This is a genomic window from Sphingomonas sp. ASV193 (assembly GCF_040203355.1).
Taxonomy (GTDB): Bacteria; Pseudomonadota; Alphaproteobacteria; order Sphingomonadales; family Sphingomonadaceae; genus Sphingomicrobium.
The window spans coordinates 668,443-775,339 of the sequence record NZ_JBEHBW010000001.1 but is presented as its reverse complement, the minus strand read 5'-3'; the positions used below and the strand labels follow the sequence as shown (position 1 = coordinate 775,339).

Here is a 106,897-nt window from a genome sequence, read left to right as displayed (position 1 = left end):
AGCAATTGCTACGCGCAAGCAAGCGACGCCGCCAGCGGGCTTTCCTGCTCAACCGCTTCGCGGCGGGCCGCTTTCGCCCCATGGCGGCGTCGCTCGTCGACGACGATGCGTCAGCATCGCCGCTCTCCTCGTTCCTTGCCCTGGGGCAAAATCTGCTCCGTCACGGCCGTTGCGGATCGTCGGTCTGAACCCCGACCGTGCCAGCGAGGGACATCAATCGCGCGCGTCGCGTTGATGGCTAGGAAATCGTAAGAGTTGGGCGCATAGTTTGGCCACCATGATCCGCATTCTCCTCGCCGAAGACGACACCTCGATGCGCGAATATCTTCAGCGCGCGCTGGTCCGTGTCGGCTATGACGTCGACGCGGTCGGCTGCGGGACCGAGGCGATGCCGCTGCTCGAAGGCGGGGGGAAGTACGACCTCCTGCTCACCGACATCGTCATGCCCGAGATGGACGGGATCGAACTGGCGCAGAAGGCGAGCGCGATCGACCCGGCGATCCGGGTGATGTTCATCACCGGCTTCGCCGCCGTCGCGCTCCAGGGCGGGCGCACCGCGCCCGAGGCCAAGCTGCTGTCGAAGCCGTTCCACCTCAAGGACCTGGTGATGGAGGTCGACCGCCTGTTCCAGACCGAGGATCAACACGGTCGCCTGTAACGATCGTGTTCGGTCGCCTTTCGCGATGACACTCGGTTGGCCTTAAGGGCCTTGCCCAACCCGCAAAGGCCCCGTAAAGGCCCCTCCACTAGACCCGGCCGGAACGCATCCGGCCACCCGTGTGGGCGTGTAGCTCAGTGGTAGAGCACTGTGTTGACATCGCAGGGGTCGCAAGTTCAATCCTTGCCACGCCCACCATTTTCCTCGCTTCAGAAACCCTTGAAAACGTTGGCAACTTGCGCGCCTAACGTCGCGTGTCGTTGCCCTCGATAAGCTTCCTGTCGCTCGCTGACACAACGACGACACAAGGGCTGGGAAAATGGCGACGATTACGAGACGGGGCAGCGGTTGGTTTGTTCAGGTCCGGCGCAAAGGCTACCCCGCGCAACACAAGACCTTTAGGCTAAAGGCGGACGCGGCAGCTTGGGCGTCGCAGCAAGAGGACGCCATGCGTAGCGGCGTTTGGGAAGGTAGCGTGGGGCGCGCCGCGCGGACGCTGTTGCGCGACCTCATCGCGCGTTACGTTGCCGAGATAACCCCGACGAAAAGAAGTTGGGCAAGTGAGACGCTGCGGCTGGCCAAGCTACAACGAGACCCCCTTTGCGACCTTCCGGTAGCTTCGCTCACCTCCCAAGCTATCGCGTCCTACCGGGACCGTCGCTTGACCGTCGTGAAGGCTGGGACTGTTAGGCGCGAACTTTCCCTTATCCATCATGCCCTCGACATTGCGATGCGGGAATGGGGTTTTCGTTTAGCTGGCAATCCCGTTTCGCTCGTGACGCCTCCGACGGTCCGAAATGCTCGTGACAGGCGCTTGAGGGCGGGGGAACTGGAGCGACTTATGTCGGCCTTGGAGGGTTCCAGAAATCCCCTTGTCGGGCCCATTATAAGTTTCGCGATTGAGACGGCGTTACGTCGGGCCGAAATCCTCAACTTACAGTGGAAGGACGTCGATTTCAGGCGAAGAACCGCTCACATCCCTTGGTCCAAGACAGGCCGGGGACGCACTATTCCTCTTACGGATGGTGCCTTGGCTGTCCTCGCAGCTAGGGCCGAAAAGGACGGTGCCGATGGCCACGTCTTTCCTACCACCGCCATGGCGCTGCGGCTTGCCTGGGAACGCCTTCGCGGGAGGGCAGGACTGCCGGACCTCCGCTTTCACGACCTCAGACACGAGGCAATATCCCGCTTTTGCGAGTTGGGGCTGTCGCTCGCCGAGGTGTCAGTCATTAGCGGGCATAAGGATTTTCGGATGCTTGCTCGCTACACGCACCTTGGTCCTATGGACCTCGCCGTGAAGCTTAAGGGGCGAGCTTGGGAGCCATTGGCACAAGGCTTTTTCGGAGGCGCTACGCCGTCGTCAAAACCCCAGCGAACAACAACTGACGAAGGCCTTTAGCGGTCTCTTTGAATGTGAGCGCTGGGGAACGGGGGGAACCAATTCGACGGGGAGTATGGGACCCAAAGCCTTCGCGCGACGCTACGCTGGTCAAGGGCCGTCGGGGCGTTGCGATTCTCACTACAGCGGCCGCAATGAGCCGCAAACAATATCAAGGGGCCTTCCGCCACTCGGGTCTGCCGTCCTTGGGCGCATTGGACCTTAGGGGCAGTGCGCCTACTTTGCGCGCTTCTTGACCAAGCGCGTAGGGACCTTTCTGGTCGATGTGATTTTTCTGCTCGGCTTAGGGGAGAAGTCGAAGACGGCTTTTCCTTCGGCGTCGTCGCTGTCGGGTTCGGCATCTTCCTCGTCGGGCACGAGTTCCCCCTTCGCGTCGATGTCCTCCAGATCGAAAGCCCCAACCTCATTCGCCCTAACGACAAGGGCTTGCCACTTATTTTCTTGCACGCGCTTGGCGAGGTAGGCGCGTTTGATAACGTGGTAGGGGTTGTAGAACACGGCATAAGTCGCCGGACCTAGGTGACCTGGCTTCAGGGCGATGAAGCCGAGGTCGGCCAACCTCTCCACGCGGTCTTTCCAAGTTCGGACCATCCGCTGGCCCTCAAAGCCTGCGTGAAACGCCATTTCTTCCGGTGAAAGCGTAAGGAACTGCTCCTCCCGCAATCGAGACCAAAGCTCGAAATAGGTTCGGCTAACCGGGAACCCCTTGTCCGAGAGGTCGTCCATGATGCTCATCATCAGGGGCATCAGGCGAGGAACGGCGACCCACCCCTCGTTGTCCATGTTCCAGACCATTTTTTCGGTCAGGTCGGGCCACAGCTGCGCCCTAGTCTCCAATTGCCTACGCAGGATGTCGCGCTTACGGGGTTTTGCCATACGGTCCTCAAGAGAAGGGCGGGCCTGGTTTTGACGCCAGGCCCTTCGCTACTAAAACCTCGCCCTAGCACCGCGAGAACCGGGGCTTTCGTGATTCGGCCGGGTTTGGACCCTCGGCTAGTTCACGTGGTCTTTCACGCTGGACATAATTTGCGCCCCTTAGCCTGCCGAGTCACGTGCGATTTTGGAGAAACTGAAGCCAAATTGCCGTGAAATCCGCTGCTTTCATATCCTGAGTTGGCGTAGATAGGCCAACTCACATGTCGAGTTGGATAATCTCAACCGATGTCTATCCATAGCCCGTTGATTCGGCGAGGTTTTATCGGCTCGCTGCGGTATCGAGCTGTCTCGGTGTCGCGGTGTCGGGGTGTCGAGGTCTCGCGGTGTCGGGGAGCCGCGAGGGGGCGGGCAGCAATTTTTGAGCTTTGTTGCGCTGCGCTTACGGTGAGCGACAAAGTCACGCCCCGGCCGACAATGCAGCCTGCCCAGATTGCCGCTTAAGCAGGTGCAGGCAGGCATTAATGGTCGCTAGGTAGTGGTAGAACATCCAGCTCAGCCAAACCGCCTTGTCGTAGTCGAGCTTTTGGTTCTGGTTAAGGTGCCGGATGCCGAAATTGTTGGCCAGCTGGAACAGCTCTTTCTCGTCCTTCCGCAAGAGCGTCGTCTTGATTTGCGGCCGCAACCACTCAAGGACGTCGGCAAGGTCACGGACGGCCTGCTGCCGGTCGGCAAGGCTACTCCCATATCGACGGAAGCGGTCGATGGCGCTGAACACCTTTTCCGTAATCGTGGCCTCCTTGGTCGGAAGCTGCGCGTGCAGGAGGTGCTTCAAGCCCCGAGGACTAAGCTCCATGATTTCGCCGCGTGCATTAAGCTCGTAGCCCGCGCCGTAGCGCTCAAGCAGGGAATTCAGCCGCAAGCGAAACTCGTCTTGGCCGAGTGACGCATCAAAGTCGCTGAAATGGTATCCGCAGTCATTCCAGGAGTGGTAGTCCTTCTGCTGCGGCTTGCTCACATGGTCGAAAAGGAACTCGACCATATCAAATAGGTCGCCCTCCGTAGTCGCTTCAAGGGAGGGCGCAAACGGCCAGATTTCCCGTTTCATAATCGTCATGCGCACGTAGGCTTGGACGTTCGGTCCAACAGTGCCTTCAACATCGCCGTCGACGCAACTATGACCGAATGCTTCGGCGAAATACCCGTTGGCGACGAAATGGTCGTAGGCGTCCTTGAATAGCGACGAGAGTGTTTCGAGGTCGATGCACGTCCTGCCATCTGGTCTAGCGTTGCGTGCGCTGAAATACCGTCGAGGAGTCGAGCTGCTCATCCCGCGAACATAGTGGGAACGTGTCATTCAGTCGAGTTGCCCCCTTAGGGTAAACCCTATCGGTGCTTCATCCTGGAACATCTAGCTTGTTCCATTAGGGTTGACTTCAACGTTATGGAACAGCATAGCCATAAGGTCTAGAGCCTAACGGAACAGGAGGAACGCGATGTTGGTAGGTTATGCGCGGGTGTCGAGCGCTGGTCAGTCTTTCGAAATTCAGGAGGAGGCCTTGGTCGCGGCGGGATGCGGGAAGGTCTTTACCGAAAAGCGGAGCGGCTCCACGACGGGCGGTCGTGCTGCCCTGGCTGATGCGTTGGATTTCGTCCGCGATGGCGACACGCTGATTGTGACCCGGCTGGACAGGTTGGCTCGCTCCTCCCAGGACCTCCACAACATCATCGCCAGACTGACAGCCAAGGGAGCAAAGTTTCGCTGCCTCCAACAAGCGGGCGTGGATACTGACAGCGGCATGGGGAAGCTGGTCCTAGCCATTCTGGGAGCCGTGGCGGAGTTCGAGACGGACATCCGAAAAGAGCGCCAGCGCGAAGGCATTGAGAAGGCCAAGGCGGCTGGAATGTATCGTGGGCGGAAGCCATCGGCGGATGTCGAGGCCATCCGTGAACTCAAGGCCCAAGGGGTGGGGCCATCGGCCATTGCCAAGCAACTCAAGGTAGGACGGACGACCGTCTATAGGGCGCTGGGATTAGCTCGCTAACCGACGAAGCAAACGGCTAGGCGGCGCCGCAAGACCGTGTATCAATCCCGCCATGACAGTTGACGAGTTCATAAAGAAATGGCGGGCGTCGAGCCTCAAGGAGAGTTCCGCCGCTCAAGAGCATTTTATCGACCTATGCCGCCTACTTGATGAGCCAACCCCAGTCGAGGCTGACCCGACAGGAACGACCTACTGTTTCGAGCGAGGGGCCTCAAAAACTACCGGCGCGGACGGGTGGGCGGACGTATGGAAGCGCGGCCATTTTGGGTGGGAATATAAGGGCAAGCGCAAGGACCTAAAGGCCGCCTTCGTGCAGCTCCAGCAATACGCCCTCGCTCTGGAGAATCCGCCGCTTCTAGTAGTTTGCGACATGGAGCGGTTTGTAATCCACACGAACTGGACCAACAGCGTCAGCCAGGTTCACGAACTGGACTTGGAGGACCTACGGGACGCGAACAAGCGCGAGCTTCTCAAGTGGGCCATGTCCGACCCCGAGCGCCTCCGACCTGGCACAACGCGGGAGGCTCTGACCGCAAAGGCGGCTGGCGAGTTTGCAAGGCTGGCCGACAACCTCCGACAGCGCGGCTACGAGCCCCACACGGTGGCGCATTTCGTCAACAGGCTCGTGTTTTGCATGTTCGCCGAGGACGTCCAGCTACTACCTAATCGTATGTTCTCGCGGATGCTCAAGGCCGCTGAGGATGGCGGCGATTTCCAGACCTTGGCTACCAGTCTCTTTGCCGCCATGCGGACAGGCGGGATGGTCGGATTTGAGCGTGTTGAGCATTTTAACGGCGGGCTATTCGATGATGACGAAACGCTTCCGCTTGAAGCTGACGACATTGCCCTCTGTCGGAGGGTCGCGGCGCTGGACTGGGGCGAGATTGACCCATCCATTCTTGGAACGCTTTTCGAGCGGGGACTAGACCCAGACAAACGCGCCCAGCTCGGCGCCCACTACACTGACCGCGCTAAGATTTTAAAGATTGTTGACCCCGTCATTATTCAGCCGTGGCTGATAAAATGGGAAGCGGTAAAGGGTGGCATTTCAGAGGCCCTGGCGAAGGCTACCAGCGCGTCTGGGAAGGCCGCGCAAAACAAAGCTCGTGACGCCGCGCTGGGACTCTACAGGGCTTTTCTGGATGAGTTGCGAGCCTTCAAAGTGTTGGACCCAGCCTGTGGCTCGGGAAACTTCCTCTACGTTGCTCTACGGGCCTTGAAGGACCTTGAGCATCGAGCGGGGCTTGAGGCGGAGGCCTTGGGACTACAGCGCGAGTTTCCTAGAACTGGTCCAGAAAACGTTCTCGGCATCGAGCTGAACCCTTACGCCGCCGAGCTGGCGCGGGTCACGGTTTGGATTGGCGAAATCCAATGGATGCGCCGCAATGGCTTCAGCATCCCGAGCCAGCCGGTATTGAGGCCATTGTCCAACATAGATTGCCGGGATGCGGTCTTGGGCGCGAATGGCACAAGAGCTATTTGGCCTAAAGCGGACGTTATCCTTGGCAATCCACCGTTCCTCGGGGTCTACAAGTTCCTGTCCAGCCTAGGGGAAGATTATTCCACTCGACTCCGCGCTGCCTACGCGAGTGACTTGCCCGCGACGGTGGACCTGGTTTGCTACTGGGTATTGAAGGCTTGGGAAGCGGTTCAGGCGGGCTCGGCAAAGCGCGTTGGCCTCGTCACTACTAACTCCATTCGTGGTGGCGCCAGTCGCAAGGTCCTGGAAGGGCCAGCGGCGGACGGTCGTATATTTGAAGCTTGGAGTGACGAGGAGTGGACCGTTGAGGGCGCCGCCGTTCGTGTTTCTGTTATCTGCTTTGGTGATGAGGCGACTCCCTCGGCGAGCTTAAATGGCAAAGTTGTCGAGCGTGTCAGGGCTGACCTGACAGCCGGAGGCATTGAATCCGACTTGGTAAGGGCGAAGCGGCTGGCCGAAAACGAGGGCGTATCCTTCCTCGGAACCAAGAAGGGGGGACCTTTTGACATTCCAGGTGAGGTTGCGCGTGGTTGGCTAACCAGCCCCCTGAATCCAAACGGACGCCCGAACTCAGATGTGTTGTTCCCACGGCGGACAGGGTCGGATTTGGTCCGCCGAGCGGTTGACCGGTGGGTTATCGATTTCGGGTCCACAATGTCGGCGAAACAGGCCGCCCTTTATGAGAAACCATTTGGCTACGTTGAAGAGGTCATCCGCCCCGTCCGAGCATTAAATCGGAGAGAGTGGAGGCGCGAACATTACTGGCTCCACTCGGAGACCGCGCCGGGCCTTCGAGCGGCGCTCCAGGGGCTCTCTCGATACATCGCCACGCCGAGGGTATCGAAACATCGATTGTTCGTGTGGCTTCCCTCGGTCGCTTCCCTGGACGATGGCGCGGTCGCCATTGCGAAGGATGACGATTTCACGTTTGGCGTCGTCCACAGCCGCTTTCACGAGGCTTGGGCGCTTCGGCTAGGAACTTGGCTCGGGAAGGGAAACGACCCTCGCTACACCCCTTCCACAGCCTTTGAGACATTTCCGTTTCCTGATGGCCTGACTCCAGCCGTTCCGCCCGCGGACGACCAACGAGCTGGGGCCATATCCCAAGCGGCGCGACGGTTAGACCAACTTCGTCGCGCATGGCTTAATCCAGCAGAGTTGGTGCGCGTCGAGCCGGAGGTTGTCGCGGGATATCCCGACCGCCTTATTCCCGTGAACGAGAACGCGGCCAGACATCTCTCCATTAGGACTCTGACGGCTCTCTACAACGAGCGTCCCGCTTGGCTGGCAAATGCCCATGCCGAGTTGGACGCCGCTGTTGCCTCCGCCTATGGATGGCCCGAAAACATTTCTACCGAGACCGCCCTGGAGCGCTTGCTGGAGCTAAATCTGGAGCGAACTCAAGGCGTTACGACGACATAAATCTACCCATATTTGGGAATGTTCCCTAATCATGGAATATCTTTGATTTTCAGTGACTTGACTCCAGCCCATTATACTGGCTGGACGAAGTCTATGGCCGACATCTTGACGACCCGCGAGCGCGACGAGGCCCGCTACATGCTTCTGGACGGCGTAGCCTACTCCGCCGAGGCGAACGGAACTGTGGCCTCCTTGGCGCGAGGGCTGGCCCACCTCAAGGTGTCCAGGGCTCCAGGCAAGCCGTTTGAGAAAGCGTTGGGAGCCATCCTGTGCGATTTTCTCCAGGCGGAGGCGATGGCGCCTGGACGCTGGAGCTACAGGTCCCTGATGGCCAACACCTTCTCGGGCCACGATGTCGGCTACCGCACCTTCAAGCGAGCGGTTGACGGGATGAAGGCCCATCGGATGATTGAAGTGGCGCTTGGCCACCAGCAATGGGGACAGGCCTTCGGTGAGGGGCCAAGAGTTCCCATGTGGCGCCGAGCTACGCGCTTCCGTCCTACCGCTTGGCTCAAGCGCTACCTGGGTGAGGCGGGCATCACGCCCGACAACTGGGAGGACCATTTCCAGATTGTCGTTCCCGAGGGTTTCAGTGTCGCAAGACCCCTGGTCCTCCGCCGCAAGACCATGCGCGTTAAGAGTGAGCGCTTTCGGGGCTTTGGGATGGCGCTGGACCCCAATGACCCCAAGACGAAGGCCCAATTCGACAGGGTTGACCGGCTCAACCACTGGTTCGCCTCGGTTGGGACCTCCCCAGTTTCATTCCGTGGGTTCCAACGCACCTTCAACAATGGCGACCAACCAGGCTTTGACTGGAATATGGGCGGAAGGCTCTACGCGGTCGGCGGGAGTTATCAGACGATGAAACGGGCCCTCCGCCCGACGCTCACCATTGACGGCGAGGAGACGGCGGAAATCGACGTAAAAGCCAGCCACCCCACCATCCTGGCTGCTCTGCGCGGAACGCCCTTGGGAGATGCCGTGGACCCCTACTTGGTGGATGGCATCCCGAGGGATGTAGCCAAGGCTTGCTGGACGATGACCTTGGGCCACCAGGGGCTCCATCGTGCTTGGCCGAACAAGGTCCTGGAAAAGCTGGAGCCGGTCTACGGCAAGCCGTTAAGGCATAAGTTCCCCGTCAAGGTGGTTCAGGCAAAGGTCGTGGAAGCGTTCCCATTCCTTGAAGGGTGGGGAGAGGATGAACTTTCATCTCTCCATCTCCAGTTCGTCGAGAGTGAGGCCATCCTCCTCACGGTGGAGCGTCTCGCCTACAACCTTGGCGTAGTTGGGCTTCCGCTTCACGACAGCATCATCGTCAAGGCGAAGGATGCGAAGGTTGCGGAGGAGGTCTTGAGGGAGGCTTATAGGGAGGTAGTTGGAGTAGTCCCTACCTTGGAGCGTAAGTAGACGAGGGAGGGTCCTATATCCCAATTGAGGAGACGTAGGTGAACAAGGCCACCAGTCACCCCAGGGTATACTAGTAACATTTTCTGTGATGACCCAGGTGTCCCCGCTGATTGTCAGTGTGGTATTAAGATAATACAGTTTATGTGAGCCGAATTGATGAGTGGGGAGCGCTAGGAAACCGCCATTATCGCGCTCACAGGAACCCCATAGGGCGCGAGCTGTCTGGTGCATCCCGGCCGACGCGCTTTGACACAATGGCGACACAGCGGGACTTGCTTCTCTTTCTCGGCCACCCCTAAAAGCTGGATTGAGTGACCTGGGCTTGCCTTGGGTTTCTTGAAGCGAGCGGTGTGGGTCCCGTGCGTGTCTGTGTTGACATCGCAGGGGTCGCAAGTTCAATCCTTGCCACGCCCACCATTTTCCCCGCCAGTCGATCGACCCGCATCGTGCCGGCGGATCACCACCAGGTCGCGTAGAAGGCGACGAGGATCAGCACCACCGCCAGCGCGCCGACGTTGAAGCCGGTGCCGGTGGCATAGCGGACGTCTGCCGTCTCGATCGTATCGCGTCCCGGCTGTGAAGGGGTGGCGAGGCTGACGACGATCGCGAGCGCCAGCGACAGGAGGAAGACGACTCCCATCCGGTTCATGAACGGGGTGAGGTAATCGTTGACCCCGCCGGGCAGCGCCGGTGACGGCAGCGCATATTTCATGATCGTCGAGAGGATCACCGAGGTCAGCGCGGCGACGATCGCTCCCGCCTCGTTCGCGCGCTTCCAGAACAGCCCGAGCAGGAAGATCACGGTGATCCCCGGCGTGAAGAAGCCGGTGAATTCCTGGATGAACTGGAACGCCTGCTCCGAACTCCCGACGAGGGGCCGCGCGGTCAGCATGGCAATGACGATCGCCACCACCGCGACGACCCGCCCGACGAGAACAAGTCGGCGCTCGTCGGCGACGGTATCGCCGCCGTCGTCCTCCGTCCCCGTCCGCTTCGCCCCCCGCTTGGCGTAGATGTCGAGCGTGAAGATCGTCGCGATCGAGTTGATCTTCGAGGCGGTCGAGGCGACGATCGCCGCGACCAGCGCCGCGAACACCAGCCCGAGCAGCCCCGGCGGAAGCAGCCTGAGCATCGTCGGATAGGCCTCGTCGGGCTTGGCGAGGTTGGGCGCGAGGACGACCGCCGCGATCCCCGGCAGGACGATGATCAGCGGCAACAACAGCTTCAGGAACGCCGCGAACATCACCCCGCGCTGCGCCTCGTCGAGGTTCTTCGCGGCCAGCGCGCGCTGGATGATATACTGGTTGAAGCCCCAGTAGCTGATGTTGGCGATCCACAGCCCCCCGATCAGCACCGACAGCCCCGGCAGATCGACGTAGTGCGGGTCGCCCTTGGCGAGGATCATGTGGAAATGTTCCGGCGCGGCGGCGACGAGCTTGTGCCACCCCGCGCCGAGGTCGCCGCCGCCGATCCGCGTCAGCGTCAGATAGGCGACCACCAACCCGCCGAGCACCAGCAGCGTCACCTGGACGATGTCGGTCAGCGCGACCGCCTTGAGCCCACCGCGAAGCTGGTAGAGCAGCGCAAACGCGCCGAGCAGCACCAGCGCGACGTCCTGATCGATCCCGGCGACCTTGTTGACCGCGATCGACCCCAGCCAGATGATCGAGGTCAGGTTCACGAAGACGTAGAGCGCCAGCCAGAAATAGGCCATCAGCGTCCGGATCACCGCGCCATAGCGACGTTCGAGGAACTGGGGCATGGTGTAGATCTGGTTGCGAAGGAAGATCGGCAGGAAAAATTTGCCGACGATCAGCAGGGTCGCAGCGGCCATCCATTCGTAGGAGGCGATGGCGAGGCCGATCGCGTAGCCCGACCCCGACATGCCGACGATCTGTTCGGCCGAGATGTTTGCGGCGATCAGCGACGCGCCGATCGCCCACCACGGCAGGTCCTTCGAGGCGAGGAAATAGTCGGCGCTGTCCTTCTGCCGCCCGTCCCTGTCGCGCGACACGAATTGGGCGAGCGCGAAGATCCCGATGGCGTAGGCGATCACCACGAACGCATCGATCCTGGACAGACTCATCGCTCCCCCTCGCCCTGAAATTATATGACTTTATCGGGGCTGGACTTTGCGCACGACGAGGGGAGGGGTCAAGCGCGCAAACCGCGCCGTTCGCTCAGAAGTCGGGCTCGCCGGGCAGCCCGGCGTCGGCGAGCAGCAGGTCGAGCGCGCCCCGCAGCAACGCCGCCATGCGCGCCGCCGCCTCTGCCGGCTCGCGCGCGACGATCGCGTCGGCTACCGCGCGATGCTCGGCGACGTTGGGCGTCGTCACCCGTTTCAGCGCGTTGGTGCGGCGGATCGAGAAGCGCAGCGCGGTCTCGCTGAGGTCGCGGAACTGCCGCATGAATCGGTTGTTGCTCGCCAGCAGGACCGCGGTGTGAAAGCCGATGTCGGCTTCGAGCGGGTCGTCGCGGCCCGCTTCGGCGGCGGCCATGCGTTCGATCGCGGTGAGGATGTTGCCCCGCTGCGCCTCGCTCGCCCCGGTCGCGGCAAGCCCCGCGGCGCGCGGCTCGATCGCCATCCGCATCCGCGTGAAATCGACCAGCAGTTCGATCGAATAATCGCGCTCGAGCAGCCAACGCAGCAGGTCGGGATCGAGCAGGTTCCAGCGCGCTTCGGGCTCGACCGCGGTGCCCGCGCGCTGGCGGGCGCGGAGAATGCCCTTGGCGGTGAGCATCTTGACGGCCTCGCGCACCACCGGGCGGCTCGCCGAATAGCGGCGGCATAGCTCGGCCTCGACGGGGAAGGGGGCTGAGACGCCGATGCGGCCGGTCACGATCGCGCGGCCGAGGTCGTCGGCAATCCGCGCGGTCAGCGTTCGGCCCGGCCCCGCCTCGGCGTCGCTGTCGCCCTTTCCCATCATCCCGCGAACGGCGTCGGCGCGATCCCGGACACCCCGGCATCGACCTCGAACAGCGCCCCGGAGTCGGGCTCCTCGTCGATCATCGCCGTAGTCACGAACAGCCGGTCGAGCGCGCCGCCCGCGAAGCAGCAGCTGGTGACGTTCGATACCGGCAGCGCGATCGAGCGGAGCCACTCGCCGCGGGGCGAGAAGCGACTGACCCGCGCGCCGCCCCAGTGGGCGATCCACAGGCAGCCCTCGGCATCGGTCGTCATCCCGTCGGGATAGCCCCACGCCTCTTCGAATTGCAGCCACAGGCGGCGGTCCCGCACGGCGCCGTGCGCATCGAGGTCGAACGCATAGACCCGCCGTGCCGCGCTGTCGGTATGATAGAGGGTGCGCCCGTCGGGGCTGAAAGTCGGGCCGTTGGTCACGCCGTAATGCGCGTCGACCTGTTCGACCGACAGGTCGGGCATGATCCGGTAGAGCGCGCCGATCGCCGCCCGGTCGGTGTCGTCCTTGGTCCCGGTCCACAGCCGCCCCGCCGGGTCGACCTTCGCATCGTTGAGCCGGGTATCGGCGGTGTCGGGCTCGATCGGGAGCAGCCGCTCGACCGTCCCGTTGTCGAGGTCGAATACCGCGACGCCCGATGCCAGCCCGATCAGATAATCGTCGCGCCCCGCGCGCTCGACGATCCAGCCGACCGGCTCGGGTAGGTCGAGGCTGCTCGTTTCATCGCTTTCCAGGTCGAGCCGGTGGATCCGTCGGCCGACGATGTCGACCCACAGCAACGCGTTGAGGCGCGGCACCCAGGTCGGCCCTTCGCCGAGCCGGCAGCGAATGGCGGTGGGAACGATGCGAACGGCCATTGCGACAGCCTAGCGGCGGCGATGGCTTTCGCACAACATTGGTCTGACAATTGGCCGCGCGGTCATCGCGCGCTGCCGTCGCTCATCCCGCTCGATTGACGCCGGGCTTCCTACAGGCAGGCCTCGAGGTAGGGCTGGTCGAAGCCGTACTGCTTGGCCTTGTCGAGCGTGTAGGGGCGAAGCCCCATCGAGGCATATTCGCCGATGATTTTCCCGTCGGCGCTCTCGTCGTGATATTCGAACTTGAACAGTTCCTGGGTCACGATGACGTCGCCTTCCATCCCGATCACCTCGGTGATGTTGGTCGTCCGGCGCGAGCCGTCGCGCAGGCGCTTGACCTGGACGATAAGGTCGACCGAGTCGGCGATCTGGCGGCTGATCGCCTCCTTCGGCACCTTGATGTCCGACATCATCACCATGTTCTCCATACGCGCCAGGCACTCGCGCGGGCTGTTGGAGTGGAGCGTCGCCATTGATCCGTCGTGGCCGGTGTTCATCGCGGCCAGCAGGTCGAAACACTCCGGGCCACGAATTTCGCCGAGGATGATGCGGTCCGGCCGCATGCGCAGCGCGTTGATGACGAGGTCGCGGATGGTGATCGCGCCCTGGCCTTCGAGGTTGGCGGGCCGCGTTTCGAGCGGCAGCCAGTGCGGCTGCTGGAGCCGAAGCTCGGCCGCGTCTTCGATCGTCAGCACGCGCTCGCCCGGGTCGATCATCTTCGACAGGGCGTTGAGCATCGTCGTCTTGCCCGAACCGGTACCGCCCGAAATGACGATGTTCATCCGGCTGGCGCCCGCGATCTTGAGCATCGTCGCCATCTTCGGGCTCATCGATCCGAACCCGCACATCATGTCGAGCGTGATCGGCTTGTCCGAGAATTTACGGATCGAGATGGCGGTGCCGCGAAGCGACAGCGGCGGGATGATGACGTTGACGCGGCTGCCGTCGGCAAGGCGGGCGTCGGCCAGCGGGGTGGTCTGGTCGACTCGGCGGCCGACCTTGTTCACGATCCGCTGCGCGATCTGGAACAGGTGCTCCTCGTCGCGGAACTGGATCTGCGCGATCTCGAGGCGTCCCTTGCGCTCGACGAAGGTCTGGTCGGGGCCGTTGACCATGATGTCGCTGATCGCCGGGTCGGCCAGCAGCTCCTCGAGCGGGCCGAGGCCGAGCAGTTCGTCGACCAGCACCTTTTCAAGCGCGAACTGCTCGCGGCGGTTGAGCGTAATCTTCAGCTCGGCGAGCACTTCGGAGATGATCGGCCGGAATTCCTCGGCCAGCTCGTCCTTGCCGAGCGTCGCCGCGGCCTCGGGATCGACCCGTTCGAGCAGGCGCGGGAGCACCTGTTCCTTGATCCGGTGGACCGACGCCTCGAACCCCTCGGCCTTCGAGCTGGCGGCATCGCCGCTGCTGTTCTGGCGCTGGTTGAGGCGGTCCATCGCCCCGGTCGGGGTTGACGGGAAGGCAGGGGCGGGCGCGGGCTCGGGCGCAGCCTTTTCACCGGCTTCCTCGTCGAGCGGGGGAAACTGGTCGCCGCCGCCCGATCCGCCGCTGCCCTTCATCGGGCGGGCGACGCCGAAGCTAGGGCGCTGCCCGAGGCCGTTTCGCTTGCCGAATGCGTTCATCGATTCACCGCTCGCCTTGAAGGATCTGGTCGTTCGAAATGGTGAATAGGCGCCAAACTTTTAAAAAAAGTGAACCGAGGTTACCCCCCCGTGGCGTGACGCGGAACCTCTTGCGACCCGCCACGCGAGCAGCTCGCAACTTCGACATTGGCAGGGTGATCGGGCCGCCTAGCGCCGAGTCCACGTCAGCCAGCCGCTGGCGACATAATTCCACACCGACCCGACGATCGCCCCCGCGATCCCCGACAGCGCGACCCCGCCGAGCTGTTGGTGAACAAGGCTGCCGATGCCGACGTTGCCGATCGCCCCGACCGAACAGACGAGGTAGAAGCTCAGCAGCCCGGTCAGCCACTTTGCGCCCTTCAGCTGCCGGTCGCGATAGGTCAGCACATTGTTGAGCGTGAAGTTGAAGGTCATCGCCCCGATGACCGCCATGATCATCGCGGTGCGGAACGGAAGCTGGAGCGCGTCGTAGCCAAGGTAGAGCAGCGCGAGCTGGACCCCGACCCCGAGCCCGCCGATCACCCCGAACTGGATCAGCTTGACCGGGATGAACCGCCCCACGCTCTTGTCGAGCAGCAGCTCGAGATATTCGAGCGCGACCATGTTATCGAGCTTGCTCTCGCCCGACTGGCGCGTGCCGAAGGTGTAGGGGATTTCCACTACCGCCAGCGGGCGATGCGCCGAGGCGACGAGGTCGAGCAGGATCTTGTAGCCGACGCTGCTGAGATTAGGCGCGGCCTCGAGCAGCACGTCGCGGCGCACCGCGAACAGCCCGCTCATCGGGTCGCTAAGCCGGGTCTTCATGATCGGCGAGGCCAGCCGGGTCGCGAACTGGCTGATCCTGAGCCGCCCCGCGTCCCAGTCGCCGGTCGATCCCTCGGCAGAATAGCGCGTGCCGATCGCCAGCTCCTTGCCGTCGCGCTCGATCGCCGCGAGCATCTTTGGAAGCACCGTCTCGTCATGCTGGAGGTCGGCGTCGATCACCGCGACGACGGGGCTGGTGGAGGCGAGCGCGCCTTCGACCACCGCCGACGACAGGCCGCGTCGCCCGACCCGCCGGATCAGCCGGACCCGCCGGTCGGCCTGCGCGATCCCGGTCAGCAGCTCGGCAGTGCCGTCGGTCGAGCCGTCGTCGACGAACATCGCCTCCCACTCGACCCCGGCCAGCGCGACCGCCAGGCGGCGCAGCAGTTCCTCGACATTGCCGACCTCGTTGAGCGTCGGGACGACCACGGTGAGCTGGATCGGCAGCGCGTGCGTCGCGGACGCGGTCGCGTCCCGCGATCCGGCCACAGGCTGCTCCAACATCGACGACCCTTCCCGGTTCATGTCCACCCGCTAGCATTGAAGCAGAGCGACGTGAAAGCTCCGTTAACCAGCCGACGCAAGATCGCGGCGCTGATAGACGACGACGGTGTTGATGACGCTCTGGAGGCCAGTCCCCGAGACGTAAGCGCGGCGATAGTGTCGAGCGAGCTGGTCGTAAATCATCCGGGTCGCTCGAAGGGTCTGCTTGTGACGGTGATCGGAATCTTCCTGCATCACGATCACGGCGGGGAAACGGGCCAGGATCTTCGCCAGTTCGACGCCATTGTCGGCTCCGATAGCCCCTTGTTCGACAAAATAGGTCAGGTGGTCGGAAAAGACGTATCTCGAAAGCCGACAATCGATCGTCGTCTGGTACAGGCGCAGAGGTCCCCCAAGAACCGCGACGCATCCGCCGTGCCGGGCCTGATTCACTTCCGCCGATAGCCGTTCGAACTGGTTTCGCGTCGCAAGATGGTCCGCCAACGTCCACGTCGGCCGCTGGATCAGGCTAAAGGCAACGAAGGCACTGAAGAAGAGGGGGCCGCTTGCGCGCTCGTAAAATTGCGCTGTCGCCAGCGAAACCGGCATCAGCAAGGGGAGGGCATAATGATCGTAGAAATTCGGCACCATCAGCCACCCTATCAACGCGGCAAAGATCCAGCCGACGACATACAGTCGACTTTCTCTCCCCGCCCGTGACTCTCGGGGTACTGCGAGCCCGGCACCGGCGTAACCGATCACGACGAAACAATTCATGGCCAGAAACACGAGCCCGTAAAGCTGAGAGCCCAACCCCCAGCTATTCTTGTGGAATACCGAGAGGACCGTCGCGAAGTAGAGAGCGTCGTAGGCTTCGGGACCTCGGGCGAGAAAGGGCGCGGCAAAAAGAAGGGTCGGGATTATCGCTATCCCGATCATCGCGAGCGCCATGCCGACCATGGCGGAATAGCCGGTGTTGGCGCGGCGAAGGCAGAAGAGGAAGGAGAGGCCGAGGTAAATGCCTTCGGCCGCCGCCACCGGCTTGAAGCTAAGGGCCAATCCGCACCACAGCATTGCCGACTTCGCGCGGCCGAACATTAGTCTCCGATCGCCGCCCTCAATTAGGGCTCGCGCCCCCTGTTCGGCGGCGAAGGCCATGAAAAGATTGTAAAAGACCGGGGATTGCCCGTTCTGACCGCCCATCAAATCGACGATCACAATGTAGGTGATCGCTGCCATCGTCGCACTGGCGGGCGTCGCCGCAAGAAGTCCGATCCGTCGGATGACCCATGCCGTCGAAATGACGAACATCGTCGCGACGAGGTTGACGGCCAGCATGCTGCCGCCGCCCAAGCGGGCGAGCAGCGCGTAGAAAAGGAAAAGGCCGGGCGGTTTTCTGTCCCAAACGTCGAGGTACGGCCAATCGCCGCGCCAAATCCTTTCGCCGACGTATAGGTAAAATTGTTCGTCGATATTAGGGATTGGATTGACCCACGACACGGCGCGGGTCGCGATCGCGAGGATGATCATCGCCGCCAGCGCCACCCTCGGCTGGCCGAGCGCGGCGGCCCACCCGTGCTGCGTCTCGTTCCTCGCGCTGGCGAGCGTTGCCATCCCCATGTCCCCCGAGCGCCCTAATAGCAGAGCGCGCGCGGCGGGTCAGCAGGGCTGCGGTTTCTTGCCCCGGCACGGCACGCGCGCGGTCAACTCGAGAAATCCGATAACCGGCGCAATCGCTACCCGCGATTGATTGGCCGCGATCGCCAGCGAGCCTGCCTCATTCGGCGCCCGCATCAATCCGGTGCACGCTTCTGGCTCAGCCCTCGGCGCTCTCGGCGAGGACGGTAAGACCCTTGTCGCCGACCTCGGCGAACCCGCCCGACACCTTGATGCTCTCCGGCTGCGAGCCTTGGGTCTTGTAGACCTTGAGCTCGGCATCGTCCTTGATCACCGCCATGACCGGCGCGTGGCCGGCCATCGCGCCGAACTCGCCCTCGGTGCCGGGGACGACGACCATGTAGACGTCCTCGCTGCGGACGAGCTTCTCGGGGGTGACGAGTTCGAAGTGAAGGTCGGCCATTGGGCTTAGGCGTCCTGCGCCAGCTTCTCGGCCTTGGCGACCGCTTCCTCGATCCCGCCGACCATGTAGAAGGCCGCCTCGGGCAGGTGGTCATACTCGCCGTCGACCACCGCCTTGAACGACTTCACCGTGTCCTCGACCTGGACGAACTTGCCCGGAATGCCGGTGAACACTTCGGCGACGTGGAACGGCTGGCTGAGGAATCGCTGGATCTTGCGCGCGCGGGCGACGACCAGCTTATCCTCTTCCGAAAGCTCGTCCATGCCCAGAATGGCGATGATGTCCTGCAGCGACTTGTACTTCTGCAGCGTCTCCTGGACGCGGCGGGCGACGTCGTAATGCTCCTGCCCGACGACCGCGGCGGTAAGCACGCGGCTGACCGAGTCGAGCGGGTCGACCGCCGGGTAGATGCCCAGCTCCGAAATCGCGCGGCTCAGCGTCGTGGTGGCGTCCAAGTGGGCGAACGAGGTCGCCGGCGCCGGGTCGGTAAGGTCGTCCGCGGGCACGTAGATCGCCTGCACCGAGGTGATCGAGCCCTTGTTGGTCGAGGTGATCCGCTCCTGCAGCTGGCCCATGTCGGTCGACAGGGTCGGCTGGTAGCCCACCGCCGACGGGATGCGGCCGAGCAGCGCCGACACTTCCGAACCCGCCTGGGTGAAGCGGAAGATGTTGTCGACGAAGAACAGCACGTCCTGCCCTTCCTGGTCGCGGAAATATTCGGCCATGGTGAGGCCCGACAGCGCGACGCGGGCACGCGCCCCCGGCGGCTCGTTCATCTGGCCGAACACCAGCGCGACCTTCGATCCCTCGCTGGTCGCATTGCCCTCGGCGTCCTTGGCGATGACGCCCGCGTCGAGGAACTCGTGGTAGAGGTCGTTGCCCTCGCGGGTCCGCTCGCCGACGCCGGCGAACACCGACACGCCGCCGTGGCCCTTGGCGATGTTGTTGATCAGTTCCTGGATGAGCACGGTCTTGCCGACCCCGGCGCCGCCGAACAGCCCGATCTTGCCGCCCTTCGCGTAGGGGGCGAGCAGGTCGATGACCTTGATGCCGGTGACGAGGATGCTCGCCTCGGTCGACTGGTCGACGAAGGCCGGCGCGTCGGCGTGGATCGACGCGGTCATGTCGCTGCCGACGGGCCCGCGCTCGTCGATCGGCTCGCCGATGACGTTCATGATGCGGCCGAGCGTCTTCGGCCCGACGGGGACTCGGATCTGGCTGCCGGTGGCGCTGACGCGCTGGCCGCGGGTCAGGCCCTCGGTCGAGTCCATCGCGATCGTGCGGACCATGTTCTCGCCGAGGTGCTGCGCGACCTCGAGCACGAGGCGGTTGCCGCCGTTGTCGGTCTCGAGCGCGGCGAGGATCGGCGGAAGCTCGCCCTCGAAGCTGACGTCGACGACCGCGCCGATGACCTGCGCGACCTGGCCGACGATGTTGCCGCCGGCGGTCGGGGTGGTGGTGGCGCCAGCCGTCTTGCTGGTCTTGGCGGGGGCTGCGGTGGCCATGGTGTCTGTCCTTGCCTTGCTGGTTCGTTAGAGCGCTTCGGCGCCCGAGATGATTTCGACGAGTTCGGTGGTGATCGCCGCCTGCCGCTGGCGGTTGTACTGGATCGACAGGCGATTGATCATGTCGCCGGCGTTGCGCGTGGCATTGTCCATCGCGGTCATCTGGCTGCCGTAGAAGCCGGCCTGGTTTTCCAGCATCGCGCGATAGATCTGGATCGCGATGTTCTTGGGCAGCAGCGCCTTGAGGATCTCGTCCTCGTCGGGCTCATATTCGACCGCCGCACTCGCCGCGCCCGCCTTGGCGTCGGCGCGATCGACCTTGACCGGGATGATCTGGTCGGTGGTCGGCTCCTGGAGGAGCACCGACTTGAAGGTCGAATAGACGAGGTGCGCGACGTCGAACTGGCCGCTTTCGAAGCGGTCGACGATGTCCTTCGCCGCCGCCTGCGCGTCGGCATAGGCGGGGTTCTTGATCGCGCTGGTGTCGAACTGGCCGACGATCGCCTTGGGATAGAGCCGCTGGAACAGCGGGCGCCCCTTCTTGCCGACGAAGTAGAACAGGACGGTCTTGCCCTGCGCCTCGAGCTCGTCGGCCTTGCGCTTGGCGGCGCGGGTGATGTTGGTGTTGAACGCCCCCGCCAGGCCCCGGTCGCCCGAGGCGACCACGATCAGGTGGGTGTCGTCCTTGCCGGTCCCCGCGAGCAGCTTCGGCGAATCGGGTCCCGGCGTCACCTTGCTGGCGAGCGAGGCGACGACCTCGGCCATGCGCTGCGAATAGGGGCGGCCCGCCTCGGCATTGGCCTGCGCCCGGCGCAGCTTGGCCGCGGCGACCATCTTCATCGCCTTGGTGATCTTCTGCGTCGACTTCACCGAGCCGATGCGAAGCTTCAATGCCTTGAGGCTTGCCACCTGCTAGCGCCCCTTACGCGAACTGCTTGCCGAACGCGCCGAGCGCGTCCTTGAGCTTGCCCGCGGTCTCGTCGTCGAGCGCCTTGGTGTCGCGGATCTTGGCGAGCACGTCGCCATGCTCGCTGCGCAGGTAGCTCAGCATCGCCGCTTCGTAACGGACGACGTCGCTGGTCGGCACGCTGTCGATGAAGCCTTGAGTGCCCGCGTAGATCGAGGCGACCTGCTCCTCGACCGGCATCGGCGAGAACTGCGGCTGCTTGAGCAGCTCGGTCAGGCGCGCGCCGCGGGCGAGCAGCTTCTGCGTCGCCGCGTCGAGGTCGCTGCCGAACTGGGCGAAGGCGGCCATTTCGCGATACTGGGCGAGCTCGAGCTTGATCGAGCCGGCGACCTTTTTCATCGCCTTGGTCTGCGCCGACGAGCCGACGCGCGACACCGAGAGGCCGACGTTGATCGCCGGGCGGATGCCCTGGTAGAACAGGTCGGTCTCGAGGAAGATCTGCCCGTCGGTGATCGAGATGACGTTGGTCGGGATGTAGGCCGACACGTCGCCCGCCTGCGTCTCGATGATCGGCAGCGCGGTCAGCGACCCGCCGCCGAGGCTGTCGTTCATCTTCGCCGCGCGCTCGAGCAGGCGGCTGTGGAGATAGAAGACGTCGCCCGGATAGGCCTCGCGGCCCGGCGGACGGCGAAGCAGCAGCGACATCTGGCGATAGGCGACCGCCTGCTTCGACAAATCGTCGTAGACAATGACCGCGTGCATCCCGTTGTCGCGGAAGAATTCGCCCATCGCGCAGCCGGTGTAGGGCGCGAGGAACTGCAGCGGGGCGGGCTCCGACGCGGTCGCGGCGACCACGATCGAATATTCCATCGCGCCATTTTCCTCGAGCTGGCGGACGATCTGCGCCACCGTCGAACGCTTCTGCCCGACCGCGACATAGATGCAGTAAAGCTTCTGCTTCTCGTCGTCGCCGGCGTTGGCCTGCTTCTGGTTGATGAAGGTGTCGATCGCCACCGCGGTCTTGCCGGTCTGGCGGTCGCCGATGATCAGCTCGCGCTGGCCGCGGCCGACGGGGACCAGCGCGTCGAGCGCCTTGAGACCGGTCTGCACCGGCTCGTTGACCGACTGCCTCGGGATGATGCCCGGCGCCTTGACCTCGACGCGGCGGCGCTCGGTGGCGTCGATCGGGCCCTTGCCGTCGATCGGGTTGCCGAGCGCGTCGACCACGCGGCCGAGCAGGCCCTTGCCGACCGGAACGTCGACGATGGTGCCGGTGCGCTTGGCGGTCGAGCCTTCCTTGATCGCCGAGTCCGACCCGAAGATCACGACGCCGACGTTGTCGGCCTCGAGGTTGAGCGCCATTCCCTTGGTGCCGTCGTCGAACTCGACCATCTCGCCCGCCTGGACGTTGTCGAGCCCGTGGATGCGGGCAATGCCGTCGCCGACCGACAGCACGCTGCCGACCTCGGAGACCTGGGCATCGGCGTCGAAATTCGCGATCTGGTCGCGGATGACGCGGGAGATTTCAGCGGCGCGGATGTCCATGTTCAGCCTTTCATAGCCGTAGCTAGAGTGTTCAACTTCGTGCGGATCGAGGCGTCGATCATCTGGCTTCCCAGCTTGACGACGATGCCTCCGAGGATGGCGGGGTCGACCTTGGCGTCGATCGCGACGTCGCGGCCGATGCGGGCCTTCAGCTTGGCCTTCAGCTCGGCGACCTGCTGGTCGGTGAGCGCGTGGGCGCTGATCACTTCGGCGGTGGTCTCCCCGCGCGCGCCCGCCGCCAGCTGGCGAAACAGGCGGATCACCGGCTTGAGCTCGCCCAGCCGGCCGTTGTCGGCGACGACGCCGAGGAAGTTGGCGGTCAGCGGATCGAGCCCCAGCGAGGGGCTAAGCGCGCGCACCGTCTTGGCGGCGTCGGCGCGACTGACCAGCGGGCTGGTGACAAGCGCATTGAAGTCGCTCGATTCGGCCATCGCCGCGGCCAGCGAATCGAGGCTTCGCGACACGGCGTCGATCTTGTTCTCGTCACGGGCGAGGCCGAACAGCGCGGTGGCGTAGCGCCCCGCTAAGCTGGCCTGAATGCCGCCGGAATTCTCCACGGGCGCAAAGCTCCAGGTTCAAGTATTTGGCCCCATGATCAGACGGGCCGCCGCCGGAAAAATCCGCGCATCCCCATGGGTTGGCGCGCCCCTAGCAAGGGTGCGTCCGCGATGCAAGGCGGTCCGCTAGCCGATCGTCCGCGCGAGCCACAGGATCGGGCCGACCGAGGTCAGCGCCAGCCCGATCGCGACCCCCCGCCAGCGCCGGATCGTGCCCATCGCCAGCAGCAGGAAGATCACCCCGATATCGGCCGAGCGGCGAAGGAGGAAGGCGGACAGCGCCGTCCCCCCGCGCACCGTGGCGACGAGATCGACCGCGAATACCCAGCCCAGCGCGATGGCCAAGAGGGTCCACTGGTAGCGGCGATTGCGCTGGTAATAGTCGGCGAGGTCGGTGCCGTCCTCGGCGACATTGTCGGGCAGCGAGTTGACCGTCAGCAGCGCCAGCAGGATCAGCTCGACCACTTTGGGCAGGAAGGCGCCGATGCTGACCGGGCCGGCGGGCTGCGACGCAAACGCCCACCACATCATCATGTCGGTCATCAGCACGATCGCCGCGAACCACGGCTGCGCCCAGTGCCAGCGGACCGGGACCGGGCTTCGCAGCAGCCGGTGAAGGCTCATCACCTGGTCGCTGATCGCGACGCCGATGATGATCGAGGCGAAGACGAGGGCCTGTTCCATCCCGGCTAGAGTAAGCGGGTGTAGAACTTCGTAAAGGCGTTGTCGGCGTAGGCACCGAATTGCCCGCTGCGCTCAAAACCCTCCGCTTCATAGAGGCGATTGGCAGGCGCGAACGGCAGCCCGCTGCCGGTCTCGAGGCTGATCCGGCGCCAGCCCATCGCCCGCGCTTCGTCGATCAGGTGCGCCAGCATCGCTCGCGCCACCCCGCGCCGAAGCGCGGCGTCGGCGGTGCGCATCGACTTGACCTCGCCATGCCCCGGCTCGACCTCGCGAAGCGCGCCGACCCCGAGCAGCGCGCCGTCCTCGCGCACCGAGAAGAAGCGCACCCCCGGCTCGACCAGCCGGTCGACCGACAGCGCGTGCACCGCCTCGCGCGGGGAGGAGGCGTGGGCGAAGGCGAGATGCTGCGCGAGCAGCGCGCGCACGTCCTCGCGGTCGAGCTCGCCCTCGTGGAACGTCCAGCCGGTTTGATCGCAACCCATGGGAAGCACGACGTATCGCTCCCGGCTATGCTAGGTCCATGACGATGCGAAAAATTGACGAGGAGCTGGCCTGGGCGGCATTCGAGGCCCGCGACCGCGATTGGGACGGGCGGGCGATCGTCGCGGTCGTGACCACCGGCATCTATTGCAAGCCAAGCTGCCCGGCGCGGCGGCCGAAGCGCGAAAATGTCCGCTTCTTCGCTACCGCCGCCGATGCACGGGCCACTGGCTTCCGTGCCTGCCGACGGTGCAAGCCCGACGAGGTCGGGCGCGATCGCGAGGCGATCGTTCGCGCGGTTCACCTAATCCAGTCGGCGGAGGCGCCGCCGCGCCTCGCCGAGCTCGCCCAAGCGGTCGGCTACGCCCCGCACCATTTCCAGCGGCTGTTCACCCGCGCGCTAGGCGTATCGCCCGCCGCCTACGCCCGCGCCCGCCGCGCCGGGCGCGCCAAGGCCGCGCTCAGCGCCGGCGGGCCGGTCACCGACGCGATCTATGACGCGGGCTATGCCGCGCCGAGCCGCTTCTACGAGGATTCGAAAGCGAGGATGGGAATGACCCCTTCGGCATGGCGCGACGGCGGTCGCGGCGAAACGATCCGCTATGTCGAGGCGGAGACGCCGGTCGGCCCGATGCTGGTCGCGGCGACCGCGCGCGGCATCTGCTCGATGAATTTCGACGAGGACGAGGCGGCGCTCCGCCGGCGCTTTCCCAACGCCACGCTGTTGCCCGACGACGGCACCATCGCGCCGTGGGTCGCGGCGGCGCTGCGCGAGGTCGAGCGGCCGACCGGACACGACCTCCCGCTCGACGTGCGCGGCACCGCCTTCCAGGAACGGGTGTGGGCCGAGCTTCGCAAGATCCCGCTCGGCGAGACGCGAAGCTATGCCGACATCGCCGCCGCGATCGGCCAGCCGGGCGCGACCCGCGCGGTCGGCACCGCCAACGGCGCGAACCCGGTCGCGGTGCTCGTCCCCTGCCACCGCGTGATCCGCGGCGACGGCAGCCTCGGCGGCTACGCCGGCGGCCTGGCGCGCAAGGAGAAACTGCTCGCCGCCGAGGGCGTGACTTTACGCGATCCCGCGCTACCGTTCGTCGAAAGATGAGTGTGTTAGGCGGTTATAACGCCTAGCCCGCGCTCGACTGACAAAGGGAGGTATATGAACGAGGGCGTCGCGGCCGCCGAGCCGACCTGGAAACGGGTGGTCAAATTTCCGCTTGTGGCCATGGTGCTGGCCATCCTCATCTACGCCCTTGGCGGGACCGCCGGCGCATTGATCGACAAGGCCATTCCGCTTCGTGGGACGAACCTGTCGGCGGCGTTGAAGACCGCTATCCTCGTTGTCTGTTTCGTCCTTGCCTACAAAGTGGGGATCCGCAAACTCGGCGAGGTTCCGCGCGACGACCTCGTCGTCTCTCGCAAAACAATGAAGGAGCTGGCGCTCGGTCTTCTTGTCGGCCTGGTCATTTTCTCGGCCGTCGTCGGCACTGCCGCGCTGTTCCACGTCTATCGTATCATTGGGCAGGGAGACGCCAGCCAACTCGTCATCGCTCTTGCCGCAACCGCCGTCATACCGGGACTGACGGAAGAGCTATTGTTCCGTGGGATCCTGTTCCGCTGGCTCGAGGAGTTCGGCGGCAGCTGGTTCGGCCTTGCCGCTTCGTCTTTGCTGTTCGGCTTCGCGCACTACTTCAATCCGCAATCGACGGTGATCGCGTGCCTCTGGATTGCCGTTGAAGCGGGAATCCTCCTCGGAGGCGTCTACATGCTGACCCGCAATCTATGGATGGCGATGGGCGTTCACGCGGCGTGGAATTTTACGCAGGGCGAAATCTTCGACATTCCCGTGTCGGGCCTCGACAGTCACGGACTTGTGGAGGCGCAGCTAAGCGGCCCACCACTCTTGTCGGGAGGCGCCTTCGGGCTCGAGGCGTCGGTGATCGCTTTGGTCATCGCGACCGCCGCGGGCCTGTGGTTCGTCTGGCTCGCTGCGCGCCGGGGCAACATCGTCCGGCCGTGGTGGGTGCGCCGTCGGCTCGCGCGCGAAGCGACGGTGCCCCACGACGACGTCACCGTGCCCAGCGTCCCTCGGGAGGCTTGAGCGTCTTCAGAAACGTCTTCGCGCTCGCGCGGTAGGCGTCGCGCTTGTCCGCGCTCATCCGCTCCCACGTCGCATAGGGGTTGCGCAGCCGCGCCTTGCCCCGCAGCGCCTTTTCGTTGCGCGCGAGGAAGTCCCAGTAGAGCGCGTTGAACGGGCAGGCGTCGGGCCCGGTCTTCTGCTTCACGTCGTAGCGGCAGCCCGCGCAATAGTCGCTCATCCGGTCGATATAGGCCCCGCTCGCGGCATAGGGCTTCGACGCCATCCGCCCCCCGTCGGCGTGCTGGCTCATGCCGATGACGTTCGGCATCTCGACCCATTCGTAGGCGTCGGCATAGACGACGAGGAACCAGTCGCTGACTTGGGCCGGGTCGATCCCCGCGAGCATCGCGAAATTGCCGAGCACCATCAGCCGCTGGATGTGGTGGGCATAGGCATGCTCGCGGGTCACCGACACGCAGTCGGCGAGGCACGCCATGTCGGTCGCGCCGGTCCAGTAGAAATCGGGCAGGGCGCGCGTGGCCTTCAGCGCGTTGGCCGATCGATAGTCGCGCCCCTCCCACCAGTAGATGCCGCGCACATATTCGCGCCAGCCGATGATCTGGCGGATGAACCCTTCGGCGCTCGCCAGCGGCACGCGGCCCTTGCGATATTCGGCCTCGGCGCGGCGGCAGACCTCGAGCGGGTCGAGCAACCCGAGGTTGATCGAAGTCGACACGAGCGCGTGGTTCATGAACGGCTCGCCTTTGAGCATCGCGTCCTGCGTGTCTCCAAAATGGGGCAGGCGGTGAGTGAGGAAATCGTCGAGCGCTTGGTTCGCCTGCGCCTCGGTCACCGGCCAGTCGAAGTCCTCGAGGCTGCCGAAATGGTCGCCGAAGCGCTCTGCGACGAGCTCGAGCACAGCGCGCGTCACCTTGTCCTTCTGGAAGCGCGGGCGGTCGGGAAAGCGGGTGCCGGGCTTTGCCGCGCCGCGATTCTCGGCGTCGTAGTTCCACCGCCCGCCCTCGGGCTTGTCGCCATCCATCAGCAGCCCGCTCTTGCGACGCATCTCGCGGTAGAAATATTCCATTCTGAGCTCGCGGCGGCCCTGCGCCCAGCCGAGGAATTCCTCGATCCCGCACAGGAAGCGCGTGTCGGGCAGCACCTCGACGGGAACCCCGAACCGCTCCGCCCAGCCGTCGATCTCGGCCTTCACCCGCCACTCGCCCGCCTCGACGAGCCGGATCGCCTTGGCCTTGTGCCGCTTAACCCCGCGCGCGACCTCGCCGGTGAACGAGCCGCTGTTGCCGTGATCGTCGAGCTTCACATAGTCGACCCGCCAGCCGTCCTTCTCCAGCGCGGTGGCGAAGTGGCGCATCGCCGCGAAGACCAGCGCGATCTTCTGCTGGTGGTGGCGGACATAGGTCGCCTCGTCCCAAACCTCCATCATCAGCACAACCGAGCCCGCCTTGTCGGCGCCAGTGGGGCTTGGGGCGAGGCTGGAAAGGTCGCGGCTGAGCTGGTCGCCGAGGACCGGAATGAGGGTCGTCATCCCCGCCCAACGCCGCCGCTCCGCCCTCGGGCCCGCGCCTAGCGCCTGGCGGCGGCCGGACGGGCCCTGGCGTACATCTCGCGGTTGATCTGCTTTCGCAGCCCCGAGCGGTCGTCGCCGATGCGGTAGAGATCGAAGTGGGTGCGATCGGGAATGTAGGTGAACTGCTCGTGCGCGCCGAGCTTCCTGAACACCGCCTCCAGCCGGTGCGCCGGCCCGTCGAGATAAAAGGTGTCGGCGGTGCCGACGAACAGGTGGATCTTGCCGTCGAGATCGGGACGAAGCTTCGTCCAGTTGCGCTCCACTAGCCGCGCGACGTCGTAATGGTCGATCCAGTAGGCCGCGACCGCCGGGTCGACCGCGCCCGTGTTGCGGTCGAACAGCGGCATCGGCGCGCCGTCGTCTCCCTTGGGCGAGAACACCCATTCGAAGCTGGCGAGCTGCCCGCCGACGGGTCCGAGGATCCGCTCGATGCGCGCGAACTGCTCGAAGGTTGCCTGCACCTTGCCCTTGTCCCGCACCAGTGGCGCGACTTCGCCGTTTGCCATGCGGAACGCGTTCGAACTGGCGGCGTAGAGGTCGACGTTGGTGAAATCGTGGAATTCCGACGGATCGGGCGAGGTCGGCCAGCTGCCGCCGAACGTCTTGGGATAGGCGACCTGCGCCCACAGCGCCGCCCAGCCGCCCGACGAATGGCCGGTCAGGAAGCGGCTCGACGCGCGCCCGTCGGTCGCGAAATGCCGGTCGACCCACGGCACCACTTCCTGGCTGAGCGCCTTGCCCCACGGCCCGTTGTTGACCGAATCGGCGAACTCGTGCGTGCCGCGCGGGCTCGACTGGTCGAGGAAGACGTGGATCATCGGCGGCAGCGCCCCGCTCGCCAGGTCGCGCCCGACGATCGCCGCCGACAGCTTCGCCGACTGGAGCGACCCGCCATAGCCGGCGAACTCGTAAACCACCGGGAAATGCGCCCCGCGCGCGCCATAACCCGGGGCCAGCGCGGCATAGCCATGGACGGCAATCGGACGGCCGTAAAAGGCCGACAGTGCCGCGCTCGGCACGTCGACCGGCTTCAGCGCGGCCATCGCCGCGGCGGTCTCGGCGCGCTTCTCCGGCCCGTTCCACGACAGGATCTTCGCGTCGTCGACCGCGGGCAGCACATGGTCGAGCGTCAGCCGCGCCGGACCCGGAAGCGTTATAGTCGTCACCGGCGAGACGATGTCGCCCGGCCCGCGTCCCCCGTAATTATAGTCGTGGTTGCGATCGAGCACCGCCTGCACCGCATAGCGTCCGGGCGGGAGCGCGGAAAAGGGCGTCGGGAAGCTGTCGTTGTCGCCGTCGACGCTCGCGCTCTGGCCCGGCGCGAGGCCGATCACGTCGCGCGCGGCGATCGCGGTGTCGGTCGGGCTGAACGGCGACAGGTCGACCTCCTCGGGCACCGGCTTGCCGTCCGCGATCCGCTGCGCGAACACGATCAGCCGCCCGCCCTGCGGCGCAGTGCTCGTCGCGCCCTCGACCGTGGTGCCAAGCGTGACCTCGACGGTCTGGTGCGCGGCCGGCTCCGCCGCGCCCGCGCCTGCGCTCGCTAGCAACGCCGACAGGATAATCAACCGCATGATGCCCCCTCCCTGGAAATCCGCGCGGACCCTAGCAGGCAGGTCTCACGCGGCAAGCAGCCTCAGACGAAGCTGTAGGGATCGACGTCGACCGTGACGCGCACCTTGCCCCCCCACTCGACCCCCGCGAGCCAGTCGCGGATCACGTCCTGCACGTCGAGCTTGCGCGCCGCATGGACCAGCAGCCGCTGGCGGTGGCGCCCGCGAAGCATGGCGAGCGGGGCGGGGGCGGGGCCGAACACCGCCATCTGCTCGACCCGCGGTGCCGCGGCGCCGATCCGCCGCGCGACCGCCTCGGCCTCGCCCTTGTCCTCGGCCGACACGATGATCGCCGCCAGCCGCCCGAACGGGGGCATCGCCGCCTCGCGCCGCGCCTCGGTCTCGGCGGCGTAGAAGCCCGGGACGTCGCCGCTGACCAGCGCCTCGATCACCGGGGCCGACGGCTCGTGGGTCTGGACCAGCACACGCCCCGGCTTGTCGCCGCGCCCGGCGCGCCCGGCGACCTGCTGGATCTGCTGGAAGCTCCGCTCGGCCGCGCGCAGGTCGCCGCCCTGCAAGCCCAGGTCGGCATCGACCACCCCGACCAGTGTCAGGTTGGGGAAATGATAGCCCTTGGTCACCAGCTGGGTGCCGATGACGATGTCGATGCGGCCCTCCTCCATCGCCGTCACGAATTCGGCCGCGCGCTGCGGCGACCAGATGGTGTCGCTGGTGACGACCGCGGTCCGCGCGTCGGGAAACAGCGCGGCGACCTCGTCGGCGATCCGCTCGACCCCCGGCCCGCAGGCGACCAGCGAATCCTCGTCGCCGCACTCGGGGCAGGTGGCGGGGGGCGGCATGACGTGGCCGCAATGGTGGCACGCCAGCCGGTGCATCAGCCGGTGCTCGACCATCCACGCGGTGCAGTTGGGGCACTGGAAGCGGTGGCCGCAGGTCCGGCACAGCGTCAGCGGCGCGAAGCCCCGGCGGTTGAGGAACAGCAGCGACTGTTCGCCCGCGTCGAGGTTGGCTTCCAGTTCGGCGACCAGCGACGGCGCGAGCCAGCGCCCGCGCGGCGGCGGGTCCTTGGTCATGTCGATCGCGGTGATCGCGGGCATCTCGGCGCGACCGTGCCGCTCGGTGAGCTTCAGCTCGCGGTAGCGACCGACCTCGACCATGTGGCGGGTCTCGATCGCCGGGGTCGCGGACGAGAGGATCACCGGGATTTCCTCGAACGCCCCTCGCATCACCGCGACGTCGCGAGCGTGATACTGGACGCCCTCTTCCTGCTTGAAACTCGGCTCGTGTGCCTCGTCGACGACGATCAGCCCGAGCCTGGCGTAAGGCAGGAACAGCGACGAGCGCGCCCCGACCACCACCTTCGCCTCGCCGCTGGCGATCGCGCGCCACGCCCGCCGCCGCTGCGACGAGCGCAGGTCCGAATGCCACGCCACCGGCTCGCAGCCGAAGCGCGCGGTGAACCGGGTCAGGAACGGCTCGGTCAGCGCGATCTCGGGCAGCAGGACGAGCACCTGCCGCTCCTGCCGCAACGCCTCGGCGACCGCCTCGAAATAGACCTCGGTCTTGCCCGACCCCGTCACCCCGTCGAGCAGCACCGGGTCGAAGCCGCCTCCGATGGCTGCGATCAGGCTCGCCGCCGCGTCGCGCTGTTCGCCGCTAAGCGCGGGCGGGGCGAAGTCGGGATCGGGATCGGGGTAGGGCAGGTCGCCCTCGACCTCGACCCGCTCGAGCGCGCCGGCGTGGACCAGCCCGCGCATCACCGCGTCGCTGACCTCGGCGTGGGCGGCGAGCTCGCGCACCGTCCCCTGCCGACCGGCGATCGCGGTCAGCGCCCTTTCGCGCTGCGGGGTCAGCCGCGCGGGGGTCTCTCCGGTCGGGCGATATTCGATCATCACCCGCGGCCCGTCGAGCGCCGCCGACGAGGGCACGATCATCCGGAGGACGGCGGCCAGCGGGGCAAGGTAATAGTCGGCGGTCCACTCGGCGAGGCGCCTCAGCGGGGCGCGTACCGGCGGCGCATCGACCACCCCCGCCAGCGGGCGAAGGCGATTGTCGCCAACTTCCTCGGTTTTCAGCCGCTCGGCCTCCCACGCCACACCGAGCAGCTGGCGCGGCCCCAATGGCGCGACCACCAGCTGGCCCGGTTCGACGTGCGTCCCTTCGGGCACGCGATAATCGAGCGGCCCAAGCGCGGCATTGAGGGTAACGACACGGACGCGGGGCAGCGGCATGGCTTGCCCATGCGATGCACCGCCCGATCTCGCAAGGGCGTCAGGGAATGACGGTCGTCAGCACGAAGGCGGCGAAAATCACCAGATGGACCGCGCCGTGAAGGACCGTGGTCTTGCCCCGGGCGATCGACTGACCGGAAACGAACAGCGACAACGCAAGCAGGGTGATCCCGGCCGGACCCATGCCGAGCGCCAGCGGCAGGCCGAGGAAGAAGGAGGCGATCGCGACCGCCGGGATGGTTAGACCGATCGTCGCCAGCGCCGAGCCGAGTGCGAGGTTGAGGCTGGTCTGGAGCCGGTCGGCAAGCGCGGCGCGGACCGCCGCGACGCTCTCGGGAAGCAGGACGATTCCGGCGATCGCGACGCCGACCGCCGCGACCGGCAGACCGGCCGCCTCCACCGCCTGTTCGAGCGGAAGGGACAGCGACTTGGCCATCAGCACGACCGCCCCGAGGCTGACCAGCATCAGCCCCAGCGAAGTCCAGGCTGCGCGGTCGCTGGGCAGGTCCGCATGGCTGTCGGGCCCCGTGCGCTGGTCTGGCGCGGGCAGGAAATAGTCGCGGTGCCGCACCGTCTGTACGAAGACGAAGGTCAGGTAGAGCGCCAGCGAACAGGCAGCCACCAGCGCCAGCTGGACCGGGGAATAAGCCGGTCCGGGCGTCGTGACGGTAAAGTTGGGAAGCACCAGCGTCAGCACCAGCAGGGTCGCCAGCGCGCCCAGCGCCGCGGTCGCCCCGCTGCGGTTGAAGCTTTGTTCGGAATGCTTGATCCCGCCGATGAGCAGGCACAGCCCCAGCAGCAGGTTGAGGATGATCATCGCCGCCGCGAACACCGTGTCGCGGGCCAGCGCGGAGGTCGCCTGCGGGTTCGCCAGCATCAGCGACACGATCAGCCCGGTTTCAATCACCGTGACCGCGACGGCGAGGACCAGCGTGCCGAACGGCTCTCCGACCCGGTGCGCGACCACCTCCGCGTGATGGACGGCGGCAAGCACCACCGCGACCACCAAAATCCCGGTCGGCAGCGGCCCGGCATGAAGCAGGATCGCCGCCCAGCCTAGCAAGGGGGCGGCGGCGGCGCCGTAAGTCAGATACCGGTCGCTTCCTACCCGCCGGCGGGGGGTGCCCCCGGGGGTCGGATCGACGCTACTTGCCACGCTTCTTGCGGTGGCTTTCCATGTCGAGCACCGCGCTCTCTTCGCCCTCGGGCAGGAGGCCGAGCCGGCGCGCGACTTCCTGATAGGCTTCCTCGACCCCGCCGAGGTCCTGGCGGAAGCGGTCCTTGTCGAGCTTTTCGTTCGACTTCATGTCCCACAGGCGGCAGCCGTCGGGGCTGATCTCGTCGGCAAGGATGATGCGGCTGAAATCGCCGTCCCAGATCCGCCCGAACTCGAGCTTGAAGTCGACCAGCCGGATGCCGATCGCGCTGAACATCCCGCACAGGAAGTCGTTCACCCGGATCGCCATGTCGGCGATGTCGTTCATCTCGTCCTGGCTGGCCCAGCCGAAACAGGCGATATGCTCGTCGGCGACCATCGGGTCGCCCAGCGCGTCGTCCTTGTAATAATATTCGATGATCGTGCGCGGCAGCTGGGTGCCTTCCTCGATCCCGAGCCGCTTCGACAGCGATCCCGCCGCCACGTTGCGGATCACCACCTCGATCGGCACGATCTCGACCTGGCGGATCAGCTGCTCGCGCATGTTGAGCCGGCGGATGAAGTGGGTCGGCACGCCGATCGTCTGGAGCGCGGTGAAGACATGCTCCGAGATCCGGTTGTTGAGCACGCCCTTGCCCTGGATGGTCCCGCGCTTCTGCGCGTTGAAGGCGGTCGCGTCGTCCTTGAAATATTGGATCAGCGTGCCGGGCTCGGGCCCTTCGTAGAGGATCTTGGCCTTGCCTTCGTAGATCTGGCGGCGACGGGTCATGGCGGGGGCTCGGCTCCGATCGGGAAAGGGAAGGGCGGGCCTATAGGCGACCCGCCCGCGCACCGCAAATCGCTTGCCGCCGTGGATGCGCGGTCGGGAGGAGGTGGCGGCGGCTGACGATAAATGTTTTTCTCCTTCCCGCGACCTGGGCTCGCCGCGCTCGAAGGAACCCGCCTAAGCGGCTGAAACCCGGCGAAAACTTCGCACGTGCAGCATTTTCAGGGCAATCTGGAGTGATGCACGCCTGCAACAGTATCGTCATGTCGAAAAATCCGGTTCGGAACCAATCAATTGGCCGATCTTTGCGAGGGTCGTGTCGACGACATTCAAGCCGTCGGACGAACTCACCATCGAGGGAGTAATATAAATGAAGCGTTATCTCACCGCAGCGCTGCTGGCGACCGCCGCGGCCGCGGCCCCCGCCGCGGCCCGCGACGGCAGCATGTATGTGGGCATCGAGGGCGGCGTCCTCTTCCCGCAGACCCAGCACGCCTCGCAGGTCTTCACGCCGACCACCGGCACTGTCGTCACGTACAACGACTATCTGAACGTCAAGTACAAGACCGGTTACGACATTGACGGTATCATCGGCTACGACTTCGGCATGTTCCGTCTCGAAGGCGAGCTTGGCTACAAGCGCGCCAGCCACAAGCGGTACACCGTCGACTACGGCACCGCCTACACCGTCCCGGGCAGCGGTCACACCAGCGTCTATTCGGCGATGGTCAACGCGCTGTTCGACACCGGCGGCGAAGGCTTCGGCTTCTACGCCGGCCCGGGTATCGGCTATGCCAAGACCAAGGCGACGGTCGACTATGTCGACACCAACAACGTCACCCAGTCGGTTTCGGCCAGCAAGGGCGGCTTTGCGTGGCAGATCATCGCGGGCGTTCGCTACGCGGTGAGCCCGAACCTCGATCTCGGCCTGAAGTATCGCTACTTCAACGGCAACAAGCTGCGTGACACGTACGTCGATTCGACCGGCACGTATCAGGACGGCTACAGCCGCTTCAAGTCGCACTCGCTGCTCGCCAGCCTGGTGTACAACTTCGCGACGCCGGAAGCGGCTCCGCCGCCCCCGCCGCCGCCCCCGCCGCCGCCGCCCCCGGCTCCGGCGACCCAGACCTGCCCCGACGGCACGGTGATCGACGCCACGGCGACCTGCCCGGCGCCGCCGCCGCCGCCGCCGCCGCCGCCGGCCCCGCCGGCTGCCGGTGAGCGTGGCTAAGCCACCTCAAGGCTGACAAAGGGAGAGGGCCCGGCGGAAACGCCGGGCCCTTTTTCTTAAGGTCGCAAAAGCCAGCGTCAGACCGGACTTTTTCGTGACCTTACGCGAGGGGGAGGAGGCTCAGATCCCCGAGATGCGGGGGCCGCGCGTGGCCTGCGCGCGGTGGCGCGCCTGGGCGGCGAGCGCCTCGGCCTCGGCGAGCATCGCCCTGGCCTCGCGGATCGCCTTCAGCTGGCCGAGGATCGCGGCGTCGGTGCGCCACACCGCCTTGTTGTCGGCGCGGATCTGCGCGGCGTTGCGCACCTCGTAGGCGACGTCCTTGTCGAGGTGCGCGGTCTGATTGGAGAGCAGCGCGACCGCGAGGCGGGTGTTGTGGCGATGTTCGACCCGGACCAGCCGGCCCTTGCGGTAGACGGGGACGAAATGACCGTGGAGCGCGCGGTCGAGACTGTCGGCGCGGGCGCGCTCGCGGGCGTGGTCGACCGCCTTGTCCCACGCCCGCGCGAAACTCTCGCACCCGTCCCGGTCAAGCAGCCGGTAAGCGCTGCGCGCACTCATCCCCACCGCCTGCGCCGCACGCCCGACCGAACCCCATTGGCACAAGGCGGCAATGAAGGCCCGCTGCTTGCCCGGCGTCCACCCGCCGCGCCGGTTGCGCAGCATCGGCACCGGCGTGAACGACGGCGGCGCGGGCATCCCCGCGTCGGGATCGACCGAAAAATCATAAGGCAACGCCTCAGGAAACCCACGCCTGTCCATAACCCACCCTAACCCAAAAGGTTCGTTGTAGGACAGCGCAAATTTCGCCGAGGGCAGGCGAGCGATTGCGCAGCAATCGGGAGGCAGCGCGCAGAGCCGAAATTTGCCCGGCCAGCGGGTCGCGCAGCGAACCCGACTGACGTCACGGATTTACTCCGTGACGGCTTACCGGAGCATTATGTCGACGGAACGCTTGGCGTTTCTTTGGCGATCGGAGCGTCGAGCACCGAGTCCGGTTCAGATTCAGTCTGATCGGGCTGGGTTGTCGGCAGTTCAGATGACTGGGGTGCTACTCTCGCGTAGAATGCTGTTCGTTCCGGCACAGTCGCGCAACTCCAAGCATAGAAAAGCGCAAATGAGTTATTTGGCGTCGAATCTAAGCCGTCGTTGAAATCGCTGATATAAAGCCCGCCGCGTTTCAGCAGTACGAAATCTTTATAGCCAACGTAGGCGCCGAAACGGTTTTTGGCGTTCACTTTTCCACAAATGTCTCCGCTCGCGGATGTCCGCAAATTGAGGTAGGTGGCGCTCGCGGGATCGAACAGCGACGACTGCATCGCCTTTGACACTAGAGATTGGGCGGCGGCGTTGTCATTTGCCAACTTTTTAATAGCGCTGACATCATTGAGCGCCTTTTTTTCGAAGGAAGTGATGGCAGTATCCGCATATTCTGCGTTCGCCGTGCCAGCCTCCGAACTTGTATTTGAATCTTGGGAATTGGATTGATTGGAGTGATTACAAGCTAACGCTGTGCAACAGAGGGCAGCTACGCGAATCGCGTTTGTCAGTCTTGATATCGTGTCTTGCTGCCCGTTCGATCCCATGATTTCCTGCCCCCCATGACTGACCATATCGAATCACTTCAACGTTTGGCTACTCTTCATAAGGATGGAGTTTTATCGGAGGAAGAATTTGCGAACGAAAAGGCGCGCATCCTCAAACAGATGTCCGAAAGCGGAAGCGACGGCACAGTCTCATCGATTTGGAAAGATCGTCGCCTGCCATTTGTGGCCATAGCTATCGTTGCCGGCTTAGTTGTTGGCGTCACCGTATGGGATAGCGTCGTCAACCGTTCGAAGTCACCACCAAGTGAGTCGGACAAACCTATTTCGCGGAAGCTCGTACAGCAGGGCGAGATTGGCTTTACAGATCTTACCAGCTGCGAACCTAACGAGACTTTGGCTGGCTTGCTCGCGAAATTGAAGGCTGGTGACGGCAGTGGCGCGGTGGCCAATCTGATCACCATTCCGGGAACCGACAGACAGGTAGAGCCATCATCTCGATCAATAGGTGACAAGGCGGGAACCGTAGTCCGTGCGCTGCCACTAGGTTTGACTTGGCATAACCTAGAACTTCGTCAGCTTCGGGCCTTAGACTGGAATGACGGCAGGGCCATCCAACTCGACTTTGCTAATCCAATTGGCGACGTCAGGACTCAACTGCGCCAAATCTACCCCAACCTCGCATTCAAAGAGGGTGAGACAGCGCAAGGCGGTGGCGCAATCGGGCTTGAGAGGTTGCCGGGATCAGTGCGATTTAGCTGTTTTGTGGCGACTGGTGTTGAGACCGCTGCTGCACCCCTGAACGTCAACTCCGTTGAAGGGCCGTGATATGAGAGCATCAGTCCTTTTATTTGCCCTCATGGCTTCACCTACTCAGGCTTTCGCATCTGATTGGTGGTTTGTTGCATCGAGTGGAGCGCCAAACAAAACAACGGAATTCATCGATAAGGAGAGCGTGTCGGAAAGCGGAAGCTTCCGAACTGCCTGGGCTTTCACGATTAAGCAGCATGTCGACGAAAATGGCGTCCGCAAAATCAAGTCGCTCTATCGTTATGACTGCAATTCTCGCTCCATGACCCTCATTGCGTACGCCAACTATGGAAACAACGACGTCCTGAAGAATTCAGAGAGTATCTCTACATATTCTCAAAATTCATCATACGTAATCCCCGATAGTATTGGCGAGAGTAAATGGAAATTTGTCTGTGAAGGAGGGGGCGATTCGCAGGGTTTCTTTGATCTCAAAGGGATTAGTCCGGAACAATTTTCAGCTAGATGGTTCAAGCTCGACTAACAGTGATTGCAGCTGTGAGCGAAGTTGTCCGATTTCGCTCCAATATCCCGCGAGGGTCCATTCCCGCTTCCCCGCAAATAACGAACCGCGCTAACCCACCCCCATGACCGATTCCCCCGACCTAAGCGTCATCGACTCCCCCTTCGATGCCGAGCTCAGCAACCGCTACCTCGTCTACGCCCTCTCCACCATCACCGCCCGCTCGCTCCCCGACGTGCGCGACGGCCTCAAGCCCGTCCACCGCCGCCTGCTGTGGGCGATGCGGGCGCTGCGGCTCGACCCGACCGGGGCCTACAAGAAGTCGGCGCGGGTCGTCGGGGACGTGATCGGCAAATATCACCCGCACGGGGACGCGTCGGTCTATGACGCGATGGTGCGGCTGTCGCAGGACTGGGCGCTCAGGTACCCGCTGGTCGACGGGCAGGGCAATTTCGGCAACATCGACGGGGATAATGCCGCCGCCTACCGCTATACCGAGGCGCGGATGACCGCGACCGCGACGCGGCTGATGGCCGGGCTCGACGAGGGGACGGTCGACTACCGCCCCACCTACAACGGCGAGGAGGAGGAGCCCGAGGTGTTCCCGGGGCTGTTCCCCAACCTGCTCGCCAACGGGGCGAGCGGGATCGCGGTGGGGATGGCCTGTTCGATCCCGCCGCACAACGTCGGCGAGCTGATCGAGGCGGCGAGCCACCTGATCGACAACCCGGGGGCCGAGGACCGGGCGCTGATGGACTTCGTCGCCGGGCCGGACTTTCCGACAGGGGGCGTGCTGGTCGACACGTCCGAGACGATCGCGGCGGCCTATGCGAGCGGGCGGGGCTCGTTCCGGCTGCGCGCGAAGATCGAGAAGGTGGCGGAGAAGGGGGGCGGGTGGCACCTGCTGGTCACCGAGATCCCCTATGGGGTGCAGAAGGGCAAGCTGATCGAGGCGATCGCCGAGCTGATCGCGAACAAGAAGCTGCCGATCCTGGCCGACGTGAAGGACGAGAGCGCGGAGGATCTGCGGATCGTGCTCGAGCCGAGGAGCCGGACGGTAGACCCGGCGCTGCTCGAGGAGAGCCTGTACAAGCTCTCCGAGCTGGAGGTGCGGTTCCCGCTCAACCTCAACGTGCTCGACAAGGACCGGACGCCGGGGGTGATGAGCCTGAAACAGGCGCTGCTGGCGTGGCTCGAGTTCCAGATCGGGGTGCTGGTGCGGCGCGCGGCGACGCGGATCGGCAAGATCGACGAGCGGATGGAGCTGCTCGAGGGGTATCTGAAGGCGTTCCTCAACCTCGACCGGGTGATCGAGATCATCCGGACCGAGGACGAGCCGAAGGCGGTGATGATCGCCGAGTTCGACCTGACCGAGCGGCAGGCCGAGGCGATCCTCAACATGCGGCTGCGGTCGCTCCGGAAGCTCGAAGAGATGGAGCTGGGGCGCGAGAGGGATGCGCTGGCGAAGGAGCGCGAGGGGCTTAGCGCGCTTATCGAGAGCCCGGCGCGGCAGCGGACGCGGCTGAAGAAGGACCTGGCGGCGCTGAAGGCGGCGTACGAGGGGGACGCGCGGCGGACGATGGTGGTGGAGAGCGCGCCGGCGCGCGAGCTCGACTGGAGCCAGATGATCGCGAAGGAGCCGATCACGGTGATCCTGTCGCAGCGCGGGTGGATCCGGGCGATGCGCGGGCATTTGGCGGCGGCGGAGTATGACAGCCTCAAGTTCCGCGAGGGGGACGAGCTGTGGGGGCTGCCGATCCATGCGCAGACCACCGACCGCATCCTGATCGCGGCGGATAACGGGCGGGTGTTCACGCTGGGCGGCGACAAGCTGCCGGGCGGGCGCGGGTTCGGGGAACCGGTGCGGCTGAGCGTCGATCTCGAGGCCGAGGCGGAGATCGTGGCGATGCTGGTGGTGCGGCCCGAGGCGCGGCTGCTGGCGGCGAGCAGCGACGGGCGCGGGTTCGTCACCAGCGGCGAGGCGGTGCTGGCCGAGACGCGCAAGGGCAAGCAGCTGATGAACCTGCGTGACAAGGCGAAGCTGGCGGTGTTGAAGCCGGTGCCGGCTGGCGCCGACGGGGTCGCGGTGATCGGCGAGAACAGGAAGCTCCTGGTATTCAAGCTGGCCGAGCTGCCCGAGCTTGGGCGCGGGTCGGGGGTTCAGCTGCAGCGCTACCGCGACGGGGGGCTGGCCGATGCGATGGCCTTCACCATCGAGGCGGGGATCTCGTGGCCGATGGGCGGCGATGGGGGACGGGTGCGGAGCGAGACCGATCTCACCCCGTGGCGCGCGATCCGCGGGGCGAGCGGGCGGATTGCGCCCAACGGATTTCCGCGTAGCAATCGCTTCGAGCCGGTGCCCCTGAACCAAGGGTGAGTCGCCGCGCGGGTAGGGGACAGGAACATGCGCAAGGCGATGGTGGCGGCGGTGCTGATGCTGGGGGTCGCCACGCCGGCGATCGCGCAGGTCTATGACGAGCGGCCGAAGACGGTGCGGCCCGATACCTACGGCGCCAACTACACCCGGCGGACGGTCGAGATCCCGATGCGCGACGGGGTCAGGCTGCACACGGTGATCCTCGTGCCGAACGGCGCGCGCGGGGCGCCGATGATCCTCACCCGCACCCCCTACAATGCCGACGGGATGACCAACGTCCACAACAGCGGCGACTATGCGACCGCGATGGACGCCTACGACAATGCCGCCGACATCTATGCCGAGGGCGGCTATATCCGCGTGGTCCAGGACATTCGCGGCATGTACGGGTCGCAGGGGACCTATGTGATGAACCGGCCGCTGGTCGGCAATCCGCTCAACCCGACCAAGGTCGACGATTCGACCGACGCCTACGACACGATCGACTGGCTGTCGAAGCACGTACCCGAGAGCAACGGGCGGGTCGGGGTGATCGGCATCAGCTACGACGGCTACGAGGCGCTCGCGCCGCTGGTGAACCCGCACCCCGCGCTCAAGGTCGCGGTGCCGATGAACCCGATGGTCGACGGCTGGATGGGCGACGACTGGTTCCACAACGGCGCGTTCCGGCAGGTCAACGTCGACTATATCTTCGGCCAGCAGGCGACCCGCGATACGCACCTGCAGACGAGTTACCAGGGCTATGACGTCTATCCCGAGTTCATCGATGCCGTCTCGGTCGGCGAATTCGCGCGGCGGCACGGGATCGACCAGGTCGGCTTCTGGAAACAGGTTTCGAGCCACCCCGCCTACGACAGCTTCTGGTCGAGCCAGGCGATGGACAGGATCCTGGCGCGCGCGCCGCTGACGGTGCCGACGATGCTGGTCCATTCGCTGTGGGACGCCGAGGACATCTGGGGCGCGCAGCGGGTGTGGAAGGCGCTCGACGCCAACCCGGCCAACCGCGCCAACCTCTACCTGACGATGGGGCCCTGGTACCATGGGCAGGGGATCGACCCGGGCAGCCGTACCGGGCAGATCGAATGGGACAGCGACACCTCGAAATGGTGGCGGCACCAGGTGCTCGCGCCGTTCCTCGCGCATTATCTCAAGGACGCGCCGATGGACGTGGCGCGGGTCACCGCCTTCCAGTCGGGCACCAACGTCTGGCAGCGCAAGGACGACTGGTCGGCCGACGGCGGGCCGCAGGCGGGGGCGGGTTCGCGCGCGCTCTACCTCGGCCCGAACGGCAGCCTCGGCTGGCAGCCGAGCGCGGCGGCGCAGACCGCCGACTATGTCTCCGACCCGATGCACCCGGTGACCTATGTCCCGCGCCCGACGCGGGCGAGCGGCTATGACGACGACCATTGGAAGGCGTGGCTGACCACCGACCAGCGCGAGGCGTCGGGGCGGCCCGATGTGCTGACCTTCCAGACCGCGCCGCTGACGCGCGCGACCAGCGTCAGCGGGATCCCGGCGGTCCACCTCAACGCCTCGACCAGCGGCACCGACAGCGACTGGGTGGTCAAGCTGATCGACGTCTACCCGGCGGCGATGACCGGCGGGCGGCTGGCGATGGGCGGCTACCAGTTCCCGGTGGCGATGGAGATTTTCCGCGGGCGCTATCGCCAGTCGTTCGCCAATCCGCAGCCGCTGACCCCCAACGTGCCCCTGGCCTACGACTTCGCGCTGCCGGCGGTGAACCACGTCTTCCTGCCCGGTCACCGGATCATGGTGCAGGTGCAGTCGAGCTGGTTCCCCCTCTACGATCGCAACCCGCAGACCTTCGTGCCGAACATCTTTTTCGCGCAGGCCGGCGACTACCGCGCGGCGCAGCAGAAGGTGACCGTGGGGGGCATGGGGCAGAGCTATGTCGCGCTTCCCGCCGTTGCCGAGGCGCCGTAGGCAAGTCGTTAACCCGAACCGTTTAACGCGTAGGTTGATGACGGCTGACGCGTATCGCCCGGCCGCGCCCGACGGCGCACGCCTATCCTCGATTTCGGAGGAGGACCTGCTGCGGCTTGGCGGCGAGGACGGCGCGCTGCTCGCGGCACTGCCGATCGGGGCGGCGATCTTCACGCTGAACGACGGCAGATTGTGGATCGAGGGGATCAACCGCCGCTTCCTCGACCTGTCGGGATGCGCGGGGGCGCCCGAGACGTTCATGGCGACCTTCAAGCGCTACGAGGCCGGGCCGGGCGGCGCGTTCGCGCGCGCCTTCCTCGCCGACCCGGCGGGGGCGCCCGACGAGATGGAGCTGGTCGACGGCGATGGGGTGGCAAGGCGCTACCTGAAGCTCAAGCTGTCGCCGCTCGCGCGAAGCGGGGCGGGGGGCGCGCCGCGCTGCCTGATGAGCGTGGTCGATCGTACGCCTGAGGTGATGGCCGAACGCACGCTTCGCGCCGAGATGCTGCTCGACAGCCTGACCGGGTTGCCCAACCGGCAGGGTTTCGCCGACCTGATCGAGACGGCGATCGGCGAGGAGGACGCGCGCCACGCGGTGCTGGTGGTCGACATGCGCCGTTTTTCGCGAATCAACGAGTCGATGGGCTCGATGGCGGGCGACGAGCTGCTGATCACGCTCGCGCGGCGGCTGAAATCGACGCTTCGCAGCGGCGACGTGCTGGCGCGCACCGGGGGCAACGAGTTCGGCGTGCTCGCGCGGATCGAGACCGGGGTGGAGCAGGCGATGGCCGCCGCCGAGCGGATCCGCGAGGTGCTGACCGCGCCGTTCCGGCTCGGCGAGCTCGAGATCCGGGTCGAGTGCGCGATCGGGCTGGCGCTGACCGAGCAGAGCAGCGATCCCGAGGAGCTGTTCCGATCGGCCCAGTTCGCGGTCAAGCAGGCCAAGCTGGCCGGGCGGCCGCAGGTCTACGAGCCGAGCGAGGCGAGCGCGGCGCGGCGGCGCTTTTCGATCGAGACCGAGCTTCGGCGCGCGCTCGACCGCGACCAGCTCGAGCTGTTCTACCAACCGCTGATCAACCTCGAGACCGGCGAGGTGAGCGGGTTCGAGGCGCTGGCGCGCTGGACCCACGAGGAGCGCGGCGAGATTAGCCCGACCGAGTTCATCCCGGTCGCCGAGGAGAGCGGGCTGATCCTCCAGCTCGGGCGGTGGGCGACCGACAAGGCGGCGGCGACGCTGGCGCGATGGGACGCCGAGGCGGGGGCGCCGCTGCCGGTCCATGTCGGGATCAACCTCAGCGCGATCCAGGTCGCGCGCGACAATATCGCCGAGATGGTCGGCGACGCGCTGCGCAGCAGCGGGCTGAGCGGCGACCGGCTGACGATCGAGCTGACCGAGAGTTCGATCGTCCAGGACCCGGCGCGCGCGGTCAAGGTGTTCGAGGCCTTGAAGGCGCTCGACGCGACGGTGGCGATGGACGATTTCGGCACCGGCTATTCGAGCCTCGCCTATCTCCAGCGGCTGCCGATCGACGTGCTCAAGATCGACCGCAGCTTCGTCACCGGCATGCTGACCGACCGCGACAGCGTGGCGATCGTCCGCGCGGTGCTGGGGCTGGCCGACGCGCTCGGCATGTCGACCACCGCCGAAGGCATCGAGAGCGTCGAGCTGGCGACGACGCTGGCGGCCTTGGGCTGCGCGAGTGGGCAGGGATTCTATTTCGCGCGCCCGCTCGAGGCTGACGCGGCGCTCGACTATTGGCGGAGCCGGCGGCGGGGCTGAGCCGGTCGCCGCGCGGGCGGCTCGATTCGCCCCGTTGCCCGGAATCGATGCAACGCCGTCCGGCGCGGAAACGTTTTCCCCTGCAATTCTGGCGCCTTAGCGTGCGCCGACCAGAGGAGACAGACGATGTTCAAGCCGATTTTGCTCGCCAGCTCGGTCGCCGCGGTGGCGCTTACCGCCTCGCCCGCCGAGGCGAGGCACCGCCATCATCACCACCGCGCCTACGCCTATAATTATTATTCGGGCTACGGCTATGCGCCGCGCTACGTCAGCTACCGGCCGCGGGTGGTGTATCGGAGCTACAGCTATCCGCGCTACAGCTACGGCTATTCGAGCTACGGCTATAATTATCCGAGTTACGGATACAGCTATCCGTCCTACGGCTATGCCTCGCCCTACGGCTATTCGAACTACGGGGTGAACCCGATCGGGGCGATCATCGGCAGCATCGGCGGCTACTGATCGATCTCACCAGCATCGAGGGCGTCGGACGGGTTCGTCCGGCGCCCTTTCTCATGACTGGAGAGCGGCATCGACGAGCGTGTCGAATTCGGGACCGGTGGGAAAACCGGCAGCGACCCACGCGCGGTCGATCGCTCGGAGCGTGCGCGCGACCTCGGGGCCCTCGGGAACGCCGCGCGCGATGAGGCCGCCGCCCGAGATCGGCAGCCGCGGGATCGGCCAGGCGGCGATGTCGGCGGCCTCGACTGGGCGGCCCGCGAGCAGCAGTCGATCGACCGCCGCCTCGGTCCCGACCGCATAGGCGAGCGCGCGCGGGTTCTCGGCGGGATCGAGCGCGGCGACCGCGAGACCGAGCCGCTTCTTCGCCTTGTTCGACAGCTTGAGCCGCGCGGCGATCGCGGTGGCGAGTTCGGGGTCGGGGGGGAGCATCGCGGCGAGGCGGCGGAGCGGGGCATGGCGCGCGCCGGCTTCGGTCTCGGCCCGCGCCAGCGCGGCGATCCGCGCGGGGGCGTCGGCGACGATCTCGGGAAGCACCGGGGCGAAGATGCCCGCGTCCAGCATGATCGCGATGGTCGGCGAGGGATCGGGCACCGCGAGCAGCTTGGTCAGTTCGTCGGCGATCCGTTCGCGCGACAGCGCCATCAGGTCGTTGGCGCGCGCGGCGCAGGCGGCGAGGCCGGCCGCATCGGGCGCGCCCGCGCCGAAGCGCGCGTGGAAGCGGAAGAAGCGCAGGATCCGCAGATGATCCTCGGCGATCCGGGCGAGCGGGTCGCCGATGAAGCGAACCCGGCGCGCCGCGATGTCGGCCAGCCCGTCGAAATAGTCGAAGATCTGTCCGGTGAAGGGGTCGGCATAGAGCGCGTTGATGGTGAAGTCGCGCCGCGAGGCGTCGGCGGCCCAGTCGTCGGTGAAGGCGACCGTCGCGCGGCGGCCGTCGGTCGAGACGTCCGAGCGGAGTGTCGTCACCTCGACCACCGTGCCCGACGAGACGGCGGTGATCGTGCCATGCTCGATCCCAGTCGGGACGGTCTTGACCCGCGCCGCCGACAGCCGCGAGACGACCGCGTCGGGGACATGGAGCGTGGCGAGGTCGAGGTCCTCGATCGCGCGGCCGAGCAGCGTGTCGCGCACCGCGCCGCCGACGAAGCGGCAGCTTCCCTCGGCGGCGTCGAGCGCGCCGAGCAGGCGGCGGATGCCGGGCCGCGCGAGCCAGGCGTCGGGATCGACGCGCGCGGGGGCCGTGCTATCGGACGTCGCGCTCATCGCCAGTCGAGCCGTCGCGACAGGTTGACGATCATCGCCGCGGTCGCGCCCCAGATGCGTTTGTCCTGCCACATGATCTCGACATAGCGGCGTTCGGCGCCGCGGAACATGGCGCTGCGCCGCTGCTGGTTGGCGGGGTCGAGGAGGTGGTCGAGCGGGACCTCGAACCAGTCGGCGACCTCGCCCGGGTTGGCGACCAGTGGCAGGTCGGGCGGGACCGCGGCGAGCACCGGGGTGACGGTATAGCCGGTGACGGTGCGGTAGCGGTCGATTGCCGCGACCAGCGCGACCGCGGCGGGATCGAGCGCGATCTCTTCCCAGGCCTCGCGCAGTGCGGCCTGCGGCGCAGTCTCGCCTTCGTCGATCCGGCCGCCGGGAAAGGCGACCTGACCGGCGTGGAGGCGGAGGTCGGCGCGGCGCTGGGTCAGGATCACCCCGGGGCGCGGCCGGTCGGTGACCGCGACCAGCACCGCCGCGTCGCGCGGCTCGGCCTCGTCGAGCAAATGGCCGTCGCCCTCGATCAAGTCGTCGGGTGCGGGACGGAGCGCGGCGGCGAGCCGCTCGGCAAGGCTCATGGCGTCAGCGGCGGCCCGGGCTCGGCGAGTGCGAAAAAGGCGCCGTCCGACCACACCCCGGGGGGCTCACGGCCCTCGGCGAGCGCGATTTCGGCGAGCTCGTAATAGAGCGGGCGCGACAACTCGGCCTCGAGGCCGTGGCGGACGGCGAGGCGGGGGGTGCCGTCCTTCATCGCGATCGGGTGGTCGGGGCCGGCGATGACGACGTCGCCGCTGTTGAGCCGGAAGGCGAGGCGGCGCGCCTCGCCCTCGCCCTCGCTGGTCATCTCGAGCGCGCGGAAGGCGGTCGATTCGACCTCGATCGACAATTTCTCGACCGGGGTGACGAGGACGTGGCTGCCGTCGGCCTCGCGGCGGAGCACGGTCGAGAAGAGCCGGACCATCGCCGGGCGCGGAATCGGGCTGCCGTGGTGGAACCAGGTGCCGTCGCGGGCGATGCGCATCCCCGAATCGCCGCAGTGCGCGGGGTTCCAGCGATCGACCGGGGCGCCGCCGCCACGGGCCTCGATCGCGGCGGCAAGCTGGCCAAGCGACTGGCCGGCGAAGGGCAGGGGCGGCTTGCTTTCGGGCATTGCCTTTGCCCTAGCGGGCCGCGATGACGAAGCCCATGGCCAATCTACGAACCGCGCTCGTCACCGGCGCGTCGAAGCGCGTCGGGCGCAGGGTGAGCGAGGCGCTGCTCGCCGACGGCTGGCGGCTATTCGCGCACGTCCATTCGAACGACGACGCGGTCGCCGAGGGCGCGACGCGGCTGGTCGGCGACCTGTCCGCGCCCGACATCGGCGAGACGCTGTTCGCGGCGATCGGGGGGCCGGTCGACCTGCTGGTCAACTGCGCGGCGCGGTTCGGCGACGATGCGCTCGGGCGGCTCGATCCAGGCGAGTTCGAGCAGCACATGGCGATCAACGTGCGCGCGCCCGCGCTGCTGATCGACGCGCTGGCGCGGCGGCACGCGGCGGGCGCGGGGGCGGGGCGCAGGGCGCTGGTGGTCAACGTGCTCGACGCCAAGCTCGCCGCGCCCAACCCCGATTTCCTGAGCTACACGCTGAGCAAATATGCGCTTGCCGGGCTGACCGAGGTGGCGGCGCGCGCGCTCGCCGACAAGGGCATTCGGGTCAACGCGGTCGCCCCGGCGCTGATGCTCCCGTCGGGCGAGCAGAGCGACGAAGAATTCGAAAAGGTCCACGCGTTCAACCCGCTCCGTCACGGGGTCGAGGTCGACGAGCTGGTCGCGGCGGTCCGATTCCTGCTCGACTCGCCGGCGATGACCGGCCAGACGCTCGTCCTCGACGGCGGGCAGCGGTTCATGGCGCTGCCCCGCGACGTGCAATTTCTCGACGAGGCCAAATGACCAGCCCGATACTCGACGGCATGACCCCCGACCATTTGAAGGTTCGCTCGGGCAAGCTGGTGATCGATTCGATCGAGGTGATGGCCGACATTGGCTTTCACGATTTCGAGGTTGGGACCCCGCAGCGGCTGCTCGTGTCGGCCGAGATCTGGATCGACGAGCTGACCCGTCCGCCGGCGCGCGACGACAAGGCGTCGGCGTGGAACTACGACTTCGTGGTCGAGGAAATCCGGCGGATCGCGACCGAGCGGCGGTTCAACCTGCAGGAGACGCTGGCGCACGCGCTGTTCGACCGGCTGGCGCAGGCGCGCGGAGTGGAGGCGATTCGCATCCGCACGGTCAAGCCCGACGTCTATCCCGACGCGGCCGGGGTGGGGGTCGAAATCGCGTCGTTCACCGGTCCGACGCCGGTGAAACGAGGTTCATCGGCGATGAAGTGACAGGCGCGGAACAAAATTCGTTGCGCGGTCATTAGGCGTTCATTAGAGAAGCCCCGCATTCTGTCGATGATATGTTGATACATCGGCGGTCCCGGCTTGGGCGTTCAAGGGCTGCGATGCGGTACCTTGCGCGTATGAGACGGGATCATCGGGAAACGAGGAGAGTTGCGGACGTATGTCCTATGCCAATCGCAGACAGCTGAACAACAACCGGACGGTGCCGATCATTTTCTCGGCGCTGATCACGTTCTCGCTCGGCTATGCCCTGGTCAGCGGTCTGGCCTTCAGCGTCGTCAAGAAGACGGCCGAGGACCTCAAGACCTTCGACGTGACCGAGCCGCCGCCTCCGCCCGAGGAAAAGCCGCCGCCCCCGCAGAAGACCGAAACTCCGCCGCCGCCGCAGATCAGCGCGCCGCCGCCGCTCGTCCGGATGGAAACCCCGGCCCCGCCGATCCAGACGACTCCGGTGATGACCCCGGCGCCGATCATCACGCCGACCGCCAAGCCCGCGCCGCCCGCGCCGCCGGCCCCGCCGCCGGTGAACCGCTCGGCGCAGGCCAAGGCGAACCTCGCCTCCTACTTCACCGATAGCGACTATCCGCCCGCGGCGCAGGACGCGCAGCAGCAGGGGACGACGCGCTTCTCGCTGACCGTGGGTCCCGACGGCCGGGTGTCGGATTGCCAGGTCACCGGATCGAGCGGCTCGAGTTCGCTCGACCAGGCGACTTGCAACATCCTTCGTCGCCGGGCGCGCTTCACCCCCGCGATGAACACCGCCGGGCAGGCCGTCAGCGGCAGCGCCTCGGGGGCGATCAAGTGGGTTCTCCCGGCCGAATAATCTTCCAAGCATAAACCGAACTCGACCAAGGAAAGATCAACCTATGCAGACCACTCCGCCAACCGCCGCCGCCGGCAAGGACTTCGGCCTGATGAACGCCCTCCACGAGGGCGGGATCATCAGCTGGAGCGTGTTCATCATCCTGGTCACCATGTCGGTGTTCAGCTTCTACATCCTGTTCACCAAGCTGCTCCAGCAGCAGAAGATCATCAACCAGGGCAAGAAGGTCCGCGCCAGCTTCTGGAACTCGGCGAACCTGAAGGAAGCCTCGACCAAGCTCGAGGGCCGCAGCGCCTATCGCGCGATCGTCGACGACGCGCTCGTCGCGCAGGACCAGCACTCGAAGCTGACCGACCCGGTCGACCAGCACGAGTGGGTCGCCGGCGGCCTCGCCCGTTCGCAGGGTGCCATTTCGGCGCGCCTCGGTGAAGGCCTCGCCTTCCTCGCCACCGTCGGGTCGACCGCGCCGTTCATCGGCCTGTTCGGCACCGTCATCGGCATCTACCGCGCGCTGATCAAGATCGGTGCGTCGGGCGACGCATCGATCACCACCGTCGCCGGCCCGGTCGGCGAGGCGCTGATCATGACCGCGCTCGGCCTCGTCGTCGCGGTTCCGGCGGTGCTCGCCTACAACTGGCTGATCCGCCGCAACAAGACGATCATGGAAGACCTCGGCGCGTTCACCAACGACGTCCACGGCTACCTCGCCTCGGACGGCGCGGTGAAGCCGATCGGGATCGCCCCGGCGGTCAGCAAGACCGCGCAGACCCGCACCCCGGCGGCGCCGACCCCGCGCGGCACCGAGCCGGTGCGTCCGGGCATGACGAATACCGGTCAGCAGTCGTAAGAACGTTGAGGGCCGGTCGACGCGCCGTGCGCCGATCGGCCCCTCGTTCGAAGTGCATTGAGACGAAGAGGAACATCCCCTCATGGCTATGAGTGTAGGCGGCGAGACTGGTGACGATGTCCCCATGTCGGACATCAATACGACGCCGCTCGTGGACGTCATGCTGGTGCTGCTGATCATCTTCTTGATCACGGTTCCGGTCGTCATCCAGACGGTGCCGGTGAAGCTTCCCGACGTGAAGTACCAGGTTACGCAGACCAAGCCCGAGAACGTCTCGCTGTCGGTTCGCGGCGGCCCCGGCGGCACCTGCGAAGTCTACTGGAACCTGCAGAAGGTCAGCAGCAAGGAATTGCTCGACCGCGCGGCGAAGAAGCTGAAGGACCAGATCGCGGCCGTCGGCGGCGTGCAGAACATCAACGACGAGAACATGCCCGAAGCGCATATCCGGGGCGACCAGAACACGCCGTACAAGTGCATCGGCGGAACGGTGTTCACGATGCAGATGGCGGGTTTCGCCCGCGTCGGCTTCATCTCGCAGCCCTCGCTGGCCGGCAAGTAAAGGAATTTCGCCATGGCGATGCAAACCACCAGCGACAACAGCGGCGGCGAGCCGATGATGGAGATCAACACGACGCCGCTGATCGACGTCATGCTGGTTCTCCTGATCATGCTGATCATCACCATCCCGCCGCAGACTCACGCGGTGAAGCTCGACCTGCCGCAGAACCAGGCGAACCAGACCCCGCCGCCGGTCGACCCGGTCAAGAACAAGGTGGTGATCACCACCGCGGGCCAGGTCCTGTGGAACGGCGCGGCGGTGAACCTGGTCCAGCTGCGGCAGTTCCTCGACGCCAGCCAGCAGATGAACCCGGTGCCCGAGCTTCACCTCCAGCCCGAGCCCGACGCCCAGTACGAACTGGTCGACAAGGTGCTCGCGGTGACCAAGGAAGCCAACGTCACCAAGATGGGGTTCGTTGGTAACGAAGCCTATATGACGGCTTTCTAAGCGACGTCTGCAGTTGCTGAGACAAGGGCGGTTCCCGCGAGGGAGCCGCCCTTTTCATTTGCGGATGGACATGCCGTTCGGCTTGAGCGATGTTACAACATCTCAATTGAAGGAGGGTGACATGTCGACGACTCGAATCCTGGGTGATCCGGTGGCGGCTCCGATAAGCGAGCTCAACACCACCCCGCTGATCGACGTCATGCTGGTCCTGCTCGTCATGCTGATCATGACCGTCCCCGCCGCGACCCACAAGGTGCCGCTCGACCTGCCGCAGGCGGCGCCCTCGCCGCGGATCGCCCCGCTGGTCAACACGGTAGGGATCGACCGGGCCGGGGGCCTTCGCTGGAATGGCGAGCCGGTCGGGATGGCCGCGCTCGACGCAGCCTTGTCGGCGAGCGCGCGGCGCGAACAGGCGCCCGAAATCCACCTCGCCCCGGCGGGGGACGCCCCCTATGCCACCGTCGACGCGGTGCTGGCGATGGCGCGCCGCGACGGGGTCGAGCGGCTCGGCTTCGTCGGCAACGGCGATTATGCCGGGGCGTTCTGAGCCGCAACAAGGGCGGCACCCGAACCGCGGTTCAGAATTGCAATCGCACGAGATTTTCCCGGCGCGGACGCGACGGACCGAGTCAGTTCGCTAACGCCTTGGTAAAAATCGTCGGCTAACAGGGGTCATGGATCTGATCGCGTCGACCCGGGCCGGGCTAGTCGAGCAACTGGGCGAAGAAGCCGCCGCGCTCGCGGGGAGCCCGCGCGATCTGGTGCAGCGCGCGATCGCCTATCACCACCTCTACGATTGCAGCGGCGGGCGGCACGGCTATGCGCTGCTCGCCGGGGCCGGGGCGGTCGGGCTCAACCCGGCGGTCGCGGCGATGAAGGCGGCGGCGCGGCGCGCGCGCTGGCGGATCGGGCGCGAGGCGAGCGAGGCGCTGGTCGGCCGCTGCGACGCGTTTGGCGCGGCGCTGGCGGCAATCGACCGCGATCGCTGCCAAGAGATGGTGGTCGCCTATCGGCTGATGCACACCCCGGGGCTTCGCGACGAGGCACTGGCGCGGCTTCCAGCGGCGCTGGTCGCGGCGCACGCGGGGGACGAGGCGCACGGGCTGTTCGCGGCGCACCTCGGCTGGTTCGAGGAGCGCTGGGGCGCGGAGGTCGACGCGGCGACGACCGCGCTCGCCTGGCCGCTGAAGCACAAGGCGGCGGCGGTCGTGACGGCGCTGCTGCGGGTCGGGCAGCCGGCCTACGACCGCGCCGCGCGCAAGGGCTGGCCGCACGTCGAGAAGACGCTGCTCAGCGACCCGGCGATGCCCGCCGGGGCGGCCCGCAACCCGGCGCAACATTATTACGCGATGCAACGGATGGTGTGCGAGCGGCGGCGGCAGGCGCAGGCCTCGCTGGGCCTGAGCCCCGAGGAAACGGTGGTCCTCGCCGCCTAGGCGGGTCGCTCAGCCGAAAGTGAAGGCGTAGGCCTCGACCCCCGGATCGTCGAACGTAATGGTGAAGGTCCGCTGCCGCTTCGGGTCCTGCTGACGGACGAGCTGGTAGAGGCGGTGGTCGGTGACGACCCCGCGCCCGTTGGCATCGGTATCGACGCCATGGTCGGCGCCGGGCGCCTGGTCGTCGAGCGTGACGGTGAAATGCACCGGCCGGTTGCCCGCGCTGCCGAGCACGAGGTGGAGGTCGCGGGCCTTGAAGCGGAAGGCGATCTTTCCGCCGCTCGTGTTGAGCCGCGCGGACTGGGGCGAGCGGGTCCACGATCCGCCGAGCGCCCACTGGTTGAGCGCGAGGGTCGGCGGGATCGGGTTGCCGGCGAAATTCTGCGCGCGGGAGGTGCCGAGGTAGGTTTCGGGGCTGGCGATCGCTCGCGAGGCGGCAAGCGCAGCGCCCTGGTCTGCGCCCTCTGCGGCCATGCCGCCGAGCCGCGCGCCGTTCTCGGTCAACAACTGGCGGATCGCGGCCTCGGTGGTCGCCTCGCCGCCCTCGCCGAAGTGGTGATAGCGGATCCGCCCCTTCGCGTCGGCGAGGTAGGTGGCGGGCCAGTAGCGGTTGTTGAACGCGCGCCAGATATTGAGGTCGCTGTCGAGCGCGATGGGGTAGGTCAGGCCGAACTGCTTGAGCGCCGCGGCGACATTGGCGGGGTCGCGCTCGAACGCGAACTCGGGGCTGTGGACTCCGATCACGACGAGGCCTGCCGGACCGTAGCGTTTGTACAGCGCTTCGATATGCGGGACCGAGCGGATGCAGTTGATGCAGCTGTAGGTCCAGAAGTCGACCAGCACGACCTTGCCCTTCAGGTCGGCGGCGGTCAGCGGCTTCGAATTGAGCCAGCCGGTCGCGCCGGAAAAGGCGGGGAGGGGGCCTTCGTCGAGGAGTTCCGGGCCGCTGGTCTGGGGCATGCTGTCCTTCACCCCGAGGCGGCTGGCGAGGCCCTGTTCGAGCGAAAAGGTCGAATTGGCCGACAGGCGGGTGAGCAGGCGGGTGTCGAGCCCGAGCGCGATCACCGCGACCCCGGCGAGGATCAGGACGCCGAGCGCCTGGCGCACCCGCTCGCCCGCGCCGATCGATCGTTTCATGGCCGCGAACACCTTGCCGCCGACGAGCAGCGCTAGCCCGAGGCTGGTCGCCGCGCCGAGCGCGTAGGCGGTGAGCAGGAGGACGGTCGAGGCGCTCGCCCCGCCGATCGCCGCGCCGGTGAGGATGAGGCCGAGGATCGGCCCCGCGCACGGCGCCCACAGCAGCCCGGTGGCGACCCCGAGCAGCAGCGAGGTCCCGACCCCGCTCGCGCCCGGACCGGTGCGGTTGCTGAGCCGCTCGCCCCAGCCGACCAGCGGCGCCATCGCCCGGGTCGATAGCGCGGGGAAGATCAGCAGCAGCGCGAACCCGGCGAGCAGCACCAGCGCGATCGTCCGCCCGGCCTGGTTGGCGGCGAGCGCCGCGCCGCCTCCGACCGCCGCCAGCGTCGCCACCCCGGCGAAGGTCAGCGCCATGCCGACCAGGAGCGGCAGCCCGTTCTTCAGGAAGGGCTGGTCGGCGCGAGCGAAGACGAACGGCAGCACCGGCAGGATGCACGGGCTGAGGATGGTCAGCACCCCGCCAAGATAGGCGAGCAGGATCAGCAGCATGGCGGGCCTTCGTTCAGACGGGGGTGTCGGGTCAGGCGGGGCGGAAGGTCAGCGCGAGGCCGTTGATGCAGTGGCGCTTGCCGGTCGGTCGCGGCCCGTCGTCGAACACGTGGCCGAGGTGGCCGCCGCACCGCGTGCAATGCTCCTCGGTGCGGGTCATGCCGAGGCTGTTGTCGGTGCGATAGGCGACCGCCCTGGGCAGCGTCGCCCAGAAACTCGGCCAGCCGGTGCCGCTGTCGAACTTGGTCGCCGACGAATAGGCCGGCTGGCCGCACCCGGCGCAGGCGAACACGCCCTTGCGATGTTCGTTCAGCAGCGGCGAGGTGAAGGCGCGCTCGGTGCCTTCCTGCCGCAGGATGTCGAAGCGCGCCGCGCCGAGCTTGGCGCGCCACTGGGCGTCGCTCATCATGACCGGGTAGCGGGTCGCCGCCTCGCTGCTGGTGGCCGGGGCGCAGGCGAGCAGCAGCCCGATCCCGGTCAGCGCGGCGCCGCCCATCAGCGTCCGGCGATCGAGGGGAGAGGTGGCGAGCGGGGTGTTGGCCAAAGGGGTGTTGGCCAAAGGGGTGTTGGCCAAAGGGGTGTTGGACAGCATCGTTATCAACTCCTTCACCCCCAGCTACGCGGCGACCAGCCTGCCGGATGCGATCACCGGGCCGGTCGGCTGGCCGGTCGGCGACCCGCCCATGGGCTCGACCGACACGGCGAAGGTCGCGCCGTCGGCGAGCATGGTGGCGGTGGCGGGCTGGACCGCGAGCTTCATCGGCCCGTCGGGCATCACCCCCATCGACCGCGGCTTGCCGTCCTTCGGGATCATCCACAGCTCGTGGGTATGGCCGTGCGGCGCGGCGGCGACCCCGGCCGGGACGACCATCACCTGGTCGGCGCCGTTCCAGCTGGCGACGAGATGGTTGGCGCCGCCCTCGAGAGTCGCGACCATCGGCGAATGGGCGGCGGCGACGGAGGTCGAGGCCCCCGGCGGCGGCAGCGGCCCGCTCGGTGCGATCGGCGCGGGACGGAGCAGCAGCGCGAGCGCGAGGCTGGCGGCGAGCGCGGTCATCCCCCCGGTCGCGACCTGCCAGCGGCGAAGGCGCGGCGTGAGGTCGACGACGTTGGCGGTGGCTGCTCTCGCGGCCGGGGGCGGCGAGGCGACCGGCGATGGGGCGGCGCGCGGCGCGGCGATCTCGGCCTCGATCCGGGCGAGCAGCGCGGGCGGCGGGGGCGCGCCGTCGATCTCGTCGAGCAGCGGGGCGAATCGCGCCGACCAGCGCGCGACCTCGGCGGCGAACGCGGGGTCGGTAGCGGCGAGCGCGGCGACCTCGGCGCGCTCGGCCCCGTCGAGCAGGCCGAGCGCATATTCGCCGGCAAGCGCGCTCCGGTCGGGGGTGAGGGGCGGATGGCTGCTCATGATTCGAGACACCCCCGGAGCGACTGGAGCCCGCGGCGGATCCAGCTTTTCATCGTGCCGAGCGGGACGTCGTCGCGGCTCGCCAGCTCGGGATAGGTCGCGCCGTCGATGAAGGCGGCGCGGATGTAGCCGCGCGCGCGTGCGTCGAGCGCATCGAGGCAGTCGTGCAGCCGCCCGGCCTCCTCGGCCTGTTCGAACAGCGCGTCGGCGAGCGGCGCGTCGGCGGGGACCGCATCGGCCGCCTCGATCGGCGCGGTCGGCAGCACCGAGCGGCGCTTGCGGTCGATCGCGCGGTTACGGGTCAGCACCGCCAGCCAGCTGATCGGGCTGGCACGCCCGACCTCGAACTGGCCGGCCTTGTTCCACACGGTCACGAACACGTCCTGGAGCACTTCCTCGGCGGCGCCCTCGTCGCCGGTTACCCGGCGCGCGATCCCGAACAGCTTGGCCGAGGTGCGCCGGTACAATTCCGCGAACGCGGCGCGATCGCCGCGCGCGATGGCCGGCAGCAGCGACGCGAGTTCGCCGCCGCCGCCGGCCGCACTGACAGAATCGGAGGGCGCCTCATCCACCAGTGCACTGATGCCCAATGCCGGTCCCCAAGGGAAGAGCGCGAACCGACCCGCCGAACAGGGGGAAACGGTGGTCATGGTCCGCGCCTTTCTCCCTCGTTACGGCATGAGCACCGTGTCGATGACGTGAATGACGCCGTTCGACTGCATCACGTTGGCAATCGTGATGTGCGCATGGCCGCCCTTCGCGTCGATCACTTCCCAGCCGCGTCCCGCCTTGCGGAACATCAGCTTGCCGCCCTCGACCGTGGTCAGCGTCGCGGTGCCGTGGTGGCGCGCGGCGAGGCTGGCGATCTGGCCGGCGGTGATCCGGCCGGGGACGACGTGGTAGGTCAGGATCTTGGTCAGCGTGTCCTTGTTCTCGGGCTTCAGCAGCGTGTCGACCGTTCCCGCCGGGAGCTTGGCGAACGCCTTGTTGGTCGGGGCGAAGACGGTGAACGGGCCCTTGCCCGACAGCGTGTCGACCAGCCCGGCGGCCTTGACCGCCGCGACCAGCGTGGTGTGGTCCTTCGAGTTGACCGCGTTCTGGACGATATTCTTCGTGGGATACATGGCGGCGCCGCCGACCATCGGGTTTTTCGCCGCCGCCGGGGCGGTCACGGCAAGGGCCATGGCACCGGCGGTGGCAAGCGCGAAACGGGTGAGGGACATAGATGCTCTCCTTCCACGCGGCGTCAATCGCCGCGTCGCAAGGAGATACGGGACCGGAGGCGCGGCGGATGCGCGGCGCGCGCCTAGCGGCTCAGGCCATAGCCGGCATAGGTGCGGTCGATGGTCGGATCGAGCTTGAGCGCCGCGGCGGCATCGGCGTCCGACTTGGCCTTATCGCCCTTGCGGGCGTAGGCGATCGCCCGGCCGTAGAGCGACGACGGCGAATCGCCGCCGGCGAGCGCGGCGGTGTAGTCGGCGATCGCGTCGTCGGTCCGCTTGAGCCGCAGCATGACCAGGCCGCGGCTGTCGCTGGTCGCGCGCATGGCCGACTTGTCGAGCGACTTGTTGCAGACCTTAAGCGCGCGATCGATCTCGACATCGGCGATGGCCATCGCCCAGCACAGGTTGTTGAGGTCGATCGAGGTCGCCGCCTTCGCTTCGATCGCGTCATATTCCTGCACGGCATCGGCCTTGCGTCCAGCCCGTTCCAGCTCGACCGCGCGATTGCTGCGCAGGTTGAGGTCGTCGGGCGATTTCAGGAACGCCCTGTCGTACAGCTCGACCGACTTCGCATGTTCGCCGAGCCGCGCGGCGATGTCGGCCAGCATGACCATGGTCTGGACGTCCTTCAGCTCCAGCTTGAGCGCCGCGTCCAGTTCCCTGGCCCGCCCGGCCTTGTCGGTCAGCGGCAGCGCCGCCGCGCGCATGGCATGGCCGGTCGCGCTAGGCTCGATCGCCAGCGCCGAACCGTAGGCCGCGAGGGCCTCGTCGGCATGGCCGAGTTGCCGCAGCATGTTCCCGCGGAGCAGTTGAAGCTTGGCCGTTTTGGCATTGTCGAGCGAATGCGCTTCCGCCAGTGCCTTGGCCATATCACCCCTGCGTACGAAAATGCCGGCGCGCATGGTGATCAGATTTTCCTCGCCCGGCTTGCGCTTCAGATAGTGATCGGAGTCCGCCAAAGCCTGGTCGAACTCGCCGACCCATGAACTCATCATGGCTCGCATCTGATAGGCATTGAGGTTCGTGGGATCCTGCTTGATCGCTTCGTTCAGGAGGGCGATCGCCTTTTCGTTGTCGCCTTGGTTCGACAGCTTCGCGGCGGCGGCCAGCTTGTCGGCGACGGTCACCGGCGTTTTGCCGATTAGCGCCTTGATCTCGGCCGCGGTCGGCGCACTGGCCCCGCCGAGACGGAGCCAGACATTGTCATTGTCGAGCTTGCGCAAGCCGGCTTCGGCGGCCCGCGCGTCGGCGATGCTGATTTCGGGCACCAGCGAGCGGCTCGTATAGTCGATCGTCACCACGCCGTTCCTGTTCGTCACGCGACGCTTGTAGGCGACGCCGGCGATGGTCTGGTCGATGTCGGCCGGATTCATCCGGAACCCGTCGGCCAGGGACTTCGGCAGGACCACCGTCTGGACGATATGGGAATATGCCGGAAAGGCGATTGCGACGGGCGCGTCGAGATCGCGGTTGCCGGTGCGGCGGAAATCGGCCTTGTAGCCGGGGCTCGGCACCTCGCTCCAATAGGTGCCATTGTCGATGTTGAGGGTCTGGCTGCCTTCGCCATGGATGGTCAGCGTCTGGGTGACCGGATCGAACCGGCTGCTCGCCTTGGTGACGACGAAGCGGTCGAGCCGGCCTTGCAGCGCGTCCTTGAGCGCTTCCTCGCGGCGCGACGGATCGACCTGCTCGATCGCCAGGTTGGTGACCAGGGCGGAGTCGCCGCGCGTGATCATGTCGAGCACGGTCGGCACCGGCTTGTCGGCGCCGCCGCTGGCGTCGGTATGGATGATCGTCTCGGTGAGAGGCAGGGCCGCCGGCGTCTCGACGATCGGCACCAGCGCGGCGTTGGCCGCCACCGGGAGGGCCCAGCGATAGTCGGGCGGGGTCAACGGGGCGAGCGACTGGTCGCCGATGCGGGTGCCGTCGAGCCAGTAGGTCTTGCCGCCGATGACCGAGCGGACGATCACATGGTTGAAGGCGGCGAACATCGGCAGGCGCCGGTCGAGCCCGTCGCCGCGGGCGGTGCTGACCAGCACTGGCGTGGCGTCGATGTCGAGCGCGCGCAGGAGGGCGGTCAAAAGGACGCTTTTCGCCTTGCAGTCGCCGAACCGGCGTTGCCACGTGACGTCCGCCGAGGCCGGGACCAGCCCGCCGGTGCCGAGCGCCAGGTTGACGTACCGGACCTTGCTTTCGACCAGCGCCAGCGCGGCGGCGGCGCGCACCGCCGGATCGGGCGAGAGCGCGCGGATCCGGGCGACTTCGGCGTTCAGCGGGCTGCCGGCCGGGATCTGCGCCGCCTGCTGGAACAGCGGCAGCATGGTCGCGGCAAGGTCGTTCCACGAGCCATAGTCGGTCAGTTCGAAGCCGATCCCGGTCGCGAACCGGTCGGGTGCGCCTTCCGGCGGCTTGCCCGGTTCGAGCGGCGCGAGGTCCCATTCGTAAATCCGGTCGCCACCGATCGTGCGCGGGCGGACCGGCGGCAGTCCCCCGGTTTCGCGGTCCCGCAGCGTCACCGACGCCGGGGCGAGCATCCGGAACCGCGCCTGGTTCATCCGGACCGGATAGGGAAAGGCGGCGACCGCCTCGACATGACCCTTCAGGGTCGGGTCGCGATGGACGATGGTCTGGGTGACCTCGACGATATCCCCGACCTGCAGCCCTTCGGTCTGCAAATTCGCGGTGAGGCGACCGTCGAGCGTCTGCTGCTCCAGCCCCGTTTCCCGACGCAGGATGGTGAATTTCTGTCCCTTGGCGAGCGGATCGATGGACTCGCCGCCGCGCACGATCCGCACCGAGTTGACGGTTGCCTCGTCGAACGCCGGGTCCCAGCCGATGGCGACGTTGCCGGCGGCGAGGGCCTGCGCGTCGTTCAGCCGGACCGCGTAGTGAACCACCGAGGTCATGGCGGTCGGATCGAGCCGCGACTGGTTGTCGAACAGCAGGATTTCCGTCGATGACGCGTCCGCCGCCTTGGCGGGGATGATGAGCGGCTTCGGGGTCGCCCAGGCCGGCGCGGGACCGTAACGAAGTTGATCGGCGGCCATCGCCGTCGCCGGCAGCGCCATTGCCGCCCCCGCCAGAAAAACAGCCCTGAAACGCATCGCCGCCACCCCACTGAATCAATTCGGCGGGGCGATGCTAGGCGGGGGCCGCCGAATTGCAAGCGGGCAAACAGGGCACGCCGGCCGGGCTTTTTCGGCGCTCGTCCCGCTGGTAGACAGTCGGTCGCAAGGGGGCGTTCGAATGGATTTCCTGAAGCTCATCAAGTCGTTCGACGAACTGCTCTACGAAGTGATGAGCTGGCTGCTGTTCTACCCGGTCACGCTGTGGCGGGTGATCCGCCACCCGGTGCGGATGATCCACTATGCCGAGAACGAGATGAAGCGCCCCGACGAGGAACGGTTCGGCGACGCGCTCAACCCGCCGCTGTTCCTGTTCCTGACGATCATCCTGCTCCATCTCGTCGAACTGGCGATCGCCGGGCAGAGCGAGGTGGTGACGAAGACCAGCGGGCTGTACGGCTTCGTGCGCGACGACACGACGCTGCTCGTGCTGCGGATCCTTGTGTTCGGGCTGTTCCCGCTGCTGCTGGCGCGGCGCAAGCTGAAGGCGCGGCACGACCGGGTCGACCGCGACAATCTGCGCCAGCCCTTCTACGCCCAATGCTATGCCACCGCGCCGTTCGCGGTGATCGTCAGCCTCGCCGGCTTCGCCAGCCGGCTGGGTGCGGGGGGCGAGGTCCGGCTGTCGCTGGTGCTGCTAGCCGTCGCCTTTTTGTGGCTCGGGCTGATCGAGATCGAATATTTCCGCACCCGGCTCGACACCAGCCGCGGGCGCGGCTTCGTCCAGGCGTCGATCGCGATGGCGCAGGGGTTCGTCGTCCTGCTTCTGGTCGCCGGGATGCTCGACTAGCGGCGCATGGGCGAAGTCGGGGGCGGCGCTTAGCGAGTCAGGCCGTAGCCGGCGTAACGGCGCTCGATCCCCGGGTCGAGCCGGAGCGCGTGGGCGGCATCGGCGTCGGACTTGGCCTTGTCGCCCTTGCGCGCATAGACGATCGCCCGACCGTAATAGGAGGAGGCGACGTCGCGGTCCTTCAGCGCCCGGGCATATTCGGCCATCGCCTCGTCATATTTGTTCATCCGCAGCAGGACGAACGCGCGGCTGTCATGCTCGTCCGGCGTGTCGCTGAGCTTCAGCGCGCGGTCGCAATCCGCCATCGCCCCGTCGATCGCGACGTTGGCGGTCGCCTTGATCCAGCACAGGTTGTTGAGCTGGTCGGCGGTCAGCTCCTTGGCGGCGAGCGCGATGAACTCGCGGTCGGCGTCCTTGCCGCGGCCGGCGAGCTTGAGCTGCACCGCGCGATAGGAGCGGACGGTGAGGTCGTCGGGATCTTCGAGCAGCGCCCGGTCGAGCAGCCCCATCGCCGCGGCATGGTCGCCGAGCGCGCTGGCGAGCTGCGACAGGTCGAGCAGCGTGTCCGAATCGGTCGGGGCGAGCTTCAGCGCGGCGTCGAGGTCGGCGCGGCGCGCGGCGGTGTCGGCGGGGTCGCGCGCGAAGAAGCGGTCGACGTAATAAGAGGGTTTGGGCGCGATCTTCAGCGCCGCGTCATAGGCCGCCACCGCTTCGGCGAAGCGGCCGGCGCGGGCGAGGATCCGCCCGCGCTGGTGCTGGCCCTCGGCGGTCGGGTCGCGCGCCAGCGCGGCGGCATCGGCGACCACCGCGGCGGGGGTGGCGGTGTGGACATGGTAGATCGACGCCAGCCGCCGGGTGTCGACCCCGCGCGGGTCGAGCCTCAGCAGCGCTCCGACGTCGTCGCCGGCGGCGGCATAACGGCCCTCGTCGATCCGCCACTGGACCCGGCGGCGGCGCCAGTCGGCGTTGCCCGGCGCCATCGCGATCGCCTTGTCGAGCGCGACGTCGGCGAACTCGGCCTCTCCGTCGTCGCTCAGCTTGTCGGCGGCGCGGGCATAGTCGTCGGCGGTGCGCGGCGCGTGGCCCAGCGCGGCGCGGATCTTCTCGTCGGGATCGGGCTGGTCGCGAAACGCCACCCCGACGTAATTCTGGTCGAGCGCGCGAAGGTCGGTTTCGGCCGCGCGCGCCTCGGCGAAGCTGATCTCCGGCTTCAGCGCGCGGACGCTCTGGTCGATTGTCACCGTGTCGCCCTCGACCGTGATGGTGCGGCGATATTCGACCCCGGCGACGGTCTGCGCGATGTCGGCGGGGAAGTCCTCGCGCTTGGGCGTCATCCACGTGGGCAAGCGGATCGACTGGCGGCGGCGGGTGAAGGTCGGATAGTCGACCGCCACCGGCGCGTCGGGCGAGCGACCCCCGGTGCGGTGATAGTCGGCCTTGAACCCGAGCGAGGGCAGTTCGGTCCAGTAATTGCCGTTGTCGAGGTTGAGCGACTGCTTGCCCTCGCCGCGGAAGCGGAAGCTGTGGGTCGACGGATCGTAGCTCGACGACACCTTGTCGGCGACGAACCGGTCCATCTTGTCCTCGATCGTCTTCTTGATCTGCGCGTCGCGCTGCGCGGGATCGAGGTCGTTGATCGCGATCTGGTCGCCGATCCCGCCATCGCCGCGATCGACGATCTCGACCGTGGTTGGGACCGGCCCCCCGGCTCCCGCGCGCGCGTCGGTGGTGACGAGGAATTCGTAGCTCGGCTGCTTGAGCGGTTCGGGCAACATCGCCACCAGCGCCGACTTGTCGGCGATCGGCAGGCCCCAGCCATAATCGGGCGTGGTCAACAGGTCGAGCCGGTCGTCGCCGGTGCGGGTGCCGTCGAGCCAGTAGGTGCGCCCCGCGACCCTCGCGCGTACGAGGACGTGGTTGAACACCCCCGCCATCGGGATCCGTTCGGCCATGCCGTCGTCGCCGTCGGCGTTGGCGAGCACCGGTTCGGCCTCGATCCCCAGCCGCCCGAGCAGCGCGAGCAGCAGCACGGTCTTGCCCTTGCAGTCGCCATAGCGGCGCGCCCAGGTCTGGTCGGCCGGGGCCGGGACCAGCCCGCCGGTGCCGAGCGCGATGTTGACGTAACGCACCTGGTTCTGGACCAGCCGGAGCGCGGCGAGGGTGCGCGTCGCCGGGTCGGCGCTCGCGGCGCGGATCTTCTCGATCTCGGCGTTGAGCGGGCTGGTCGCGGGAATGATCTCGGCCTGCCGGTAGAGCGGCATCATCAGCGAGGCGACCGAGTCCCAGCCGCTGAAATCGCTGATTTCGAAGCCGAGCGCGGGCTTGAACCGGGCGGGGGCATATTCGGGCGGCTTCTCGGTCTTGAACGGCTGGAGGTCCCAGTCGTAGCTTCGCTCGTGCCCGCTGGTCGCGACCTTCGGCGCGGGCAGCGTCCCGAGCTCGCGCAGCCGGATCGCGCGGTCGGCGGGGACGATCACGCGGATATGCGCGCGGGTCGCCGCCCCGGGGTCGAGCAACTTGATCGATTCCTCGACATGGCCCTGCATCGTCGGGTCGGTGCGGTCGATGGTGAAGCTGACCTCGATCGTGTCTCCGACCTCGACGCCCTCGCTCTGCAGAGTCGCGGTAAGGCGGCCGTCGAGCGACTGTTCGGCAAGGTTGGTCTCGCGCCTGAGGATGGTGAACTTGGGGCCCGCGGCGAGCAGATCGATGGTTTTCGCGCCGCGGTGGAGCACCGCCGAGTGGACGGTGATCTTTTCGAGCGCGGGGTCCCAGTTGAGCTCGATATTGCCCGCCGACAGCGCCTGCGGGTCGTTCAGCCGGATCGCATAGTGGACGAAGATGCTCTCGGTCTGCCCGGCGAAACGGAACTCGCGCTCGAACAACAGCGCCTCGGTCGACGACTTGGTCGCCCCGCTTGCCGCCGCGGCCGCGGGGACGGGGAGCGGCGAGACCCACGCCGGGACCGGCCCGGTCGCGACCTGGTCGGCGGCGTAAGACGGCCCCGCCGCCGCGAGCGCGGCGCCAAGCCCCATGACGATCAGACGCATCGACCCTTGTCCCCCAATACACACCCCGTCCGGCAAGGAGATGCTAACCGGGGTTAGTCGAATTGCAAGCGGGCGAGGCGGGCATAGAGGCCGTCGGCGGCGGCGAGGTCGGCGTGGCGGCCCTGTTCGACGATCCGGCCGCCGTCCATCACGACGATGCGGTCGGCGGCGCGGACGGTGGCGAGGCGGTGGGCGATGACCATCACCGTCTTGCCGTCCATCAGCCGCTCGAGCGCTTCCTGCACCGCGCGCTCGCTCTCCGCGTCGAGGGCGCTGGTCGCCTCGTCGAGCAGCAGCAGCCGAGCGTCGCGGCGGAGCAGCGCGCGGGCGATCGCGAGCCGCTGGCGCTGCCCGCCGGAAAGCCGCGCGCCGCCCTCGCCCATGAAGGTGTCGAGGCCCTGCGGAAGATCGCGCAGGAAGGTCTCGGCATTGGCGTCGCGCGCGGCGGCCCAGATCTCGTCCTCCGACGCGGCCCAGTTGCCGTAGCGCAGGTTATCGCGGGCGCTGGCGGCGAAGATCACCGTCTCCTGCGGGACCATCGCGATCCGCGCGCGCACGTCGGCGGGATCGGCCTGCCTGAGGTCGACCCCGTCGAGCCGCACGCTTCCGCCCTGCGGGTCGTAGAAGCGCTGGGCGAGCTGGAACAGGGTCGACTTGCCCGCGCCCGACGGGCCGACCACCGCCAGCGTCTCTTCGGGCCGGACGGTGAGCGAGAAATCGTCGAGCGCGGCGACCTCGGGCCGGGTCGGGTAGCGGAACACGACATGGTCATATTCGAGCTCGCCGCGTGGCGGCTCGGGAAGGCGGACCGGCTCGGCGGGGGGCTTGATGCTCGGCTCGGCATTGAGCAGCTCCTCGATCCGCTCCGACGCGCCCGCGGCACGGAGCAGGTCGCCATAGACCTCGCTAAGCGCGCCGAACGCCCCGGCGACGAGCCCGCCGTAGAGCACGAAGGCGGCGATCGTGCCGCCGCTCATCCGGCCCGCGGCGACGTCGGCCGCGCCCTGCCAGATGATCATCGTGATCGAGCCGAAGATGACGAGGATGACGCAAAAGGTCATCAGCGCGCGCAGCCGGATCCGGCGCTTGGCGGTGGCGAACACCGTCTCGGTCGCGTCGGCGAAGCGGTCGGCCTCGCGCTGCTGCTGGCCGAACGCCTGGACGATCTTCATCGCGCCGAGCACTTCGCCGGTGATCGTGCCGACGTCGGCGATCCGGTCCTGGCTGCGCGCCGAGACCGCGCGCACCTTGCGGCCGATGAACAGCACCGGGCCGAGCACGAGCGGGATCCCGAGCACCAGCCCGCCCGCGAGCCGCGGCGCGAGGTAGAACAGCATGCCGGTGCAGGCGACGCCCATCACCACGTTGCGAAGCGCGACCGACAGCGAGGTGCCGACCACCTGCTCGATGATCGTCGTGTCGACGGTCAGCCGGCTGGTGATCTCGGCCGGGCGGTTCTCCTCGAAGAAGCCGGGGGCGAGGCGGAGCAGGTTGCGATGGACCGCGAGGCGAATGTCGGCGACGGTGCGCTCGCCCAGCCAGCTGACGAAATAGAAGCGCGCGGCGGTCGCGGCGGCCATGATGAACACCAGCAACATCAGGTAGCGGAACCAGCGGCCGATATCGCCGTGCCCCCCCGGCCCGGCGGCGGCGAAGCCCTTGTCGATGATCAGCTTGAACGAAAAGGGGATCGCCGAGGTCGCCGCCGCCGCGACCAGCAGCGCGAGCGCGGCGCTGGCGATCACCCCGGGGTAGCGCCCGGCGAAACGCCAGATCATGCGGAGGCTGGAGAGCTTCTTGCCGGGTGCGCCGGTCGCCTTGGGTGGTCGGGCCATCGCGGCGCTTGCTAGCAGTGTGTCGCGCGGGCCTCAATCGGGGCGGGGCGGATTGCCGCGCCGCACTATTCGCTTGTGCGGGCGCGAAGGCAGGGCCACATAAGCGGCCATTCAATGGCTTTTCCCCGGGACAATCCGATGCTTTACGACGCCTACGAGGTGCAGCGCTCGCTGCTTGCGGGCGCAAGCCGGCTGGCCGGCATGGGGGCGGGGTGGCTCAACAACCCGGCGAATCCCTGGTCGTACAATTCGATGAGCCCGGTGGTGGGCGCGGCGCTCAAGGTGTTTTCGAACGCCGCCGCGCCGCACGGCAAGCCCGCCTTCGGGATCGACGAGGTCGTCGTCGGACGCAGGCTGGTGGCGGTGCGCGAGGAAATCGTGGTCCGCAAGCCGTTCGGCCAGCTCAAGCATTTCGTGAAGGCGGACGCCGATGGCGCGATCATCGAGGGCCAGCCCAAGCTGCTGATCGTCGCGCCGATGAGCGGCCATTATGCGACGCTGCTGCGCGGCACGGTCGAGCGGATGCTGCCCAAGGCCGACGTCTACATCACCGACTGGCGCGACGCGAAGATGGTGCCGCTCGGTGCTGGGCGGTTCGATCTCGACGATTACATCGACTATCTGGTCGACTTCCTCCACGCGGTGAAGGCCGCCGGCGACGGCAGCCGCCCGCACATGCTGGCGGTGTGCCAGCCGTCGGTCCCCGCGCTCGCCGCGACCGCGCTGATGAACGGGTCGAAGGACCCGGCGCGCCCGGCGACGCTGACGATGATGGGCGGGCCGGTCGATACCCGCAAGGCGCCGACCGCGGTCAACACGCTGGCGACCGAGCGGCCCCACGCCTGGTTCCAGCACAACGCGATCGCCACCGTACCGGGGCTCTACCCGGGGGCGGGGCGCAAGGTTTATCCGGGCTTCCTCCAGCTCGCCGGCTTCATGACCATGAACCTCGGCAACCACCTCGTTTCGCACTGGGAGATGTTCAAGCATCTGGTCGACGGCGACGAGGAGGGCGCGGACGCGACCAAGCGCTTCTACGACGAATATCTGTCGGTGTGCGACATGAGCGCCGAATTCTACCTGCAGACGGTCGACGCGGTGTTCCAGCGGCACCTGCTGCCCAAGGGCGAACTCACCCATCGCGGGGCCAAGGTCGACGTCGGCGCGATCCGCGATACCGCGATGCTGGCGATCGAGGGCGAGCGCGACGACATCTCGGGGCTCGGCCAGACCAAGGCGGCGCTCGACCTCGCGCCGAAGCTGAAGCCCGAGGACAAGAAATATTATGTCGCGCGCGGGGTTGGCCATTACGGCATCTTCAACGGCCGCAAGTGGCGCGAGACGATCGCCCCGGTGGTCGAGAAGTTCATCGCCGCGCATAGCTGAGCGGTTGGCGCCCGAGCGCGCCAAGCTCACCCGCTCGGCTTTCCCTTCTTTCCTGCGAGCCCGACGAACGCGGTGACGCTGGCCGCGGCGGCGACGGCGGCGCTGACGACCATCGCGCCCGCGAAGGCGTGGAGCAGTCCCTTGCCCTCAGCCCCGAGCACCCCCCCGATCAGCGCGGTGGCGATGAGGCCGCCGGTCCGCGACAGCGCGCTGTTGAAGCCCGAGACCATGCCGGTGTGCTCGGCATCGACCGAGGCGAGCACCGCGCTGGTCAGCGGGGCGACCGCGATCGTCATTCCCGCCGCCATCAGCGCCATCGCCGGGAACACGCTTGGCCAATAATGCTGGTCGGCGGCGATCCGGGTGGCGAGCAGGAAGGCGGCGGCGATCAGCAGCGGGCCGATGGTCAGCGGCCAGTGCGGGCCGACCCGCTGCGCGAGTTTGCCCATCAGCGGCGAGAGCAGCCCCATCAGGATCGACAGCGGCAGCAGCGCCAGCCCGCCCTCGACCGGCGAATAGCCCCCCGCGTCGATCAGCACGTAGGGGATCAGCAGCATCGACACCCCGAACGCGCCGTAGAGCAGGAAGGTCAGCAGGTTGAGCGCGACGAAGGCGCGGTCGCGGAAATAGGCGAGCGGGATCATCGCCTTGTCGCCGCGCCGCCACTCGGCCCAGCCGAACGCGATGGCGAGTCCCAGCCCCGCGCCGAGCGCGAAGGGAGCGGTGGGCCCAAGCGCACGGTCCGCCGACCACAGGGTCAGGCCGTAGGTCAGCCCGAGCAGCGCGAGCGTCGCGAGGATCGCCCCGACGGCGTCGAGCCGCGAGGGCTTGCGCTCCTTTACTTCGGTCACCTTCGCCAGCGCGATGGCGATCGCGGCGGCGGCGATCGGAAGATTGATGTAGAAGATCGCGCGCCAGCCGGCGTGGGCGACCAGCCAGCCGCCGATCAGCGGCGCGATCGCCGCCGAGATCGCCCCCGCCGCCGCCCAGATTCCGACCGCGCGCCCGCGCGCCTCGCCATGATAGGCACTGTTGAGCAGTGCCAGGCTATTAGGCAGCAGCAGCGCCGCGCCGACCCCCTGCAACGCGCGCCCCGCAAGCAGCAGCGCGAGCGAGTTGCCAACCGCGCAGACGAGGCTGGCGAGCCCGAAAAGCGCGGTGCCGATCACCAGCCAGCGTCGCCGTCCCTGGTGATCGCCGAGCGCGCCGCCGGTCAGGATCAGCGCGGCGAGCGGCAACGTGTAGGCGTTGACCACCCACTGAACGTCCGCGGCACCGGCATTGAGCGACTGGCGCAGCGCGGGGAGCGCGACGTTGAGCACCGACCCGTCGATGAAGCTCAGCGACGAGGCGGCGATCGACATCGCCAGCGTCCAGCCGGGGGCGGGACGCTTGGGGTCGTCGCGGCTCAACGGGGCGGCTTCGGCGCCGGGCGCGGGCGGATCGTCGGGGTGATGACCAGGTCGAGAAACGAGCGGATCGCGCGGCGCGCGGCGACCACCAGCCAGATCGAGGCGACGACGAGGCAGGCGGCGACCAGCGCGGCGGCGATTGGATTGGCGATGGCCAGCGCGAGCAGCCCGGTCGTCGCGACGTCCTCCCCGGTCGAGACGAGGATGTTGCTGAACGGTTCGGGGCTGGTGTTGACCAGCGCGCGCGCCCCCGCCTTGCCGGCGTGGGCGACGAACGCCGCGCCGCCGCCCAGCAGGAAGCTGACGAGCTGCCATTGCGGATTGCTGCTGTCGACGATCGCCGCGCTGAGCAGCGCCCCGCCGATCGGGCGGATCACCGAGTGGACGGTGTCCCACGCGCTGTCGACCCAGGCGATCTTGTCGGCAAAGAATTCGGCGAAGGTGCCGACCCCCGCCGCGCCGATCACCCACCAGCTCGCCAGGATATCGAGCTGGTGCAGGTTGGCGGGCAGCGCGATCCAGCCGAAATGCATGGCAAGGCCGGTGACCAGCGTGACGAGATAGAGCCGCCACCCCGCCAGCAGCGAGGTCGAGGCGGTAAGCGAGGCGAGCTGGAGCGGGGTCATACGGCACCTTCCGAAACCGGCGAACGGTCCGGAAGGTGCGCATTATTGGGAGAAATTCAATCGGTTAGTTCGTAGCGCCCATCGACCGCCAGGCGGGGATCGGGGCCGAAGCGATTGTCGCCCTCCTGCGGCGTCCAGAACAGCAGCACCAGTCCGCCGATATAGAGCGCCGTCACCGCCAGCGTGATCAGCGGGTAGGCCGCCAGCTGGCGAGAGAACACCATCAGCGCAATGGCCGGAATGATCAGGACCAGCGCGACCGCGCCGGGCCAGCCGCAATCGTGCGCGCGCCGGACCGCGAGCGCAGGGGCGGGCAACAGCAAAAGCGCGCGGGCGATCGCGACCAGCATGTCCGCCTGCTCGGGCGGAGTTTCCGTCATGACGATGCCCCAGTTGAGGATCGCGCCGACCAGCCAGGTGGTCACCCAATAGCCCAGCAATTCGGTCCGCGTCGACCGGCCGGTGAATTCCAGCAGGCGCGGGTAGGCCTTGAACAGGCGGCGAAATTCGAAGTCGTTCTGGTACATATCTCCCCCTTGTCGTACCCGAGCGCCGCCGAGGTGAGCCGATCGTGCGGTCATGGGCAAGGGGAAAACGCCGGGGGCGACGAAGTCCGCGCGCCTATTCCTCCGCCTTCGCAGGGGGCAGGCCGGCGATCTTGCGGGCGGCGTGGATCAGTTCGACGGGCATCATCGCGACGATGGTCGAGTTGTGCTCGGTACCGATCTCGCTGAGCGTCTGGAGGCGGCGAAGCTCGAGCGCTTCGGACGAGCCGCTCATCAGGTTCGCGGCGTCGGCGAGCTTGCGGGCGGCGACTTCCTCGCCTTCCGCCTTGATGATTCGCGCGCGTTTCTCGCGGATCGCCTCGGCTTCCTTGGCGATGGCGCGCTGCATCTGTTCGGGGATGTCGACGTCCTTGATCTCGACCGAGTCGATCGCGACGCCCCATTTCATCGACGCCTCGCGAAGCAGTTCCTGGAGCCGCTTGTTGATCGTGATGCGGTCCTTCAGCATCCCGTCGAGGTCGGTCTGGCCGATCGCGTCGCGCAGCGACGTCTCGGCCGCCTGAACCGTCGCGGCGACCCAGTTCTCGACCGCGGTGACGACCTGCACCGGGCTTTCGGCGCGGAACCACAGCACCGCGTTGACCCGCACCGCGACGCCGTCGCGCGTGATCGTCTCCTGCGTTTCGAGCTGGTAGGTGATGGTGCGCTGGTCGACGCGGACGACCCGGTCGACGAACGGCACCAGCCAGTACCAGCCCGGCCCCTTGCTCGCGCCCAGCCGGCCGAGGCGGAACAGGACGGCGCGCTCATATTCCTTGTTGATGCCGAACGATTTCAGCGCGGTGACGAGGGCGAGGACGGCGACGACGCCGAGCGGGGCGAGGAGAGCGATCATGGAAGAGGCATAGCGCATTTCGTGGCGCGGTGCGCGGGTTGATCGACGGAGTGGGGGAGTCTGATTTGGGTGGAAAGCTGACGTTCTGAAATTAAGAAGCGTTTGTGGACGACGCGCCAGCATCATCATCGGCATCCGACACGACAAAGAGCGCGTGGTGGGAACGTGCAAGCGTGTCAGTATCGGTTGGTGTCTTTCTTGGCGTCCTCTTAATTGTGGCCGAAGATCACGGGTATGGCGGTCTTTTTGAGTGGTCTTTCGGGTTCATCGCTGGAACGACCATTGCCGTCGCAGTATTCTGGGAGAGGCGACATGCGCCATGGTTCATTCCTGCTGTAGCCCTTTTAATTCTCGCCCAAATCGGCCTGCTTGGTTCGCGACATTGGAGCCTGCTGCCTTCCCGCCACACGGGGCTCGCGATCCAGCTCAAGGGTGTTGCAGCCTTGGACTTTGCTGTGAGCGCGTCGTTTCTTTGGTGCGTCCATAGGCTTTTCGACCCTAGGGAAGGCATCAAGGCGCATTGGAGCACGGCGGCTCAAATCGCGGCAGGCGTGATCATCCTGATGTTCATGGGACTGTTCGCCGGCACAGCTCTTCTGATTTCACGAGCGCGAGACGAAAAATTGGCTTCGAGTAAGCAAGTCTTCGCAGTTTCGACGCCACTGGACATGGCAACGATCATCGACTGCCTTGATGATCAAAATGCAGGAACTGAAGAGTGGACTGATGCCCGGGCACGTTATCCAACGAAAAGCGACTTCAATCAGATGTTCGGCAGGACAATTCGACTGATTGATATGGGAGGGTATCGTCTAATTCAGGTCGAAACGTCGAACGCGAGACCACTCCGGCAGGACGAGAAGTCACTTGTTCAGAGATGCAGTGCGTAACGGCTTGGCAATGACCGCAAAGGGTCGTTCGCAGACATTCCTACACGGGCCGTCACGGGAGTAAATCCCGTGACGTCGGTCCTGCCGCGGTTTGCCGCGCAGGCCGGCCGGTCCTTCGCGTCTCTCGGTTAGCGCCGGCGTCGCGCTTTGCGCGTCGGCGGCGCTAGCCTCGGCGCTCCGGACTTACAAGACCTCAAACAGTCCTGCGGCCCCCATGCCCCCGCCAATGCACATCGTCGTGACGACGTAGCGGGCGCCGCGGCGCTTGCCTTCAATCAGGGCGTGGCCGGCAAGGCGCGCGCCGCTCATGCCGTAGGGGTGGCCGATGCTGATCGCGCCGCCGTCGACGTTGAGCAGGTCGTTCGGAATGCCGAGCTTGTCGCGGCAGTAGAGCACCTGCACCGCGAACGCCTCGTTCAGCTCCCACAGGCCGATGTCGTCCATCTTGAGGCCGAACCGGCCCAAGAGCTTGGGGATGGCGAACACCGGGCCGATGCCCATTTCGTCGGGCTCGGTCCCCGCAACCGCCATGCCGACGTAGCGGCCGAGCGGCTGGAGACCCTTCTTCTCGGCGACCGAGGCATCCATGATGACGCAGGCCGAGCTGCCGTCGCTGAGCTGGCTGGCATTGCCCGCGGTGATGTGGGTGTTGGGGCCGAGCACCGGGTTGAGGCTCTGCAGCCCCTCGAGCGTGGTGTCCGGGCGGTTGCCCTCGTCCTTGTCGACGGTCACCTCGTGCATCGAGACCTCGCCGCTCTCCTTGTCCTTGACCCTCATCTGGACGGTGACCGGCACGATCTCGGCGGCGAGGCGGCCCTCGGCCTGCGCGGCGGCGGTGCGCTGCTGCGACTGGAGGGCATATTCGTCTTGGCGCTCGCGCGAGATGCCATAGCGCTGGGCGACCGTCTCGGCGGTGCCGAGCATCGGCATGTAGACGTCCTTGTGCATCTTCACGAGCGCGGGGTCGCCGCCGATCCGCATCTCGGGCGTCTGGACCATCGAGATCGAATCCTGCCCGCCCGCCGCGACGATATCCATCCGGTCGACGATCACCTGCTTGGCGGCGGTGGCGATCGCCATCAGCCCGCTGGCGCACTGGCGATCGATGGTCATCGCGCTGACCTCGACCGGGCAGCCGGCGCGCAAGGCGACCTGCCGGCCGATGTTGCCCGCCTGCACGCCCTGCGTCAGCACGCAGCCCCAGACGACATCGTCAATCTCGCCCGGCTCGATCCCTGCGCGCTCGATGGCGGGGGCGAGGCTGAGCGCGCCGAGGCTGGCGCCCGGGGTGGCGTTGAACGCGCCCTTGTAGGCGCGGCCGATCGGGGTGCGGGCGGTGGAGACGATGACGGCGTCGCGAGCGGACATGGGGAGGTTCCTTCCTAGGTGAAGATGAGGCCGAGCCACTGGGCGGTGAGGGCGGGCTTGTCCTCGCCCTCGATCTCGACCGTGACGGTGTGTTTCAAGAGCAACTGGCCCGGCGCCTTTTCGTCGGCGGCGTCGAGCGTGAAATGGCCGCGCACCCGCTTGCCGGCGCGAACCGGGGCGAGGAAGCGGACCCGGTCGAGCCCGTAATTGACCGCCATCTTCGTGCCCTCGGGGACGTGCATCGCGTCGGCGGCCATGCGGCTCAAGAGCGACAGCGAGAGGAAGCCGTGGGCGATGGTGCCGCTGAACGGGGTGCGCGCCGCGGCGTCGGGATCGACGTGGATGAACTGCCGGTCCTCGGTCGCCTCGGCGAAGGCGTCGATGCGGTCCTGCGTGACCTCGATCCAGTCGCTGGTGCCGACCGGATGGCCGACCTTCGCGCGGATGTCGTCGAGGCTGGAGACGGGCATGGCCGCCGGTCTAGGCCGGGTCGAAAGGCGCTGACAAGGGGCGCGAAAGCGACGCTACGGAAAGGACGGCTAGGCCTCGGCCGGCGGCTCGGCGGGGAGGCTGACCTGCGCGGGAATCGCCAGTTTCAGCCCTTCGCGGGCCAGCGTTTCGATCCAGCCGATGACGATGGCCGCCTTGGCGCGGGCGAGCGTGTCGGCGTCGCTCGCGCGGTGGTCGTAGGTCAGCTCGCCGTCGATCGACGAGGTGCCGATCCCGGTGACGACGCAGCGCACGAGGCGGCACGCCGACTGCGGCTTGACCACCTCGGCCGCCAGCGCGTCGAGCCGGCGAAGCGCGTCGGGCGGGGTGGTGAGGACGAGGCTGAACGGGATCGTCACGCGGCGCACCTTGGCCTCGGCGATGTTCGACAATTCCTGGCTCAGCAGCTTGGTATTGCCGATGACGACCTGCTCGCCGCTGATCGCGCGGACGCGGGTGGTCTTCAGCCCGATCCGCTCGACCGTCCCGGTGATCGGCGGCGCGTTGCCGAAGCGGATCGTGTCGCCGCGGCGGAACGGGCGGTCGAACACGATCGCGAGGGCGGCGAACAGGTCGGCGAAAATGCCCTGCGCGGCGAGCCCGATGGCGATGCCGCCGACGCCCAGCCCGGCGACCAGCGCGGTGACGTTGACCCCCAGATTGTCGAGGATGACCACGGTGGCGAGCGCGAACAGCGCGACGCTGACCAGCACGCGGATGATCGCGCTGGCATTGCCGAGCGTCGTCTCGCCGGGTTCGTCGCCGATCCGCCGCCCGATCGCGCCGAGCACCAGCTCGCGCGCCCACAGCGCGCCCTGGATCGCGAAGGCGATGGTGAACAAGATGTCGGCGAGGTGCGCGACCTTCGGCGGGGGGTCGGCGTAGCTGGCGACGATGTCGATCGCGGCGGCGACCATGAACCAGACATGGGTGCGCGACAGCACCGCGCCGATCACCCCGCGCCAGCGCGCGCAGGCCGGGTCGCCGCCCAGCAGCCAGCGCCCGAACGCGCGGACGATCAGCATCAGCCCGACGATCCCCGCCGCAACCAGCAGGCCGATCGCCAGCGAATGGGTGTTGGCCGCGATCCAGTCGATCGTGGTGGTGACGTGGCGGCCGGTGGCGAGGGGGAGCGCGTCGTTCACGGGCGCGGCGGTTACCGGGGGCGGGACCGCCGGGTCAAGCGTCAGGCTGCGTTGGCCTTCTTCGCCTCATTTTCGTTGGCGGCGCTCCTGCGGCGGCGCGCGCGGCGCGGCTTGCGCTTGAGGAAGGCGAGGAAGCCGGTCTCCGCACTCGACAGGCGGCGGCGCGCGCGCGGGCGGGTCATGCCGTGGAGCGGGTCGCGCGCGTCCTCCTGCAGCGCCTCGATCAGGCAGGGGTGGACGTAGCTCTTGCGGCTGATCGTCGGGGTATTGCCAAGCGCCTCGGCGACCGGCTCGAGCACGGTCTTGAGCGTCTGCCGTTCGCCTTCCTTCGACGCGAGCAGCTGCTCGAAGAAGATCACGCTCGCGCCCCAGGTGCGGAAATGCTTGGCGGTGAAGTCGCTTCCGGTCGCCTCGCGGATATAGGCGTTGACGTCGGCCGAGGAGATCGGGTGCGGCTCGCCGTCCTCGCCGACATATTGGAAAAGCATCTGGCCGGGCAGTTCCTGGCACTTGGCGACGATCCGCTTGAGGTTCGAATCGCTGATCGTCGCCTCGTGGACGATGCCGTGCTTGCCGGTGTAGCGCATCACCATCTTGCCGCGCTTCTTCCGCAGGTGGCGGCGGCGCAGCGTCGACAGGCCGAAGCTCTTGTTGGCCTTCGCATATTGCTCGTTGCCGATCCGCATATGCTCGGTATCGAGCAGTCGGACGACCGCGGCGAGCACCGCGTCACGCTCGACCTTGCGCTTCTTGAGATCGCTCTCGACCCGCTTGCGGAGCTTGGGCAGCGCCTCGCCGAACTCGCGGCAGCCGTCATATTTCGACGCGTCCTGCCTCGCGCGATAGTCGGCGTGGTAGCGATATTGCTTGCGCCCGCGCGCGTCCTTGCCGGTCGCCTGGATGTGGCCGTTGGCGTCCTTGCAGTACCAGGCGTCGGTGTAGGCGGGGGGAAGCGCGATCGCGTTCAGCCGATCGATCTCGTCGCGGTCGGTCAGCCGCTTTCCCTTCTCGTCGAAATATAGCCAGTAACGGCCGTGGCGCTTGCGGGTGTAGCCGGGTTCCTGGTCGGACGAATGGCGCAACATAATCGGGACCTTTGACGTTTCAGGCAATGAAGCCGCGAGCGCGGCCGCTGGTTCCCCAACCCTTCCGATCCGGAGACGACATGCCCGACATTGCCGACGCCAGAATCCTGTTCATGGCCACCGACCGGTTCGAGGAAAGCGAGCTGTTCGGCCCGCGCGAAATCCTGCTCGGCAAGGGGGCGAAGGTCACGCTCGCCTCGCTCGATACGAAGGAAATCCAGGGAACCGTCCACGACGCGCCGGGCAAGTCGATCAAGCCGGACACGACCATCGCCGAGGTCGACGCGAACGATTACGACGCGCTCGTGCTTCCCGGCGGGGTCAGCAATCCCGACCGGCTGCGGATGGAGCCGGAGGCGGTCGCGCTGGTCAAGGCGTTCGACGCGGCGAACAAGCCGGTCGCGGCGATCTGCCACGGCCCTTGGCTGCTGGTCGAGGCCGACGTGCTCAAGGGCCGCCGCGCGACCAGCTGGCCGTCGATCCGCACCGACCTCAGGAATGCCGGGGCCGAGGTGGTCGATGCCGAGGCCGAAGTCGACGGCAACCTCGTCACCAGCCGCAAGCCCGACGACGTCCCCGCCTTCACCGAAGCGCTGATCGGGCTCGTCGAGCGCGGTTAATCGAACGGTGAGGATTCGCCGCTAATCGAAGCGGCGATGGACTTCGTTCGCAATCCCGGTGTCGCCGAACGCGCGCTCGACCTGTTCGTGATCGCCATCGCGATGGCGGCGGGGGGCGGGTGCGCCCTTCTGCTCGCGGCCAGTCCCGCCGCGGTCGCGCTGTGGGCGGCGATCGGCGGCGCGGCGGCGGCGCTGGCGATGAACGTCGCGGGCCGGGCGAAGCAGCGCCCCGCGCGAAGCTTCGGGCTCGACTATGCGTGGCCCGCGTTGGACGAAGCCGAAGACGACACGCTGCTGCTCGACGACCCGCTCCCCGCCGCGCCGTCGGACTCGCGCGTCGTGCGCCTGTTCGCGCCCGAGACGCTGGCGGTACCGGGCGAGCTCGCCGAGCGGATCGAGCGTTGGCTCGGCGAAGCGCGCGATCGCGGGGTCGGTGAGGCAAGGGTCGTGTCGTCCGAACGCCGCGACGACGAGCCGGCGAAGGCCGGGCCCGCGAGCGCGGCCTTTCACGCCGCGCTCACCGACCTTCGCCGCTCGCTCCGCTAGTCGGCCAGCGTCAGCGCCTCGAGGTGGACGATCGTCGACCCGTCGCGCGAGGCCAGCGGCGGGCGCTGCAAGGCGACGTCGGCGACCAGATGGCCCGGGATCGCCCATTCGGCATCGACCAGCCCGTCGGTCAGCCGCGCGACCAGTTCTTCGCTGTCGGGCCCCCCGACCCGTAGGGTGATTTCATGCCGCTCTCCGGTGAATGTAAGCGATTGCCAATCGACTGAGCGGAAATCCGTAAGATAAGTCCTGTTTCGATCGGGGCCGACCCTTGCCATCAGGCCGCGCAGCAATCCCGCCGCCGCGGGCGAGAGCGCCGGGCGCATCATCGGCTTGCCTCCAGATACTTGCGGACTCGGTAAACGGTCCGTTCCCGAGGTTCTCTCCCCTTGCGCAGATCGAACACGAATCTAGGGTCATTCACGACGCTACGCCCGAAACGGGTAGCCGGCATTTCGCTTTTTCTTAGAAAACGTTCAATTTCTTTTAGTAGGTTCACGGTAAGCCCCTAATCGCTCAAATCCGACTCGGCTCGCCAAAGGAACCAACGAATTTCCTACTTGTCTAGGCACTTTCCTATGGGGTAATGGGAATCATGTCGGATCCTGCTCGGTCGATGCTCGAACGCCTCTGTGCGGAACGAATGGAAAGCTATGCCGCGCTGTCGCGGCTGCTCGATCGCAATGACGCCTACATCCAGCAATATCTGCGCAAGGGCACTCCGCGCCGCCTGCCCGAGCGCGAGCGGCGAATCCTGGCGCGGCATTTCGGAGTCCCCGATTCGGCGCTCGGCGGCCCCGAGGAATCGAGCCGCGAGCAGGACCAGCTGGTCCCGGTGATGCGCCAGCCGGTGCGCGCCTCGGCGGGGCCGGGGGCGCTTGGCGACGACGAGCGCTCGCAACCCTATTTCGCGTTCGATCCGCGCTGGCTGAAGCTGCTCACCTCGACCCCCGCCTCGCGACTGTCGGCGATCCGGGTCGATGGCGATTCGATGGCGCCGACGCTGTCGGGGGGCGACGACATCCTCGTCGACCTCGACGATTGCGGCGAGCGGATCCGCGATGGGATCTACGTCATCCGGGTCGACGAGGCGCTGCTGGTCAAGCGGCTGACGCTCCACCCGCTCGGGCGCAAGGTCACCGTCCAGTCGGACAATCCGGCCTATTCGGACTGGCCCGATTGCGACATCGGCGACATCCACTGCGTCGGGCGGGTGATCTGGGCGGGGCGCCGGATCAACTGAAGAGCGGTATCAGACGCCGGGGCGATCAGCCGACGCGGCGGTCGTAGGCCCACACCGCCAGCGCCATCATCGCGCCCGCGGCGGCGCCGATCTCGAGCCCGAGCAGGACGTGCTGGGTCGTCACGCCCCACAGTGCGCCGATGATGATTGCGGCAATGAGGAAGAAGCCGCCGGCGAGGCGGGGGCGGGGCGGTTGGCTCATCGCGCGCCCTTGGCACACAAGCCGCGCGCGCGCCAGCGGGCTCCGGCAGACATGGTTGACGGACGGTTTACCGCGCTCGTGCGGGCGCTCGTAACGACGCGCGGGGTAGGGCGGGGCCATGCACAGCCCCTACATCGCCGGCCGTACCGCGCTGACCGACGCGCAGGAATTGATCGCCAGCCACGGCGACGAGGCGGGCTATGCCGCCGCGATCCGCGCCGAGCAGAGCCGCGACGCGGGCAACGTGCTTCGCTTTTGCCACTGGCGACAGATCGAGCGGGTGATCGCCACCCTTGCCAGCGACGAGGTCGTCGGCACCGTCCACTAGGCCGCGCCGCGCAGGTTGGGGCCGCACGCGTAGGGGGTGGCGCGCGTCGCCGCGCCTGCTAGGCTCGGCGCATGGTGTTTCGCTCGACGGGCCGGGGGGCCGCGCGCTTCCTCTTGACGGCCGGGCTCGGGCTCTGGGCCGTCCCGGCGCTCGCCCAGCAGGCCGCGCCCGCTCCGAACCCGACCCCGCCCGCGACGCCGACGATCGACCCCAACGCGCCGCTCGACCCGATGCCCGACCTCGGCGTGGCCTGGCCCGACATGGCCACACCCGATGCGCCGGCGACGACCGCCACCGCCCCGAATTCTCCTACCCCCGCGTCGCCCACCACGGCCGCCGCCGCTGCCAGCGCGACCGCGCCGACCGCGGGCGAGAGCGTCGCCTACACCGTCCGGCTCGACGGACTCGACGCACTCGATGCCGACGCGGCGAAGGCGGTGCGCTCCGGGTTCGACGAGCAATCGGCGCTGGTCGCCGACCGGAAGAAATCGGCCAACGCCGCGCAGCTCGACCGCCGCGCGCGCGCCGACAGCGACCTCGTCGCCGAGCTGCTCCGCTCGCAGGGCTATTACGATGCCGAGGCCGAGGCGCGGATCGACGTCGGTACGGGCGCTGGGGGCGGTGCGGGACGGGCGGTCGCAGTGGTCATCGTCGCGAGTCCGGGCAGCCGCTACCGCTTCGCCTCGGTCACGCTGCCCGGGCTCGATGCCGCGGGGGCCGAGACGCAGACGCTCCGCGACAGCTTCGCGGTCAGGGCGGGCGACCCGGTGGTCGCGCAAAAGGTGATCGACGCGGGCACCGCGCTCCAGGCCGAGCTTGGCGCGCGCGGCTTCGCGACCTTCAAGGTGGGCGAGCGCGACATCGTCGTCGACCATGCGACGCGCGAGGCGCGGCTGGTGCTTCCGGTCACCCCCGGTCCAGTCGCGCGGTTCGGGCGGATCACGGTCAGCGGCAAGCCCGGCTTCTCCCCCCGTCACGTCGCGGTCATCGCCCGCTTCCGGCGCGGCGACCGGTTCGAGGAAGCCAAGCTGACCGACCTTCGCCGCGCGCTGATCGCGACCGGGCTGGTGTCGGTCGCCGAGGTCAGGGAAGTGCCGGTCGACGGCGGGCGGACGATCGACCTCGCCGTCCATCTCGAGCCCGCGCCCCCGCGCACCATCTCGGGCGAGGCGGGCTATGGCACCGGCGAAGGGGTCAAGGTCACCGCCAGCTGGCAGCACCGCAACTTCATCAACCCCGAGGGCGCGCTGACGCTGCAGGGGGTGCTCGGCACGCAGGAGCAGGGCGCCTCGGTGTCGCTCCGCCGCTCGAACTTCCGCCGCCGGGACGTGGTGGCGACGCTGCTGCTCGCCGCCGACCATACCCGGCTCGCCGCCTATGACGCCAAGACGCTGACGATCAGCGGGCGGCTCGAGCGGCAGTCGACCTTCCTGTGGCAGAAGCGCTGGACCTGGCACGTCGGCACCGACCTCCTGGGCTCGAACGAAGTCGACACCGACGCGACCACGGGGGTCCAGCAGCGGCGCACCTTTCTCATCGCCGCGCTTCCGGTCGGGCTGACCCACGACGACAGCGACAGCCTGCTCGACCCGACGCGCGGCTTCCGGCTCGGCGGCTGGCTGAGCCCCGAGTTCAGCCTCCAGGCCGGGGCGCGCGGCTATGTGCGCGGACAGATCGACGCCTCGGCCTACCGCCCGGTCAACAGCCGCACGGTGATCGCGGCGCGGGTGCGGCTGGGCACGATCCTCGGCGCCTCGCGCGACGAGATCGCGCCGTCGCGGCGCTTCTATTCGGGCGGCGGCGGGTCGGTGCGCGGCTACGGCTACCAGGAGCTCGGGCCGCGCGACGCCAACGGCAAGCCGATCGGCGGGCGGAGCCTCGCCGAATTCTCGATCGAGGCGCGCTACCGGATCGGCAATTTCGGGATCGTGCCGTTCCTCGACGGCGGCACGCTGTCGACCGGGGCGAGCCCGCGGCTCAACCACTGGCAATTGGGCGCGGGGGTCGGCGCGCGCTATTATTCGAGCTTCGGCCCGATCCGGATCGACGTCGGCACCCCGCTCAACCGGCAGGCCGGCGACAGCCGGATCGCGGTCGTGGTCAGCCTCGGCCAGGCCTTCTAGGCGTGAGCGGCGACGAGGTCCGCGTGGTCGTCGTGAGGCGCTCGTGGGGGCGGCGGCTGGTCGGCGAACTGCTCGCGCTGCTGCTGTCGCTGGTGATCCTGCTGATCGTCGGACTGGTCGCGATCGACACCGCGCCGGGGCACCGCTTCCTCGTCGACCGGATCGGCCAGATCGAGACCGCGAGCGGGCTCAAGATAAGGATCGCGCGGATCGACGGGTCGATCTTCGGCACCGCGCACCTGCGCGGGGTCACCGTCGCCGACCCGCGCGGGGTGTTCGCGGCGAGCCCCGACATCCTCCTCGACTGGGCGCCGGGGGCGTGGCTCTACAACGACCTCCACATCGACCGGCTCGAGACCGACCGGCTGGTCGTCTCGCGGCTCCCCGCGCTTCGGCCGAGCGGCAAGGCGGGCGCGATCCTTCCCGGGTTCGACATCCACATCGGCAAGCTCACGATCCGCCGGCTCGAGCTCGGCAAGGCGGTCGCGGGCCGCGCGATGGTCGCCGCTCTCGAGGGGCACGGCGACGTCCGCGCCGGGCGCGCGCTGGTCGTGCTGGACGGACGGAGCAGCGCCGGCGACCGGCTGGCGATCAACCTCGACAGCGCGCCAGACCGCGACCGCTTCAACCTCGGGGTCGAGGCGCATTCGCCCGCCGCCGGGCTGCTCCCCGGCCTGTTCGGCTCGGTCCGCCCGGTCGACCTCGTCGTCGCCGGCAAGGGCAGCTGGAGCCAGTGGCGCGGCGCGGCCGAAATGCGGCTTTCGGGGCGCAAGGTCGGGGCGCTCGCGCTCCACGTCGACCAGGGGACGTTCCGGCTCGGCGGCGCGCTCGCCCCCGCGCCGTTCCTCGACGGCAAGCTCCAGCGGCTGACCGCGCCTGCGATCCGCGTCGACGGCGAAGGCAATTTCGCCGGGCGCCTGTTCGACGGGCGCGTGAAGCTCGCCTCGCCCGCGCTCCGCGCGGTGGCGATCGGCAAGGTCGACCTCGCCGCGGGGGAATGGCACGGGGTTCGGCTGGGGGTCGACCTGCTCCGACCGCAGGCGCTGTTCCCCAACATGACCGGGCGCGACATCCGCCTGCTCGCCACGCTCGACGGGCGCTTCGCCACCGCCGACTTCAGCTACCGGCTGACCAGCCCGCACCTCGCGTTCGACGCCACCGGGTTCGACGGGGTGATGGCGACCGGGCGCGGCACGCTGTCGAAGGCGCCGCTGCGGGTCCCGCTGCGGCTGTCGGCCAGGGCGCTGACCGGGGTCGGCGACGTCGCCGAGGGGATCCTTCGCAACCTCACCATCGACGGGGTGCTGCTGGTCAGCTCGACGATGGCGCGCGGCGACGACCTCCTGCTGTCGAGCGACAAGGTGAAGGGGCGGATGTCGCTGATGATCGACTTCGCCACCGGCAGGTTCGACCTCGTCATCGCCGGCGGGCTGACCCGCTACCTCGTCCCCGGGCTTGGGATCGTCGACGTCACGACCCGGCTCCACGTCGTCCCCGGGCCCAACGGGCAGACGCGGATCGTCGGCAATGCCGAGGCGTGGGTGCGCCGGCTCGACAACGGCTTCCTGCGCGATCTCGCCGGGGGACTGCCGCACCTCACCACCGATCTCGAACGCACCGGCGACGGGGTACTCCACTTCACCAACCTGAGGCTGAACGCGCCCAAGCTCGCGCTCGCGGGGCAGGGGGTTCGGCGCAACGACGGCAGCTTCCACATCGAGGCGAAGGGGCGGCAGGCGAAGTACGGCCCGATCCTCTCGCTCGTGCTCGACGGTCCGATCGACCGGCCGAAGGTCGAGCTGCTGCTCGCGTCGCCCAACGAGGCGCTTGGGGCTCGCATGGTGCGGCTCGGCCTCGTCCCCAACGCGGCGGGCTATGCGTTCACCGCCAGCGGCCAGTCGAAGGCGGGGCCATTCACCGCGACCGGCGCGATCCTGCTGCCCAAGGGCGGCGCGACCGCGATCGACATCGCCGCGCTAAACGTCGCCGGCACCACCGCGCGCGGTCGCCTCACCAGCCTGCCCGGGGGCCTTTCGGGAACGCTCGCGCTCGCCGGGGGCGGGATCGACGGGACGATCGGGCTCGCCCCCGCCGGGGCCGACCAGCAGGTCGACCTGCATTTGTCGCTGGTCAACGCCAGCCTGCCCGGACCGCCGCCGGTTGCCATCCGGCAGGGGCGGGTCGACGGGCGGATCCTGGTCGGCGACAGGACCACCAACATCGTCGGCACGCTCGTCGCGAAGGGGGTGTCGAGCGGCAGCCTGAGCCTCGCCAGCCTCACCGCCAGCGCCAGTCTCGTCAATGGCGCGGGCGAGGTGCGCGCCGCGCTCGCCGGGCGGCGCGGCAACGCGTTCGATTTCGCGGCGGTGGCGCAGGTCGGGCCGGGCGGGGTCACGCTGACCGGCAAGGGGTCGATCGACGGCAAGCCGCTGACGATCGACGGGCCGATGCGGATCAGCGCGGCGGGCGACGGCTGGGACGTCGCGCCGACCCGGGTCCGCTTCGGCGGCGGGGCGGCGACGCTGTCGGGACGGACCGGGTCGAACCCCGTGCTCCACGCCGATGTCGCGGCGATGCCGCTCCAGCTGCTCGACATCGTCGCCCCCAAGCTCGGGCTTGGCGGGGTGGCGAGCGGGCGGCTCGACTATGCGTGGAACGGCGGGCGGCCGACCGGGCGCGCCGACCTCAAGGTGCGCGGGCTCAGCCGCTCGGGGCTGGTGCTCGCCTCGCAGCCGATCGACGTCGGGCTCGCCGCGCTGCTCCAGAACGGGCAGGCGGCGATGCGCGCGGTGGCGGTCGCGGGGGGCAAGACGATCGGCCGGGCGCAGGCGCGCTTCACCCCGGTCGGCGGTGGCCCGGTGCTCGCCGCGCTGATGGCCGCGCCGATGGAACTGCAGCTGCGCTATGCCGGCCCGGCCGACACGCTGTGGCGTTTGTCGGGGGTCGAGACGTTCGACCTGTCGGGGCCGATCGCGGTCGGCGCGAACATCGGCGGGCGGCTGACCGACCCGGTGATCCGCGGGGCGATCGCGGCGCAGAACGCGCGGCTCGAAAGCCCGGTGACCGGCACGGTGATCGAGGGGCTGAAGGCACAGGGCACGTTCGACGGCTCGCGGCTGCTGCTGTCGTCGCTGAGCGGCGCGACGCCGGGCGGCGGCGCGATCAGCGGCGGCGGGTCGATCGACTTCGCCGGCGGCGCGCCCGCGCTAAACCTCTCGTTCCAGGCGCAAAAGGCGCAGCTGCTCGACCGCGACGACATCGCCGCGACGGTCACCGGCCCGCTCAGGATCCGCTCGAACGGGTCGGGCGGCACGATCAGCGGGCAGCTCACGCTCGACAGCGGCGCCTTCACCCTCGGCCGCGCCAGCGCCGCCTCGAAGGTGCCCCAGCTCGGGGTGCGCGACGTCAACGTCGACCCGGGCGAAGTGATCGAGGTCCAGCAGCTCAGCCCGTGGAAGCTCGACCTCGCAATCGCCGGGCGCAACCTCAAGGTGCGCGGACTGGGCATCGACAGCCTGTGGTCGACCAACCTCAAGGTCGGCGGAAGCGCCGATTCGCCCGCGCTCAGCGGCACCGCCAACCTCGTGCGCGGCAATTACGACTTCGCCGGGCGCAGCTTCCGGCTCGAACGCGGGGTGATCCGCTTCCGCGGCGAAAGCCCGCCCGACCCGCAGCTCGACATTCGCGCCACCGCGCAGGTGCAGGGGCTCGACGCGGCGGTGACCGTCACCGGCAGCGGCAACCAGCCCGACATCCAGTTCAGCTCGGTTCCCGCGCTGCCGCAGGACGAACTGCTCTCGCGGCTGCTGTTCGGCACCTCGATCACCAACCTGTCGGCACCCGAGGCGCTCCAGCTGGCCAGCGCGGTCGCGGCGTTCCGGTCGGGCAAGGGCGGGCTCGACCCGATCAACGCGGTGCGCCGCGCGGTCGGGCTCGACCGGCTGCGGATCCTGCCCGCCGACATCTCGACCGGGCAGAAGACCGCGATCAGCGCGGGCAAATATATCGGGCGCAAGCTGTTCGTCGAAGTGATCACCGACGGGCAGGGCTATTCGGCGACCCGGATCGAATATCAGGTGACCCGCTGGCTCTCGCTGCTGTCGAGCGTCTCGACCATTGGGCGGACCAGTGCCAACGTGCGGGTCAGCAAGGATTATTGAGGGGGAAAGCGTGTTCGCCAACTGGAACGTCCGCAAGGCCATCGTCGCGCGCGAGGCGATGCCCGAGGCGCATCGCCTCCATGCCAGCCTCGGCTGGCCGCACCTCGTCGCGCTCGGGGTCGGGGCGATCGTCGGCACCGGCATCCTCACCCTGATCGGGGTCGGGGCGGGCAAGGCGGGGCCTGGGGTGATGCTGAGCTTCGCCATCGCCGGGGCGATCTGCGCCTGCGCCGCGCTCGCCTATGCCGAGGTGGCGACGATGATCCCCGCGGCGGGAAGCGCCTATACCTACAGCTATTCGACCTTCGGCGAGCTGGTCGCCTGGGTGGTCGGGTGGAGCCTGATCCTCGAATATACGCTGGTGGTCAGCGCGGTCGCGGTCGGCTGGTCGGGCTATGCCGCGCCGCTGCTCCACGTCCCCCACGCGCTCGCCAACGGGCCGCACCTCGGCGGGATCGCCAACCTGCCCGCGGTGGCGATCATTGCGATCGTCGCCGGGGCGCTGGTCTACGGCACCCGCGAAAGCGCGAGCGTCAACGCCGCGCTGGTGGTGGTCAAGCTGCTCGCGCTGGCGATGTTCGTCGCGCTCGCCCTGTCGGCGTTCGACGGCGCGCACTTCCAGCCGCTGATGCCCTACGGCTTCGCCAGGTCGGGCGCGGCGGGGCACGAGGTCGGGGTGATGGCGGCGGCGGCGATCATCTTCTTCGCCTTCTACGGGTTCGACGCGATCGCCACCGCGGCGGAGGACGCGAAGAACCCCGCGCGCGACCTGTCGATCGGGATCGTCGGCTCGATGATCCTGTGCGTCATCATCTACATGGCGGTCGCCGCCGCGGCGATCGGCGCGCGCGCGCCGGCCGACTTCGCCGCCAGTCCCGAGCCGCTGGCGCTGATCCTGCGCGACATCGGCCACCCGCTCGCGGCGCGGCTGCTCGCGCTGTCGGCCAGCATCGCGCTGCCGACGGTGATCCTCGCCTTTTTCTTCGGGCAGAGCCGGATCTTCCTCGCGATGGCGCGCGACGGGCTGCTGCCGCAGCGGCTGGCGAAGGTGTCGCGCCGCGGCACGCCGGTGGCGGTGACCCTGTTCACCGCGGTGGTCGTCGCGGTGATCGCCGCGATCTTCCCGCTCGACGAGATCGCCGCGCTCGCGAATGCCGGGACGCTGACCGCCTTCATCGCGGTCAACGCGGCGATGCTGATGCTCCGGCGGCGCGAGCCGACGCGCGAACGCCCCTATCGCGCGCCCGCCGCGCCGCTGGTCGGGACGGTGGGGATCGCGGGCTGCCTCTACCTGCTCGCCAGCCTGCCCGAGAAGACCCAGCTCTATTTCCTCGGCTGGAACCTCGTCGGGCTGGTGGTGTACGCGCTCTGGGGCGCGCCGCGCGCCGCGCGCGCGCGGGCGGCGAGCGCGGGCGTCAGTGCCTGAGGAAGCCCTCGAGGTCGGCGCGTAGTTCCTCGAGCGTCGCGCGGTCCCAGCCCTTGTCCCACGGGGTCGCGTCGCCCGGCTGGCCGAGGAAGCCCGGCACCTGCCAGTCGCTCCCCGCCACCTCGGGCCGCGCCTCGGCCAGCCGCGACAGGTCGAACCGCTCCTCGAACGACAGCCCGGCCTGCGGCCCGCGCACCCAGCTGACGTGCGCCGCGACGGTCACCGTGTTGCCGAGGTCGAGCATCACCGACTTGCCCTCGAGCACGCGGTACTGGAGGTCGACCAGCGCCCCGGTCGGGCTGATGTTGCGCAGCCGCACCGGGTGGGTGTCGTGGTCGTAAAGCAGGTCGCCCGACCAGATCAGCGGGTGCCGCCGCTCGACGCGGCGCTTGTCGTCCTCGTCCTCGGGCGCCTCGAGCCGCGCGGGCTCGAGTTGCACCGCGACGACGTGCGGGAAGCTGCGGTGGATGACGTCGAGCAGAACCCGGTCGCGGACCGCGGCGTCGCCTTCGATCTTCGTCTCGTGCGCGAATTCGAGCCCGATCCGCCCGTCGCGGATCCAGCGCACCGCCGCCTCGATTCCCGGCCCGTCGCCGAACGACAGCGATACCGGGTCCCACAGCCGGGGGGCGAAGTCGGCCTCGATCATCGCGCCCCCGCCCGACAGGTTGATCAGCGCCGCGACCTGCTCGGTCCCGCCCCAGCGCGCGACGACCTGCTCGTCGGTCAGCCGGTGGCGGTCGCCCTCGCGATGGTCGCCCAGCCGCGCCTCGGCGCGCGGAACCACGATCGAGGTGAGGTCGTCACCCTGCGCGCTCTGCGCCTGCTTGGCGCGCAGCAGCGACGCGACGTCCTGGCAGTTGCCGGACAGGAGCGATTGTCTGAACTGGTTGGTCACGCTTGGTCTTCCCCCGCGAAGTGCGTGCCGAGAATGACCCTAAAGCGTTACGAAATCGTGCAGGGCGCGTGGTCGAACGGGGTGCCGGCCAGGCGCCGCTCGCCGGTGCGCGGTGCGCGGACGGCGGTGCGCGCCAGCGGCTCGATCCCGCGCGAGGGCAGGCAGCGTTCGAACGCGTGGAAGCGAATCTCGCAGGCCATGCGCGCATCGTGCGCGCGCGGGGGTTACCAAATGGTAAGCGAAAGGGGCGCTCCCGCGCCGGGAACGCCCCTTGCTGTGCCGGTCGGCGTGGCCGATCAGCTGCTGTAATACATGTCGAACTCGACCGGGGATGGGGTGGTTTCCCACCGCATCACTTCCTCCCACTTGAGCTCGATGTAGGCGTCGATCTGGTCCTCGGTGAACACGTCGCCCTTGGTCAGGAATTCCTTGTCGGCGTCGAGCGCGTTGAGCGCCTCGCGCAGCGAGCCGCACACGGTCGGCACGTTGACCAGCTCGGCGGCGGGCAGGTCGTAGAGGTTCTTGTCCATCGCCTCGCCCGGGTGGATGCGGTTCTGGATGCCGTCGAGCCCGGCCATCAGCAGCGCGGCATAGGCGAGGTAGGGGTTGGCCATCGCGTCGGGGAAGCGGAACTCGACCCGCTTCGCCTTTTCGCCCGCACCGTAGGGGATGCGGCACGAGGCCGAGCGGTTGCGGCTCGAGTAAGCGAGCAGCACCGGCGCCTCGAACCCCGGCACCAGCCGCTTGTAGCTGTTGGTGGTCGGGTTGGTGAAGGCGTTGAGCGCGCGGGCGTGCTTGATGACCCCGCCGATGAAGTAGAGCGCGGTCTCGCTGAGCCCGGCATAGCCGTTGCCCGCGAACAGCGGCTTGCCCTTGGCCCAGATCGACATGTGGGTGTGCATGCCGCTGCCGTTGTCCTTGGCGATCGGCTTGGGCATGAACGTCGCGGTCTTGCCGTACTGCTGCGCGACCATGTGGACGACGTACTTGTAGACCTGCATCCGGTCCGCGGTCTCGACCAGCTTGCCGTAGGTCAGCCCCAGCTCGTGCTGCGCGGCGGCGACCTCGTGGTGATGCTTGTCGCACGGCAGGCCCATCTCGAGCATGACGTTGACCATCTCGGCGCGGATGTCGCCGGCGCTGTCGACCGGGGCGACCGGGAAATAGCCGCCCTTGGCGCGCGGGCGGTGGGCGAGGTTGCCGCCCTCATATTCGCGCATCGTGTTGGTCGGCAGCTCGATGTCGTCGATCTTGTAGCCCGACGCGCTGTAATTGTCCTCGAAGCGGACGTCGTCGAACATGAAGAACTCGGCCTCCGGGCCGACGAAGACGGTGTCGCCGACGCCGGTTTCCTTGAGGTAGGCCTCGGCGCGGGTCGCGGTCGAGCGTGGGTCGCGGGCATAGAGCTCGCCGGTCGCCGGCTCGACGATGTTGCACACCAGGATCAGCTGCGGGACCGCGCTGAACGGGTCGATGAAGGTCGCGTCGAGGTCGGGCATGAGGATCATGTCGCTCTCGTTGATCGCCTTCCACCCGGCGATCGACGAGCCGTCGAACATGAAGCCGTCGGTCAGCATGTCCTCGTCGATGACCGAGGCGACCATGCTGAGGTGCTGCCACTTGCCCTTGGGATCGGTGAAGCGGAGGTCGACATATTCGATCTCGTTGTCCGCGATCAGTTTCAACACCTTCGACGCCGCGCTGGCCATGTCTTCGCTCCGTGAATAGCAGGCTGTCCGCGGCCCCCCGGACCGCAGTGCCGCCCGCCTTTCCAGACCGGGCCGATTCGAGTCATGGTGAGAAATTCACCCCGATGCTGCGCCGCACCCCGGATTTCGCCGCGCCGCACCCAATTTTCGCTGCGGCGCACAAGTAAAAGCCGGCCGCCCGCGGGGGCGACCGGCTGTTGGCGACCCGGACCGGGCGCTGGCGCTAAAAGCCGGCGCGGTCGTCGGTGGTCGAGTAGGGCTGTTCCTGGATGTTCGTGTCGACGTCGATCATCTTGTAGAAGGGGCAGCGCACGATCAGGCCCGTCAGCACGAGGTAGGCGGCGACGACGCCGACGATGATCGCGGCGATTCCGGTGATGGTGCCGAGATAGATCAACACCCCGAGCACGAGGCCGACGACGATCCGGACGACCCGATCTTCCGGTCCAACATTGCGTTCCATGACAATCCCCTTGTTCGCGGGTGCGCGGACCCCCGCTGTTCCCTTCGTCGCTCAGCCTAGGCCGGTTCGAGGGCGAATCCAAGGCGCAAAAGCCATCAGAACGACCGGCGCTGCGCCTGCACCAGCATCCTCAGCAGCATCGCCACCGGGCGCGGCACCCCGACCTTGCCCTCGAGCCACAGGCTGACCGCCGAGCGGCTGACCCCGATCGCCCCGGCAAGGTCGGCCTGGGTGCGATAGCCGAGCACGCGCATGTGCCGCCGCAATTCCTCGGGCGGCATCGACGACTTGAGCTCGGGGGCGAGGTCGGAATCGGCCATCGGGTGAGGATTTAACGCGCGAAACGGCTGCCGTCACTTTTTTAGGCAGGGTGGCGTCGCGTGGGCGTCACGGGAATTAATCCCGTGACGTCGATCAGGTTCGCTGACGCGACCTGTCGGCCGCTCTTCGCCGACTCTTCGCGCAGCGCGCGATTGCTTTGCATTCGCCGCGCTTCGCTTGGCGGCTCAGAGGGCGTCGTGACCCTTGTCGCCGGTGCGGATGCGGATCGCTTCGTCGATCGTGCTGACGAAGATCTTGCCGTCGCCGATCCGCCCGGTGCGTGCGCTGCTCTCGATCGCCTCGACCACCCGGTCGGCCAGCGCTTCCTCGACCACGACCTCGACCTTTACCTTGGGCAGGAAGTCGACGACATATTCGGCCCCGCGATAAAGCTCGGTGTGGCCCTTCTGCCGCCCGAAGCCCTTGACCTCGGTGACCGTGATCCCGCTCACCCCGACCCCGTGGAGTGCGTCCTTCACGTCGTCGAGCTTGAACGGCTTGATGATGGCTTCGATCTTTTTCATGCGCGCGACCATGCCGGATCGTCGCCGCCTTGGGAAGCGTCGCCGCCCCGATCGGCGTCAGCGAGAAGCCGCTCGCTTTGCACCCACAGCCCGGCGAGCAGCAGCGGCGGGGCGATCGCCGGGAAGGCGGTGCCGACATAACCGCCGATCGTCATCGCCCGCTGCCGCCAGCCCATCGCCCCCCAGTCGTGATCGAGCAGCACGGCGAAGCCGAGGCTGACCGCGGCCATGTCGTAGGCGAAGCTGTAGGGCAGGACGAGAAAGGTGGCGGTCGCCGCCGGGAACACCAGCCGGTCGAGCGGCAGGTGCCGCAGCCGCCACAGCATCGCCAGCGCCGCCGCCGACACCGCGAGGTGCGCGGCCCACGCGAACGGGTTGTGGCGAAGCCGGACATAGGTCGAGGGGATGCCCGCGAAATAGGGTTCTTCGCTCGATCGCAGCAGCACCCCGATCTGCGTCTGAGCGCCCGCGGTCAGGTAGGCGCGCGTCAGGTGGAACAGCGCCTCGCCCGCGCCCCACAGCAGCAGCGCAACCGCGGCGGCGACGGCAACCTGCCGCCAGCGCCGCTTGGCGATCAGCGTGGGCGCGAGCAGGATACCGAGGTGCGGCTTGAGCGTCAGCAGCCCCGGCGCCACCCCCGACCCGCGGAACGACCATAGCCACAGCGCCGAGGCGAGGATGCCGTACTGGCCGTTGGGCATCTCGGCGAGCGTCGGCAGCAGCAGCAGCCACGGCCAGGCGAAGCCGATCGTTCGCCGCGCGGCGAGCACGAACAACGCGACCGAGCCGAGCCACCACAAGAGCAGCGCCCCGCCGTAGGGAAGCTGCGACAGCGCCGCCCCGATCGCCAGCGTCGCGGGGGGATAGCTGTAATTCTGCCCCGACAGGATCCCGACCTGGTGGAGCAGCCCCTGGTAGGCCGACAGGTCGTAGACATCGACCCCCGCCCAGCCGAACCGCCCGCCGAAATAGAGATTGGTGAAGTCGCGCCCGATCATCGTGCCCGCGTGGGGCAGCCACAGCCCGTCGCGGTGCGTCCAGTCGACGATCGAGCGGTTGAGCATCGTCACCGCGCCCAGCAGCAGCATCGCCGTCCACACGATCAGCGGCGGTCGCCCCTCGGCGGCGCGTCGGTCGATTTCCCCCATGACCCGGTGCTACGAACCGCCCGCCGCGCGTGCAAGTCAGGAGCGGTCAAGGGACCTGCTATTCGCCACCTCGACGCAGCCCGTCCGCCCGGCGTGCGCGACGACATAATGCCGCCCACGCATCAGCCAGTGGAACGGCCCGCTCGCCGGGACGTCGCAATCGGTGCCGCCCTCGTGGACCGCGACCGCGATCATCGCGCCGACGATGGCGACCCACATCGCGACCATTCGGCCGCGCGGACTCACGCGTAAGGTGGGCGGTCGAGCCCGGCGGGCGACTTGGTGAAAATCTCGCAGCCGGTATCGGTGATCCCGATCGAATGTTCGAACTGCGCCGACAGCGAGCGGTCGCGGGTTACCGCCGTCCAGCCGTCGTCGAGCAGCTTCACGTCGCCGCGACCGAGATTGATCATCGGCTCGATGGTGAAGATCATGCCGGGGCGAAGCTCGGGCCCGGTGCCGGGGCGACCGGCGTGGACCACCTCGGGGCTGTCGTGGAACAACCGCCCGACCCCGTGGCCGCAAAAGTCGCGCACGACGCCATAGCGGTGCTTCTCGGCATGCGCCTGGATCGCCGCGCCGATGTCGCCCAGCCGCCCGCCGGGCCGCGCTCGGTCGATCCCGATCATCAGGCATTCGTACGTCACGTCGACCAGCTTTCGCGCCTTCAAGGGCACGTCGCCGACGAAATACATCCGGCTGGTGTCGCCGTGCCAGCCGTCGACGATCGGGGTGACGTCGATGTTGACGATGTCGCCGTCTTTCAGCGCCTTGTCGCCGGGGATTCCGTGGCACACGACGTGGTTGATCGAGGTGCAGCAGCTCTTGGTATAGCCGCGATAGCCGAGCGTGGCGGGAAGCGCCCCGGCGTCGAGCGTCATGCGATGGACGATCGCGTCGAGCTCGCCGGTAGTGACACCCGGGCGGACATGCTTGGTCAGCTCGTCGAGGATCGTGGCGGCGAGGTGGCCAGCCTTGCGCATCCCCGCGAACCCGGCTTCGCCGTGGAGTTTGATGACGTGGCTGCGCGGCTCGGCGCGATCGAGCGGATCGACGGTGACATATTCGGTCATGCCGGCGATATAGGGCCGATATGGAAAAACAGCGAGTCTGGACCGCCGGCCTGGTCGTCATCGGCGACGAAATCCTCTCGGGGCGGACGCAAGACAGGAATGTCGCGCAGCTCGCCAACTGGCTCAACGTGCAGGGCATCAGGCTGGCCGAGGTGCGGATCGTCGCCGATGTCGAGCGCGCGATCGTCGCGGCGGTCAACGCGCTCCGGAGCGCGCACGACTATTGCTTCACCACCGGCGGGATCGGGCCGACCCACGACGACATCACGGTCGACGCGGTGGCGGCGGCGCTCGGCGTGCCGGTCGTCGTCCACCCCGAGGCGCGCGCGCTGCTCGAACGCTATTATGCCGGGCGCGGCGGGCTCAACGAGGGGCGGCTGCGAATGGCGCGCGCGCCCGAAGGCGCCAGCCTGATCGACAACCCGGTGTCGGGCGCGCCGGGGCTTCGCCTCGGCAACCTGTTCATCATGGCCGGGGTACCGCACATCACCGCCGGAATGCTCGAGGGGCTGACCGGAAAGCTCGAGGGCGGCCGCCCGGTGGTGTCGCGCACCGTCGGCGCGCACGCGCCCGAAAGCGAGGTGGCCGGGCTGCTCCGCGACGTCCAGCTCGCGCACGACGGGCTGTCGGTCGGCAGCTACCCGTTTTTCAAGGAAGGGCGGGTCGGCGCCAATTTCGTCGTCCGCGCCGAGGACGAGGCGCTGGTCGACAAGGCGCTCGGCGAGATCGCCGAGGGGCTTCTCGCGGCGGGCTACGAGCCGGTCGCCGGGGGCATCTGAGCGCCCCCGGCGCGCCGGTCATCAGCGTTTAGCGGCGAACCGCGTGCTTGGCGTGGTGGTGACCGATCGCGCAGCCCGCGGCGGCGCCGAGGATCGCGTGATGATGCGCGACATGGCCGGCGACCGCGCCGACCGCGGCGCCCTTGAGGCAACCCTTGGCGGACGCGGGGGAAGCGAGCGCGAGCGCGCTGGCGGCGGCGATCAGGACGGCGGGGGCAAGACGGGTCATGGCTTTACTCCATCGACGGGGGGACCGCCTCAACGCCGCCCCCGCCATCCGCGTTCCGCCGCCCCGCCAGCGCGTTGCTCCGTCGCCTCCTCAGCCCGCCATCCGCCCGAGCGTGCGTTCGCGATAGAGCAGCGCATCGACCCGCCCGACCAGGAGGTCGGGATCGAACGGCTTGGTGAGATAGTCGCCCGCCCCCGCGCCGAACGCGATCGCCTCGTCGCGCGCCGAGGTCCGCGCGGTCAGCATCAGCACCGGCACCCCGCATAATTTCATGTCGATCCGCATCTGGTGCAGCAGCTGCACCCCCGACATGCCGGGCATCATGCAGTCGAGGATCGCGAGGTCGGGCGGGCGCCGCCGCATGACCTGCAGCGCCTCGGCGCCATTGTCGATCCAGCCGACCGCGTAGCCGGCCTTGGCCAGCGCCCCCGCGGCGATCTGCGCGGCGATCGGCTCGTCGTCGACTAGGATGATCCGGGCCACAGGCTTTTCCCTTCGAGCTTGCCGTGAAAGTCGAGACCGAGCGGCAGCAGCCGCCGGATCGCCGCGCACGCCGCCATCAGCAGCGCGATGCTGTCGTCGGCGACCACGAAACGGCGTTCGAGCTCGCCCGCGGTCCGCGCCAGCGCGCTGTCGCCGGACGCGGCGGCGCTTCCCGCCACCCGGCGCAGCGCGTCGGCGATCTCGTGCCCCCACAGCGGCGCGACCTCATGTTCGTCGATCACCAGCAGCAGCAGCCGGGCGAGCGTCTCCTTGTCGTCGCTCAGCCGCCGCTCGGGCGCGGTGCGATCGGCTCGCCCCGCCGCCGAGCGCGGCGTCCAGTGGTCGAGCAGCGCGCGCATCGTGTCGATCGCGACCGGCTTGGCGACGGCGGCCTGCATCCCGGCGGCGCGGCACTCGGCCTCGCTCGACCCGGTGGCGGTGATCGCGACGATCGGCAGGCGGTGCCCGTCGAGCCCGAGCGAGCGGATCCGGCGGCTCGCCTCGAACCCGTCCATCCGCGGCATCGCCAGGTCCATCAGCACCAGCGCATAGCCGTCCTCGTCCGATTGCGCGTCGCGCACGCGTTCGATCGCCTCGCACCCGTCGTTGGCGATCACCGGGCGATAGCCGGCACGCAGCACCGCCTCGCGCATCATCCGGCAGGTCATCGGATGATCCTCGACCACCAGCACGCTCGCCCGTTCGGCTGTCGCTACCGCACCCATCGACTCGTTCTCCAAGGTTTCGAACGAATCGAGAACCTAACCGCAAGCTTCGGAAAACGCGCTGTTAACCGTGTCCGTCGCGGACGCTGTTCGCGCGCAAGCGGAGCGAATTTGCCCCCGCTTGCGCCGCGCGCCCGCGCCGCCCAGAGTTGGCCGATGTCGATCGCCCGCCGCGCGCTGCTCGCCGCCACCGCCCTGACCGCCGGCCCCGCGCTGGCCGCCACTTCCAGCCTCGCGCCTTACGAGGCGGTCGACCCGATGATCGGCACCGGGGGCGAGGGCCACACCTATCCCGGCGCCAGCGCCCCGTTCGGGATGGTCCAGCTGTCCCCCGACACCGACGTCGGCTGCACCATCCGCAGCTGCTACGGCCACGCCGCCGGCTATCGCTACGACGACCCGACGATCGAGGGGTTCAGCCACACCCATTTCAGCGGCGCGGGGCATAGCGACCTCGCCGATTTCCTGCTGATGCCGGTCAGCGGCGACACGGTGCCGCTCGATCCCGGCGACGCGAAGGTGCCGGGCTCGGGCTATCGTTCGCGCTTCGCTCACGCGAGCGAGGTGGCGCATCCCGGCTATTATGCGGTGACGCTCGACGATCCCGGCGTCCGCGCCGAACTGACCGCCGGCACGCGCGTCGGGGTCCACCGCTACGCCTTTCCGGCAGGCAAGGCGGCGCACATCGTGCTCGACCTGCGCACCTCGCTCTACAATTATCCCGGCAAGGTGATGTGGTCGTCGCTGCGTCTGCGCGACGCGCGAACGATCACCGGATGTCGCCAGACGCGCGGCTGGGCGCCCGACCGGATCCTGTGCTTCGCGATGCGCTTTTCCGCGCCGCTCACCGGCCATACCTTCGCCGATACCGAAAAGGACGTCGCCTACAGGGGCTTCCAAGGGCCGGGGCGGGGGACCGACGCCGTCGCCTACAGGGAGGGACGGCAGCTCGTCGCGAGGCTCGACTTCGGGACGCTGGCGACGCCGCTCGAAGTGAAGGTCGCCATCTCCTCGGTCGACGAGGCGGGCGCGCTCGGCAATCTCGCCGCCGAGCCGGGCGACTTCGACGCGATCCGCGCGGCGACCAGGCGGCGCTGGGAGGAAGCGCTCGGAGTCGCGGCGATCGACGCCCCGGCGGGAATGCGGACCAGCCTCTACACCGCGCTCTACCACTCATTGCTCGCCCCCTCGGTCGCGGGCGATGCCGACGGGCGCTATCGCGGCCCCGACAACCAGGTCCATCAGGCCAAGGGCTTCACCTTCCGCTCGACCTTTTCGCTGTGGGACACGTTCCGCGCCGAGCAGCCGCTGCTGACCCTCATCCAGCCCGACCAGGTCAACGCCGACATCGTCAACTCGCTGGTCGCCAGCCGCCGCGACAGCCCGTTCGGGATCCTTCCCGTCTGGCAGTTCCAGGGGCGCGAGACGTGGACGATGATCGGCTATCACGCGGTCCCGGTAATCGCCGACGCCTATCTGAAGGGCATCAAGGGATTCGACCCGAAGGCGGCGCTCGACGCGATGGTCGCCAGCGCGACCTACGCCCCCTACGGTGACCTCGGCGACTATATGGCGCGCGGCTATGTCCCGATCGACCGCGAGCCCGAGGCGGCATCGAAGACGGTCGAATATGCCTATGACGACTGGACCATCGCGCGCATGGCCGAACGGATGGGGCGCAGGCAAGTCGCGGCGACCTTTTTCAGGCGCGCGGGCAACTGGCGCAACAGCTTCGACCCGGCGACCGGCTTCGTCCGCGCGCGCAAGGCCGACGGCCCCTTCCGCACGCCCTTCGACCCGACCGCGATCAACTATGGCTCGGACTATACCGAGGGCAATGCCTGGCAATACAGCTGGTTCGTGCCGCAGGACCAGGCCGCGCTGTTCACGGCGATGGGCGGCGATGCGGCCGCGGTCGCCAAGCTCGACGCGATGTTCGACTATGACAACTCGAAGCTCGACTATAGCCATGCCGAGGACATCGCCGGGCTGATCGGCCAGTACATCCACGGCAACGAGCCGAGCCACCACGTCGCCTATCTCTACGATTACGCCGGCGCCCCGTGGAAGACTCAAGGCAGGCTCAAGCAGATCGTCGACAGCCAGTACAAGCCGACCCCCGACGGGCTCGCGGGCAATGACGACCTCGGGCAGATGTCGGCGTGGCTGTTCTTCACCGGGATGGGCTTCTACCCGGTCACCCCGGGCAGCCTTCAATATGCGATCGGCCGCCCGTTCGTGACCCGCGCCGCGCTGCGGCTGCGGAACGGCCGCACCTTCACCGTCCTCGCCGACCGCATCGACGACGCGCACCCTTATGTCGGCGCGGTATGGCTCAACGGAAAGCCGCTCGAGCGCAGCTATGTCACCGATGCCGAGCTGATGGCGGGCGGGACGCTGAGGTTCCGGATGCAGGCCGAACCGAACAAGTCGTGGGCCACCGCACCGAGCGCGCGCGGCTATTCGATGAGCGTGAGAAAGCGGTAACGGAGCGGGCGGCGAGAGGGCAAGCCGCCCCTCGGCTTCGCCTCGTGCGCTCCAAAAAAAACATGCCCCCGGCATGTTTTTTGTGGAGCGGGTGAAGGGAATCGAACCCTCGTCGTAAGCTTGGGAAGCTTCTGCTCTACCATTGAGCTACACCCGCCCGACACGGCGCGAGCGGCCCCCTGCCACGCCCGGCGCGGCATGGCAAGAAAAAGGGCGCCGTCCCGAAGGACGACGCCCGATTTTCCGCTTGAACTCTGGCGACCCTTACAGGCCGACGTTGAGCGTCGCGCTGATCGCCCGGCTCGCGACCGGGGTGAACCGCGGCGCGCTCGCGTTCGAGCCGAACGCGTTGATCGTGGTCGACAGGTTCCCGAAGTAATGCGCGTTGAACAGGTTGATCACGTTGACCTGCAGGTACGACTTGCGCGCCGGCAGGAAGGCAAGGTCGAGCCGCGCGTCGAGGTCGACCGTGGTGTAGCCCTTCACGACAACGTCATTGACGTCGGTCGCGTAGCGCTTGCCGACATGCTTGGCCTGGATGCCGAGCGTGACCGGCGCGAAGTTGACCTCCGCGCGGCCGCCATACTGCCAGCGCGGCGTCTCGACCACGAACTTGCCCGCGGTCCGCGCGCAGATCGGATAGGTGTACACCCCGCTCGCGGTCGGGAACGACGACGGCAGCCCGTTGCAATAATAGGTCTCGCCGGTCAGCGCCCCCGGGACCGCCGCCGACTTGCCGATGGCGACCGAGGTCGCGGTCGCCGGGATCGCGACCGGCACGTAGAGCGCGTTGCCCAGCAGCACGTCCTGCTTCAACTTGGCGTTGGTGTAGCTGAGCAGCCCGAGCAGGTTGAGGTGCTGGAACGGGCTCACCCCGACGCTGGTGTCGACGCCCCAGCTGTTCACCTTGCCGACGTTGCGGTCGATCGAGGTGTTGGTCGTCGGGTCGTACGAGGTGACGATGCGGTTCTGGTAGTTGATCTTCCACGCCGTCGCCTGCGCCTGGACGCGGCGATTGATGAACCGCGCGCCGAGGTCGAACGAATCGGTCGTCTCGGGGATCACGTTGACCATCGGCTGGCGATACAGGTTGTCGGTGCGCGGCGCCGAGAAGCCCTTCGCATAGCTGCCGAAGACGCTGAGGCTGTTGGTCAGCGCGTAGGTCAGGCCGACGTTCGGCAGCAGCTTGTGATACTTATACTTGGCGGTGAACGGCGCGTAGACCGGCGTTCCGAGCAGCCCCGCGACCGGCGGGACATAGCTGTTGGGAACGAGGTAGTAGCCGCTGTTCGGCGTGGCCGAAACCGCCGAGGGCTGGACGCAGACCGGGAAGCCGCTGCCCGCCGCCGGCGTGTAGCAATGCTGGTCGAGGTTGCGCTGGAACCACGGCGAGCGAAGCCCCAGCTCGACCCGCAGGCGGCTGTCGACGAACTTGCCGATATACTGGCCCGACAGCTGGTTGAGCAGCGCGATCGACGTCCGGTCGCGGTTCTGAAGGACGCTTCCGTTCGCCTGCCGGATCGGGTCGCCGTTGCGACCGAAGAACGGGTTCGAGATGGCGAAGTTGTAGTTGGTGAACGAATATTCGCCGGTCTGGCGATGGTGCGCCCGGTCGAAGCTGTACGACACGCGGAAGGTGTTGTTCGGGTTGATCTTCCACAGCAGCGAGCTGAGCACCGTCCAGCGGTGGGTGTTGGTGATCGACGGACGGCCGACCAGAAGCGTGTCGAGCGTGTCGCCGTCGGCGTTGAGATCGACGCCCGTCGACCCCGCCACGCCGTTCTTCAGCAGCGGGTCATTCTCCTTGAGCAGGACCGTCTGGGTGCCGCCGTTGGCGAGCACATACTGGTAGGTCGGGTCGAAGGTGAAGATCAGATTGTCGGCGATGGTGAAGCGCGACTGGCCGCGGATGTTGCCCGTGTTCGACGGGTTGATCTGGTTGTAATAAAGGTTGGTGCTCGCCTGCGAAGCCAGCGGGCCTTCGGGGGTGTAGCAAGTCGACGGGTCGCTCTGCGCGCCCGGGCCGCCCGCCGGACGGGTCTGCACCGCGCCCGCCGAGTTGAGGCACGAGTTCACATAGCCGAGACTGTTGATCTTAGCCCACTGGTCGTCGGTGAAGTCGCCGACCACGAGCGGCGAACCGCTGGTGTAGCCGGTCGGCACCGTCGTCACGCCGAAGATCGAGCGAAGGTCGCTGAGCGTCGGGTTGTTGTAGTTGTTGTTGCGGTTGTGGTTGTAATGGCCGGCCAGCGCGATGAAGTCGCCGTTGGCGAGCGGCTGGTAGAGCTTGCCGTTGACCTGCCACTTCTTGATCTGGCCCGGGCCGCGCCACAGGTCGTAGGTGGCGTCGCTCGCCGCGATCCACGCCTTGGTGCCCCACGGGGTGAAGGTGCCGGTGTTGATCATGCCGAACACGCGGCGGAAATTGAACGTGCCGAGCGAGCCGTCGACCTGGAAACCCGGCTGGTTGGTCGGGATCAGCGTACGATAGTTGACCGTGCCGCCCGCCGCCGAGGCGGTCGGCGAGTCGACGTCGGTCGCGCCGAGGTTGACGTTGACCTGCTCGATCAGCTCGGGATCGATCTGCTGGTTCGAATAGACCGCATAGTTGCCGCTGTCGTTGAGCTGGGCGCCGTCGAACGTCAGGCTGACGCGCGCGCCGTCGAAGCCGCGGATGCGAAGGTTGCCGCCCGAGCTGCCGTACGGGTCGTTCTGGGTGAAGTTGACGCCCGGGATGTAGTTGATGGTGTTGAGCACCGTCTGCCCGGGACTCTGCTTGGCGATGAACTCCTGCGTCAGCAGGCCCTTCGCCTTGGTCGAATCCTGGATGACGACGCCGTCGGTCCCCTTGGCCTTGCGCGTGCCGGTGACGACGATCGCGTCCTTTTCGGCCTCGACCGTCCCGGTCGACTGGGCGAAGGCGGCGGCAGGCATGACGACGGCAGCCGCCGTCGAGAGCAGAATAAGCTTTTTCACTTTGTGTGACCCCGATGAAATTGGCACCCGATGCGGACGCGCCGGTCCCGGCTAGCGAGGGTAAAAGTCAGGCTGATGACGACCGGCGATGCCCGTCGATCGACGCTGCCTTTTCCACCATGATGGTGATGTCCCCGCGTCGCCAATCCCCGCGCGACTCGTGCTATCGTCACAGCAGACCCGCCGCGCCGCGACAATGTTCGGCGTCACCGAATTGTCACACTCGCGCCGGTTTGGCGCGACACTGATGCACGATTACAACGACTTAGGTTGGCTCAGCGCGCCGCGTCGAGCTTCCGGCCAAGCGCGACGAACAGGCTGATCAGAACCGGCACCAGCACGATCGACAGCACCACCTTGGCCAGCGCCTGGCCGACGATGAGATCGCCGATCGGCCGCACGCCGTAGAAACTCACGGTGATGAAGATCAGCGTGTCGACGATCTGGCTTAGCGCGCTCGCGATCGCCCCGCGCACCGCGACCAGCCGCCCGGCGCCCGACCCGCCGAGCCGCGCGAAGATCAGCACGTTGAGCGTGACCGAGGTGCCGTAGGCGAGGATGCCCGCCGCCATCATCCGCCAGCTCTGGCCGAGGATCACCGGAAAGGCTTCCTTGGCGGGCGGGTACATGTTCGGGTCGGTCGGCAGCTGGAGGACGAACAGCGTCAACAGGATCGCGGTCACCAGCGGCACGAAGCCGAACCGAACGAACCGGTCGGCATAGGCGCGGCCGTAGAGCTCGGCGACCGCGCTCGACAGCGACACCAGCGTCAGGAAGGGGAAGATCCCCGCCTCGACCGCGAGCGGCCCGACCGATACCTGCTTGGCGCCAAGCACCCCGCCGAGCGTCACCATCCCGCCGTAAAGCAGCGCGAGCAGCAGCAGCCCGCGCGGCAGCGTCGCCGGGGCATCGGGGGTCGGGGCGCGGTCGGTTTCGATCATCGCCTTCGCCTAGCGCCAAACGCCGACCCCGCAAGTCCTTATGATTTGACCGGTTGGGACACGCCCGCTACGCCCCCGCGACTTTTGCCCGCCGCCGCAACCCTTTAGACAGGACAGGTGCCCGACCGTCATGGCCGAGACCCGCTTCGACATCGTCGCCATGGGCGATGCCATCGTCGACGTGATCGCGTCGTGCGACGAGGATTTCCTGGTCAACCATCGGCTGCCCAAGGGGTCGATGCAGCTGCTCACCCCGCAGGCCGCCGATTCGCTCTACGCGGCGATGGGCCAAGCGCGCGAGATGAGCGGCGGCTCGGCGGCCAACTCGATGGCCGGGATCGCGGCGATGGGCGCCAGGTCGGCGTTCATCGGCCAGGTCGCCGGCGACCAGCTCGGCACCATCTTCGCCCACGACATGCACGCGCTCGGGGTCCATTTCGACACGCCCCCGCTGTCGTTCGGGCCGCCGACCGGGCGCTGCCTGATCCTCGTCACCCCCGACGGCCAGCGGACGATGAACACCGCGCCGGGCGCAAGCCACGAGCTCGACGTTTCCGCGCTCGACGAGGCGCTGGTCCGCGATTCGGCGATCCTCTTCCTCGAAGGTTATCTGTTCGGCCCGGCCCGGCCCCGCGCGGCGATGATGCGCGCGGTCGACATTGCCCACGCCGCCGGTCGCAAGGTCGCCTTCACCCTGTCCGAAAGCGTGTGCATCGCCGACCGCAAGGCGGGCTTCCACGCGATGCTCGACGGGGGCGGGGTCGATCTCCTCTTCGCCAACGAGGACGAGGCGCTCCAGCTCACCGGCCGGACCGGGCTCGAGGAGGCGCTGGCCGAGCTGTCGCAAAAGGTGCCGACGCTGGTCATCACCCGCGGCGCGGCCGGCGCGCTCGCGGTCGAGGACGGCAAGACGGTGCGGATCCCCGCGATGCCGGTCCCCAACGTGGTCGACACCACCGGCGCGGGCGACCTGTTCGCCGCGGGGTTCCTCACCGCGCGCGTCAAGGGCGCGCCGCTCGCCAAATGCCTGTCGACCGGCGCGATCGCGGCGGCGGAAATCATCTCGCATTATGGTGCGCGGCCCGAAGCCGACCTCAAGGAATGGATCGAGCTGTGAGCGGCGGGATCAAGAGTTTTGCAACGGCTCGCGACGCGAGCATCCCCCGGATGCTCGCGGGGCGAAAGCGATACTCATGTTGAAGAGGCTCGCCGTTTATTGCGGCGCCGCGCCGGGCAGCGACCCGGCCTTCGCCGACGCCGCGCGGGCGATGGGCGTCGCGCTCGCGGAACGCGGGATCGACCTCGTCTACGGCGGCGGCCGGCTCGGGCTGATGGGGATCGTCGCCGACGCGGTGCTCGAGGCGGGCGGGCGCGCCTATGGCGTGATCCCCGAGGCGCTGGTCGAGCAGGAAGTCGCGCACCGCGGCCTGACCGAGCTCCACACCGTGGCGACGATGCACGAGCGCAAGGCGAGGTTCACCGAGCTCGCCGACGGCTTTGCCTGCCTGCCGGGCGGGATCGGCACGCTCGACGAGCTGTTCGAGGCATGGACCGACCAGGCGCTCGGCTACCACGCCAAGCCCTTCTGCCTCGTCAACGTCGGCGGCTTCTGGAACGACATGGTCGACTTCATCGACCATGTCGCGGCGAGCGGCTTCCTCAGCGCCGCGCGCCGCCGCCAGCTGCTCGTCGCCGACACGCCGGGCGCGGCGATCGACACGCTGGACGAAGCGGTCCGAAACGCGTCACAAGGAATGACCTGGTAATAAGGCCCGGGGGAGGGGCTCGTTCATGTACAATCCGCTGGGCCTCGTCGGGATCGCCGTGATCCTCGCCATCGCCGTGCTGTTTTCGACCAACCGCCGCGCGATCAACCCGCGCATCGTCGGCGCGGCCTTCGCGCTGCAGGCGGTGATCGCCTTCCTCGTGCTCCGCACCGGCGGCGGGCGCGAGGTGATCCAGGCGATGAGCGACGGGGTCGCCGCGCTCTTGGGCTATGCCGGCAAGGGTACCGAGTTCCTGTTCGGGCCGAGCGACAAGAACCCGCTCGCCAACACCTTCGCCATCGCCGCGCTGCCGGTGATCATCTTCTTTGCGTCGCTGGTCAGCATCCTCTACTATTTAGGCGTGATGCAGCGCGTGGTGCGCTGGGTCGGCGGGGCGATCGGCTGGGTCACCGGGATCAGCCGGGTCGAAAGCCTCGGCGCGGCGGCGAACATCTTCGTCGGCCAGTCCGAAAGCCCGCTGGTCGTTCGCCCCTACCTCCCGGCGCTTCCCCCCGCCCATCTGTTCACGCTGATGTGCGTCGGCATGGCGGGCGTCGCGGGCACGATCCTCGCCGCCTACGCCAGCCTGCTCGGGGCGAAATATCTCCCCTACCTCCTCGCCGCCGCCTTCATGTCGGCACCGGGCGGCATCCTGATGGCCAAGCTGCTGATGCCGGACGGCGAGCCCAAGGCGGGCGAACTCCCGCTCGAGGGCGGCGAAGCGGTCGCGTCGGAAGATTCGATCGAGGTCCACGGCTTCGAGGAGGGCGAGCAGCCCGCCAACATCATCCAGGCCGCGGGGCAGGGTGCGCAGACCGGGGTCAAGCTCGCGGTCGCGGTCGGCGCGATGGTGCTCGCCTTCGTCGCGCTGGTCGCGCTCTTGAACGGCATCATCGGCGGCATCGGCCACCTCGTTGGGCAGGACGGCTGGAGCCTCCAGGCCGGGCTCGGCGCGCTGTTCGCCCCGGTGATGTACCTGATCGGCGTGCCGTGGGGCGAGGCGGGGACCGCGGGCGGCCTGTTCGGCACCAAGATTGCGCTCAACGAGTTCGTCGCCTTCATCGACCTCGGCGCGATGCAGCCCGGCGCGCTGACCGACCGCAGCCGCGCGATCGTCACCTTCGCGCTGTGCGGCTTCGCCAATTTCAGCTCGATCGCGATCCAGCTCGCGGTCGTCGGCAACCTCGCCCCGAACCAGCGCTCGACGATCGCCCGCCTCGGCCTTCGCGCGCTGCTCGGCGGCTCGCTGGCGAACCTGATGAGCGCGGCCCTCGCTGGTCTGATGTTGCCCTGAGCCGCCGAGCGCAAGGAAAGCGGAGCGAAGCGAGCGTCCTTGCGTCGAGAGACGGCGAAGGCCGGCCAGCCTTGCGGAGCGAAGGACTGACGGCACGGGATTTACTCCCGTGACGGCCACAAGGCCATATTCTAAAGAGACTGCGATGACCACCGACACGATCAGCAGCGACTCCGTCGCCACCGTTTCCCTCGCCGATGCCGACCGCACCCCGGCCGCCTTCGCCGAGGCACTCGGGCACAGCTTCGTCGACTACGGCTTCGCGATCGTCCGCGATCACGGCATTTCGCAATCGCTGATCGACGAGGCCGAGGCCAAGGCCAAGGCGTTCTTCGCGCTGCCCGAAGAGGTAAAGCGCAAGTACAAGATCGAAGGCTCGGGCGGCGCGCGCGGCTATACCCCGTTCGGGATCGAGACCGCCAAGGGCGCCGAGGCGCACGACCTCAAGGAATTCTGGCACGTCGGCCGCGACCTTCCCGAAGGCCACCGCTTCAAGGGCCACATGGCCGACAACGTCTGGCCCGCCGAAGTGCCGGGCTTCAAGGAGACGTTCCAGGCGCTTTACGCCGCCTTCGACCAGGCCGGGGTCAAGATCCTGCGCGCCGTCGCGCGCTTCCTGAAGATCGACGAGGACTATTTCACCGACACCGTCCGCGACGGCAATTCGGTGATGCGGCTGCTCCACTACCCGCCGATCGACAAGCAGATGATCGATTCAGGGGGCGGCAACCACATCCGCGCCGGCGCGCATGAGGACATCAACACCATCACCCTGCTGCTGGGCGCTGAGGAGGCGGGGCTGCAGCTCAGGACGAAGGACGGCCGCTGGCTCGACGTCAGTCCCAAGCCGGGCGAACTCGTCATCAACATCGGCGACATGCTCCAGCGGCTGACAAACGGCTATCTCCGCTCGACCCCGCACCGCGTCGTCAACCCGGCCCCCGACCGCGCGAGCAAGGCGCGCTACTCGATGCCCTTCTTCCTCCACTTCCGCAGCGATTACCTGATCGAGCCGCTGCCGAGCACGGTGCCACCGGGCGCGGCGCCGAAGTGGCCGGCGATTACGGCGGACGACTATCTCCAGGAGCGGCTTAGGGAGATCAAGCTGAAGTGACGCGCTCGGGTCTAGCGATCGGCATTCTTGGCCTATGTGTCGGCGCTTGCGATCCCGGAGTTCATTTGGGTTGGGAAAAAGACTTCAGCGGGAAAGTTGATTTCGAATGCATTCAATCTGCGCTTAAGAAAGTTGCACCGGACGTCACTCGAACGTCGTGGTCAGATCCGAATAATGACGAGGACGGGTTCCCTCGTGGAACGCAGGTCACTCAGTTCAATTATTCTGATCCATCTGCGAAAGGGTCGTACCAGTTGAACGTCGCCAGACTGCCAAATGGTTTGACCCACTATCAGCACAAGTGGGGTAAGCTCGGGACGAAAATCCCCGCTGAAGAACAGAAACTTGTCCTTCCGCTGCTTTACAAGACGAACGCTTCGGTAAGCCGTGAGTGCGGGCTGAATTTTGACGACGTTATGCCTACTATTGGTGACGGCTAACCCGAATCCCCCAGCGCCGCCGGCCCGAAGCCGTGCGGGATTAGCGCCGACAGTTGGTGCCGCTCGACCGCCGCCCCGTCGCCCGACGCGCACACCACCTCGATGTCGCGCCCGCCGAGCAGGCTCGCCTCGAGCAGCGCCTGTCGGCAGCCGCCGCACGGCGTGACCGGCGCCTCGCCCTTCAGTTCCGCGCCCGACCCGTCGCCGCCCGCCACCGCGACCCGCGCCACCTTGGCCAGCCCGAACGCGTGTTGCGCGGCGGTCAGCGCGCTTTGCTCGGCGCACAGCCCGAGGCGATAGCAGGCGTTTTCGAGGTTCGCCCCGGTCACCACCTCGCCGTTGACGCTCATCACCGCGCAGCCGACCGAAAAGCGCGAATAGGGCGCATAGGCCTTGAGCGCGGCGGCGCGGGCGAGGGCGATCAGCTCGTCGTCGGTCATGGCATTGTCTAATGACGCGGGCTAAGCCGCGCGGCAACCGCCTGATCCGGAGTCTCGCCTTGCGTCGCTATGCCCCGCTCGCCGCTGTTTTCCTTGCCGCCGCCTGCTCGCAGGTCCCGACCCCGCCGCCGACCGTACCGCCGCCGCCGCCGCCGACGCCGATCGAGGTGCAGCTGCTCGCGCTCAACGACTTCCACGGCAATCTCGAGGTGCCGCCGCCGTTCGACGTCACCGACCCGGGCGCGCCCCCGCGCAAGCTCGTCAGCGGCGGCGCCGCGCACCTCGCCGCGACGATCGAAAAGCTGCGTGAAGGCCATCGCTATACCGACACCGTCGCCGCGGGCGACCTGATCGGCGCCAGCCCGCTGACCAGCGCGCTGTTCCTCGACGAGCCGACGATCCACGCGCTCGACGCGATCGGGCTCGATTTCGTCTCGGTCGGAAACCACGAGTTCGACAAGGGCGTGAACGAGCTGAAACGGATCCAGGACGGCGGCTGCGCGGTGTTCACCAATCGCACGCCGTGCGGGCTCGAACCCTACGCCGGCGCGCACTTCCACTATCTCGCCGCCAACGTGTTCGGTCCCGACGGCAAGACCGTTTTTCCCGCCACCGGAATCCGCCAGTTCGGGCCGATCAAGGTCGGCTTCATCGGCATGACGCTGAAGGGCACCGGAAACCTCGTTACCCCGTCGGGGGTCAAGGGGCTGACCTTCGCCGACGAGGCCGCGACCGCCAACGCGCTGGTGCCGATGCTCAAGGCCGAGGGCGCCGACACCATCGTCCTCCTGATCCACCAGGGCGGCAAGACCCCGACCTTCACCGAAGGCAAGGGCTGCGCCGGGCTATCGGGCGACATCATCCCCATTGTGCAGAAGCTCGACCCGGCCATCGCCACCGTCATTTCCGGCCACACCCACTGGGCCTATGTCTGCCAGGCCGAGGAAGCAGGATCGACCGGCAACCGCCTGCTCACCAGCGCGGGCAAATATGGCGGCTTCGTCACCGACATCCGGCTCCACTTCGACCCCGCCACCCACGCGCTGGTCAGCAATTTCGCGATGAACGTGACCGTCGGCACCGGCGCCGAGGACGGCAAGGTCAAGGCGATCGTCGACCGTTACGTCGCCGCCGCCGCCCCGCTCGCCAACCGCGTCGTCGGGCGGCTGAGCGCGGCGGCGCCCTATTCGGTCGACGATGCCGAAAGCCCCGCCGCCAACCTCATCGCCGACGCCTTTCTCGCCGCCACCCGCGCGCCGGCGAAGGGCGGGGCGCAACTCGCGCTGGTCAACGCCAGCGGGGTGCGCGTCGGGCTTCCCGCGGGCGACATCGCCTACAAGGACGTGTTCCGGATGATGCCGTTCAACAACGGCGTGGTGGTCGAAACGCTGACCGGCGCGCAGATCGCCCGCGCGATCGAGCAGCAATATGCGCAGGCCCCGCACGTCCAGGGCGGCAAGCCCGCCGCGCTCGCGGTGTCGCAGGGGGTGAGCTACACGGTCGACCTGTCGCGTGCTCCAGGATCGCGGGTCACCGCGCTGGCGCTGGGCGGCCGCCCGATCGACCCCGCGGCGCGCTACCGGGTGGCGATGAACAATTACATGGCCTCGGGCGGCGACGGGCTCAGCGCGCTCGCCGAAGGGCGCGACCTCGTCGATACCGGGATCGACGTCGACGCGCTGATCGCGTGGATCGCCAACGGCCGCACCCCGCCCGCGGCGAACCGCATCCGCGTCGTTCCCTAAGGGAAGCCAGCGCCTAGCGCAGCGGCGGCTCGTCGAAGCTCCTGAGCTTGCGCGAATGGAGGCCGTCGCCTTCCTCGCGCAGCAGGTTCAGCGTCTCGATCCCGATCCTCAGGTGCTGGCTGATCGCCCGCTCGTAAAAGGCGTTGGCCTGGCCGGGCAGCTTGATCTCGCCGTGAAGCGGCTTGTCGCTGACGCACAGCAACGTCCCGTAGGGCACGCGAAAGCGATAGCCCTGCGCCGCCACCGTCGCCGATTCCATGTCGATCCCGACCGCCCGGCTCTGGTTG

General features: G+C 67.6%; 100 protein-coding genes and 2 tRNA genes (1 of these 102 cut by a window edge). 42 read left to right on the top strand and 60 right to left on the bottom strand.

What is annotated here, in order from left to right:
* From ABDK56_RS03860 to ABDK56_RS13130, 4 genes are all read left to right on the top strand, one after another.
* A partial coding sequence (locus tag ABDK56_RS03860; RefSeq protein WP_349806786.1) for a hypothetical protein occupies positions 1 to 188 on the top strand: 188 nt, incomplete at its 5' end.
* Positions 189 to 277: 89 nt separating this feature from the next.
* Complete coding sequence (gene cpdR, locus ABDK56_RS03855; protein WP_349806785.1) at positions 278 to 658, top strand: cell cycle two-component system response regulator CpdR; 381 nt, start codon at positions 278 to 280, stop codon at positions 656 to 658.
* Between the two features lie 123 nt (positions 659 to 781).
* Positions 782 to 856: transfer RNA gene (locus tag ABDK56_RS03850), tRNA-Val, on the top strand.
* A 121-nt stretch (positions 857 to 977) separates the two neighbouring features.
* Complete coding sequence (locus ABDK56_RS13130) at positions 978 to 2,057, top strand: site-specific integrase (RefSeq protein WP_502959255.1); 1,080 nt, start codon at positions 978 to 980, stop codon at positions 2,055 to 2,057.
* Positions 2,058 to 2,273: 216 nt separating this feature from the next.
* On the opposite strand, the gene ABDK56_RS03845 is transcribed toward ABDK56_RS13130, so the two are convergent.
* A complete protein-coding gene (locus ABDK56_RS03845) occupies positions 2,274 to 2,933 on the bottom strand; it encodes a hypothetical protein (protein WP_349806784.1) in 660 nt (219 codons plus the stop codon).
* 457 nt (positions 2,934 to 3,390) lie between these two features.
* A complete protein-coding gene (locus ABDK56_RS03840; RefSeq protein ID WP_349806783.1) occupies positions 3,391 to 4,260 on the bottom strand; it encodes a hypothetical protein in 870 nt (289 codons plus the stop codon).
* Positions 4,261 to 4,426: 166 nt separating this feature from the next.
* Here ABDK56_RS03840 and ABDK56_RS03835 point away from each other — a divergent pair, with 166 nt between their 5' ends.
* The 3 genes from ABDK56_RS03835 to ABDK56_RS03825 all read left to right on the top strand — a co-directional run bounded on the left by ABDK56_RS03835 (position 4,427) and on the right by ABDK56_RS03825 (position 9,284).
* Entirely contained in the window at positions 4,427 to 4,975 is a 549-nt protein-coding gene (locus tag ABDK56_RS03835; protein ID WP_349806782.1) for a recombinase family protein, read from the top strand.
* 52 nt (positions 4,976 to 5,027) lie between these two features.
* Positions 5,028 to 7,877, top strand: a complete 2,850-nt coding sequence (locus ABDK56_RS03830; protein WP_349806781.1) for a class I SAM-dependent DNA methyltransferase — start codon at positions 5,028 to 5,030, stop codon at positions 7,875 to 7,877.
* A 93-nt stretch (positions 7,878 to 7,970) separates the two neighbouring features.
* Positions 7,971 to 9,284, top strand: a complete 1,314-nt coding sequence (locus ABDK56_RS03825; protein ID WP_349806780.1) for a hypothetical protein — start codon at positions 7,971 to 7,973, stop codon at positions 9,282 to 9,284.
* A 457-nt stretch (positions 9,285 to 9,741) separates the two neighbouring features.
* Here the strand turns inward: ABDK56_RS03825 and ABDK56_RS03820 are convergent, their stop codons facing one another.
* From ABDK56_RS03820 to ABDK56_RS03760, 13 genes are all read right to left on the bottom strand, one after another.
* Positions 9,742 to 11,370: a sodium:solute symporter family transporter gene (locus ABDK56_RS03820; protein ID WP_349806779.1), complete on the bottom strand. Its 1,629-nt coding sequence runs from the start codon at positions 11,368 to 11,370 to the stop codon at positions 9,742 to 9,744.
* Between the two features lie 94 nt (positions 11,371 to 11,464).
* On the bottom strand, positions 11,465 to 12,208 hold the full coding sequence (locus ABDK56_RS03815; protein WP_349806778.1) for a FadR/GntR family transcriptional regulator: 744 nt from the start codon (positions 12,206 to 12,208) through the stop codon (positions 11,465 to 11,467).
* Positions 12,208 to 13,059 carry an SMP-30/gluconolactonase/LRE family protein gene (locus ABDK56_RS03810; protein ID WP_349806777.1) on the bottom strand — a complete coding sequence of 284 codons (852 nt, stop codon included), beginning with the start codon at positions 13,057 to 13,059 and terminating at the stop codon, positions 12,208 to 12,210. Before ABDK56_RS03810 ends, ABDK56_RS03815 begins: the two co-directional genes overlap by 1 nt.
* 110 nt (positions 13,060 to 13,169) lie before the next feature.
* Positions 13,170 to 14,681: a TadA family conjugal transfer-associated ATPase gene (locus ABDK56_RS03805; protein WP_349806776.1), complete on the bottom strand. Its 1,512-nt coding sequence runs from the start codon at positions 14,679 to 14,681 to the stop codon at positions 13,170 to 13,172.
* A gap of 168 nt (positions 14,682 to 14,849) precedes the next feature.
* Positions 14,850 to 15,977 (bottom strand): glycosyltransferase family 2 protein, encoded by a 1,128-nt coding sequence (locus tag ABDK56_RS03800; protein ID WP_349806775.1) that lies wholly within the window; start codon positions 15,975 to 15,977, stop codon positions 14,850 to 14,852.
* A gap of 78 nt (positions 15,978 to 16,055) precedes the next feature.
* The gene (locus ABDK56_RS03795; protein ID WP_349806774.1) at positions 16,056 to 17,585 is read right to left on the bottom strand and encodes a hypothetical protein; all 1,530 of its coding nucleotides are present in this window, start codon (positions 17,583 to 17,585) and stop codon (positions 16,056 to 16,058) included.
* 202 nt (positions 17,586 to 17,787) lie between these two features.
* Positions 17,788 to 18,051, bottom strand: a complete 264-nt coding sequence (locus ABDK56_RS03790) for an ATP synthase F1 subunit epsilon (RefSeq protein WP_349806773.1) — start codon at positions 18,049 to 18,051, stop codon at positions 17,788 to 17,790.
* A gap of 5 nt (positions 18,052 to 18,056) precedes the next feature.
* Positions 18,057 to 19,556: a F0F1 ATP synthase subunit beta gene (gene atpD, locus ABDK56_RS03785; protein ID WP_349806772.1), complete on the bottom strand. Its 1,500-nt coding sequence runs from the start codon at positions 19,554 to 19,556 to the stop codon at positions 18,057 to 18,059.
* A 27-nt stretch (positions 19,557 to 19,583) separates the two neighbouring features.
* Positions 19,584 to 20,465, bottom strand: coding sequence for a F0F1 ATP synthase subunit gamma (locus ABDK56_RS03780; RefSeq protein WP_349806771.1), 882 nt, complete (start codon positions 20,463 to 20,465; stop codon positions 19,584 to 19,586).
* 13 nt (positions 20,466 to 20,478) lie between these two features.
* A complete protein-coding gene (atpA, locus tag ABDK56_RS03775; protein WP_349806770.1) occupies positions 20,479 to 22,008 on the bottom strand; it encodes a F0F1 ATP synthase subunit alpha in 1,530 nt (509 codons plus the stop codon).
* A gap of 2 nt (positions 22,009 to 22,010) precedes the next feature.
* A complete protein-coding gene (locus tag ABDK56_RS03770; protein ID WP_349806769.1) occupies positions 22,011 to 22,565 on the bottom strand; it encodes a F0F1 ATP synthase subunit delta in 555 nt (184 codons plus the stop codon).
* Between the two features lie 126 nt (positions 22,566 to 22,691).
* On the bottom strand, positions 22,692 to 23,249 hold the full coding sequence (locus tag ABDK56_RS03765; RefSeq protein WP_349806768.1) for a hypothetical protein: 558 nt from the start codon (positions 23,247 to 23,249) through the stop codon (positions 22,692 to 22,694).
* A 5-nt stretch (positions 23,250 to 23,254) separates the two neighbouring features.
* Positions 23,255 to 23,731 carry a GNAT family N-acetyltransferase gene (locus tag ABDK56_RS03760; protein WP_349806767.1) on the bottom strand — a complete coding sequence of 159 codons (477 nt, stop codon included), beginning with the start codon at positions 23,729 to 23,731 and terminating at the stop codon, positions 23,255 to 23,257.
* A gap of 38 nt (positions 23,732 to 23,769) precedes the next feature.
* Here ABDK56_RS03760 and ABDK56_RS03755 point away from each other — a divergent pair, with 38 nt between their 5' ends.
* Together ABDK56_RS03755 and ABDK56_RS03750 are read left to right on the top strand one after the other, a co-directional pair.
* Positions 23,770 to 24,834, top strand: coding sequence for a bifunctional transcriptional activator/DNA repair enzyme AdaA (locus ABDK56_RS03755; protein ID WP_349806766.1), 1,065 nt, complete (start codon positions 23,770 to 23,772; stop codon positions 24,832 to 24,834).
* A 54-nt stretch (positions 24,835 to 24,888) separates the two neighbouring features.
* Positions 24,889 to 25,830 carry a CPBP family intramembrane glutamic endopeptidase gene (locus ABDK56_RS03750; protein WP_349806765.1) on the top strand — a complete coding sequence of 314 codons (942 nt, stop codon included), beginning with the start codon at positions 24,889 to 24,891 and terminating at the stop codon, positions 25,828 to 25,830.
* Here the strand turns inward: ABDK56_RS03750 and ABDK56_RS03745 are convergent.
* The 5 genes from ABDK56_RS03745 to purC all read right to left on the bottom strand — a co-directional run bounded on the left by ABDK56_RS03745 (position 25,799) and on the right by purC (position 33,130).
* On the bottom strand, positions 25,799 to 27,358 hold the full coding sequence (locus ABDK56_RS03745) for a cryptochrome/photolyase family protein (RefSeq protein ID WP_349806764.1): 1,560 nt from the start codon (positions 27,356 to 27,358) through the stop codon (positions 25,799 to 25,801). The genes ABDK56_RS03750 and ABDK56_RS03745 overlap by 32 nt on opposite strands.
* A 38-nt stretch (positions 27,359 to 27,396) precedes the next feature.
* Positions 27,397 to 28,974, bottom strand: coding sequence for an alpha/beta hydrolase (locus ABDK56_RS03740; protein ID WP_349806763.1), 1,578 nt, complete (start codon positions 28,972 to 28,974; stop codon positions 27,397 to 27,399).
* A gap of 62 nt (positions 28,975 to 29,036) precedes the next feature.
* Entirely contained in the window at positions 29,037 to 31,199 is a 2,163-nt protein-coding gene (locus tag ABDK56_RS03735; RefSeq protein WP_502959261.1) for a primosomal protein N', read from the bottom strand.
* A gap of 46 nt (positions 31,200 to 31,245) precedes the next feature.
* Positions 31,246 to 32,361 carry a calcium:cation antiporter gene (locus tag ABDK56_RS03730; protein WP_349806761.1) on the bottom strand — a complete coding sequence of 372 codons (1,116 nt, stop codon included), beginning with the start codon at positions 32,359 to 32,361 and terminating at the stop codon, positions 31,246 to 31,248.
* Positions 32,351 to 33,130, bottom strand: a complete 780-nt coding sequence (gene purC / locus ABDK56_RS03725; protein WP_349806760.1) for a phosphoribosylaminoimidazolesuccinocarboxamide synthase — start codon at positions 33,128 to 33,130, stop codon at positions 32,351 to 32,353. The genes ABDK56_RS03730 and purC overlap by 11 nt, the downstream gene beginning before the upstream one ends.
* A gap of 367 nt (positions 33,131 to 33,497) precedes the next feature.
* Here purC and ABDK56_RS03720 point away from each other — a divergent pair, with 367 nt between their 5' ends.
* Positions 33,498 to 34,358: an outer membrane protein gene (locus ABDK56_RS03720; protein WP_349806759.1), complete on the top strand. Its 861-nt coding sequence runs from the start codon at positions 33,498 to 33,500 to the stop codon at positions 34,356 to 34,358.
* Between the two features lie 120 nt (positions 34,359 to 34,478).
* Here ABDK56_RS03720 and ABDK56_RS03715 read toward each other — a convergent pair whose 3' ends face one another.
* On the bottom strand, positions 34,479 to 35,090 hold the full coding sequence (locus ABDK56_RS03715; protein WP_349806758.1) for a hypothetical protein: 612 nt from the start codon (positions 35,088 to 35,090) through the stop codon (positions 34,479 to 34,481).
* Between the two features lie 203 nt (positions 35,091 to 35,293).
* Positions 35,294 to 35,968, bottom strand: a complete 675-nt coding sequence (locus ABDK56_RS03710) for a hypothetical protein (protein ID WP_349806757.1) — start codon at positions 35,966 to 35,968, stop codon at positions 35,294 to 35,296.
* Between ABDK56_RS03710 and ABDK56_RS03705 the strand changes: the two genes are divergently transcribed.
* The 6 genes from ABDK56_RS03705 to ABDK56_RS03685 all read left to right on the top strand — a co-directional run bounded on the left by ABDK56_RS03705 (position 35,957) and on the right by ABDK56_RS03685 (position 43,735).
* The gene (locus ABDK56_RS03705) at positions 35,957 to 36,727 is read left to right on the top strand and encodes an SHOCT domain-containing protein (protein WP_349806756.1); all 771 of its coding nucleotides are present in this window, start codon (positions 35,957 to 35,959) and stop codon (positions 36,725 to 36,727) included. The two genes, ABDK56_RS03710 and ABDK56_RS03705, sit on opposite strands and share 12 nt — an antisense overlap.
* Before the next feature lies 1 nt (position 36,728).
* Entirely contained in the window at positions 36,729 to 37,193 is a 465-nt protein-coding gene (locus ABDK56_RS13125) for a surface-adhesin E family protein (protein WP_502959254.1), read from the top strand.
* Positions 37,194 to 37,296: 103 nt separating this feature from the next.
* The gene (gene parC / locus ABDK56_RS03700; RefSeq protein ID WP_349806755.1) at positions 37,297 to 39,549 is read left to right on the top strand and encodes a DNA topoisomerase IV subunit A; all 2,253 of its coding nucleotides are present in this window, start codon (positions 37,297 to 37,299) and stop codon (positions 39,547 to 39,549) included.
* 27 nt (positions 39,550 to 39,576) lie between these two features.
* The gene (locus ABDK56_RS03695; RefSeq protein WP_349806754.1) at positions 39,577 to 41,493 is read left to right on the top strand and encodes a CocE/NonD family hydrolase; all 1,917 of its coding nucleotides are present in this window, start codon (positions 39,577 to 39,579) and stop codon (positions 41,491 to 41,493) included.
* A gap of 37 nt (positions 41,494 to 41,530) precedes the next feature.
* The gene (locus tag ABDK56_RS03690) at positions 41,531 to 43,273 is read left to right on the top strand and encodes a putative bifunctional diguanylate cyclase/phosphodiesterase (RefSeq protein ID WP_349806753.1); all 1,743 of its coding nucleotides are present in this window, start codon (positions 41,531 to 41,533) and stop codon (positions 43,271 to 43,273) included.
* A gap of 126 nt (positions 43,274 to 43,399) precedes the next feature.
* The gene (locus tag ABDK56_RS03685) at positions 43,400 to 43,735 is read left to right on the top strand and encodes a hypothetical protein (protein ID WP_349806752.1); all 336 of its coding nucleotides are present in this window, start codon (positions 43,400 to 43,402) and stop codon (positions 43,733 to 43,735) included.
* Between the two features lie 51 nt (positions 43,736 to 43,786).
* On the opposite strand, the gene ABDK56_RS03680 is transcribed toward ABDK56_RS03685, so the two are convergent.
* The 3 genes from ABDK56_RS03680 to ABDK56_RS03670 are packed head-to-tail and all read right to left on the bottom strand — an operon-like array spanning position 43,787 to position 46,145.
* Positions 43,787 to 44,998 carry a CCA tRNA nucleotidyltransferase gene (locus tag ABDK56_RS03680; RefSeq protein WP_349806751.1) on the bottom strand — a complete coding sequence of 404 codons (1,212 nt, stop codon included), beginning with the start codon at positions 44,996 to 44,998 and terminating at the stop codon, positions 43,787 to 43,789.
* Positions 44,995 to 45,573: a CoA pyrophosphatase gene (locus ABDK56_RS03675; RefSeq protein ID WP_349806750.1), complete on the bottom strand. Its 579-nt coding sequence runs from the start codon at positions 45,571 to 45,573 to the stop codon at positions 44,995 to 44,997. Before ABDK56_RS03675 ends, ABDK56_RS03680 begins: the two co-directional genes overlap by 4 nt.
* Positions 45,570 to 46,145 carry a DUF1285 domain-containing protein gene (locus ABDK56_RS03670; RefSeq protein ID WP_349806749.1) on the bottom strand — a complete coding sequence of 192 codons (576 nt, stop codon included), beginning with the start codon at positions 46,143 to 46,145 and terminating at the stop codon, positions 45,570 to 45,572. The genes ABDK56_RS03675 and ABDK56_RS03670 overlap by 4 nt, the downstream gene beginning before the upstream one ends.
* A gap of 23 nt (positions 46,146 to 46,168) precedes the next feature.
* Here ABDK56_RS03670 and ABDK56_RS03665 point away from each other — a divergent pair, with 23 nt between their 5' ends.
* The 8 genes from ABDK56_RS03665 (at position 46,169) to ABDK56_RS03630 (ending at position 51,491) form a co-directional block, all read left to right on the top strand.
* The gene (locus tag ABDK56_RS03665) at positions 46,169 to 46,924 is read left to right on the top strand and encodes an SDR family oxidoreductase (protein ID WP_349806748.1); all 756 of its coding nucleotides are present in this window, start codon (positions 46,169 to 46,171) and stop codon (positions 46,922 to 46,924) included.
* Positions 46,921 to 47,364 carry a dihydroneopterin aldolase gene (locus ABDK56_RS03660; protein ID WP_349806747.1) on the top strand — a complete coding sequence of 148 codons (444 nt, stop codon included), beginning with the start codon at positions 46,921 to 46,923 and terminating at the stop codon, positions 47,362 to 47,364. Before ABDK56_RS03665 ends, ABDK56_RS03660 begins: the two co-directional genes overlap by 4 nt.
* 217 nt (positions 47,365 to 47,581) lie before the next feature.
* Positions 47,582 to 48,202 (top strand): energy transducer TonB, encoded by a 621-nt coding sequence (locus ABDK56_RS03655; protein ID WP_349806746.1) that lies wholly within the window; start codon positions 47,582 to 47,584, stop codon positions 48,200 to 48,202.
* A gap of 43 nt (positions 48,203 to 48,245) precedes the next feature.
* On the top strand, positions 48,246 to 49,049 hold the full coding sequence (locus tag ABDK56_RS03650; RefSeq protein ID WP_349806745.1) for a MotA/TolQ/ExbB proton channel family protein: 804 nt from the start codon (positions 48,246 to 48,248) through the stop codon (positions 49,047 to 49,049).
* Between the two features lie 82 nt (positions 49,050 to 49,131).
* Complete coding sequence (locus ABDK56_RS03645; protein ID WP_349806744.1) at positions 49,132 to 49,608, top strand: ExbD/TolR family protein; 477 nt, start codon at positions 49,132 to 49,134, stop codon at positions 49,606 to 49,608.
* 12 nt (positions 49,609 to 49,620) lie between these two features.
* Positions 49,621 to 50,055 carry an ExbD/TolR family protein gene (locus ABDK56_RS03640; RefSeq protein WP_502959253.1) on the top strand — a complete coding sequence of 145 codons (435 nt, stop codon included), beginning with the start codon at positions 49,621 to 49,623 and terminating at the stop codon, positions 50,053 to 50,055.
* Positions 50,056 to 50,176: 121 nt separating this feature from the next.
* Positions 50,177 to 50,602 carry an ExbD/TolR family protein gene (locus ABDK56_RS03635; RefSeq protein WP_349806743.1) on the top strand — a complete coding sequence of 142 codons (426 nt, stop codon included), beginning with the start codon at positions 50,177 to 50,179 and terminating at the stop codon, positions 50,600 to 50,602.
* 127 nt (positions 50,603 to 50,729) lie between these two features.
* Entirely contained in the window at positions 50,730 to 51,491 is a 762-nt protein-coding gene (locus ABDK56_RS03630; protein ID WP_349806742.1) for a hypothetical protein, read from the top strand.
* A 9-nt stretch (positions 51,492 to 51,500) separates the two neighbouring features.
* On the opposite strand, the gene ABDK56_RS03625 is transcribed toward ABDK56_RS03630, so the two are convergent.
* The 6 genes from ABDK56_RS03625 to ABDK56_RS03600 form a co-directional block, all read right to left on the bottom strand.
* On the bottom strand, positions 51,501 to 53,177 hold the full coding sequence (locus ABDK56_RS03625) for a cytochrome c biogenesis protein DipZ (protein ID WP_349806741.1): 1,677 nt from the start codon (positions 53,175 to 53,177) through the stop codon (positions 51,501 to 51,503).
* 31 nt (positions 53,178 to 53,208) lie between these two features.
* Positions 53,209 to 53,673, bottom strand: a complete 465-nt coding sequence (msrB, locus tag ABDK56_RS03620; protein WP_349806826.1) for a peptide-methionine (R)-S-oxide reductase MsrB — start codon at positions 53,671 to 53,673, stop codon at positions 53,209 to 53,211.
* A gap of 120 nt (positions 53,674 to 53,793) precedes the next feature.
* Entirely contained in the window at positions 53,794 to 54,582 is a 789-nt protein-coding gene (locus ABDK56_RS03615) for an anti-sigma factor (RefSeq protein WP_349806740.1), read from the bottom strand.
* Positions 54,579 to 55,232, bottom strand: a complete 654-nt coding sequence (locus ABDK56_RS03610; RefSeq protein WP_349806739.1) for a sigma-70 family RNA polymerase sigma factor — start codon at positions 55,230 to 55,232, stop codon at positions 54,579 to 54,581. The genes ABDK56_RS03615 and ABDK56_RS03610 overlap by 4 nt, the downstream gene beginning before the upstream one ends.
* Before the next feature lie 21 nt (positions 55,233 to 55,253).
* Positions 55,254 to 55,805, bottom strand: coding sequence for a fasciclin domain-containing protein (locus tag ABDK56_RS03605; RefSeq protein WP_502959252.1), 552 nt, complete (start codon positions 55,803 to 55,805; stop codon positions 55,254 to 55,256).
* Between the two features lie 83 nt (positions 55,806 to 55,888).
* Entirely contained in the window at positions 55,889 to 58,852 is a 2,964-nt protein-coding gene (locus tag ABDK56_RS03600) for a DUF3857 domain-containing protein (RefSeq protein WP_349806738.1), read from the bottom strand.
* Between the two features lie 199 nt (positions 58,853 to 59,051).
* Between ABDK56_RS03600 and ABDK56_RS03595 the strand changes: the two genes are divergently transcribed.
* On the top strand, positions 59,052 to 59,720 hold the full coding sequence (locus ABDK56_RS03595; protein WP_349806737.1) for a hypothetical protein: 669 nt from the start codon (positions 59,052 to 59,054) through the stop codon (positions 59,718 to 59,720).
* 29 nt (positions 59,721 to 59,749) lie between these two features.
* On the opposite strand, the gene ABDK56_RS03590 is transcribed toward ABDK56_RS03595, so the two are convergent.
* Together ABDK56_RS03590 and ABDK56_RS03585 are read right to left on the bottom strand one after the other, a co-directional pair.
* Complete coding sequence (locus tag ABDK56_RS03590) at positions 59,750 to 62,770, bottom strand: DUF3857 domain-containing protein (RefSeq protein WP_349806736.1); 3,021 nt, start codon at positions 62,768 to 62,770, stop codon at positions 59,750 to 59,752.
* A 53-nt stretch (positions 62,771 to 62,823) separates the two neighbouring features.
* Complete coding sequence (locus ABDK56_RS03585; RefSeq protein WP_349806735.1) at positions 62,824 to 64,605, bottom strand: ABC transporter transmembrane domain-containing protein; 1,782 nt, start codon at positions 64,603 to 64,605, stop codon at positions 62,824 to 62,826.
* 138 nt (positions 64,606 to 64,743) lie between these two features.
* On the opposite strand from ABDK56_RS03585, the gene ABDK56_RS03580 reads away from it, so the two are divergent.
* Positions 64,744 to 65,991 carry a polyhydroxyalkanoate depolymerase gene (locus tag ABDK56_RS03580; RefSeq protein WP_349806824.1) on the top strand — a complete coding sequence of 416 codons (1,248 nt, stop codon included), beginning with the start codon at positions 64,744 to 64,746 and terminating at the stop codon, positions 65,989 to 65,991.
* Positions 65,992 to 66,017: 26 nt separating this feature from the next.
* Here the strand turns inward: ABDK56_RS03580 and ABDK56_RS03575 are convergent, their stop codons facing one another.
* From ABDK56_RS03575 to ABDK56_RS03560, 4 genes are all read right to left on the bottom strand, one after another.
* Positions 66,018 to 67,403: an MFS transporter gene (locus ABDK56_RS03575; RefSeq protein WP_349806734.1), complete on the bottom strand. Its 1,386-nt coding sequence runs from the start codon at positions 67,401 to 67,403 to the stop codon at positions 66,018 to 66,020.
* A complete protein-coding gene (locus ABDK56_RS03570; RefSeq protein ID WP_349806733.1) occupies positions 67,400 to 68,029 on the bottom strand; it encodes a DUF4126 domain-containing protein in 630 nt (209 codons plus the stop codon). Before ABDK56_RS03570 ends, ABDK56_RS03575 begins: the two co-directional genes overlap by 4 nt.
* Positions 68,030 to 68,085: 56 nt before the next feature.
* Positions 68,086 to 68,556: a DUF805 domain-containing protein gene (locus ABDK56_RS03565; RefSeq protein ID WP_349806732.1), complete on the bottom strand. Its 471-nt coding sequence runs from the start codon at positions 68,554 to 68,556 to the stop codon at positions 68,086 to 68,088.
* A 94-nt stretch (positions 68,557 to 68,650) separates the two neighbouring features.
* Positions 68,651 to 69,430 carry a slipin family protein gene (locus tag ABDK56_RS03560; protein ID WP_349806731.1) on the bottom strand — a complete coding sequence of 260 codons (780 nt, stop codon included), beginning with the start codon at positions 69,428 to 69,430 and terminating at the stop codon, positions 68,651 to 68,653.
* Between the two features lie 104 nt (positions 69,431 to 69,534).
* Between ABDK56_RS03560 and ABDK56_RS03555 the strand changes: the two genes are divergently transcribed.
* Complete coding sequence (locus ABDK56_RS03555; RefSeq protein WP_349806730.1) at positions 69,535 to 70,320, top strand: hypothetical protein; 786 nt, start codon at positions 69,535 to 69,537, stop codon at positions 70,318 to 70,320.
* 183 nt (positions 70,321 to 70,503) lie between these two features.
* Here ABDK56_RS03555 and ABDK56_RS03550 read toward each other — a convergent pair whose 3' ends face one another.
* From ABDK56_RS03550 to ABDK56_RS03535, 4 genes are all read right to left on the bottom strand, one after another.
* Positions 70,504 to 71,688, bottom strand: coding sequence for an acetyl-CoA C-acyltransferase (locus tag ABDK56_RS03550; protein WP_349806729.1), 1,185 nt, complete (start codon positions 71,686 to 71,688; stop codon positions 70,504 to 70,506).
* 14 nt (positions 71,689 to 71,702) lie between these two features.
* On the bottom strand, positions 71,703 to 72,158 hold the full coding sequence (locus tag ABDK56_RS03545; RefSeq protein WP_349806728.1) for a MaoC family dehydratase: 456 nt from the start codon (positions 72,156 to 72,158) through the stop codon (positions 71,703 to 71,705).
* 69 nt (positions 72,159 to 72,227) lie between these two features.
* Complete coding sequence (locus ABDK56_RS03540; RefSeq protein WP_349806727.1) at positions 72,228 to 73,322, bottom strand: mechanosensitive ion channel family protein; 1,095 nt, start codon at positions 73,320 to 73,322, stop codon at positions 72,228 to 72,230.
* Between the two features lie 41 nt (positions 73,323 to 73,363).
* On the bottom strand, positions 73,364 to 74,407 hold the full coding sequence (locus tag ABDK56_RS03535; protein ID WP_349806726.1) for a DNA topoisomerase IB: 1,044 nt from the start codon (positions 74,405 to 74,407) through the stop codon (positions 73,364 to 73,366).
* A gap of 80 nt (positions 74,408 to 74,487) precedes the next feature.
* On the opposite strand from ABDK56_RS03535, the gene ABDK56_RS03530 reads away from it, so the two are divergent.
* On the top strand, positions 74,488 to 75,027 hold the full coding sequence (locus tag ABDK56_RS03530; protein ID WP_349806725.1) for a type 1 glutamine amidotransferase domain-containing protein: 540 nt from the start codon (positions 74,488 to 74,490) through the stop codon (positions 75,025 to 75,027).
* 36 nt (positions 75,028 to 75,063) lie between these two features.
* Positions 75,064 to 75,573 carry a hypothetical protein gene (locus tag ABDK56_RS03525; protein ID WP_349806724.1) on the top strand — a complete coding sequence of 170 codons (510 nt, stop codon included), beginning with the start codon at positions 75,064 to 75,066 and terminating at the stop codon, positions 75,571 to 75,573.
* Here ABDK56_RS03525 and ABDK56_RS03520 read toward each other — a convergent pair.
* Positions 75,570 to 75,902: a hypothetical protein gene (locus ABDK56_RS03520; RefSeq protein ID WP_349806723.1), complete on the bottom strand. Its 333-nt coding sequence runs from the start codon at positions 75,900 to 75,902 to the stop codon at positions 75,570 to 75,572. The genes ABDK56_RS03525 and ABDK56_RS03520 overlap by 4 nt on opposite strands.
* 314 nt (positions 75,903 to 76,216) lie before the next feature.
* Here ABDK56_RS03520 and ABDK56_RS03515 point away from each other — a divergent pair, with 314 nt between their 5' ends.
* Positions 76,217 to 76,816: a S24 family peptidase gene (locus tag ABDK56_RS03515; RefSeq protein WP_349806722.1), complete on the top strand. Its 600-nt coding sequence runs from the start codon at positions 76,217 to 76,219 to the stop codon at positions 76,814 to 76,816.
* 25 nt (positions 76,817 to 76,841) lie between these two features.
* Here the strand turns inward: ABDK56_RS03515 and ABDK56_RS03510 are convergent, their stop codons facing one another.
* Positions 76,842 to 77,018 (bottom strand): hypothetical protein, encoded by a 177-nt coding sequence (locus ABDK56_RS03510; RefSeq protein ID WP_349806721.1) that lies wholly within the window; start codon positions 77,016 to 77,018, stop codon positions 76,842 to 76,844.
* 118 nt (positions 77,019 to 77,136) lie between these two features.
* On the opposite strand from ABDK56_RS03510, the gene ABDK56_RS03505 reads away from it, so the two are divergent.
* The 4 genes from ABDK56_RS03505 (at position 77,137) to ABDK56_RS03490 (ending at position 85,055) form a co-directional block, all read left to right on the top strand.
* Positions 77,137 to 77,346: a hypothetical protein gene (locus tag ABDK56_RS03505; RefSeq protein ID WP_349806720.1), complete on the top strand. Its 210-nt coding sequence runs from the start codon at positions 77,137 to 77,139 to the stop codon at positions 77,344 to 77,346.
* A 71-nt stretch (positions 77,347 to 77,417) separates the two neighbouring features.
* Positions 77,418 to 79,469 (top strand): autotransporter assembly complex protein TamA, encoded by a 2,052-nt coding sequence (locus ABDK56_RS03500; RefSeq protein ID WP_349806719.1) that lies wholly within the window; start codon positions 77,418 to 77,420, stop codon positions 79,467 to 79,469.
* Between the two features lie 2 nt (positions 79,470 to 79,471).
* Positions 79,472 to 83,629 (top strand): translocation/assembly module TamB domain-containing protein, encoded by a 4,158-nt coding sequence (locus tag ABDK56_RS03495; protein WP_349806718.1) that lies wholly within the window; start codon positions 79,472 to 79,474, stop codon positions 83,627 to 83,629.
* A gap of 58 nt (positions 83,630 to 83,687) precedes the next feature.
* A complete protein-coding gene (locus tag ABDK56_RS03490; protein WP_349806823.1) occupies positions 83,688 to 85,055 on the top strand; it encodes an amino acid permease in 1,368 nt (455 codons plus the stop codon).
* Here ABDK56_RS03490 and ABDK56_RS03485 read toward each other — a convergent pair.
* From ABDK56_RS03485 to map, 9 genes are all read right to left on the bottom strand, one after another.
* Positions 85,045 to 85,953, bottom strand: a complete 909-nt coding sequence (locus ABDK56_RS03485) for a PilZ domain-containing protein (protein WP_349806717.1) — start codon at positions 85,951 to 85,953, stop codon at positions 85,045 to 85,047. The genes ABDK56_RS03490 and ABDK56_RS03485 overlap by 11 nt on opposite strands.
* Before the next feature lie 47 nt (positions 85,954 to 86,000).
* Positions 86,001 to 86,153 carry a hypothetical protein gene (locus ABDK56_RS03480; RefSeq protein ID WP_349806716.1) on the bottom strand — a complete coding sequence of 51 codons (153 nt, stop codon included), beginning with the start codon at positions 86,151 to 86,153 and terminating at the stop codon, positions 86,001 to 86,003.
* Positions 86,154 to 86,249: 96 nt separating this feature from the next.
* Positions 86,250 to 87,662, bottom strand: a complete 1,413-nt coding sequence (glnA, locus tag ABDK56_RS03475; RefSeq protein ID WP_349806715.1) for a type I glutamate--ammonia ligase — start codon at positions 87,660 to 87,662, stop codon at positions 86,250 to 86,252.
* Positions 87,663 to 87,885: 223 nt separating this feature from the next.
* On the bottom strand, positions 87,886 to 88,125 hold the full coding sequence (locus ABDK56_RS03470; RefSeq protein ID WP_349806714.1) for a YgaP family membrane protein: 240 nt from the start codon (positions 88,123 to 88,125) through the stop codon (positions 87,886 to 87,888).
* Positions 88,126 to 88,220: 95 nt separating this feature from the next.
* On the bottom strand, positions 88,221 to 88,445 hold the full coding sequence (locus tag ABDK56_RS03465; RefSeq protein WP_349806713.1) for a transcriptional regulator: 225 nt from the start codon (positions 88,443 to 88,445) through the stop codon (positions 88,221 to 88,223).
* Positions 88,446 to 88,631: 186 nt separating this feature from the next.
* Positions 88,632 to 88,970 (bottom strand): P-II family nitrogen regulator, encoded by a 339-nt coding sequence (locus ABDK56_RS03460; RefSeq protein ID WP_349806712.1) that lies wholly within the window; start codon positions 88,968 to 88,970, stop codon positions 88,632 to 88,634.
* Positions 88,967 to 90,118, bottom strand: coding sequence for a glycosyltransferase family 87 protein (locus ABDK56_RS03455; RefSeq protein ID WP_349806711.1), 1,152 nt, complete (start codon positions 90,116 to 90,118; stop codon positions 88,967 to 88,969). Before ABDK56_RS03455 ends, ABDK56_RS03460 begins: the two co-directional genes overlap by 4 nt.
* A gap of 36 nt (positions 90,119 to 90,154) precedes the next feature.
* Positions 90,155 to 90,346: a hypothetical protein gene (locus ABDK56_RS03450; protein ID WP_349806710.1), complete on the bottom strand. Its 192-nt coding sequence runs from the start codon at positions 90,344 to 90,346 to the stop codon at positions 90,155 to 90,157.
* Between the two features lie 14 nt (positions 90,347 to 90,360).
* Positions 90,361 to 91,191 carry a type I methionyl aminopeptidase gene (gene map / locus ABDK56_RS03445; RefSeq protein ID WP_349806709.1) on the bottom strand — a complete coding sequence of 277 codons (831 nt, stop codon included), beginning with the start codon at positions 91,189 to 91,191 and terminating at the stop codon, positions 90,361 to 90,363.
* A gap of 20 nt (positions 91,192 to 91,211) precedes the next feature.
* Between map and ABDK56_RS03440 the strand changes: the two genes are divergently transcribed.
* On the top strand, positions 91,212 to 91,970 hold the full coding sequence (locus ABDK56_RS03440; protein WP_349806708.1) for a competence/damage-inducible protein A: 759 nt from the start codon (positions 91,212 to 91,214) through the stop codon (positions 91,968 to 91,970).
* A 28-nt stretch (positions 91,971 to 91,998) separates the two neighbouring features.
* Here ABDK56_RS03440 and ABDK56_RS03435 read toward each other — a convergent pair whose 3' ends face one another.
* From ABDK56_RS03435 to ABDK56_RS03425, 3 genes are all read right to left on the bottom strand, one after another.
* On the bottom strand, positions 91,999 to 92,199 hold the full coding sequence (locus tag ABDK56_RS03435; RefSeq protein WP_349806707.1) for a hypothetical protein: 201 nt from the start codon (positions 92,197 to 92,199) through the stop codon (positions 91,999 to 92,001).
* 90 nt (positions 92,200 to 92,289) lie between these two features.
* A complete protein-coding gene (locus ABDK56_RS03430; protein WP_349806706.1) occupies positions 92,290 to 92,682 on the bottom strand; it encodes a response regulator transcription factor in 393 nt (130 codons plus the stop codon).
* Entirely contained in the window at positions 92,664 to 93,407 is a 744-nt protein-coding gene (locus ABDK56_RS03425) for a response regulator (protein WP_349806705.1), read from the bottom strand. Before ABDK56_RS03425 ends, ABDK56_RS03430 begins: the two co-directional genes overlap by 19 nt.
* A 156-nt stretch (positions 93,408 to 93,563) precedes the next feature.
* Here ABDK56_RS03425 and ABDK56_RS03420 point away from each other — a divergent pair, with 156 nt between their 5' ends.
* Positions 93,564 to 95,894, top strand: coding sequence for a GH92 family glycosyl hydrolase (locus tag ABDK56_RS03420; protein ID WP_349806704.1), 2,331 nt, complete (start codon positions 93,564 to 93,566; stop codon positions 95,892 to 95,894).
* A gap of 83 nt (positions 95,895 to 95,977) precedes the next feature.
* Here the strand turns inward: ABDK56_RS03420 and ABDK56_RS03415 are convergent.
* From ABDK56_RS03415 to ABDK56_RS03405, 3 genes are all read right to left on the bottom strand, one after another.
* A tRNA-Gly gene (locus tag ABDK56_RS03415) sits at positions 95,978 to 96,051 on the bottom strand.
* 107 nt (positions 96,052 to 96,158) lie between these two features.
* On the bottom strand, positions 96,159 to 98,870 hold the full coding sequence (locus ABDK56_RS03410; protein ID WP_349806703.1) for a TonB-dependent receptor: 2,712 nt from the start codon (positions 98,868 to 98,870) through the stop codon (positions 96,159 to 96,161).
* Between the two features lie 275 nt (positions 98,871 to 99,145).
* Complete coding sequence (locus ABDK56_RS03405; protein WP_349806702.1) at positions 99,146 to 99,811, bottom strand: queuosine precursor transporter; 666 nt, start codon at positions 99,809 to 99,811, stop codon at positions 99,146 to 99,148.
* 130 nt (positions 99,812 to 99,941) lie between these two features.
* Here ABDK56_RS03405 and ABDK56_RS03400 point away from each other — a divergent pair, with 130 nt between their 5' ends.
* The 5 genes from ABDK56_RS03400 (at position 99,942) to ABDK56_RS03380 (ending at position 104,425) form a co-directional block, all read left to right on the top strand.
* Positions 99,942 to 100,928 (top strand): adenosine kinase, encoded by a 987-nt coding sequence (locus tag ABDK56_RS03400; protein ID WP_349806701.1) that lies wholly within the window; start codon positions 99,942 to 99,944, stop codon positions 100,926 to 100,928.
* A gap of 79 nt (positions 100,929 to 101,007) precedes the next feature.
* Positions 101,008 to 101,577 carry an LOG family protein gene (locus tag ABDK56_RS03395; RefSeq protein WP_349806822.1) on the top strand — a complete coding sequence of 190 codons (570 nt, stop codon included), beginning with the start codon at positions 101,008 to 101,010 and terminating at the stop codon, positions 101,575 to 101,577.
* A 25-nt stretch (positions 101,578 to 101,602) separates the two neighbouring features.
* Positions 101,603 to 102,871 carry a NupC/NupG family nucleoside CNT transporter gene (locus ABDK56_RS03390; protein WP_349806700.1) on the top strand — a complete coding sequence of 423 codons (1,269 nt, stop codon included), beginning with the start codon at positions 101,603 to 101,605 and terminating at the stop codon, positions 102,869 to 102,871.
* A gap of 145 nt (positions 102,872 to 103,016) precedes the next feature.
* Positions 103,017 to 103,985, top strand: coding sequence for an isopenicillin N synthase family dioxygenase (locus ABDK56_RS03385; protein ID WP_349806699.1), 969 nt, complete (start codon positions 103,017 to 103,019; stop codon positions 103,983 to 103,985).
* The gene (locus ABDK56_RS03380; protein ID WP_349806698.1) at positions 103,982 to 104,425 is read left to right on the top strand and encodes a hypothetical protein; all 444 of its coding nucleotides are present in this window, start codon (positions 103,982 to 103,984) and stop codon (positions 104,423 to 104,425) included. Before ABDK56_RS03385 ends, ABDK56_RS03380 begins: the two co-directional genes overlap by 4 nt.
* On the opposite strand, the gene ABDK56_RS03375 is transcribed toward ABDK56_RS03380, so the two are convergent.
* A complete protein-coding gene (locus ABDK56_RS03375) occupies positions 104,422 to 104,865 on the bottom strand; it encodes a cytidine deaminase (protein WP_349806697.1) in 444 nt (147 codons plus the stop codon). The genes ABDK56_RS03380 and ABDK56_RS03375 overlap by 4 nt on opposite strands.
* 11 nt (positions 104,866 to 104,876) lie before the next feature.
* Between ABDK56_RS03375 and ABDK56_RS03370 the strand changes: the two genes are divergently transcribed.
* Complete coding sequence (locus ABDK56_RS03370) at positions 104,877 to 106,610, top strand: bifunctional metallophosphatase/5'-nucleotidase (RefSeq protein ID WP_349806696.1); 1,734 nt, start codon at positions 104,877 to 104,879, stop codon at positions 106,608 to 106,610.
* Between the two features lie 13 nt (positions 106,611 to 106,623).
* Here ABDK56_RS03370 and ABDK56_RS03365 read toward each other — a convergent pair whose 3' ends face one another.
* A protein-coding gene (locus tag ABDK56_RS03365) for an AMP nucleosidase (RefSeq protein WP_349806695.1) crosses the window boundary here: on the bottom strand, positions 106,624 to 106,897 show its final stretch. The gene runs 1,178 nt beyond the window's last position; 274 of the gene's 1,452 nt are visible here — the last part of the coding sequence; the start codon falls outside the window, past its right edge; the stop codon is at positions 106,624 to 106,626.

Bases quoted from the DNA above. Each gene is read 5' to 3' on its own strand.
- cpdR (WP_349806785.1), top strand. From the start codon at position 278: ATGATCCGCATTCTCCTCGCCGAAGACGACACCTCGATGCGCGAATAT.
- ABDK56_RS13130 (WP_502959255.1), top strand. From the start codon at position 978: ATGGCGACGATTACGAGACGGGGCAGCGGTTGGTTTGTTCAGGTCCGG.
- ABDK56_RS03845 (WP_349806784.1), bottom strand. From the start codon at position 2,933: ATGGCAAAACCCCGTAAGCGCGACATCCTGCGTAGGCAATTGGAGACT.
- ABDK56_RS03840 (WP_349806783.1), bottom strand. From the start codon at position 4,260: ATGAGCAGCTCGACTCCTCGACGGTATTTCAGCGCACGCAACGCTAGA.
- ABDK56_RS03835 (WP_349806782.1), top strand. From the start codon at position 4,427: ATGTTGGTAGGTTATGCGCGGGTGTCGAGCGCTGGTCAGTCTTTCGAA.
- ABDK56_RS03830 (WP_349806781.1), top strand. From the start codon at position 5,028: ATGACAGTTGACGAGTTCATAAAGAAATGGCGGGCGTCGAGCCTCAAG.
- ABDK56_RS03825 (WP_349806780.1), top strand. From the start codon at position 7,971: ATGGCCGACATCTTGACGACCCGCGAGCGCGACGAGGCCCGCTACATG.
- ABDK56_RS03820 (WP_349806779.1), bottom strand. From the start codon at position 11,370: ATGAGTCTGTCCAGGATCGATGCGTTCGTGGTGATCGCCTACGCCATC.
- ABDK56_RS03815 (WP_349806778.1), bottom strand. From the start codon at position 12,208: ATGGGAAAGGGCGACAGCGACGCCGAGGCGGGGCCGGGCCGAACGCTG.
- ABDK56_RS03810 (WP_349806777.1), bottom strand. From the start codon at position 13,059: ATGGCCGTTCGCATCGTTCCCACCGCCATTCGCTGCCGGCTCGGCGAA.
- ABDK56_RS03805 (WP_349806776.1), bottom strand. From the start codon at position 14,681: ATGAACGCATTCGGCAAGCGAAACGGCCTCGGGCAGCGCCCTAGCTTC.
- ABDK56_RS03795 (WP_349806774.1), bottom strand. From the start codon at position 17,585: ATGGCAACGCTCGCCAGCGCGAGGAACGAGACGCAGCACGGGTGGGCC.
- ABDK56_RS03790 (WP_349806773.1), bottom strand. From the start codon at position 18,051: ATGGCCGACCTTCACTTCGAACTCGTCACCCCCGAGAAGCTCGTCCGC.
- atpD (WP_349806772.1), bottom strand. From the start codon at position 19,556: ATGGCCACCGCAGCCCCCGCCAAGACCAGCAAGACGGCTGGCGCCACC.
- atpA (WP_349806770.1), bottom strand. From the start codon at position 22,008: ATGGACATCCGCGCCGCTGAAATCTCCCGCGTCATCCGCGACCAGATC.
- ABDK56_RS03765 (WP_349806768.1), bottom strand. From the start codon at position 23,249: ATGGAACAGGCCCTCGTCTTCGCCTCGATCATCATCGGCGTCGCGATC.
- ABDK56_RS03760 (WP_349806767.1), bottom strand. From the start codon at position 23,731: ATGGGTTGCGATCAAACCGGCTGGACGTTCCACGAGGGCGAGCTCGAC.
- ABDK56_RS03755 (WP_349806766.1), top strand. From the start codon at position 23,770: ATGACGATGCGAAAAATTGACGAGGAGCTGGCCTGGGCGGCATTCGAG.
- ABDK56_RS03750 (WP_349806765.1), top strand. From the start codon at position 24,889: ATGAACGAGGGCGTCGCGGCCGCCGAGCCGACCTGGAAACGGGTGGTC.
- ABDK56_RS03745 (WP_349806764.1), bottom strand. From the start codon at position 27,358: ATGACGACCCTCATTCCGGTCCTCGGCGACCAGCTCAGCCGCGACCTT.
- ABDK56_RS03740 (WP_349806763.1), bottom strand. From the start codon at position 28,974: ATGCGGTTGATTATCCTGTCGGCGTTGCTAGCGAGCGCAGGCGCGGGC.
- purC (WP_349806760.1), bottom strand. From the start codon at position 33,130: ATGACCCGTCGCCGCCAGATCTACGAAGGCAAGGCCAAGATCCTCTAC.
- ABDK56_RS03720 (WP_349806759.1), top strand. From the start codon at position 33,498: ATGAAGCGTTATCTCACCGCAGCGCTGCTGGCGACCGCCGCGGCCGCG.
- ABDK56_RS03705 (WP_349806756.1), top strand. From the start codon at position 35,957: ATGACTGACCATATCGAATCACTTCAACGTTTGGCTACTCTTCATAAG.
- ABDK56_RS03710 (WP_349806757.1), bottom strand. From the start codon at position 35,968: ATGGTCAGTCATGGGGGGCAGGAAATCATGGGATCGAACGGGCAGCAA.
- ABDK56_RS13125 (WP_502959254.1), top strand. From the start codon at position 36,729: ATGAGAGCATCAGTCCTTTTATTTGCCCTCATGGCTTCACCTACTCAG.
- parC (WP_349806755.1), top strand. From the start codon at position 37,297: ATGACCGATTCCCCCGACCTAAGCGTCATCGACTCCCCCTTCGATGCC.
- ABDK56_RS03695 (WP_349806754.1), top strand. From the start codon at position 39,577: ATGCGCAAGGCGATGGTGGCGGCGGTGCTGATGCTGGGGGTCGCCACG.
- ABDK56_RS03690 (WP_349806753.1), top strand. From the start codon at position 41,531: ATGACGGCTGACGCGTATCGCCCGGCCGCGCCCGACGGCGCACGCCTA.
- ABDK56_RS03685 (WP_349806752.1), top strand. From the start codon at position 43,400: ATGTTCAAGCCGATTTTGCTCGCCAGCTCGGTCGCCGCGGTGGCGCTT.
- ABDK56_RS03680 (WP_349806751.1), bottom strand. From the start codon at position 44,998: ATGAGCGCGACGTCCGATAGCACGGCCCCCGCGCGCGTCGATCCCGAC.
- ABDK56_RS03675 (WP_349806750.1), bottom strand. From the start codon at position 45,573: ATGAGCCTTGCCGAGCGGCTCGCCGCCGCGCTCCGTCCCGCACCCGAC.
- ABDK56_RS03670 (WP_349806749.1), bottom strand. From the start codon at position 46,145: ATGCCCGAAAGCAAGCCGCCCCTGCCCTTCGCCGGCCAGTCGCTTGGC.
- ABDK56_RS03665 (WP_349806748.1), top strand. From the start codon at position 46,169: ATGACGAAGCCCATGGCCAATCTACGAACCGCGCTCGTCACCGGCGCG.
- ABDK56_RS03660 (WP_349806747.1), top strand. From the start codon at position 46,921: ATGACCAGCCCGATACTCGACGGCATGACCCCCGACCATTTGAAGGTT.
- ABDK56_RS03650 (WP_349806745.1), top strand. From the start codon at position 48,246: ATGCAGACCACTCCGCCAACCGCCGCCGCCGGCAAGGACTTCGGCCTG.
- ABDK56_RS03645 (WP_349806744.1), top strand. From the start codon at position 49,132: ATGGCTATGAGTGTAGGCGGCGAGACTGGTGACGATGTCCCCATGTCG.
- ABDK56_RS03640 (WP_502959253.1), top strand. From the start codon at position 49,621: ATGGCGATGCAAACCACCAGCGACAACAGCGGCGGCGAGCCGATGATG.
- ABDK56_RS03635 (WP_349806743.1), top strand. From the start codon at position 50,177: ATGTCGACGACTCGAATCCTGGGTGATCCGGTGGCGGCTCCGATAAGC.
- ABDK56_RS03630 (WP_349806742.1), top strand. From the start codon at position 50,730: ATGGATCTGATCGCGTCGACCCGGGCCGGGCTAGTCGAGCAACTGGGC.
- ABDK56_RS03625 (WP_349806741.1), bottom strand. From the start codon at position 53,177: ATGCTGCTGATCCTGCTCGCCTATCTTGGCGGGGTGCTGACCATCCTC.
- msrB (WP_349806826.1), bottom strand. From the start codon at position 53,673: ATGGGCGGCGCCGCGCTGACCGGGATCGGGCTGCTGCTCGCCTGCGCC.
- ABDK56_RS03615 (WP_349806740.1), bottom strand. From the start codon at position 54,582: ATGAGCAGCCATCCGCCCCTCACCCCCGACCGGAGCGCGCTTGCCGGC.
- ABDK56_RS03610 (WP_349806739.1), bottom strand. From the start codon at position 55,232: ATGACCACCGTTTCCCCCTGTTCGGCGGGTCGGTTCGCGCTCTTCCCT.
- ABDK56_RS03605 (WP_502959252.1), bottom strand. From the start codon at position 55,805: ATGTCCCTCACCCGTTTCGCGCTTGCCACCGCCGGTGCCATGGCCCTT.
- ABDK56_RS03600 (WP_349806738.1), bottom strand. From the start codon at position 58,852: ATGGCCGCCGATCAACTTCGTTACGGTCCCGCGCCGGCCTGGGCGACC.
- ABDK56_RS03595 (WP_349806737.1), top strand. From the start codon at position 59,052: ATGGATTTCCTGAAGCTCATCAAGTCGTTCGACGAACTGCTCTACGAA.
- ABDK56_RS03590 (WP_349806736.1), bottom strand. From the start codon at position 62,770: ATGCGTCTGATCGTCATGGGGCTTGGCGCCGCGCTCGCGGCGGCGGGG.
- ABDK56_RS03585 (WP_349806735.1), bottom strand. From the start codon at position 64,605: ATGGCCCGACCACCCAAGGCGACCGGCGCACCCGGCAAGAAGCTCTCC.
- ABDK56_RS03580 (WP_349806824.1), top strand. From the start codon at position 64,744: ATGCTTTACGACGCCTACGAGGTGCAGCGCTCGCTGCTTGCGGGCGCA.
- ABDK56_RS03570 (WP_349806733.1), bottom strand. From the start codon at position 68,029: ATGACCCCGCTCCAGCTCGCCTCGCTTACCGCCTCGACCTCGCTGCTG.
- ABDK56_RS03565 (WP_349806732.1), bottom strand. From the start codon at position 68,556: ATGTACCAGAACGACTTCGAATTTCGCCGCCTGTTCAAGGCCTACCCG.
- ABDK56_RS03560 (WP_349806731.1), bottom strand. From the start codon at position 69,430: ATGATCGCTCTCCTCGCCCCGCTCGGCGTCGTCGCCGTCCTCGCCCTC.
- ABDK56_RS03550 (WP_349806729.1), bottom strand. From the start codon at position 71,688: ATGTCCGCTCGCGACGCCGTCATCGTCTCCACCGCCCGCACCCCGATC.
- ABDK56_RS03545 (WP_349806728.1), bottom strand. From the start codon at position 72,158: ATGCCCGTCTCCAGCCTCGACGACATCCGCGCGAAGGTCGGCCATCCG.
- ABDK56_RS03535 (WP_349806726.1), bottom strand. From the start codon at position 74,407: ATGTTGCGCCATTCGTCCGACCAGGAACCCGGCTACACCCGCAAGCGC.
- ABDK56_RS03530 (WP_349806725.1), top strand. From the start codon at position 74,488: ATGCCCGACATTGCCGACGCCAGAATCCTGTTCATGGCCACCGACCGG.
- ABDK56_RS03525 (WP_349806724.1), top strand. From the start codon at position 75,064: ATGGACTTCGTTCGCAATCCCGGTGTCGCCGAACGCGCGCTCGACCTG.
- ABDK56_RS03520 (WP_349806723.1), bottom strand. From the start codon at position 75,902: ATGATGCGCCCGGCGCTCTCGCCCGCGGCGGCGGGATTGCTGCGCGGC.
- ABDK56_RS03515 (WP_349806722.1), top strand. From the start codon at position 76,217: ATGGAAAGCTATGCCGCGCTGTCGCGGCTGCTCGATCGCAATGACGCC.
- ABDK56_RS03510 (WP_349806721.1), bottom strand. From the start codon at position 77,018: ATGAGCCAACCGCCCCGCCCCCGCCTCGCCGGCGGCTTCTTCCTCATT.
- ABDK56_RS03505 (WP_349806720.1), top strand. From the start codon at position 77,137: ATGCACAGCCCCTACATCGCCGGCCGTACCGCGCTGACCGACGCGCAG.
- ABDK56_RS03500 (WP_349806719.1), top strand. From the start codon at position 77,418: ATGGTGTTTCGCTCGACGGGCCGGGGGGCCGCGCGCTTCCTCTTGACG.
- ABDK56_RS03490 (WP_349806823.1), top strand. From the start codon at position 83,688: ATGCCCGAGGCGCATCGCCTCCATGCCAGCCTCGGCTGGCCGCACCTC.
- ABDK56_RS03480 (WP_349806716.1), bottom strand. From the start codon at position 86,153: ATGGCCTGCGAGATTCGCTTCCACGCGTTCGAACGCTGCCTGCCCTCG.
- glnA (WP_349806715.1), bottom strand. From the start codon at position 87,662: ATGGCCAGCGCGGCGTCGAAGGTGTTGAAACTGATCGCGGACAACGAG.
- ABDK56_RS03470 (WP_349806714.1), bottom strand. From the start codon at position 88,125: ATGGAACGCAATGTTGGACCGGAAGATCGGGTCGTCCGGATCGTCGTC.
- ABDK56_RS03465 (WP_349806713.1), bottom strand. From the start codon at position 88,445: ATGGCCGATTCCGACCTCGCCCCCGAGCTCAAGTCGTCGATGCCGCCC.
- ABDK56_RS03460 (WP_349806712.1), bottom strand. From the start codon at position 88,970: ATGAAAAAGATCGAAGCCATCATCAAGCCGTTCAAGCTCGACGACGTG.
- ABDK56_RS03455 (WP_349806711.1), bottom strand. From the start codon at position 90,118: ATGGGGGAAATCGACCGACGCGCCGCCGAGGGGCGACCGCCGCTGATC.
- ABDK56_RS03450 (WP_349806710.1), bottom strand. From the start codon at position 90,346: ATGGTCGCGATGTGGGTCGCCATCGTCGGCGCGATGATCGCGGTCGCG.
- map (WP_349806709.1), bottom strand. From the start codon at position 91,191: ATGACCGAATATGTCACCGTCGATCCGCTCGATCGCGCCGAGCCGCGC.
- ABDK56_RS03440 (WP_349806708.1), top strand. From the start codon at position 91,212: ATGGAAAAACAGCGAGTCTGGACCGCCGGCCTGGTCGTCATCGGCGAC.
- ABDK56_RS03435 (WP_349806707.1), bottom strand. From the start codon at position 92,199: ATGACCCGTCTTGCCCCCGCCGTCCTGATCGCCGCCGCCAGCGCGCTC.
- ABDK56_RS03425 (WP_349806705.1), bottom strand. From the start codon at position 93,407: ATGGGTGCGGTAGCGACAGCCGAACGGGCGAGCGTGCTGGTGGTCGAG.
- ABDK56_RS03420 (WP_349806704.1), top strand. From the start codon at position 93,564: ATGTCGATCGCCCGCCGCGCGCTGCTCGCCGCCACCGCCCTGACCGCC.
- ABDK56_RS03405 (WP_349806702.1), bottom strand. From the start codon at position 99,811: ATGATCGAAACCGACCGCGCCCCGACCCCCGATGCCCCGGCGACGCTG.
- ABDK56_RS03400 (WP_349806701.1), top strand. From the start codon at position 99,942: ATGGCCGAGACCCGCTTCGACATCGTCGCCATGGGCGATGCCATCGTC.
- ABDK56_RS03390 (WP_349806700.1), top strand. From the start codon at position 101,603: ATGTACAATCCGCTGGGCCTCGTCGGGATCGCCGTGATCCTCGCCATC.
- ABDK56_RS03385 (WP_349806699.1), top strand. From the start codon at position 103,017: ATGACCACCGACACGATCAGCAGCGACTCCGTCGCCACCGTTTCCCTC.
- ABDK56_RS03375 (WP_349806697.1), bottom strand. From the start codon at position 104,865: ATGACCGACGACGAGCTGATCGCCCTCGCCCGCGCCGCCGCGCTCAAG.
- ABDK56_RS03370 (WP_349806696.1), top strand. From the start codon at position 104,877: ATGACGCGGGCTAAGCCGCGCGGCAACCGCCTGATCCGGAGTCTCGCC.